The sequence below is a fragment of the Streptosporangium sp. G12 genome, from assembly GCF_052983175.1.
Map to the genome: position 1 here is coordinate 54147 of NZ_JBRIQO010000028.1, position 97568 is coordinate 151714.

Here is a 97568-nt window from a genome sequence, read left to right on the forward strand (position 1 = left end):
CATCTGCGGCGGTTACCAGATGCTCGCCAGGACCATCCGCGACGACGTCGAGTCGGGAGCGGGCCTGGTCGAGGGGCTGGGGCTGCTGCCCGCGTCGGTGGAGTTCGCCGCGGACAAGACGCTGGGCCGTCCGGCCGGCACCGCGTACGGCCACCCGGTCGCCGCGTACGAGATCCACCACGGCGTGGTGACGGCCGACGGCGGCGAGCCCTTCCTGGACGGTTGCCGGGACGGCTCGGTGTGGGGGACCACCTGGCACGGCGCCCTGGAGAACGACGGCTTCCGCCGGGCCTTCCTCGCCGAGGTGGCCGCCGTCTCCGGGCGTGACTTCACCCCGGCACCGGACGTGTCGTTCGCCGCCCTGCGGGAGGAGAGGCTGGACGCGCTCGGTGACCTGATCGAGCGGAACGTCGACACCGGCGCCCTGCTCCGGCTGCTGGAGGGCGGGGCGCCTCGGGGACTGCCGTCGCTGCCACCCGGCGGGGCTTCGCGCGAGGCTCCGGACTTCTCGGCCGGTGTTCCCGCGGCCGGGTGAGCCGGTACTTTCCTCGCCGGTCGAGCCGGTGCCTTCCCCGCCGGTCGAGCCGGTGCTCCCTCCGCAGGCCGGGGGAGTGGTCTCCCGCACTGTTCCCCTGAGGATCGAAGGCGGGCACATCACTTCGGCCGGGGAAAAAGAGAAGGTCCCTCTGCCGGGTAAACTCGAAATTCCCCCGCCAGGTCCGATGGGGGTATGGGAGGCCGACCATGTCCCGCATCCTGATGTTGCTCTTCGTCGTCGCGGTGATCGCGGTGGTGGTTGTCGGTGTGACCATGGCGGTCCGCGCCTCCGCGGCGCGCAGGTCCATCGCCGAAAGTCCCCGGGAGATCCTCAAGCGCCGCTACGCGGCCGGTGAGATCGACGAGGACGAATACCTCCGCCGCATGTCGGGCCTCTCCCAGGACTGGTAGTCCCGCCGGCCGTGGTCAGGCCGCGGGGGCGGGAGCCGGCTGGTTCGCGGTGATCCAGGTGTCGATCTCCTCCCACTGGTCGAAGAGCCAGCGGATCTGGTCCTCACGGTCGCGCGGTACGTCGGCGGCCTGGACCCGCCACCACTTGGCCTTGATCTGGGCGCTGAGCGGGAGGCGGGTCCAGATGTCCCCGAAGGTGACCAGGTCGTCAAGACCGGTGTGCGCGACGAAGACCACGTCCGCCTCGGGGCAGGCCTCGATGGCGGCGATGGCCCCGTTGGGGCGGGGGGGCATCAGGTGCCGCAGCCTGCGGGCCCGCGCGGCCTCCTCCGACAGGCCCTTCTGCTCCAGCCGCAGGATGGCCCGCCAGCGGCGCTTCGGAGTGAAGTTGCCGCCCTCCGGGAAGATCACCAGGGCGTCGTCGGCGTCCATGTCGGAGGACAGGCGGCGGATCTCGCCAATGATGCCGCTCTCGGCGACCTCGCGGTGGACGAAGGCGTTGGGAAGGCGGTTGATCACCACGTCCAGCGAGGGGTCGAACTGCAGGGCCGCCTTCATCACGATCCTCGGGCGCCGGCCGTAGCGGGCGAGAAGGTGGTGGACGAGCAGGAACGAGTCGCCGGGGCCCGCGTGGCGGGACAGGACGATGACGGGGCGGGTGAGGCGGCGGGAGATCTCGTCGGAGGTCGGCGGCGGCTCGTCGACCTCGACGCTCAGGCGGAAGATCCGCACCGCGGCCTCGTAGATCTTGGAAAGGAACCACTGGATCAGCTCGTAGTGCCGCTCCTGGTACTCGTCGCGGTTGAGCCGGCCGCCCAGGCCGTTCGCCACCCACAGCCACAGGCAGGCGCACAGCGCCATCGACTCCAGCGTCAGCCACGCCAGCGCGAACCAGACCAGCCGGGTGCCGCGCCGCTGCGGGGGCGGCAGGCGCAGCGAGGCCGCGGCCACCACCAGCAGCCAGATCGGGAGCGTGAGCACCGCGACGACGGTGAGCACGATGACGAGCGGGGCCAGGACCAGGCGGCGGATGATGCGAGGAGGCAGCACGAGCGGCTCCTGCCTGTGTGGATGTGCGGTCGTGGTGCGCGTGCGGGGCCGGCGTGACTCAGGAGGCGATGATCCGGACGTACCTCCTCATGAGTACCCCCGATGTGGGCCTACCCCGATATGGACATATGACGCGGCTTGGTTTATATCGGTACTGATGCGGACGGTGGCGTGGAGCGGCTCAGGAGGACGCCTGCCGGACCAGGTAGTCGGACGAGGCCCGGTACGCGCGGTCGATGTATTCAGATATATGCGATGAATCCCGGTAACGCAGCTGAGAGAGGTCTATTCCTGGACGGGACTCGCCCCCGGACGGCATGACATGGACCTCGATGTCGTCCGGCAGGGTGGCCATCTCCTCGGTGAAGCGGTGCCGCCGGGCGATCTCGAAGGCGGTCATGCCGACCTCCCACGGGCGCCGGGGCACGACCAGGGGACGCTCGATCCTGCCCACGTGCAGCACGTAGACCCGCCGGGCGCCGAGCGCGACGGCCCGGCCGACCGGGATGCTGTGCACCAGCCCGCCGTCGAGGTAGTGGCCGTCGCCGACGCGGACGGGCGGCAGCAACCCGGGGACGGCGCAGGAGGCGAGGACCGCGTCGACCAGGGGGCCCTCGGTGAACCAGTGCGCGGCGGCGCGCTCGACGGAGGCGGCCACGCACTGGAACGGCACGGACAGATCCTCGATGCGGGAGACCGGCAGCGTCCGGGCCAGCAGGTCGCGCAGCGGCTCGGAGGAGTGCAGGTGGGTGCCGCTCCTGGCGAGGGTGGACAGCCGGGTCACCCAGGACCCCGCGAACGCCGTACGGACGATCTCCGAACCCCACAGCGTGGTCAGGCGCGCGACCGCGTCACCGGGGGCGGCGGCGAGCACGACGCCGTTCAGGGCGCCCACGGACGTGCCGATGATCACGTCGGGCTTGATGCCCGCCTCGTCGAGCGCCCGCAGCATGCCCACCTCGTGGGCGCCGAGGACGCCCCCGCCACCCAGTACGAAGGCAGTGTCCAGGCTCATGGGCTCACCATAGCCCCGCGGCCGAGCGCGGCGCCGCCGGGCGGGTTCCGGATCCGCGCAACGAAGGGGCGGTCAGCTGTCCGGGTCCGGTCATGACCCCGGCGGTGCCGAGCGGGCACGATCTGACGCATGACAGCGGTAGTGGAGACCGAGGGGCTCACCAAGTTCTACGGCGCGCGCCGGGGGCTTGAGGATCTCGACCTGGAGATCCGGCCCGGGGAGGTGTTCGGGTATCTCGGCCCGAACGGCGCGGGAAAGACGACGACGCTCAGGCTGCTCCTGGACGTCATCCGCCCCACCAGGGGCCGGATGACGGTCCTCGGCAGGGATCCCCGCGAGGCGGGCGTGCGGAGCCGGATCGGTTACCTGCCCGGCGAACTGGCCCTGGAGGGCAGAGAAAAGGCGGGGGAGTTCCTGGCCTTCCTCGGCGCGGTGCGCGACGGCGTGCCCAAGGGGCGCATCGAGGAGCTGGCCGAGCGGCTGGAGGCCGACCTGTCGGTGCCCATGGGCAAGCTCTCCAAGGGCAACAGGCAGAAGGTCGGGCTCATCCAGGCCTTCATGCACGAGCCGGAGTTCCTGATCCTCGACGAGCCGACCAGCGGCCTGGACCCGCTGGTGCAGCAGGAGTTCCTGGCGATGATCCGGGAGGTCCGCGCCTCGGGCCGTACCGTGCTGATGTCCTCCCACGTGCTGGCCGAGACCGAGGACGTCTCCGACCGGGTCGGCATCGTGCGCGGCGGCAGGCTCGTCGCGGTGGAGGACGTCTCCGCGCTCAGGGAGAAGGCGGTGCGCCGGGTGGAGTTCCACTTCGACGCCCCGGTGCCCCGCGAGGCGTTCGAGAACCTGCCCGGCGTGCGGGACCTGCGAATGGAGGGGGCCGGGCTGCGCTGCACCATCGACGGCCGCCCGGACGCGCTGATCAAGGCGGCGGCGAGGTTCACCGTGGTGCACATGGTCAGCGCCCAGCCCGACCTGGAGGAGATCTTCCTCACCTACTACAGCCAGAACGAAGAAGAAGGGGAGGCGCGCGATGCCCACGCTGGTGTCGAAGAGCCTGCGTGACTACCGCAGGCCGCTGCTCGGCTGGACCGTCGGGATCAGCGCGTTCTTCGCGATGTACCTGGCCTACTACCCGACCATCCAGAGCAACCCCGACCTCTACGGGAACGTGGCGCTGACCAAGTTCCCCGGGGCCATGCGCGACCTCATGGGCGGTCTGGAGGGCGGCTTCACCAGCGGCTCCGGCTACTTGCAGACGCTGGTCTACCAGCTGTTCGGGCCGCTGCTGTTCATCATGTGCGCGGCGGTGATCGGCAATCGGGCGATCGCCCAGCCCGAGGAGTCGGGCACGCTGGAACTGGTCCTGACCCTTCCCATCGACCGCAGGCGGCTGGTCCTGGAGCGCTTCGCCGCCCTGGCCCTCGCGCTGCTCGGCGTGGCGGCGGTCACCTTCCTCGTGGTGCTGGGCCTGGTGACGGCCGTCGACATGGGCGTCCCCGCCGACAGGGTCCTCGCCGGTCACGCCGGCGTCTTCCTGCTCGCCCTCTTCTTCGGCACGCTCTGCCTGACGGTCGGCGCCGCGACGGGGCGCCGGGGGGTCGCCCTGGCGGTGGTCGGGGTGGTCGCCGTGGCCGGATACGTGGTCGAGACCATGGGCAAGAACGTGGACGGGGTGTCCTGGCTACGCTGGATCTCGCCGTTCCACTACTACCTCGACGGACGGCCGATCCAGCTGGGATTCCCGGCGTGGGACTATCTCGTGCTGGCCGGGGCGACCGTCGCGCTGGTCCTGATCGCGATGCCGGCCTTCGACAGGCGTGACGTGGGAGTCTGATGGACGAGCTGCTCGGCGGCCATCTCCGGATGTTACGGGAGGCGGCCGCCACCGGCAGGCTGCCCGGCCGCGCCGAGCTCGACGACTGCCGCGCAGCCGGTGCGCTGGCCGCCGAGCGGGGCGCGTCCGTGCGGGCCCTGGTCGAGGCCGCGCTGGCCATGGCCGAGTCGGTGAGCCCCACCCCGCTCCCTGCCCTGCGGCGTACGGTCTCCGCCCTGATGGAGGGGTACGAGAACGCCCAGCGGTCGGCGCTGCGCCAGGAGGAGGCGGCGCGCAGGGAGTTCGTCGACGACCTGCTCGAGGGCCGCGCCGACAGGCTCGCCGAGCGGGCCGAGCACTTCGGGCTCCGCCTGGCCGAGACGTACGTGGTCGCCGTCGCGCGTCCCGCCGCCGGAGCCGCCGGAGCCGCCGGAGCCGCCGGAGCCGCCGGAGTCGCGGGAGCCGGAGTCGCCACGGCCGCCCCGGCCGCCGCTCCGGGGGACGGCGGGCTCGCGGGGGAGGCCGAGGGGACGGCCCGGCGGATCGAGGACGCGCTGGTCGCCCGGTTCGGCTCGCACAATGTGCTGGTCGCGGTCCGCGACGGGATGCTCGTGTGCGTCGCGCCGGGCAGCCTCGCCGTCGCGAACGGCGAGTTCACCCACCACGTGCGCCAGGCGTTCGCGCCCGGCTGGCGGGTCGGGCTCGGCCGGGCGCACCGGGGCCCCGGCGGGGTGGTCACCTCCTACCGGGAGGGCGCCAACGCCATCGAGCTCGGTGACCGGCTGGGGCTGCGCGCCCCCGTGCTCAAGGCCGCGGACCTGCTGGTGTTCCCTGTGCTGCTGCGGGACCGCGCGGCCATCGAGGACCTGGTGACGAGCGTGCTCAGCCCGCTGCTGGAGGCGCGGGGCGGTCCCGAGCCGCTGCTCGCCACGCTGGAGGCCGTCTTCGCCTCCCAGGGCAACCAGACCGCCGCCGCGCGCAGGCTCGGCGTCAGCACCCGGGCGGTGACCTACCGGCTGGAGCGGATCCGCCGCCTCACCGGGTTCTCACCGGATGACTCCACCCAGCGTTTCACCCTGGAGACGGCGGTCCTGGGCGCCCGCCTCCTGGACTGGCCCGCCCACCCGCTGCACTGACCTGGCCGGCCCGCCCACCCGCCGCGCCGACCTGGCCGGTCCGCCCGTTCGCCGTGCCCACCGGCCGCGCCCGTTCGCCCTGGCGTTACGGGATCAGAAGCACCTTGCCGGTCGTACGGCGGGCTTCGAGGTCCTCGTGCGCGCGGGCGGCCTCGGCGAGCGGGTAGCGCTCGGAGATGTGCACCCGCAGCTGACCCGCGGCCACCCAGCCGTAGAGGTCGGAGGCGCGCCAGGTGAGCTCGTCCCGGGTGGCGATGTAGGTGCCCAGGGTCGGGCGGGTCAGGAAGAGGGAGCCGTTCCTGGCGAGGAGCTGCGGGTCGAGCGGCGGGACTGGGCCGCTGGCCTGGCCGTACAGCGCCATCATGCCGCGCGGTCGCAGCGAGGCGACGCTCTCGTCGAAGGTGGCCGCGCCCACGCCGTCGTAGACGACGTGCACGCCGGAGCCGGTCAGGTCGCGGACGGCGTCGGCGAAGCCCTTGTAGCGGAACACCTCGTCGGCGCCCGCCTGGCGGGCCAGGATCTCCTTCTCCTCGGTGGAGACCGTGCCGATCACCCGGGCGCCGCGCAGCTTGGCGATCTGGGTGAGCAGCAGGCCCATGCCCCCGGCGGCGGCGTGCACCAGGACGTCGTCCCCCGCCTTCACCTCGTACGTGGAGTGCGTCAGGTAGTGCGCGGTCAGCCCCTGGAGGGTGACGGCCGCCGCGACCTCGGCGGCGACCCCCTCGGGCACGGTGAGCAGCTTGGAGGCGGGCACCGTGGCCCTGGAGGCGTAACTGCCCGGCACGTTGGCCCAGGCCACGGTGTCGCCGACGGCGACGTCACGGACGTCCTCACCGACCGCGGCGACGGTGCCCGCGCCCTCCTCCCCGGGGACGAAGGGCAGTGAGAGCGGGTAGCGGCCGATCCGGTGGTAGACGTCGATGAAGTTCACGCCGGAGGCGGCGACGTCGACCAGGACGTCGCCCGGGTCCAGCCGGGGGTCCGGGTGGTCCTCGGTGTAGGTGAGAACCTCGGGTCCGCCGGTGGCGGAGACGACTATGGCGCGCATCGTGCTGAACTCCTTAGGTCAGTCGAATGTCTCGATCGTCCCCATTGTTGTGCGGATCACTCGTCGTCGCGGTCATCCGGTCAGGGCTGCCGGGTGATGGCCGGACCGTGCAGGGTGAAGTTGTCGAACGCGGTCCGCAGGACGGCGTCGCTGTTCTCGCCCACCCTGGCGATCACGCCGACCAGCCCGTTGGGCAGCGGGTTGGTGTCGAGGAACGACTGGGTCTGCTCGTCGTTGACCCACATGGTGAGCTGCACGCCCCCCTCGACGCCGGTGCACTCGGCCGTGAGCCGGATGGCCTCGCCCTTGGGCAGGTCGACCTTGGCGGGTTTGGTGAGCTCGCCCCCGGCGCTCTTCACGGTCTTGCGGATGCGGGCGTTGCCCGTGGTGTCGAGCAGGAACTCGTACCGTGTCGCCTTGTTGTCGTCCTCGCCCCGGCAGAACAGCCCGTACTCGCCCATCCCGGTGGTGCCGGAGCGGATCGTGATGTCGGAGCCGAGCAGGATCCGGCTCGGTGTGACCGGCGTGGGGCTGGCCGTGGGATCGGGGGTGGCCGGTGGAGCGGACACGAAGGGGATCGGGGCCTGCTCCCGCCTCACGGGGGAGTACCCGCTGACGTCGACGGCGTAGTAGCCCTCGGGGGCGTAGCCGTACGTGCCGGTCATCGGGCTGTAGGTGCCGCCGCTCCAGCCGGTGCCGCTCTGGGTGAAGTCGTCCTGGTAGAGCAGGGCGAGGTTCTCCGGCGGGCCGCCGGGAGCGAGCGCGAGGCGCAGGCCGAGCCCTCCGGCCGCCACCATCAGGGCCGCCACGGCCACCCCGACCACCAGTTTCCGCCGCCCGGCCGTCCCGCCTCGCGAGAGGAAGGACCCGGTGTCGTCCCGCGGCCGCTCGGGGAGGGTGTGGCCGGGACCGTCGTGGAAGGCGCCGGGCGCGACATGGCCGGGCCCCGCCTGCGAGGCGCCGGAGACCGTGTGGCCCCCTCGCGCGGACGGTGCGGTGTGGCTCCAGTCGGGATCGGCCGCGTGACCCGCGTGACCCGCGTGCCCTCGGCCGGGAACGGAGTTCTGCCCCGCGGGTCCGCTGACGGAGCCGGGGGTGGGCGGCCCGGCGGTTCCGGTTCCGGTCCAGGGGGCGCCGCCGGGCGGCCCCTGAGGTTCCTGCCAGGAGGCCTGGATCGAGTGGGCGGCCTGCTCGGGCGCGGCGGAGCGGCCCACCAGGTGGTCGAGGAGCTGCTGTGAGGTGGGCCGGTTCCGCGGGTCCTTGGTCAGCGCGTAGGTGACCAGCTCGCGCAGCGCGGGCTCCATGCCCTCCAGGGACGGCTCGGTGTTGAGCACCTGGTACAGCACCGCGGGCAGCGCCTCGCCGCCGAACGGTGCCCGCCCGCTCGCGGCGAAGGCCATCAGGCAGCCCCACGAGAACACGTCGCAGGCGGCCGAGACCGGCTCGCCGCGCAGCACCTCGGGCGCCATGTAGCGGGGGGTACCGAGGATCTCACCGGTCCCGGTCATCCCGCTGAGGGTGTCCAGCGCGCGGGCGATGCCGAAGTCGATGACGCGGGGGCCGACGGGGGAGAGCAGCACGTTGGACGGCTTGAGGTCGCGGTGCACCACTCCGGCGCCGTGGATGGCGGTCAGCGCGGTCGCCACCCCGACGGCGAGCGCGTCGAGACTGGAGCCGCGGAGCGGGCCGCCGGAGTCGACGGCCTCCTCGAGGTTGGGCCCGGTGACGTACTCGGTGACGACGTAGAGCTGGTCGTCGTCGAGCGCCGCCTCGATGACCGCGGCCGTGCAGAACCTGCGGACCCGCTGCGCCGCGTCGGCCTCCCTGCGAAAGCGCATCCGGAACCGTTCGTGCTGGCTGTACTCCGGATTGATGACCTTGATGGCGACCTGCTGCCCGTCAGGGGACTCGCCAAGATAGACCGTGCCCATCCCGCCCCGGCCCAGCCTGCTGAGCACGCGGTACCGGCCTATCTGCAGGGGTTCGTCGGGACTGAGGTTGTTCACCTTTGTACCTAACCGCATACGCCGTCACATGAGTGGCTCAGCCTATCGATCTCTTGCCGCTCGCCAGCAGTCGCAACAGCGGCAGGTCCACTTTTTCCAGACTGTCCACGCTCAGCACGTCCTCCGCCACCGGATCGCCGGAGACCGACACCACCCGGCACCCGGCCGCGCGGGCCGCCGCGAGCCCGGTGGGACTGTCCTCCACGGCCACGCAGTCGGCGGGGTCGAGGCCCAGCCCGGAGGCCGCCCGCAGGTACGGGTCGGGCAGCGGCTTGCCGCGCGCGGTGTCCTCGGCGGCCACGACCAGGGCGAACCGCTCCGCCCCGACGGTGTGCAGCACCATGTCGACGATGAGTCGCGGCGAGGCGCTGACCAGGGCCGTGGGCACGCCTTCCGACCCCAGGTCGTCCAGCAGCCGGATCGCGCCGGGCAGCGGTGTCACCCCGCCGGAGACCCGCTCGGCGAAGGCCTCGGTGAGCCGCGCCCCGACCCGTTCGACCCTGTCCCGCTCCGCACCGGCCCGTTCGACCCCGGGCCGCTCCGCACCGGGCGGTGCGGGAGCGCGGCGCGCGAGGTAGCCGGCCGCGTCCTCGACCAGGCGGCCGAGGACGTGGCCGGCGTCGGCCTCCGTCAGCTCCAGGTCCAGCTCGGCGGCGACCTCCACGCACGCCTGCCACCACATCCCCTCGGTGTCCACGAGCGTGCCGTCCATGTCGAACAGGACGGCTCCGAGCTCACCCGACACCCGCGACGTCCTCCGACTCGGCCGCCTTCGGGGACTCCGGGGACTCCGGGGACTCCGGGGACTCCGGGGACTCCGGGGACTCCGGGGACTCCGCGGGGTTTCCGGAGGTGAGAACGGGCGCGGGGGTGGTGCGCGCGGCGACGAGCACGGGCCGCTGCACGAGGGCGACGTCCACCCGCGTGCCCGGCGCCAGGCGTACCGCGTCGTGTCCCGGCACGTCGCTGAGGACCTCCAGCTCGCCCACCCGCACCCGCAGCCGCGCGGTGGAGCCGCGGAAGGACGACGCCACGATCGTGGCGTTCCCGTCGGGCGAGGGGGTGACCAGCACCGCCTCGGGGCGTACCAGCACGTCGACGTCGGGCGAGGACGGCAGCGGGCCGTCCACCGGCATGAGCTTGCCCATGACGGTGACCTCCTGGCCGGACAGGCGGCCGGGAACGTGGTTCATCGCGCCGACGAACTCCGCCACGAACGGGGTGGCGGGCCGGTCGTAGACCTCGGCCGGCGGGCCGCACTGCTCCAGCCGCCCGGCGCGCAGCACCGCGACCTTGTCGGCGACCGACAGGGCCTCCTCCTGGTCGTGGGTGACGAAGATGGTGGTGATGCCCAGCTCGAGCTGGAGCCGCCGGATCTCCTCGCGCAGCGAGACACGGACCTTGGCGTCCAGCGCGGACAGCGGCTCGTCGAGCAGCAGCACGCGAGGCTCCAGCGCCAGCGCCCTGGCCAGGGCGACGCGCTGCTGCTGGCCGCCGGACAGCTCGTGCGGGTAGCGCTGGGCGTGCGTCGGCAGGCCGACCAGCTCCAGCAGCTCGTCCGCCCGCGCGTGCCGTTTGGCGGTCGGCACCTTGCGCACCCGCAGCCCGAAGGCCACGTTGTCCCTGGCGTTGAGGTTGGGGAACAGGCTGTAGGACTGGAAGACCATGCCCGCGTCCCGCCGGTTGGCGGGGACCCGGGTGATGTCCTTGCCGTCCACGAGCACCGCTCCGGCGTCGGGGTGCTCGAAACCGGCGACGCAGCGCAGCGCCGTGGTCTTCCCGCAGCCGGAAGGGCCGAGCAGGGCCATCAGCTCGCCCTGTTCGACGGTGAGGTCCAGGCCGTCCAGGGCCACCGTACGGCCGAACGCGCGGCGCAGCCCCCGGAACTCGACGGTCATCGACGTTTCCTTCCCGCACCCGAGAGGGTGAGCAGCAGCAGCCAGATGAGGAGCAGGCTGATGATCGACAGGGCCACGGAGAGCTGCCCGTCGTTCCCGGAGATGGTCACGATCCAGACCGGGAACGTCTCGTAGCCGAGCAGGGCCGCGATGGTGTACTCGCCGAGCACCAGCGCGAGGGTGAGGAACGAGGCGCTGGCGATGGAGGAGCGGATGTTGGGGATGATCACCCGGAACAGCACGTACGGCCACGAGGCGCCCAGGTTGCGGGCCGCCTCCACCAGCGTCCGCACGTCGATCGCGCGCAGCCCGGCGTCCAGCGACCGGTAGGCGAACGGCAGCGTCAGCATCACGTACGCGAGCACGAGGACGAACGGGAACCTCTCGTCCTGGACGGCGATCAGCGTCGCCCAGAACGGTGTGGCGGCCAGCGCGTCGACGCCCTCGCGCAGTGCCGTGCTGATGCCGACCACGTAGGTGATCGGGGGTACGACCAGCGGGAGCGTGGAGATCAGCTCCAGCACCGGCCGCAGCCGGGGCGCGCCGAGCCGCACGGCCAGCATCGCCGGGAGGGTGAGCAGCAGCACCGCGACGATGGTGCAGGCGGCGAGCGCGAGGGAGAGCAGCAGGCTGGGCAGGAAGCCGGGCGCCGACAGGATCCGCCCGTAGGCGGCGAGCGAGAAGCCCTGCCCCTCCGAGTAGACGGTGAACCAGAAGGACACCGCCATCGGCACGACGAAGTAGATCGCCGCGACGACCAGCACGATCCCCCGCCAGGCCCGGCGCTGCCCGGGGCGGGCGGTGGCGGCGGGGCCCGGGGTGACGTCGGGCAGGGTGGCTACCGCAACCATCGGGAGCTCCTCTTCTGCAGCGGCAGGTAGACCGCCATCACCAGCAGCGCGATGACGATCATGTCGAGGCTCAGCGCGAGCGCGACGTTCTCGTACCCGATGAGGACGTCCCCGGTGAGGGCCTCGGCGATCTGCAGGGTGACCAGCGGGACCGTGCTGCCCACCATGGCGTAGGCGGTGGCGTAGGCGGCGAACGCGCCGCCGAACAGCAGGACGACGCCGCCGAGCAGGGCCGGGGTCAGCACCGGGATGCCGACGTAGCGCCAGAACTGCCAGGTGGTGGCGCCGTTGTTCTGCGCCGCCTCCCGCCACTGCGGGCGCAGGCCGTCCAGCGCCGGGGTCACGACGAGCACCATCAGCGGCACCGAGAAGTACATGTAGACCAGGGCCAGGCCCCAGAAGTTGTACAGCACCCCCGGGCCGAGGCCCAGCGCGGTGGTGATCACCCCCGAGTTGCCCAGGGTGGCGATCCAGATGAACGCGAGCGGCACGCCGCCGAAGTTGGACAGCACGCCGGAGAAGGTCAGCACGGCCTCGCGCAGCGCGGTGAACCGGGAGGTCAGCACCGCCTGGGCCAGGAACGTCCCGGCGACCGCGGCGGCGACCGCCACCACGGCCGACAGCTGGACGCTGCTGAGCAGGGCGTTCAGGTAGGGCCCCTGGAGGCTCCTGGACAGGTTGGCGGTGCCGAGGGAGGACACCTTGGTCGCCGGGTCCTTGACGGTGAACGCGCCGACCAGCAGCGTGAGCGCCGGGATCCCGAACGCCACCGCCGTCACGACCAGCAGCGGCAGGGCTCCCAGCCAGTTCTTGGATCGGGGACGGCCGCCGCGCGGGGCGGCGGCCGTGACGGCGGGGACGGTCATCCCGAGACCGCGGCGCCCCAGCCTCCGGCCAGGACCTCCTTGGCCTTGTTGACCTGCTCCTCCGTCGGGAAGGTGGGCTCACCCTCGACCGGCGGGAGGTTCGCCTCGGCGGCGGCGTCGACCGTGCCGTCGGCCTTCATCGCGGGCAGCAGCACCGGGCGGGCGAAACCGCCGAGGTAGAGGTTCTGGCCCTCGGGGCTGTAGAGGAACTCCTGCCACAGGCGCGCGGCGGCCGGGTGCGGGGCGTCCTTGTTGATGGCCTGGGCGTAGAGCTGGAAGTACTTGCCGTCGCTGGGGATGACGGTCTTCCAGTCGAGGCCCTTCTCGGCCATCTTGGGGGCGTAGGCGGCGTTGTTGTAGTCCCAGTCGATGCTGATCTGGGTCTCGCCCTTCTCGATGGTGGCCGGGGTGGTCTCGACGGGGTTGAAGTTACCGGTGTCCTTCAGCTTCTTGAAGAAGTCCAGGCCGGGCTGGATGTCGTCGAAGGAGCCGCCGTTGGCGAGGGCCGCCGCGTACACGCCCGCGAACGCCGAGCCCGACTTGGTGGGGTTGCCGTTCAGGGCGACCTTGCCCTTGTACTCGGGCTTGAGCAGGTCGGCGTAGGTCTCCGGGCACTTGGCGATCTTCTTGGCGTCGCAGCCGATGGAGACGTAACCGCCGTAGTCGTTGAACCAGAGGCCGCTGGGCTCCTTCTGGTTCTCGGGGATCTTGTCCCAGGTCTGGACCTTGTACGGCGCGAACAGGCCCTCGGCGGCGCCGCTGATCGCGAAGGACTGGCCGAGGTCGAGCACGTCGGGGGCGCGGTCCTGGCCCTTGCGGGTCTTCACCGCGTTGATCTCGTCGGCGCTGGCGGCGTCGGGGGTCTCGCTCTCGATCTCGATGCCGTACTTCGCCTTGAAGGTCTCGATGATCTTTCCGTAGTTGGCCCAGTCGGGCGGGAGGGCGATGACGTGGAGCTTGCCCTCCTTCTTGGCGGCCTCGACGAGCTTGTCCAGCCCGCCGAAGTCGGCGGCGGAGGTGGCGGTTCTGGCGTCCACTCCGGCCGCGGAACCTCCGCCGGAGGCGCCCGCGGACGGTGCCGTCGTACCGGGGGCGGCTCCGCACGCGGCGGCGCCGACCAGGAGGAAGGCCGCCAGGCCTGCAAAGCGAACTCGGGATGCGATCACGGTGTCTCCCAAGGGGGTGTCGCGCAATATTTCACGAAAGTAGACGAACTTGTACAAACAAGCTAGACCTCCTCTGTCGTGAATCAGTTGCTGTTTGGTGAACGGGCGAAGTACGGCGGTGAAATGCGTGAACCGGGGCTGTGTGAGCCGTTGACCCTTGTTTAGGGTGGGGCTGAGCCGGCCGCCAGGTGCGCGCAGCGAGGGATCCCGCCGACGCGCGCCGGGCCGGGAGCGGGAGGGCGGCTTGAGAGGCGAGGCGAGATTGCGCGGTCACCGGATGTTCGCGGATGCGTGGAGAGGCGCCCTGGAGCTCGCGGGCGCGCCGGAGCGAGCGTGGGCGCTCGCGGGCCGTCCGGAGAGGGCGCGGGTTCTCACGGGGACGCGGGTGCTCGCGGGCCGTCAGGAAGAGGCGCGGGTGCTCGCGGGTTTCCCGGAGGCGGCGCGGGTGTTCGCGAGGGCGTGGGCGCTCGCGGGCCGTCAGGAAGGGGTGCGGGCATGACGGCCCGATACATGGGCATCGCGGAGGAACTGCGCGACGCGATCATGCGAGGCGAGCACCCCGTGGGCGCCCAGCTGCCCTCCGAGGCCGAACTGGCCACCCGCTTCGCCGCCTCGCGCGGCACGATCCGCCAGGCGGTCGCCGTGCTCGCCACCGAGGGCCTGGTCGGGTCCCGGCAGGGGGCCAGGCGCATCGTGCTCGGCCGCGAGCGCAGCCAGAGCTTCGCCGAGCTGCACAGCTTCGCCCAGTGGGCGCGGGCGATGGGCTACCGGGTCAGCGGGCAGGTGCTGCAGCAGCGTCGCCGGGGCGCGGGTGCCACCGAGGCCGTACGGCTGGCGCTCCAGCCCGGTGATCCGGTGCTCTCCGTGCTGCGGCTGCGCTCCCTGGAGGGCGAGCCGGTGATGCTGGAGCGCACGGTCTACGCCGGGTGGATCGCTCCGGCCGTCGAGCGCATCGAGCCGGGCTGCGAGTCGGTCACCCAGGCGCTGTACGACAGCGTCGGCCTCGTCTTCGCGTACGGCGAGCACCTCATCGACGCGGTGGCCGCGGGTGTCCAGGACGCCAGGCTGCTGGCCGTGCGCAGGGGCAGCCCGCTGCTGCGCCAGCGGCGGGTCACCACCACCCATGAGGGACGGCCCGTCGAGTGGTCCGACGACCGCTACCGCGCGGGCAGCGTGACCTTCAGCATCCGCAACTCGGTGGACGCCAACCCGCTCGTACGGCAGATGGGCGACTTGCGCCCGGCGCCGTGAGAACGTATGTTCGATACGCCAGGCCCGCCTTCCCCCGGGTGCTCGTTCGAAAGCCGCGGGAGAGGCGTCTTGAGCAGACTTTACGGCGACCCCATCGAGGTGTGGATCCGCGACGGGCAGCCCGTCCAGTTCGTCTGGCGCGACCGCCTCTACACCGTCCGCCGGGTCCTCGACCACTGGGTCGTCGCGCGCGAGTGGTGGAAGATCTCCGACAGCGATCCCGGCGAGCGCCGGTTCTGGCGGGCCGAGGCCGTCACGGGTGATCAGGCCGGCACCTACGAGCTCCGGTTCGACACCGCGGGCGAGGGCTGGTTGCTGATCAGGGCATGGGACTGACGCTCCGCCCGGACGCGCCGCTCGCCGGTGAGGACGTGGGACCGGCGCCCCGCCCGGACACGTTTCCGCCGACGGTGACATGCCGATGGAGACATGTGGTCGGCGCCCCGTCCCGCACCGGCCCGCCTTCCGCCGGGTGGACGGCCCTCGTTCACTGCCCGGCGGGGTGGACCTCCTGGGGCCGGTCCTGCTCCGACGTCTCCGGCGAGGAAGCCTCCGGGGCGGCGGGCGCGGGGGGCGGGGAGCTCCTCACGAGCAGGTGCGGGACCGCCTCCGCCGGAGGCGGCGGGAGGTGGTGCTCCGCGTCGGCCTGCCGCCGGTGCCTGGCACCCGCGGCCTGGATCCCGGTGATCTGACGCACGGTCGCCGCGCACAGCAGGGAGGCGACCGCGACGGCGATCAGCTCGGTCGGCCCGAGGCCGGTCAGGTTCGTGCCCCCCTGGGACGCCCCCGGCCACAGCCGGGCCAGCACCAGGGCGAGCGCGAAGAGCCAGCTCAGCCACCAGGCGGTGAGCAGCGCCGTCCAGCGGAGGCGGCGGTCCAGCGGCGGACGGGAGGCCCACCACAGCCGGTCGACCAGCACGGCGGGCGCGACCAGGTTGACCACCGGCACGAACCAGCTCACCAGGACCGGTGCCACCGCGGGCAGGCCGGCGCCCTGCCGGGCGCGGAGCAGCCAGTTCAGGTACGCGGCGACGGCGGCGATCGCGGTCGCGGCGAAGAACATGATCAGGATGGCGAAGACGGTGACCGCGCCGAAGACCGCGTCGGCGCCGGGGGCGTGGGGGTCGCCGCCGAGCTCGGCTATCTCCAGGACGAGGCGCCGGCCACGGGCCTGCTCGAACACCGCCAGGCCGGCGATCGCGATCACCAGTGCGGTGAGAGCGACGTAGACGGCCGAAGCCGACCTTTTCTGTAGAGATGGGATAGAGCGCATGTATATCTCCCCCCGCCATGCGCCGAGGACCTGCCCTCTTTCTATCCCGTCAGCTCTCCCGCTAATCAGCCCAAACGACCCGCTCAGCCGACGATGCCGGACTCCCACGCCCACGCGGCGGTCTCCACCCGGTTCCTGGCACCCAGCTTCGTGTGGATGCTCCCCAGGTGCGTCTTCACGGTCGACAGCGAGACGAACAGCTCGGCGGCCACCTCCTGGTTGGTCCGCCCCCTGGCCACCAGGCGCACGACGTCCAGCTCGCGCTCGGTGAGGGGCTCGCTGGGCGGCCGGGCGGCACCGGTCCGAGGGTGGGACAGGTGTTCGAGCAGGCGTACGGTCACCGACGGCGACACCAGCGCGTCCCCGGCCGCCGCGGCCCGGATCGCCTCGATGAGCAGCGTCGGCCCGCTGTCCTTGAGCAGGAAACCGGTCGCCCCGGCGCGCAGCGCCCCGTAGACGTACTCGTCGAGGTCGAAGGTGGTGACGATGACCACCTTCATCGGGTCCTGCACCCCCGGCCCCGCGAGGATGCGGGTGGCCTCCAGGCCGTCCAGCTTGGGCATCCGGATGTCGAGCAGGCACACGTCCGGCCGCAGCCTCCGCGCCAGCTCGACGGCCTCGGCCCCGTTCGCGGCCGTCGCCAGGACCTCCATGTCCTCCTGGGCGTCCAGAATCATCTGGAACCCGGTCCGTACCAGCTCCTGGTCGTCGGCGATGAGCACCCGAATCGTCACCTCATGGATTGTGCCAGCCCGCGAGCGGGCCCGGATCGGGCATCCGGCCGATGTACCGGTGAACGGCGGCGAATCATCCTTTCGGCCGACTCCGCCGAAACCAAGGCGGGCGATCGGTCGATCCGTCCCGGCTGAGCCGCGCGTACCTGGTGAGGCCGGTCAGGGCACGTGCCCTCGCGCCCTGACCGGCCTCGACCTGATCGGCTGGATCCGGCACGCCGCTCGCCCGCGCCACGGGGGATCCGGCGACCGGGATCAGCCGGTCTGGCTGTTGAGAATCCGCAGGTCGGTGACGGTGTACGACAGTGAGCCGCGGAATCCCGCGCCGGTGCGGAGGGGCTTGAGGTCAGCGAGCTCCTCGCCGGGGGCGGGAAGGAAGGTGAGGTCGCCGTCGCCGACCCAGGTGTTGGCGATCTTGACGTTGTCCAGGACGGACAAGGTCAGTTCGTGGACGGCGGGGTTGTCGTACTGGCCCGCGGTGAGACGGGGGAAATGCCGCAGGTTGACGATGGGACGGCTCAGTGCGGGAAATGTGGGAGAGGTCTTCCCCAGGGTGATCTGCGCCTCGGCCAGCCGGCGCCCGGCGGCCGACATGCTGGCGGCGAACCTGCCGCCGGGACCCACGACCGGCGTGGCACGGCCGTCCACCGCGAAGGCCCTGGTCTGGTGGATCGCGCCCATCTTCTTGGGGAAACCCTGGACCCAGCCCCTGGCCAGCGACGAGTCGTTGTCGACGTAGATGAAGGGGCACCACGCGACGGAGGTGTCCTGCCAGCGGGCGTCGAGGAGCACCAGGAACTCGCTGTACTGGCTGCGCACCGGGTCGAGGTACTCCTGGTTCTCGCCGGAGAACTGCCAGTCGATGAACAGGGCGTACCCATGGCCGGAGGAGGAGGGGTCAGGCTTCAGCCCGGTGGGCAGGGCCGCCTCGGCCGCCTCGGGAGAGGTCCAGAACTCCACTCCGATGGCGTCGCCCGCGTAGTGCCACGGCGGAGCCGACGCGAGGTTGGCCACGCCGCGAGCGCTGAGCGGAAGTGTGTAGCCGCGCAGTCTCTCGGTCACCGTCCGGGCCGCGTCGGTGGCGACACCGGTGACCCTCGGATCCGCGAGGGCGGGGGACGCCGCGGTGGTGGTCGCGATGGCGGCGAGTCCACCGGCGATCAGACTGCGCCGGCCAAGCTCGTTTTCGTGCACGGTATTCCTCACCTGTAATTTTTCTGCACACCCGATTTCCGGACATGTCATGACTGACAGCCGGTTGCTTGGACACTGCCCAGGGCCGTTGATCGAGCGCGGCGGTCGGCCGTGCGAGGACTTCCCGTGATCGGGGCGCCTGGGAGCAAGATCCATTGCAGTGGGTCGTCCGCCGCGTTTCCATGTCCTTTTACCGGTACGGGCCGGTAGGCGGACGGCGTCCTCCGCGATGCCCGCCGCCCGGGCGAGGGCGGAGGTGTGCGGCGGGGGGTTCGCCGGCGACGTCCGTCCCCGCCGGCCCGGCCGGGAGGGGTCAGCCCAGGACCAGGTCCCTGACGGTCTTCAGGGACGCCTCGTCGCGGGGGCCCATGACCAGGAGGGTGCTCACCGGGCTCTCGCGCCACAGCTGCAGGCGTTCGCGGATGCGGCCCACCGGGCCGACCAGGGAGATGCCGTCGGCCAGCTCGTCGGGAATCGCGTTGAACGCCTCGTCCCTGCGTCCGGCCAGGTAGAGGGCCTGGATCTCCTCGGCGGCCTCGGCGTAGCCCATCCTGCCGATGATGTCGGCGTGGAAGTTGCGGCTCTTGGCCCCCATGCCGCCGATGTAGAGGGTCAGCATCATCTTCACCCCGTCCAGCGCCGCCCTGACGTCATCGGTGATCACGGTCATCACCATCGCGGCGATGTCGAAGCCGGGGCCGGCTCCGGCGAGCGAGGGGCCGTACATCCGCTCGATCTTCTCGGGGAACACGAACAGCGGCAGCCAGCCGTCGGCGATCTCGGCGGCGAGCGCGACGTTCTTCGGGCCCTCGGCGCCGAGGTAGAGGGGGATCTCCGCGCGCAGCGGGCGGGTGATCAGTTTCAGCGGCTTGCCGAGGTTCGCGCCTCCCGGGTAGGGGAGGGGGTAGTGCTCGCCGTCGCTCGTCACCGGCTCCTCGCGGCGCCACACCTTGCGCATGATCTCGACGTACTCGCGGGTGCGGGCGAGCGGCTTGGGGAACGGCGTCCCGTACCACCCCTCGACGACCTGGGGCCCCGACGCGCCGATGCCGAGCAGCAGCCGCCCGCCGGTGAGATGATCGAGCGTCATCGCGGTCATCGCGGTCGCCGCCGGGGTTCTCGCGGAGATCTGCACCACGGATGTGCCCAGTTTGATGCGGGACGTCCGCGCGCCGTACCAGGCCAGAGGGGTGAAGGCGTCGCTACCGTAGGCTTCCGCGGTCCAGACGGACTCGTACCCCAGCCGTTCGGCGGTCTGGACGAGTTCGGTGGCGTCGTCGGCGTTCCGTTGCCAGTAGCCGAGGTTCAGGCCGAGCTTCAGGTCGGTGCTCACGGGGGTCTCCTCGCGACGTGACGCCGGACGGGCTCCGCAATTAGAACACGTTCTACATTGGTCGGTCGAGTGTGAGGTGTCGAAATTCGGTCTTCCGGGAAGCGTGCACATGTGCTCAATGCCGCTCGCAAACTCCTCTCCCTGATCTCGCTCCTCGCCCTCGCCGCGATCGGAACGATCCCGGCCGTGGCGCACGCGGCGGGACGGCCCAACGTCGTGCTGATCCTCGTCGACGACCTGGACGCGGGTGATCTGCAGAAATTTCCCAATATCTGGAGCCTGCTCGCCCAGGGCGGCACCAGCTTCGACAGGTTCTTCGTGCCCAACTCCTGGTGCTGCCCCTCTCGTGCGTCGATCATGCGGTGCCAGTACGTGCACAGCCACGGCGTGCTGACCAACACCGCCCCCGAGGGGGGCTTCACCAAGTACTACACGTCAGGCCTGGAACGCTCCAACATCGCGACGTGGATGAAGTCGGCCGGATACCGCACCGGACTGATGGGCAAGTACCTCAACCACTATCCCGGCGGCGCCACCTCCGCCACCCACGTGCCTCCGGGCTGGGACGAGTGGGACGTGCCGGTGCGCAGGCTGTACGAGGAGTACGGCTACACGCTCAACGAGAACGGCATGCTGCGCGACTACGGCTTCGCGCCGCAGGACTACCTGACCGACGTGCTCAGCGCGAAGGCGGGGGCGTTCGTCTCCCAGCCCGGCCAGGATCCGTTCTTCCTCTACCTCGCCCCGGTCGCCCCGCACAACCCGGCCAACTACGCCCCCCGGCACCAGGCCGCCTTCGCCGGGGTGGTGGCCCCGCGCACCCCGTCCTTCAACCAGCCCGACGTCAGCGCCGAGCCGCTCTGGCTCAGGTCGCTCCCGCCGCTCGACGCCTCGAAGATCCGCAGAATCGACCGGCACTACCGGGACCGGCTCCGGGCGATGCTCGGCGTGGACGACATGGTGGGCACCCTCGTCGAGTCTCTCAGGGCCTCCGGCAAGCTGGATGAAACGTATATCTTTTTCGCTTCCGATAACGGGTTCCACCTGGGCCAGCACCGGCTTCCCCATGGCAAGACCACGCCCTTCGACGAGGCGATCAAGGTGCCGCTGCTGGTCAGGGGACCCGGCGTGCAGGCGGGCCGCGTCGTCGGGGACATGGCCGCGAGCATCGACCTGGCCCCGACGTTCGCCCAGCTCGCCGGGGCCACGCTCCCCGACTTCGCCGAGGGCCGCTCCCTGCTGCCGCTGCTGCGGGGCGAGAGGCCCCCCTCGTGGCGCCAGAACGTGCTGCTGGAGTTCTACCGCCCGACCAGCCCGAGCTCGGCCCGCCAGACCCCGGTCCCGGCGTACCAGGGGATGCGGACCGCCCAGCACACCTTCGTCCGCTACTCCACCGGCGAGTACCAGATCTACGACCTCCTCAGGGATCCCTACCAGCTCCGCAACCTCGCCGCCGAGACGCCGCTCCCCGTGATCGCCGAGTTCAACCGGCAGCTCGACGCCCTGGTCTCCTGCTCGGGCGCCACCTGCCGCTCAGCCGACTCGGTCACTCCGCCCCTGCTGCCCTTCAAGCCCCTCGTCGTCCTCAGCCCCTGGGGGACGTGAGATGCCGGGGTAGGCCCGCCGCAGGTGGTCCTCGACGGCGGCCGAGGCCTCCGCCGCGTCCCCGGTGGCGATGGCCCGGTGGATCCGGCGGTGGTCGGCCATGAGCCCGGCCGTGCCGCCGAGGCGCTCGACCGCCTCGACCGCGTAGCGGCGGAGCGAGTCGCGCAGGGAGAGCATCATGGCGGTGGTCAGCCTGTTGCCCGACGCCTCGGCGATGGCCACGTGGAAGGCCGTGTCGTGCTCGACGAACTCCTCGGCCGTCGTCGTGGCGTCCATGCGCTCCAGCGCGGCGGTGAGGGCGGAAAGGTCGGCCCCGTGGGCGGCGGCGTGCGCGGCCGACCACTTCTCGATCATCAGCCGGGCGTCGACGACCTCCTCCAGTGACAGGTTCGACAACCCGAGGTGGAGCCTCAGCAGGTCGCTCAGGGCCTCGGCGGGCCTGGAGATGAGGAAGGCCCCCGCGTCCGGACCCCGTCCGACCTGGGACGACACCACCCCCAGGGTCTCCAGCACCCGCATCGCCTCGCGTACCGACGACCGGCTCACCCGCAGCTGCTCGGCGAGCTGACGCTCGCCGGGCAGGCGGTCCCCGACCCGGAGCCCGTCACCCGCGATGCGCCGCTCGATCTGGGCGATCACGTCCTCGAACGCCCGGGTGCGCCGGACCGGCTGCCAACCGCTCAAGAGGACCTCCTCTTGTGGGGGAATGTGGTCAGACCATACTGTGGTCGGACCATTGAACGGAAGGAGTGCCGTGCGCGTCGCCCTCTTCATCACCTGCGTGAACGACACACTGTTTCCCGGCACCGGGCGGGCGGTCGTCACGCTGCTGCGCCGCCTCGGATGTGATGTCGAGTTCCCGCGCGCGCAGACCTGCTGCGGCCAGATGCACGTCAACACGGGATACCCCGAGGAGGGCAGGCGGCTCGCGCGGCACTTCGTGGACGTCTTCGCCGGGTACGACGCGGTCGTCGCGCCGTCGGGATCGTGCGCCGCGATGGTCCGCGAGCAGTACCCGCGGCTCGCCCGCACTTCCACCACCCCCGCCATGGCCGGGTCCGGGACCCCGGGGGGCCTGATCACCAGGACCACCGGGACCACCGGGACCACTGAGGCCGCCGCGGCCGGAGAGGCGTCGGATTCCTTCGCCGCCGAGGTGGCCGAGATGGCGCCCAAGGTCCATGACCTCTCCGAGTTCCTCGTCGACGTCCTCGGTGTCACCGACGTCGGCGCCTACTTCCCGCACCGGGTGACCTACCACCCGACGTGCCACTCGATGCGCATCCTCCGGGTGGGCGACCGGCCCACCCGGCTGCTGGAGCAGGTCAGGGGGCTGGAGCTGGTCCCGCTCCCCGGAGCCGACGAGTGCTGCGGCTTCGGCGGCACCTTCGCGGTGAAGAACCCGGCGATCTCCGCGGCCATGTGCGCCGACAAGGTGCACAACGTCGCGACCACCGGCGCCGAGGTGCTGTGCGCCGCCGACAACTCCTGCCTGATGCACATCGGCGGCACCCTGAAGCGCCAGCGCACCGGCGTGCGGATCATGCATCTCGCCGAGATCCTCGCCGCCACGGAGGCCACCCGATGAGCGGCACCTTCCTGGGCATGCCCGCCTTCCCGGTGAACGCCGCCGCCGCCGTGCAGGACTCACAGCTCAGATACAACCTCCGCAAGGCCACCCACACGATCCGCGGCAAGCGGGCCTCCGCGGTCGGCGAGCTGCCCGACTGGGCCGAGCTCCGCCGGGCGGGCAAGGAGATCAAGGACCACACCCTGCGCAATCTGGAGCGCTACCTCCTCCGGATGGAGGAGGCCGTCACCGCGGCGGGCGGTCACGTCCACTGGGCGGCCGACGCCGAGGAGGCCAACAGGATCGTCGCCGGCCTGGTCAAGGCCACCGGCGAGACCAGCGTGGTCAAGGTCAAGTCGATGGCCACCCAGGAGATCGGTCTCAACGAGGCTCTCCTGGAGGAGGGCATCACCGCGTACGAGACCGACCTGGCCGAGCTGATCGTCCAGCTCGGGGACGACTGGCCCTCGCACATCCTGGTCCCGGCGATCCACCGCAACCGCTCGGAGATCCGCGAGATCTTCCAGGACAAGATGGCCGACTGGGGCCGCGCGGCGCCCGAGGACCTGACCGACGAGCCCCGCGCCCTCGCCGAGGCCGCCAGGCTCCACCTGCGCGAGCGCTTCCTGTCGACCAGGGTCGCGATCTCCGGCGCCAACTTCATGATCGCCGAGACCGGCACGCTGGTGGTGCTGGAGTCCGAGGGCAACGGGCGGATGTGCCTCACCCTGCCCGAGACGCTGATCAGCGTGGTCGGCATCGAGAAGCTGCTGCCGAGCTGGCGGGACCTGGAGGTCTTCCTCCAGCTGCTGCCCAGGAGCTCCACCGGCGAGCGGATGAACCCCTACACGTCCACCTGGACGGGCGCGGTCGAGGGCCAGGAGTTCCACCTGGTGCTGCTCGACAACGGCCGCACGAACGTGCTGGCCGACGAGGTCGGCCGCCAGGCGCTGCGCTGCATCCGCTGTTCCGCCTGCCTCAACGTCTGCCCGGTCTACGAGCGCGCCGGAGGCCACGCGTACGGCTCGGTCTACCCGGGCCCGATCGGCGCCATCCTCACCCCGCAGCTGCGCGGGACCGCCTCGGAGCTGGACGCGTCGCTGCCGTACGCCTCGACCCTCTGCGGCGCCTGCTTCGACGCCTGCCCGGTCGCGATCGACATCCCCGAGGTCCTGGTCCACCTACGCGGCAAGGTCCGCCACGCGCGTGCCGAGCGCATGGGCATGCGTGCCGCCGGGTGGGTGTTCGACCGTCCCGCGCGGCTGGCGCGCGCCCAGCGGCTCGGCGGCCGCCTGCGCAGGTTCGTTCCCGGGCGCCTGCCGGGACCGCTGTCGGCCTGGACCGATACTCGCGACATTCCCGACATCCCCGCCGAGTCCTTCCGCGACTGGTGGAACCGTACCGACGGAGGTGCCCGATGACCGCCGGAGCGGCCACCCCGGCGCCCGGACCCGGACGCTCGTCCGGTGCGGGTGGCGTCTCCGCCGACACGGGCGGCGTCTCCTCCGGCACGGGCAGCAGGGAGCGGATCCTGTCGAGGATCCGCTCCGCCGTGGCCGGAGCCCCCGACGTCGAGATCACCCGGGCCTACCGCACGTCACCGCCGGCCGATCCGGAGCGCGTGGTGGAGTTGCTCGCCGAGCGCGTGGCCGACTACCGGGCCGTCGTGCACGTGGTCGAGGCGGCCGAGGTGGCCGCGACGATCGCGGCGGCGCTGGCCCGCCGGGGCGCCACCCGGCCGGTCGTCCCGGACGGCCTGCCACCGGAGTGGGTTCCGGACGACCCGGTCACCGACGACCCCCCGCTGAGCGCGGCCGAGCTGGACGGGGTGGACGGGGTCGTCACCGGGTGCGCGGTCGCCATCGCGGAGACCGGCACCATCGTGCTGGACGCCGGGCCCGGGCAGGGCCGGCGGGCGCTGACCCTGGTCCCGGACTACCACCTGTGCGTCGTACGGGCCGGGCAGATCGTGGCCGGTGTCCCGGAGGCCGTCGGCAGGCTCGACCCCTCCAGGCCGCTGACCTGGATCAGCGGCCCCTCCGCGACCAGCGACATCGAGCTGAACCGGGTGGAGGGCGTGCACGGTCCGCGCACGCTGGAGGTCGTCATCGTCCGCTGAGCTCAGGCGTCGCTTGCGCGGGCGGGGCCGCTGGGATGAGGTTGGGGCCACACATCCCCCGGCCCCCGGCAAGGAGGGCGCGTGACCGCCTTCACACCCGATCCGCCGATTCTGACCGGCCGGCTCGTGATCCGGCCCTTCCGGCCCGCCGACGCCGCCCGCGTCCGCTCGGTGATCAAGGCGCGTGCCAGGTTCCTGCCGCCCGGCGCGCCCGGTCATCCGTCGGGTGTCTCTCAGTGGCTCTCCCACGGTGTGCACGAGCTGGGCCGTTCCGGCCAGGGCGTGCACCTGGCCATGGAGGCCGAGGAACTGGTCGTGGGGGCGATCAGCCTTTTCAGGACCCTCTGGGGCGCCGGGACCACCGAGGTCGGATACGGGGTGCACCCACTACACCGGGGCCGGGGCTACGCCACCGAGGCCCTGCTCGGCGTGGCGCGCTGGGTGTTCGAGACGACCGAGATGCGCAGGATCGAGCTTCGCGCCGACCTGGCCAACACGGCCTCCCTCCGGGTCGCGGAGAAGTCCGGTTTCGTCAGGGAGGGCGTGCTGCGCGCCGCCGAGCTGGGGGAGGACGGACCGCGCGACATCGTGGTGTTCGGAATGCTCAGAACGGATCTGTCCTGACACACGCCGGATTTTCGCGTCGCGGGCGGCGCGATGGAAGACCTGCCTGGTCGGGAGAGGTGAACGGGCCGGGCAGGGTGCGCGGGGCGTGAAACAGCGGCGTGGCCGTGCTGGACGTCTCCCGCGAGCCTGGCTACCGTGCCATGGCGTGTGATCCGGATGGCCCGGCCGGTGAGGGAGCATCGCCCGCCGCCATCGGCCCGATCCTCGCGGCCCGTCACACCCGCGCGAGAAAAGACAGAATTTACCGATCCGTTACCTGTCCATGTGGTGCCGTCATCGGATATTGTCGCGAGTCGCCACTGCGTAACCCCAGGTCAAGGTCATTGGAGTCCTGTTTCCATGAAACCGCCGCTGCTGCTCATCGGGCAGGGCTCGCACGACGACAATGGATCTGCTGAATTCGGTAGGTTCATTCATCGACTCCGCTGTCGCCTGGACCAGACGGCCGCGGACGTCTCCGGCGGCTACATCGCCAGGGCCAGGCCGCGCCTCAGCGACTCGGTCGCCTCCCTGGTCGCGCGCGGGCACCACCGGCTGGTGGCCCAGCCGATGAGTCTCACCGGCGACGTGTGGCTCGGCGCGGACATCCCCGCCGCGATGGCTCGCGAGCAGGAGAGGCACCCCATGCTGACCTGCGACTACGGCCGCCCCCTGGGCTCCGACCCCCGCATCCTCGCGCTGCTCGCCGAGCGTCTGGCCGACGCGGCCGCCGAGGTCGCCAGCCTCCGGCTGGTCCCGGCCGCCGCCGGGGCGCTCGACGAGGAGCCCGAGCACATCGAGATCGGCGAGACCGCCGTGGTGCTGGTCGGCGACGGCTCCACCAGTCCCGAGACGAACGCCGACGTGCACCGGGTCTCGCGCCTTTTCTGGGAGACCCACGCCCACGAGTACATGACCGTGGAGACGGCCTTCGTCTCCCTCACCCCGCCCGGCGTCCCCGGCGGCATCGAGCGCTGCCGCCGCCTCGGCGCCAAGCGCGTGATCGTCGTCCCCTACCTGCTGTTCGCCGGTGGCCTGCTCGACCGCGTCTGGGCGCAGGCCATGGCCTACGCCGCCGGCCACTCGAACCTGGACGTCCGCTGCGCCGACGTCATCGGAGACTGCGAGGGCCTGGCCGACGTGGTCATCGAGCGTTACGAGGAGGCGCTCAGCGGTATCGCCTGGTGATCCCCTCCATGGGTCGGGCGGGGCCGATACCGGATGCCCCCGGTGGCCCTGTGCGGTCTTTTCGCGCTTTTTCCGAAAAGTCGCTTCTCAAGGGAGACTGATCACATGACCACCCTTGAGGAGACCATCGCGGCGATCCGCCCCGCGGATCCGGCGGCCGTCGCCGAGGCCCGCGCCCACCAGGACCGCCTGACCAAGCCCCGTGGCGCGCTGGGCGCCCTGGAGGACGTGGCGGTACGGCTGGCCGGAGCCGCGGCGGTCAGCCCGCCCCCGCTCCCGGTTCCCGCGGCTCTGGCGATCTTCGCCGCGGACCACGGAGTCCACGCCAGGGGCGTGACCCCGTGGCCACGGGAGGTCACCCTGCAGATGGTCGGCAACTTCCTCGCGGGCGGTGCCGTGGCCAACGCCTTCGCGGCCCAGGTCGGCGCCTCGGTGACGGTCGTCGACGTGGGCGTGGCCGCCGACCTCGACCCCGCGCCCGGCCTGACGATCAGCAAGGTCGCGTACGGCACGGCCGACCTGTCCAGGGGGCCGGCGATGACCCCGGAGCAGGCGATCGCGGCCCTGGAGGCCGGGATGGCCGTGGCCCGCGACCTTGTCGAGGGGGGTGCCCGCTGCCTGGTCACCGGGGACATGGGCATCGCCAACACCACCGCCTCGGCCGCGCTGATCTGCGCGTTCACCGGTCACGACGCGGCCGTCGTGACCGGCAGGGGCACCGGTGTCGACGACGAGACCCTGGCGCGCAAGGTCGAGGTGGTCCGCGAGGCCCTCCGGGTGAACGGCCTGGAGCCCGAGTGGGACGGCGCCTCCGGGACTCTCACCCCGGTCTCCGGGGTGCCCGCCCTGGAGACGCTGGCCGCGGTCGGCGGCCTGGAGCACGCGGCGATCGCCGGGTTCGTCCTCGCCGGGGCCGCTCTTCGCGTACCGGTCATCCTGGACGGTGTCATCGCGGGGGCGGCGGCGCTGGCGGCGGCGGCGCTGGCCCCCGACGTCGTCGACCACTGCGTGGCGGGACACCGTTCGGCCGAGCCCGGCCACGCGGTCGCCCTGGACCACCTCGGGCTGCGTCCTCTGGTCGAGCTGGAACTCCGGCTCGGCGAGGGCACCGGCGGCCTGCTCGCCCACCCTCTCGTCTGTGCGGCGGTCAGGGTGATGCACGAGGTCGCGACCTTCGATTCAGCCGGTGTGACGGACAAGGAAGCCTGATCTACGGAAGTCTTGAGTCGAGGGGTTGACAGCGGTCAACTCTTTCTTGACAGCTGTTAACACGGGAGCAGCGAAGAGAGCACTGTTAGCCGGTAGGTTTACCTCTTAGCACGCCATGCTTCACAATTCCTCGCGAACGGGAGATCTGTCGCCATGTCGCCCTACCTGCTTGGCCTGCGCCTCTCCGGGCGGCGAGTGCTCGTCGTGGGTGGAGGACGCGTCGCCCAGCGGCGGGTGCCGGCGCTGCTCGACGCGGGCGCCCTGGTCACCATCGTCTCGACGAGCGTCACGCACGCCCTCGACGACCTCATCGCGACAGGCCGGGTGACCTGGGAGACCAGGCGCTACCAGGTCGGCGACGTCGACGGGGCCTGGCTGGTGCAGGCCTGCACGAACGACCGCGCGGTGAACGCCGCGGTGGCCGCGGAGGCCGAGGCCAAGCGGATCTGGTGCGTACGCGCCGACGACAAGGACGCCTCGGCGGCCTGGACCCCGGCCAGCGGCAAGGTGGACGAGATCAGCGTGGCGATCACCGCGGGAGGCGATCCCCGCCGCGCCGCCGGGATCAGGGACGCCGTCGTCGGAGCCCTCAGGGACGGTACGGTCGACGCCAGGCGCAACCGCACCAAGCCGGTGGGTGTCGCCCTGGTCGGCGGCGGGCCCGGCGACCCCGGCCTGATCACGGTCCGCGGGCGGCAACTGCTGGCCCAGGCCGACGTGGTCGTCGCCGACCGCCTCGCCCCGCAGGCCCTGCTCGACGAGCTCTCCCCGGACGTCGAGCTGATCGACGCCGCGAAGATCCCCTATGGCCGCTACATGGCCCAGGAGAGGATCAACGAGCTGCTGGTCGAGCACGCCAGGCAGGGCAAGTTCGTGGTCCGGCTCAAGGGGGGCGACCCGTTCGTCTTCGGCCGCGGCGGCGAGGAGATGCTCGCCTGCGCCCGCGAGGGCATCCCGGTCATCGTGGTTCCCGGCATCACCAGCCCGGTCGCGGTGCCCGCCGCCGTCAACGTGCCCGTGACACATCGCGGGGTGAGCCAGGAATTCCACGTGATCTCCGTACATGTTCCGCCGGGCGACGAGAGATCCACCGTCGACTGGCCCAATTTGGCCAGATCCGGCGGCACGCTGGTGCTTATGATGGCGGTCGAACGGATCGAAGTGATCGCCGAAACGCTGATCCATGACGGACGTTCGCCGGAAACTCCCGTAATGGTGGTACAGGACGGTACTCTTCCGACCCAACGCGCTCTTTACGCCACGCTATCCACCGTGGCGGAGCGCGTGAGCGCGGCCGGGATTCGGCCACCTGCGATCGTGATCGTCGGCGATGTCGTGAAGGTCGGCCAGGAGGTCGAGATGGTTCGAGCGGAGCGAGTACCGTGAAATCGGCGTCCAACAGGCCCCCCCACTCGGGTGGTGGCCGTGACCCTCGCCTTGCCGGCACCCCCCAGGAGCCACCCGACGACACCTCGTCGGATGACAAGGAATCCCCCGGCGAGCAGACGGTGACCTTCGGCGCCATCCGCGCCGACGACGACGCGGCCTCCATCCGCGCGCGCGGACAGTCCCCCGTGCCCCAGCCTGGGACGGCCGCTCCCGCCGCGCCTCGGGGCCGGGCGGCGGGGCCCGCGGTCCCGGGTGGCGTGACCGGTCCCGCCACGCCCGCGGGCAGAACGGCGGGCCCCGCCGGGCCAGGCCGGCCAGGTGGTTCCGCCGGTTCCGCGCCCCAGACCGGGGCGAGCGACCCTGCCTCCCCGCCCGCCCCCGAGGAGGCGATGGAGGCCTTCCGCGCCGCCGCCGCCGCTGCCCAGGCCAAGATCGAAGCCATCACCACCTCCCGTGAAGCGGCTCCCAACCCCACCTCCCCACGCGCCCAGGGCGGTCGTCCGGCGAGCCCCTCACGGGGCGGCCCCGCCGCGGCACCCGGCAGGGGTGCGCCCGCTTCGCGCGGGGGTGTGCCCGCTTCGCCCGGTGCGGCCCCCGGTCAGGGCACTCCCACCTCCCCGGGTGCCCGCGGGGGTGCGCCCGCCTCGCCGAGCGCCTCGCGCGGAGGTGCCCCCGTCCCGCCGGACGTCTCCCGTGGAGATGCGCCCGCCTCGCCCGGTGTCGTCTCCGGCCCCGGCACCTCTCACGGCGCCCCCGCCTCTCACGGTGTCCCGGCCTCGCCGGGTGCTTCTCGAGGAGGCGCCCCCACGGCTCCTCCGGGCGTTTCCCGAGGACAGGGTGCTCCCGCGGGGGATTCTCCGGGCGCCTCACGCGAGGGCACCGCCCCCGGCGCGCTTTTCCGCCCGGGTGCCCCTGTCCCGCCGAGCGTTCCTCGCACCGGTGGCCCCGCCATGCCCTCCTCCGGTGCTCCCGGTGCTCCTGCCTCCCCGGCCACCCCCGGTGCGGCCTTCCGCCCGGGGGCTCCTGCCTCTCCGAACGCTCCCCAAGGTGGTGACACCGCCGGGGCCGCGCCCGGTGCTCTTTTCCGCCCGGGCGCCCCTGTCCCGCCGAGTGCCCCTCGTACCGGTGGCCCCGCCTTCCCCCCGCCCGGCACCGCCGGAAGCGACACCCCGAGCCCCGCTCCTCGGGAGGCCCCGAGTCCCGCCTCCAGAGAAGGCATCGACGCCTCCCGTACGGCCGACGAGGGTCTCTCCCCCCGGTTCGAGAGCGGCGGCCCCGGCGGCGAGGACGAGCGGTCCCAGGCCGAAGGCGCCCCGCCCCTTCGCGCGAGCAGGACCGGGGAGGAGCGGGATGAGATCGTCGTCCTCGGCACGACCCCGCAGGAGCGACGCGACGAGTCCGAGGACGGCGCGGAGAGCGGCGGCAGCACGCCGGGCACCGGCCAGGTCGAGGGCGAGGCCGGGCGGCGGCCCCTGATCGCCGGAGAGGGCGGCAGGACCGGCGACACCTCGCGGGCCGACGACGCTTCCCGGTCCGGTGCCGAGGGCGCCCGAAGCGACAGCGGTGGCTTTCTCGCCTCCCAGGACGAGGACGGGCCCGCTGAGATCGACGACGGCAGGTCCCGCCGCGGCGCCGAGGCCGTTGACGCTGAGACCGGTGACGCGGCCCCGCAGGCCGGTGACAACGCTTCGCGGACCGGCCGGACCGGCGCCGAGGCCGGGCACGACGCCGGCCCCGCCGGTATCGACGACGAGGCCGAGCGCGGCGGTGAGGTCCGCCGCGATGCCGGTACCGACGGCACCGGGGCCATCGGCCGCCAGACCGCGAGTGAGGCCGAGCCCGCCGGCTCCTCCGAGAGCGCCGACGAGGCGCGGGACGAGGACGAGGGCGACGACGCGGCCGGTGACGAGGTCCGGGACGAGACCGGAACCACCGACGGCGGCACGGAGGCCGACAACGAGAGGATCGGTGGCGAGGACGACGAGGCCCCGGACGGGAAGGACGCGGGGTCGCCGGGCGGCCGGACGCGGGAGACCCCCCTTCCCGAGGCCGTCTCCGAGGCGCTGAGCAGCGCGCTCACCGCCGTACGCACCGGTGTCACCGACCTCAGCTTCGGCCTGGACCTCCCCGGCGCGGACGAGGCCAGGCGGGTCCAGAGCGAGATCCTGGCCCAGCTCGACGACTACGTGATCCCTCGCGTCCACACGAGCACCGCGCCCGCCCTCGTCGTGGTCGCGGGCTCCACCGGCGCGGGCAAGTCCACGCTCCTCAACACCCTGGCCAACGCCAAGGTCAGCGCGACCGGCGTGCGCCGCCCGACGACCGGAACGCCCGTTCTGGCCTGCCACCCCGACGACCACGAGTGGTTCGCCGAGGGTGACCTGCTCGGCAGCCTCCGGCGGCTCAGCGAGCCCGACCCCGAGGGCGCCTCCGGAGGCCTCGTGCTCGTCTCCACCGAGCGCCTCCCTCCCGGCGTGGCACTACTCGACACGCCGGACATCGACTCGGTCGTCGAGGAGCACCACGAGATCGCCCACCGCATGCTCGACGCGGCCGATCTGTGGATCTTCGTCACCACCGCCGCCCGGTACGCCGACGCCCCGGCCTGGCGACTGCTCCGCCTGGCCAAGGAGCGCGGAGCCCGCCTGGCCATCGTGCTCTCCCGGGTTCCGCCCAGGTCCCAAGAAGTGATCAGCAAGCACTTCGTCAGGATGCTCACCGAGTACGGTCTCGGCGAGGTCGACCGGTTCGTCATCAACGAGAGCAAGGTCACCGACGGGATGCTTCCCGATCACGAGGTGAGCGAGCTGCGTCTCTGGCTGACCGAGCTGTCGGTCGACGACCGGCGCCGCGCGCAGGCCGTACGGGCGACCCTGGACGGAGTACTGAACAGTTTCCGCACCCGTGTCCCCGCGCTGGCCAAGCAACTGGAGGTCCAGGTCGCCTTCCGCAGGGACCTCCGCGGTGACGTGGACGGCGCCTACGCCCGCGCGCTGGCCGAGATCGACAAGAGCACCGGCGACGGTTCACTGCTCCGGGGCGAGGTGCTCGCCCGCTGGCAGGACTTCGCCGGGTCCGGCGACCTCATGCGTACCCTCCACCTGCGCAGGCCGAGCCGTTTCGGCGGCAAGGCGAGCCAGCAGGCGCCCGAGCGGCTCAGCGCCCTGAAGTCCGCGCTGCGGGCGGGGCTGGAGTCGGTGGTCGTCTCGGCGGCGCACCGGGCCGCGGAGGAGGCCGCCTCGCGCTGGCTGAACCGTCCGGGCGCGCAGGAGGCCCTGGCGTCGGCACCCGGTCTCGGCCGCGCGTCCGACGAGCTCCTGCGCAGGACCGGCCGGACCATCGCGGCCTGGCAGGAGCACATCATCGAGCTGATACGCACCGAGGGGGTGACCAAGCGGTCGGTGGCCAGGGTGATCTCGTTCGACGTCGAGTCCCTGTCGCTGATCCTGACCATCGGGCTGCTCGGTTACGGCTCCTCGGACGCGCAGAACGGCACCGGGGCGCTACCGCAACGGCTGGTGCACGCGCTGCTCGGCGCGGAGTCGCTGCGCAACATCGGCGTGAAGGCCCGGAGCGATCTCCGAGCCCGGATCGGCATGCTCTTCGACGACGAGATGGCGCGTTACACCCAGGCTCTCGACGGTGCGGGTATACCTGACGAATCCGCCGCCACCCGCCTTTACCAGGCAACGTACAACCTTGAGGTCGCCCGATGAGTGTTGGCACCACCCAGTCACGCCAGGGTCTCGGCAGCAGGCTCGCCGCGCTGGCTCGGATCGTGGAGCTGGGGCCGGGCAAGGTCGAGCCCAAGCTCCTCGCCGACTCGGGTCAGCTGCTGCTGCGCGCCGGTGACAGGCTCAAGCTCTCCTCCGACCACACCGTGGTCGCGCTCGCGGGGGGTACGGGCAGCGGCAAGTCGACACTGTTCAACTCGATCTCCGGCCTGGAGCTGTCGCCGACGGGGGTACGCCGCCCGACCACGGCCCGTACGCACGCCTGTGTCTGGGGTCTGGACGGCGCCGGCCCGCTGCTCGACTGGTTGCAGATCCAGTGGCGGCACCGCTTCGCGCGGGCCAGCGCCCTGGACCGGGGCGAGAGCCAGCTCCACGGGCTGATCCTGCTCGACCTGCCCGACCACGACTCCATCCGGGCGCTGACCGACACCGAGGCCGACCGGCTGATCCAGGTCGCCGACCTCGTCGTGTGGGTGCTCGACCCGCAGAAGTACGCCGACGCCTCCACGCACCGGCGCTACGTGACCGATCTGGCCGGGCACGAGGCAGTGACGATCTTCGTGCTCAACCAGGCCGACCGGCTCGACCGGGAGGAGCTGGCCGAGTGCGTCGCGGATCTGGACGGCCTGCTCCGCCGCGAGGGGGTCGAGGACCCCGTGATCGTCACCACCTCGGCGATCACGGGCCGGGGCGTCGACAACCTCAAGGGCGTCCTCGCCGAGACCGTTTCCAGGCGCAGGGCCGCGACCCAGCGGCTGGAGGCCGACCTCGGCCGGCTGACGCTCCGTCTCACGAAGATCATGCCCGTCGACGGCGCGTCCGCTCCACCCTCCTCCATCGACGACGCCCGCAGGATCGGGCTCACCGACGCCCTCTGCGACGCGGTCGGCGTTCCCGCGGTCGGCGAGGCGATGGAGAACGTGTACGCCGCGAGGTCCGGCGAGTGGGTCGGCTGGCCCTACACCCGCTGGGCCGCCAAGCTCCGTCCCGACCCGCTGAACAGCCTGCGTCTGGGCGATCTGCGAGACGAGATCCACGGCCTGACCGGCGGTTCGGTGAGCGCGCAGCCCGCCGAGGTGGAGACCGCAGTCCAGGCGCTCACCGACGGCCTGAGCTCGGGCATGCACGAGGCGTGGCAGAACGGGATCAGGGACGCCGCGCGTTCCCGCTCCTCGCAGCTGCCGGAGGTGCTCTCCGAGGAGCTGTCGGAGGTCGCGCCGCGGCTGGACAGGGTTCCCGGCTGGTGGCGGTTGCTCCTGGCCTGGCAGTACTTCCTGGTCCTGCTCTTCGTCGCGGGCCTGGCCTGGGTCGGTATGGCTCTCACCTACGGCGTGTTCGGCGCAGGGAGCCCGCCGGAGGGGCTGGAGGTGTTCGGCGACGCCGCCTCGCTGCCGTGGGTCGGATTGATGATCTTCTCCGTCCTGGGGCTCGGCCTGCTCACCGCGATGGCCAGCCGCAACTTCGTCGTGCTCGGCGCGGGCAACGAGCGTGACGCGCTGGAGCGCGAGATGCGCCGCAGGGTCGCCGGTGTCGCCGAGAGCATGGTGATCGAGCCGGTGGAGCGGGAGCTGACCCGCTATAACGAGTTCTATTCAGCCATGCGAGGCCTGCGCGGTTGATCCGCCCTTCTTCTCCTCGCACAGGGGTGACGCCCCGTACAGAGGTGAGCTCCGCGCAGGGGTGACGCCCCGTACAGAGGTGAGCTCCGCGCAGGGGTGGGTCTCACTCAGGGGTGGTTGAAGCCGGGTCGTCCACAGTTTTCGCAGGCGTCCCGGGCTTGTCCACAGAGCGCGATTCGGTAATCCGTGCGGGGGGTGGGCCGGGCCATCGTGTCCTCATGCCGCCGGCACTCAGCCGGCTCTCATGGGAGGCACGATGAACGACATCTACGTCACGCTGACCGGTAACGTCGCGGCCCCGCCGCGCCAGCACACCTTCCCCGACGGTTCCCGGGTGACCTCGCTCAAGATCGCCTCAACGAGCCGTTACTTCGATCGTGAGAACCAGCAGTGGCGCAATGGTGAGACGACCTACTTCGGCGTCCGCTGCTTTCGCGGGCTGGCCGACAACGTCGCGCAGTCGGTCCATCTGGGCCAGCCGGTCGTGGTCCAGGGACGCCTGCGGATCCGCGAGTTCGCCCACGAGGGGGAGCGCCGGTTCATGCCCGAGGTGGAGGCCAACTCGCTCGGTCACGACCTGCGCTGGGGGCTCGGGAGTTTCACCAAGCCGCAGCGCGGCGGGCCGGTCGCGGCTCTCGGCAGCGCGGAGCGGATCGAGCTCGACAGGGAGACCTCCGACTGGGCGATGAGCGGTGGCGCCCCTGTCGCGGCCGAGGCCGTCGGTGCCCTGTCCCTGCCGAAGGCCGGCTTCGGCGACCCGAAGACCGGCCTCGACGACGAGACGTCCACGCCGCGCGAGACGGAGATCACGCTGGGCGGCGAGGCGGCCGGAGACGGTGCGATGCCCGGGGACATCACCCATCTCGGGGGCATCACCCATCCCGGAGACGTCGTCGAGCCCCGAGACGCCGTCGACCGCCGGGAAGGTGCCGATCCCGGAGAGGCCGCCGGGGTTCCACCACGCGGGGCGGATCACGAGCCCGCCGGACAGGAGCCGGTGGAGGGAGAGACCGTGGCGAGGCGAGGGAGGGCGGGGAAGAGCACACCGACGAGGCGGCAGGACGCGGGAGGCAGGAGAAGCCCAGGCACGGGGGAGGAGACGGCCGGGGGTGTGCCGGGTGCGATGAGGATCCGCCCGGATGCGAGCGATGAGACGCCCTGGCCGACGCGGGAGAGCGTGGCGGCCTGAGCCACTTTCCACTGGGGGGCCCGGCCGCTTTCCACTGGGAGGCCCGGCCGCCGGCAGGCCCGGGCCGCGGGCCTCCCAGTGGACCGGTGTTCAAGCCCGGAGCACCGGTGTGGGAAGCGTCCGAGGTGAAGCCGAAACGAGCGAGAGGCCGATACCGGCAGGGTCGGGACCAGAGGGTGAGCGCGGGCCCGTACGAAGGGCTGAGCGTCGGCCCGGACAGGGGCGATACCGGTTCGGGTAGGGGTTATGTCGGTTCGAGCGGGGAGCCGAGCGGGGGCGGATGACCACGAACCGGAGGAGGGCGGGAAGGACCGGAAGGAGGCGAGGCGGAGGAGAGGAAGAGACGAAGGTGAGGAGCAGGAGAGGCGGAGGAGAGGAATGGGGAGAGGCGGGAGAACGGGGGTGAGGGTTCTGCCTGGAAAGCGCGTCTGACGGAGCAGAGGCCTCGTGGAGAGGGGGCCTGGTGCGGGCGGAGTGAGGGGGCATCGGCCGGACGCGGTCGGTGTCTCGCCGCGACAGCGCGGCGACGCCGAGATAACCGGCCGATGGTCTTGCCCGTGTCAGATGCCGAGACACCTGTTAGGTCCAGGTCACGCCCCGCAGCATGGCTTGCTCCTTTCCCACACGGCCCGCTCGCGAGCGAGCGGTTTCCAAGTCGTGGGTCAACCGGTGGGCTGACTCACTCTGCCAAAGGTAGCGGTTACCATCGCGCGTCGCACACTCCGCAACTATTGTGTTACACATCGTTAGTCGGAGAGGGGGACGACATGGCGGCTCCCAGCCACACCTCGGTCAAACCGCGCGACGGCATGACACCCTTGGTCGATCGGTGGCCCCTGCTGGGGCAGCGTCGCCCGCTGGTCGGCTACCTCTGCGGGCTGGTGGTGCTGGATCTCGTCGCGATCGTGTTTTTCTCGATATCCGGTGTTTTTCGCTGGTCCGATGTGCTGACCTTCACCGCGCTGATGGTGTGCGGAGCCGTGTGCATCGAGGCGACCCGGAGACTCGGCATGCCTGCGGGCGTCTACCGTGATCTGCTTTCCGCCTGGTGGCTGCCCGCCGCGCTGCTCCTCCCGCCCCTCTACGCGCTCCTGGCGCCCATCCCGCTCCAGTTCCTGCTGCAGAAGCGGGTGCGCGCGACGGTGGTCTACCGGCGGGTCGTCAGCTCCGCGGCGATCGGCCTGGCCGGATGCGCGGCCTCCCTGCTCTTCCACGCCGCGGTCGGCGACCTGAACGCGCTGACCAGGGGTGAGGGAGGACCGATCGTGGTGGCCATCGGCTGCGCGGTCCTGTTCACGGTGATCAACACCGCGCTGATCGCCGTCGCCGCGCACACCGCCGACCCCGACAGTCGCTGGCGAGAGGTCCTGTGGAACCGGGAGAGCCTGCTCCTCGACGTCGTCGAGCTCTGTCTCGGCGTCCTCGTCTCCATCACCTGCGGGCTCAACCTGGCCCTGCTGGTCCTGGCGCTGCCGCCGGTGGTGCTGCTGCAGCGCAGCCTGCTGCACGCCCAGCTCCAGGCGGCGGCCCGCACCGATCTCAAGACAGGTCTGCTGAACGCCGCGGCCTGGCAGCGGGAGGCCGACACCGAGATCGTCAGGGCGCGTCGCACGGGGGAGACGCTCGCGTTGCTGATCGTCGACATCGACCATTTCAAGAGGGTCAACGACACCTACGGCCACCTGATCGGCGATCAGGTGCTCGTCGGGGTGGCCGACACCATCCGCAGCCAGCTGCGCGACTACGACGTGGTGGGCCGGTTCGGCGGCGAGGAGTTCGTCGTCCTGCTGCCCAGGGCCGACGTGACCGAGGCCCGCAGGGTCGCCGAGCGGCTGCGTTCCCGGGTGGGACGGATGGCGGTTCCCGCCGACGAGAACATGATCACCGTGACCATCTCGGTCGGTGTCGCGATCATGAGTGTGCACGGAGACGACCTGATCGAGCTGCTCGCCGCCGCCGACCTCGCTCTTTACCGTGCGAAGGAGCTCGGCCGCGACCAGATCTGCCTGCCCGCCACCGTCGTGCCCCCGGCCCGCCGGCCAGGATCCGACGCCACTCCCGGCTGAACTCCCGGACCCTGTCCGAGGCCGCCCCTAGCTGAACTCCCCAGGCCCTAAACTAAAGGCATGCCGGAGTACATCTACACACTGCAGCGCGTGCGCAAGGCGCACGGCGACAAGGTCGTCCTTGACGACGTGACGCTGTCGTTCCTGCCGGGCGCCAAGATCGGTGTCCTGGGTCCCAACGGCACCGGAAAGTCGACGCTGCTGAAGATGATGGCGGGCCTGGAGCAGCCGTCCAACGGCGACGCCCGGCTCATGCCCGGCTTCACCGTCGGCATGCTTCAGCAGGAGCCCCCCCTCAACGAATCCAAGACCGTCCTCGGCAACGTCGAAGAGGGTGTCGCCGAGACCAAGGCGATGCTCGACCGCTTCAACGAGATCGCCGAGCTGATGGCCACCGACTACAGCGACGAGCTCCTCGACGAGATGGGCAAGCTCCAGGACGCCCTCGACCACCGCAACGGCTGGGATCTCGACAGCCAGCTGGAGCAGGCGATGGACGCCCTCCGCTGTCCCCCGCCGGACGCCGAGGTCACCCAGCTCTCCGGTGGTGAGCGCCGCCGGGTCGCCCTCTGCAAGCTGCTTCTGGAGCAGCCCGATCTGCTGCTGCTCGACGAGCCCACCAACCACCTCGACGCCGAGAGTGTCCAGTGGCTCGAGTCGCACCTGGAGAAATACCCGGGCACCGTCCTGGCCGTCACCCACGACCGCTACTTCCTGGACAACGTGGCCAACTGGATCCTGGAGCTCGACCGGGGCCGCTGCCATCCCTACGAGGGCAACTACTCCACCTACCTGGAGGCCAAGGCGGCGCGGCTCAAGCTTGAGGGCCAAAAAGACGCCAAGCGCAAGAAGCGCCTGGAAGAGGAGCTGGAGTGGGTCCGCTCCAACGCCAGGGCCCGCCAGACCAAGAGCCGGGCGCGCCTCCAGCGCTACGAGGAGATGGCCGCCGAGGCCGACAAGCACCGCAAGCTCGACTTCGAGGAGATCCAGATCCCGCCGGGCCCGCGCCTGGGAACCACGGTCATCCGGTCCGAGAAGCTCACCAAGGGCTTCGAGGAGCGGGTCCTGATGGAGAGCCTCTCCTTCGACCTCCCGCGCAACGGCATCGTCGGCATCATCGGCCCGAACGGCGTCGGAAAGACGACCCTGTTCCGGATGATCACCGGCAGCGAGACGCCCGACAACGGCGAGATCGTCATCGGCGACACCGTCAAGATCTCCTACGCCGACCAGAGCAGGGGCGGGATCGACCCGTCCAAGAACGTCTGGGAGGTCGTCTCCGACGGGCTCGACTACATCAAGGTCGGCCAGGTCGAGATGCCGTCCCGCGCCTACATCGCCGCGTTCGGGTTCAAGGGCCCGGACCAGCAGAAGAAGGCGGGCATCCTGTCCGGCGGAGAGCGCAACCGGCTCAACCTGGCGCTCACCCTCAAGCAGGGCGGCAACGTGCTGCTGCTCGACGAGCCCACCAACGACCTCGACACCGAGACGCTCTCCAGCCTGGAGAACGCGTTGCTGGAGTTCCCCGGCTGCGCGGTCATCACCTCGCACGACCGGTGGTTCCTCGACCGCATCGCCACCCACATCCTCGCCTGGGAAGAGGGCTCGAACTGGTTCTGGTTCGAGGGCAACTACGCCGACTACGAGAAGAACAAGATCGAGCGCCTGGGTGCCGACGCGGCCCGGCCGCACCGCGTCACCTACCGCAAGCTCACCCGCGACTGATCCCGGTCCCGGAGACCGCTCTGGTCTCCGGTCCGGGGCGCCGCACCTGACAGGGGCCCGCCCGCGACGGGTGTGGCCCGGGCCCGGTGTGGTCCGGTCGTGACAGGCCGCGCTTCCGACGAGCCCCCGATGCCCCGCCGTACGGCGGGCACCGGGGGCTCGCTACGGTTTCGGGTGTGTTTGGACAGAGCATCGTGGGCGGCGTCGGCCGTGGCCATCGGCATGTGTTCCCCAGGTCCGTCAGGTTCGCCGACATCGACTCGCTGGGACACGTCAACAACGTGCGGTTTCTCGATTATCTGGAGGACGCGCGGCTTGCGCTGTTCCATGTCGACCCTCACCGCGAGGGCAACGAGCCGTTCAAGGGGCTCGTGATCGCCCGGCACGAGGTCGACTATCTACGTCCCCTCACCTTTCGCCCCGATCCGGTCCGGGTGGAGTCGTGGGTGACGGAGATCCGGCCGGTGCGGTTCACCCTCGCGTACGAGATCCGCGACGATGAGGAGATCTTCGTCAAGGCCCGCTCGGTGCTCGTGGCCTACGACGTGGCGAGCGCCTCCCCCCGGCGGTTGAACCAGGATGAGCTCGCCTATCTGGGCAGGTTCGCCGAAGCCTGAGGTCTGAGGCCTCAGGACGGGGAACAGGGAGCAGGGCGAGGGCCGGAGGTGTGCGCCGCCCGCCCCTGGAGTGCCCGCCGTTCCTCCTCACGGAGCGGCCCGCCACCCCCGCTGCACGTCCGTGGCGTGCTCGTCTGTCCGGTGCGCGGCCGTCGCCCGTCACGGGCGACGGCCGCGCGCCGGGAGCCTCAGGCGTCGGGGGTGTACAGCCAGGCCGCGGTGTCCGGCAGGAGCAGGTGACCGTCCACCGGGGCGCTGCCGATCAGGACGCGGTCGTGCGGCGGCAGTTGCACCGGTTCGGAACCGCAGTTGATGACACAGGTCAGGGGGCCTCGGCTGAAGATGAGGGCGTCCTCGGGGGCGTCCAGCCAGGTGATCTCGTCGGGCAGCGTGCCGCGCAGCTCGCGGCGGGCGCTCAGGGCCTCCTGGTAGAAGCTCAGCGTCGAGCCCGGATCGTTCGCCTGACGCTCGGCGGAGAGCACGACCCACTCGACCGGCTGGGGCAGCCAGGGCCGTGTCCCCTCGGGCGAGAAGCCGTAGGGCTCGGCCACGCCGGACCAGGGGAGGGGGACCCGGCAGCCGTCACGGCCGGGCAGCTCTCCCTTGGAACGGGTGAAGATGGGATCCTGGCGGGCCTCCGGGGGAAGATCCTTCACCTCGGGGAGGCCTAGTTCCTCCCCCTGGTAGAGATATGCCGAGCCAGGTAGGGCGAGCATGGCGAGCAGGGCCGCCCGGGCACGGGAGAGGCCCGTCGTGGAGTTGGTCAGGCCGTTGCCGTACCGGGTCACGTGGCGGACCACGTCGTGGTTGGAGAGCACCCAGGTGGGAGCGGTCACGGCGGCCAGCGTGTCATCGATGACCTTCTTGAACGCGGGCCCCGACCAGGGCGCCTCCAGCCAGGCGAAGTTGAAGCTCTGGTGCAGCTCGTCGGGGCGGACGTACAGTGCGAGATCCTCGGCGGAGTCGGTCCAGACTTCGCCGATCGCCATCCGCTCGCCCTCGTAGGAGTCGAGCACCTTGCGCCAGTCGCGGTAGATCTCGTGCACCTCCGGCTGCCCCCAGATCGGCGACACGGCCTTGAACGCCTGTCCCTCCGGAGGGGTGTCCGGCAGCCCTTCGGACTTGTACAGGCCCATCGCCACGTCGATCCTGAACCCGTCCACTCCCCGGTCGAGCCAGAACCGCAGCACGTCCAGGAACTCGGAGTGCACCTCGGGGTTGCGCCAGTTGAAGTCGGGCTGCTCCGGGGCGAAGAGGTGGAGATACCACTGCCCGTCGGGTGTCTTGCTCCAGGCCGGGCCGCTGAAGGTCGACTGCCAGTTGTTGGGCGGCAGGTCCCCGCCGTCGCGGAAGATGTAGCGGTCGCGTCCCTCGCCCCGCAGCGCGGCCTGGAACCACTCGTGGGCGGAGGAGCTGTGGTTCGGAACGATGTCGACGATCACCCGCAACCCGAGCCGGTGCGCCTCGGAGACGAGCTCGTCGAAGTCGGCGAGCGTGCCGAAGAGCGGGTCGACGTCGCGGTAGTCGGCCACGTCGTAGCCGCCGTCGGCCATGGGGGAGCGGTAGAAGGGGGTCAGCCAGATCGCGTCCACGCCGAGTTCGGCGAGGTACGGCAGGCGCTGCCTGATGCCGGGCAGATCGCCGACGCCGTCTCCGGAGGCGTCGGCGAAGCTGCGAACGTAGATCTCGTAGACGACGGCGTCACGCCACCAGGGGGTTTCCATGTGCATGGATTGCCCCCGCTCCGCGGTGTTTATGCGTCGCGACCCCCGACCATGCGGTGTTCGTGCGCCGGGGGCGTCGACCATGCGGTGGTCCGCGCGTCAGAGGCTCCGACCATGCGGTGGCTCATGCGTCGGGGACCCTGATCATGCGGTGGTCCGCGCCGGGAACCCCGGCCACGCGGTGATTCACGCGTCGGGGGCGTTGACCATGCTGTGCGCCGCGTACACGAGATAGTCCCAGAGACGCTTTTCCAGGTCGTCGGGGAGCTCCAGGGAGACCACCGCGTCGTGCATGCGCCGGAGCCACGCGTCGCGCTCGGCCGAGCGGATGACGAACGGATTGTGCCGCATCCTCAACCGGGGGTGGCCGCGCTGCGTGCTGTAGGTGTTGGGACCGCCCCAGTATTGGATGAGGAACAGGCGGAGCCGTTCCTCGGCGCCTTCGAGGTCGTCCTCGGGGTAGAGCGGCAGAAGGACCGGGTCGGCCGCCACCCCCTGGTAGAAGTGGTGCACCAGACGCCTGAAGGCCTCCTCGCCGCCGACGGCGTCGTAGAAGGACTGGGGTTCCTCGGGGGTAGCGGACACGTCTCCAGCCTAATTGACGTCAGGCGGCGATCGTGATGTCGGCCCGGTCGAGGGCGGACTTGATGCGAAGGCGCAGCTCGCGGGCGACCTCCGCCTGCCGGGAGGGGATGGTCTTGGCGCTGACCCGGAAGATGATGGCGGTGTCGGAGATCTGCTCGATGCCCCAGACCTGCGGCTCCTCGACGATGATCGAGTCGCGGAAGGCGGGCTCGTTCCACATCTCGTCGGCGACCTCCTTGAGCAGGTCGCGGACCACCGGGATCTCGGAGGCGTAGGCCACCGGCACATCGACCGTGGCACGTGACCAGCCCTGCGACTCGTTGCCGACCCGGGTGATCGTGCCGTTGCGGATGTACCAGACCCGGCCGTCGGCGTCGCGCAGGCGGGTGATGCGCAGGGTGACCGCCTCCACGGTGCCGACCGCGGCGCCCGCGTCGATCACGTCACCCACGCCGTACTGGTCCTCCAGGAGCATGAACATGCCGGCGATGAAGTCCTTGACGAGCTCCTGGGCGCCGAAGCCGATCGCCACGCCCAGGATGCCGACGCTGGTCAGCAGGGGGGCGATGGGGACGGAGAGGCGTTCGAGGACGGTCAGCACGGCGGTGCCCAGGATGATGATCGAGGCGATGTGCCTGAGCACCGAGCCGATGGTCTCCGCCCGCTGCCTGCGCCGCTCGGCCACGATCGCGTCGAGGCCCTCGGGGGTGACCGTCTCCCTGCCGCGCAGCCGCCCCGCCAGGGACGCGCGCTCGGTGGACGCCCTGCGCACCACCCGGCCGATCAGCCGGTGCGCCACGTTGCGCAGGATCAGCGCGATGACCACGACCAGCGTGATGGCGATCAGGCCCGCGATCACGGGGGCCACCCAGTCGACGGCCGCGGGCACGAGCATCTTCACGAAGTCGCAGACTACTCCCCCGCCGTCCCCGCATCCCCGTGTTAAGCCCGCGCTCGCGTCGAGAAGGTTCTCGACGACGACTCCCGCATCTGAGGTCGGGGTGGCGCTGGGGGTGGGGGCGGGCGTGGGGGAAAGCAGGAACACGGAGTGGATCCCTCTCGGATCGGATCGACCGGCGGACCGGATGAGTCATGCGACCCACCCATATTGCCGATCGAACCGGCCTCCGTCACATCACGCCGGGGAAGACGGGGACATCCTGGTCTAGGGCCGCGGGGGCGGACCCGGATGCCCCGGTGACGGGCGGCCCGGACGGGACACGCACCCGGAAGCGTGTCCCGTACCGTTCCCGAAAGGGATCCCTCCGGTCACCGCCCGGACGAGATACCGGACGGCAGCCTGTGCTTTACAGCAGTTCGTGGGCTTCGGCTCGCGGGAGCCTCCGCGTTCCGGCCGCGTTTTCGAAGTTTCCGCAGGTGGGAGTTCGCGCGTGTCGGCCGGACGATTCGGAGCCGGCGGGGTGCCCAGCGTCCGAGGACGCTCCGCACCGGTCACCCCGCCGACTCCGTCGAGCCGCGGCAGGCGCGGCACATCGGGCGGGTGAAGGCCCGTTGTGCCGCTCACCTCACTCTCCTACCGCGGCGAGTACGCGTGCGACCTTGGTCGCGGCACCGGCGGGATCTTCCACCGTGTGCATTCGTTCACCCCAGGACCACCAGTAATACCAATCCCGATGGCTGGGGGCGGCCTGTGCCCGGCAGGTGACGTTCTCCGCCAGGCTGGTCGCCTTCGGATTGATCACACGCACGAACGCACGGCCCGAGTGGGTCCGCACCACACGGGCGTGCAGCCCGCGGCAGTCAAGCTCCGTCACCAGCCGCTCAAGGTGCCGGAAATCGTCCTCACCCACCTCGTCCCTCCTCGTGGTCTCGGCTTGCCGGCACCGAATCGTGTTCGTTCGATCACGCTTACGGTGCTGCTCGCCAAAGATGACTCACGGTGGCCCTACGGGTCAATTCGGGGAAAACCCAGTTCAGGGTGGGCGATGTCCCAAGTAGGTTGAAAGAAACAGTCCCTCGGGGGACGATTCTTAGCCAGTAGCTTTATTAGTGTGTTCCGGATGAGTCAAACGTGGTCCATCATTCTCGGTAGGCGCAGTGCGACGGAAAGATCACACTGAGTCAAGGGAGAGAGGACCGGTCGGGACCAGTGTGCCAGCCAGCCCAGCTGGCCACGAGAGAGGGGCCGGTATGTCCGGCAGGCAGCACAGGGAGACAGAGTTAGCGCGGCAGGTCCGGGCCCGTGGCCTGGCCGCCGGGAAGTCCTCGGCGCAGATAGCTGAGGAAATCTACGATAAGTGTAGTTCGCAATTCGGGACCACTCGGATTAAAGGTCACCGCCTCGCGCATGGCGTCGCTCTCGCGGATGTCATCGAACAGATACGGGCGCTGTTCGAACGCGACGGCAAGTCGGCTCCCGGCATCGGTGAGACGCTCCTGTCCGCGTACGAGAGCGGGCTGAAGCGGCCCGGTCCCGAATACCTGCACTACCTGTGCTCCGCCTACCGGGTCGAACCCGCCTCCCTCGGGTACGACGGCCCGTGCATCTGTGGCCACGGCCACAAGATGCCCGGTGTCGTCCGAGGTGATCTCCAGGATGGAAGACCCGACACGTCCCCTGGTCCGCGTGAGCTGCTGATCCAGCCGATCGGCGTCGATCATTCCGCGGACGGGGGTGAGGAGGACGAGAACGTGCTACGCAGGACGCTCTTACAGCTCCTGGCCGGCAGCGGCATCGCGCTGGACGGACAGGTGCTCGGATCGGTGGAGAGCATGCGCAGGAGGATGGACGACACGCTGGTCTCGGCCACCGTCTCGCCCGCGATGCTCGATCAGTGGGAGGAATCCACCATCGGCTTCGGCCGCCAGTACATGAACACCGCCCCGCTCAGGCTGCTGTGCGACGTGATGCTCGAATTCGGCGCGGTGCGCAAGGCCATGGAGCGGCGCCAGCCGGTCGACCTGCAGGAACGGTTGTGCCGCATGGCGGCGCAGCTCGCCGGTCTGAGTGGCATGATCATGGTCAATCTCGGTGACCACCGGCTCGCCCGGTCCTTCTTCAGGACCGGCAGGACCGCGGCGGACGAGACCGGCGACCGGGCGCTGAGGGCGTGGGTCACGGCCAGGGAGGCTCTGGTCCCGCTCTACTACGGCGATCCGCGCGAGGCTCTCAACCTCGCCAAGAAGAGCCGTGACCTGGCCGGGCAGACGCCCTGCGCGGCCCAGGCGATGGCCCCGGTGGTCGAGGCCCGCGCGCTGGCGATGATGTCGGGCTCGGGCAAGAAGGACGTGGTCGACCAGGCGAAGCGGGCACTGTCGAGGGCGAGGGCGGCTTTCTCCCAGATGACCGCCGCGGACCAGGACGACTCGACCTTCGGCTACACCGAGCGTCAGCTCTACTTCCACCAGGGAGACGCGCTGGTCAAGCTCGGGCAGGCGATGGAGGCCGACCTCATCCTGGAACAGGCGCTCACCAAGTACGGCCCGACCGACTGGCTCGATCCGACCTTCATCAAGTTCGACCGGGCCCAGTGCAAGATCCTTGAGGGTGACGTGGACGAGGCGCTGGAGATCGCACAGCGTACGGTCTCGGGTCTCGACGAGGCCTGCCGGCCCGACATCCTCATGCAGCGCGCCCACGAGGTGGGCAAGCAGGTCGAGGTGAAGGCACCCGGCCATCCCAAGCTCAAGACCTACATGGAGTCGCTGCGCAGCCGCGGCGCGTCGACGGATGATCCGGTGGCCGACAGGAGTGGCAGTTGAAGCCAAGGCTTCGGCGTTATCGCTGGTCCGACCTCGAGTCCGTCTGGGCGCTCCACCAGATATGCCTGGCCCAGGTCGGTCTCGCGCCGGGGGACGGCGTCTACTACGAGGACGACTTTCCGAGGATCCACGAGATCTACCTCGCCGACCGGGGTGAGTTCCTGGTGGGGGAGATGCCCGCCGGGCGCGTCGTCACGATGGGCGGTCTCCGCCGCGTCGACGACCAGACCGCCGAGATGTGCCGCATGCGGGTCCACCCGGAGTTCCAACGTCGCGGTTTCGGCGCCCAGATGGTCCTCGCGCTGGAGGCGCGGGCCGTCGAACTCGGCTACGCACGCCTTCGTGGTGACACCACTCTGAATCAGCTCGCGGCGATGGAGCTCTACCGCAAGTTCGGATGGCGCGAGATCCGCCGGGAAGAACGAGGGGGATGTGTGGTGATTTATGGAGAAAAAGACCTAGTAGCCGCTATGTCCTCTTTAACTCAATGATCTGAATTTTAGGTTGTTTTACTGCTAAGTGTTGCCTATTTCGTAGATGCGCGAATAATTGTTTTTCGTACCTACCACTATTCTCTGGTGAGTGCGATGAAAAAGATCATTGTTCACAAAACCGGCGTGTCCAGGCTCGGTGGCGTCGCCAGCGTCATCCACAAGGGATGAGATTCTTCCCGACCGGAAGAATCGGCTCTGACGGTCGCGGCCCTCGATCCGCGAGATCGAGGGCCGCGCGGGTTTCCACCCCTGCCCATTCGGTCCCGGCCGTCTCCGGTGGCTCCGGTTCACCCCAGCCGGATGATCCGGGAGACGACCTCCGGCAGGTCCGGTGGCTCCAGGAAGCCGGGGAGCTCGGCCATCTCCGCCGGTGAGAACCAGCCGGAGCCCAGGTAGGTGATGTTCTCCTCGGCGGTCAACGACCCCGGGCCCACCTCGGGGGTGTCCCCGAACCTGGCCAGATAGAACCGCTCGGTCTTGGCGTAGTGGACGCCGAGCCAGTGGAACTCCCGGCGCACCGGCACCCACCGGTCCAGCACCGCCTCGCCCGGCAGGCCCGTCTCCTCGGCGAGTTCGCGCCGCGCGGCGTCGAGGGGGGTCTCGCCCGGGTCGATCCCGCCACCCGGCGGCTCCCACAGGGTCTGGCCCCCGACGGGGTCGCGCCAGTGCATGAGAAGCACCTGGCCGGACCCGTCCACACAGATCACCCGGGCCGCGGGCCGGTCGTTCGGCTGAGGGTCGTCCATAGGCCAGGGACGCTACCACCGCCGCCACGTCCGCCGGTTTCGCGTTTCCGGTGGTCTCGGCGCCTCCTGCCCGCCACCTACCGGACCGCCGGGTGTGGCGGCGGGATTCGCTGTACTCTGCCGACGTCAGGTGGAAGCATCGTACGATTCGACCTCTCAAGCTCAAGGGTGAAGGCATGACTTCCAGGGCCGAGTTTGTGTTGACGCTGTCCTGTCCGGACCGTCCCGGAGTGGTGGCCGCGGTCTCCGGTCTCCTGGCCGGGCGGGGATGCAACATCATCGAGAGTCAGCAGTTCGGTGACGTCGTGTCCGAGCGGTTCTTCATGCGGGTGCAGTTCGCCTCCTCGCTGCCCGACGAGGAGCTGCGCGAGGCCTTCGCCGCGCTCGCCCCCGAGTTCGGCATGGATTTCAAGCTGCGTGAGGTCTCCATCAAGCCGCGCGTGCTGGTGATGGTCAGCAAGTTCGGCCACTGCCTGAACGATCTGCTCTACCGGATGCGCTCGGGCCTGCTCGACATCGAGATCGTCGCGGTCGTCTCCAACCACCCGGACCTGCGGCCGCTGACCCAGTCGTACGGCATCGACTACCACCACCTGCCGGTCACCGCCGAGACCAAGCCCAGGCAGGAGGCGGAGATCCTGACCCTGGTCGACCACTACCGGGCCGATCTGGTGGTGCTCGCCCGCTACATGCAGGTGCTGTCGGAAGACCTCTGTGTGAAGCTCGCGGGCAACGTGATCAACATTCACCACTCGTTCCTGCCGTCGTTCAAGGGTGCCAAGCCCTATCACCAGGCGCACTCCCGTGGCGTGAAGCTGATCGGCGCGACCGCGCACTACGTGACCGCCGACCTCGACGAGGGCCCGATCATCGAGCAGGAGGTCGCCCGGGTCAACCACACCCACTCCGCGGAGGACCTCGCCGCCATCGGCCGCGACGTCGAGTGCCAGGCCCTGGCGCGCGCCGTCCGCTGGCACACCCAGCAGCGCGTCCTGCTCGACGGCCACAAGACGATCGTCTTTCCCCGCTAGCGCGGTGACCGGGCGGCGTGTCCTGCCCGACGGCGACGAGACGACGGGCTTTCCCGCCGGCGCGGTGACCGATCACCCTGGGCGCCGGCCGGGTTTCCGCGGGCTGACGCCGGTGACGTCCTCGGGGTGGGAGACGCCGTAGGGGCGTCCCCGCTCGTCGGTGCCGACCTTCTCGCGGCCCCGTTCCTTCCTCCGGGAGGCGATCCTCTCGGCGCCGCGGTTCTCGCTGGTGCCGACGCCGAGGGGGGACCGGGCCTGGGTGTCGGTGGAGGGGACGCCCTCGCGCTCCGCGCCGGACACCACGCGGGGCGGTCCCTTGTCGTCCGGAGGGGGCCCGAAGGCCAGGTCGCCCGACCGCACGACCTCCTCGCTCGCGTGGCCCACGTCGCGGGAGTAGCCGTGCTGCGCCTTCTTGCCCTTGTCGTTCCGGCCCTTGTGCTTGGGTTCGCGTTTGTCGTTCATGTCCGGCACCTCTGGATTCGTTCGGTGGTCAGCAGATTCTCGGTAGCGGGTCGCCGACCAGCAGGTCGACGATGCGGGTGCCGCCGAAGGAGGTCCTGAGCAGGACCAGTCCCGGCGGGTCGTCGTTGATCCGCCCGATGATCGCCGCCTCGGAGCCGAGCGGGTGGGAGCGGAGGGCGGCCAGAGCCGCGTCGGCGGAATCCCCGGCGACCACCGCGACCATCCGCCCCTCGCAGGCGACGTAGAGCGGGTCGATCCCCAGCAGCTCGCACGCCCCCCGTACGGCGGGACGGACCGGCACCGCGTCCTCGTCGAGGACGACGGCGACCCGCGAGGCCTCCGCCATCTCGTTGACGATCGTCGCCACCCCGCCCCGGGTCGCGTCGCGCAGGCAGCGCACCGCGCCGTTGCCGTCGCCTGCGTCCGCACCGCCGCCGCAGGCGTCCAGCAGCACGTCGACGAGGGTGTTGAGCGCGGCGGTGTCGGAGCACAGCTCGGCCTCGATGTCGAGTTCCCCGCGGGCGAGCATGATGGTGATCCCGTGCTCACCGATCGGTCCCGACACGATGACCGCGTCTCCCGGCCGTGCGGACGCGGCGCTCAGCCGGACGGGCCGGTCGAGCGTCCCGATGCCGGAGGTGGTGACGTAACAGCCGTCCGCCTTGCCCCGCTCCACGACCTTGGTGTCGCCGGTGACGATCCACACGCCCGCCGCCCGTGCCGCCTCGGCCATCGAGGCGGCGATGCGCCGCAGGTCGGCGACGGGGAAGCCCTCTTCGAGGATGAATCCGGCCGAGAGGTAGCGGGGGCGGGCCCCGCACATGGCCAGGTCGTTGACGGTGCCGTTGACCGCGAGGTCGCCGATGTCGCCGCCCGGGAAGAACAGTGGCGTGACCACGAACGAGTCCGTGGTGAAGGCGAGCCCGTCGGCGACCGCGCCGTCCTCCAGAGGCGCCAGCATCGGGTTGCGGAACGACTCCAGGAACACCGCCTCGATCAGGGTGTGCGTGGCCTTGCCGCCCGCGCCGTGCGCCAGGGTGATGCGGTCCTCCCGCACGCGCGCCCCGCGCCGCCGCACCCGCTCGATCCGGTCCAGCACCTGCCGCTCCCGGTCGCGTGCACTTTCCCTCAGGTCCAGGACCTGGTCATGGTCGTGTGCGTCTTCCCTCAGGCCCGATGCCTGCCGCTCCCCGCCGCGTGGTCCCGGCGGATCCATCTCCCGCACGCCGTGCTCCCCGCCCCGTCCGGTGCCGTCTTCCCCGCCGTTCACCTCCGGGTCGCCTCCTTGACGCGCTCGCGCGAGAACCGGCCGAAGTCGTAGTACGCCGCGCAGGCGCCCTCGGACGACACCATGCACGTGCCGATCGGCGTCTCCGGGGTGCACGCGGTGCCGAACACCTTGCACTCCCAGGGTTTGAGCACTCCCTTGAGCACCTCGCCGCACTGGCACGCCTTCGGGTCGGCCACCCGCCCGCCCGGAATCCGGAAGATCCGTTCGGCGTCGAAGGCGGCGTACCGCTCCGCGATCCTGAGCGCCGACTGCGAGATGAAGCCCAGTCCCCGCCATTCGAAGTACGGCCGTAGCTCCATCACCTGGCCGATGACGCTCAGGGCCTTGGGGTTGCCGTCCCACGGGACCACCCGGGAGTACTGGTTCTCCACCTCGGAACGGCCCTCGGACAGCTGTACGAGGATGCGGTAAACCGTGTGCAGCACGTCCAGCGGCTCGAAACCGGCCACCACCATGGGCTTGCCGTAGCCGCGCGCGACGAACCCGTACGGCCGGCAGCCGATCACGGTGGAGACGTGGCCCGGCCCGATGAACCCGTCCAGGCGCAGGTCGGGAGAGTCCAGGATCGCCTTGATGGCGGGGATGATCGTCACGTGGTTGCAGAAGACCGAGAAGTTCTCGATCCCCTCGGCCTCGGCGCGCAGGACCGTCATCGCCGTCGAGGGCGCGGTGGTCTCGAACCCGATGGCCATGAAGACCACCTGCCTGCCGGGGTTCCTCCTGGCGATCTTCAGGGCGTCCAGCGGGGAGTACACCATCCGGATGTCGGCTCCCCGCGCCTTGGCGTCGAGGAACGAGCCGTTCCCGCCGGGCACCCGCATCATGTCGCCGAACGACGTCATGATCACGTCCGGCTGCTCGGCGATGTGGATGGCGTCGTCCACCCGTCCCATGGGGATGACGCAGACGGGACAGCCGGGACCGTGCACCAGGGTGACGGCCTCGGGCAGGTAGTCCTCCAGGCCGTGCTTGTAGATCGTGTGGGTGTGCCCGCCGCACACCTCCATGAACTTGTAGTCGCGGCCGGGCTCGCACAGCGCGGCGATCCGCGTGGCGAGCATCCGGGCCTTCCCGGCGTCGCGGTACTCGTCGACGAAACGCATCAGCCCTCACCCCTCTTCGATCATGGATTCTCGGAGGGCCGCGATCTCGTCCTCGTACGCCTGGCCGATGCTTTCGAGGAAGTCGAGCGCGGCCCTGGCCTCCCCCTCGTCGATCTTCGACATCGCGAACCCGACGTGGATGAGGATCCAGTCGCCGGGCCCGACGCTCCGGTCCTCGAGCAGGCCGATGTTGATCGCTCGCTTGACGCCGCAGACGTCGACCATGGCCAGGTCAGGACGGTCCGACAGGATTTCCACGATCTCGCCGGGAATTCCCAGGCACATGAGAGGCCTCCGCCATCTGGATGGATTCGAGGACGAGGTCGTCGCCGCCCTCGGTGTGGACATCGGTGTCGCCGCACCCCGCGCAGACGGCGAAGGGTTCGACGGAGGTGGACGTGCTCCCGCAGGAGCGGCAGGTCATCCGCACCGGGACGATGACCAGGTCCACGTGGGCGTCCTCGGCCACGGACCCTTCGGAGATCGAGGAGAACGCCTGGTTGATCCCCGGCTCCGTGACGCGGAGCAGGGCGCCCGCGTGCACTCGCGCCCGTCGTACCCGCCTGCCGTCCGCCCGCTTCTCCACGGCGGTGAGGATCGCCTCGGCGATCCCGAACTCGTGCATGGTCGTTCCCTTTCGTCGCGCTTGGAATTCCTGTCGTTCCGGCGTGTGCGACCGGACGCGATCCGCCCGGCCCCGCTGTCCGGGCGGCCCGAGCGGCCGCAGGGGCGCCGGGTCGTGTTCCACCCCGGCTCGGCTCGTGGTCCGCGTGGTTCGCCGAGCCGCGTATCCCCGGTTCTCCGGTGCGGGCCCGCTACATGTTCCGCATCCTCAGGTAGCGCTTGATGTCGGGGAGCGACTGGTAGACCAGTACGGCGACCCCGGTCAGCACCGCCCCGGCCAGCAGGCGTTTCAGCATGTCCGTTCCTCCTCGTGAACCGCGGCGCCGACGGCCGTCGTGATCTGTTGCCCCGCGAGCTCGGTGACCAGGTCCGCCGCCATGCCGACGGCGCCCGCGACCGGCGGGCTGAGCTCCATGCCCGGTGAGGTGTCGGCGGGCTGGCAGCCGACGAGCAGGACGCGACCGGCCTCGCCGCCGAGCGTGCCCACCAGCGAGAGCACGCTCTCGGGCGTCATCGAGTGCGCGTCGACGAAGGATCCCGGCGCGCCGCCCGCCGACGGTTCGAGGACGTACAGGGTGCCGGGCGGGCCGTCGCGGGAGATCGCGTCGACCAGGATCGTGGTGTCGTACCGTCCGCCGGTCAGCTCGTACGCCAGGTGGATCGCCCGGATGCCGAAGTCCCTGACCTCGACCCCGCCGGGCAGGTCGGCACCGGCCAGGCGCCTGACCACCGCGACCCCGAAGCCGTCGTCGCCGAGGAAGACGTTTCCCACCCCGGCCACCAGGACCCTCACGCGCCCACCTCCCCGTCGGCGGCGGAACCGCCCGCCGGTGAGCCGTCCGTGAGCGGCTCGACCTCGTCGGGGGCGAAGTAGAGGAAGCGGCCGTGCGACCGGCGCAGGTCGGCGCCCGGGTCGTCGTCGAGGGTGACGGCCAGGTGGTGGGCGCCGTCGAGGTCGAGGAGCACCGCCTCGACGTGGGCGGTCCTGCCGGCCAGGAACATGTCGTGGGCGTCGGCGCGCCGCCGGCCGGGCACCAGCCTGACCCTGCTGCCCCTGGAGACGGTCACCCCGGCGACCGTCACGCTGTCGGTCTCCGGGGAGACCGCCGCGTCATCCGCCGGATCCCACCAGGGCACGGGTGCGTCCTGGTGGCTCGGGGAGTTCCCGGTCTCCGGGGGCGCGGGGGATTGCCGGTCGGTGCGGTCGGTGCGGTCAGTGGCCGCCTCCACCGAGCGGATCGCGCCGTGGAGCCGTTCCAGCAGTTCGGGCGGCATGCTGCCGACCATGTCGATGAGCTCGGTCACCCGGGGGTCGGTCTCCCGCGCCTCCAGGGTCTCCTCGTCGGTGAGGGTGAGCGTGCGCAGGTGGAGCATCTCGTCGATCTCCGTGGAGTCGAACAGGGGGCCGGGGCTCTCCGGCGCGATGTCCGGGTGGTCGTAGAGGATGATCGGCGAGGAGAGCACGACGTCCCGGTGGCCTGGCTCGCCCACGAGTACCGGCCAGGTGTGCTCGTTGCGGCAGGTCTCCACGGCGGGCCGCGCCCATTCCGGCGGGTCGAGCAGCGAGACGAAGGCGCCCGCGGTCACCGCGATGAGCAGGTGCGCCGAGACCAGCGAGTGCCGCAGCGCCTGCTCGCGCGGCGCGCCCAGCGGTTGCCAGTCGTCGGTGTTCTCCACCCGGGCGCGCAGCTTGACCAGGTCGTACGGTCCGGGCACCAGCTCGGCGGAGACCCTGAGCGCGGCGCGCAGCGGCAGGTGCTCGGAGACGAGACGCCCTATCACCTCCCCGGACGGCGCCACGATCGGCTCGACCACACGGTCTCCGGGAACGCGTACCTCGATCACCCGCTCGGGGGCGTCGAGCAGGCCGGCGATGGGGAGTGTCACCTCCGCCTCCCGCTCGGTCGCCTCGTCGAAGGTGAGGTAGGTCCGGTGGCCGTTCCGCAGCTGCTGGACCGGCCAGTAGCCGTCGTCCTCGGCGCGCTCGACGCCGCGCGTCCTGACGTGCAGGAAACGCAGGTTCAGGTGCGCCACGGCGTACGCGGCCCCTTCGAGGAGGCATTCGGTCACGCTGGCCGGATGCTCGGCGGTCGCGGTGAACCCCGGCGGGACGAGCACCCCGAACTGCCAGCGCACCTGGTTCTTGGTCGCCGAGGCGCGGTAGGGGTAGAGAAGGTAGCCCTCGTACAGCACCGCGTCCGCCACCCGGCGCGCGATGTCCATCGGAACGCTCATCGCCGCGTCTCCTTGAGCAGTAGTTCCAGGGTCTCGTCCCAGGTCGCCAGGGCGCGCCCGGACTTGAACCTGCTGAGTTCCCGCAGCGTGTCGCGGCGCAGCCGCAGCCACCCCGAGTCCGGGAAGTAGCGGTCCATCAGCTCCCGCCACACCGCCACCGGCAACCGGCAGCGGGCCTCGCGGTGCCACGGCACCTGGCTCACCGAGAAGCCGTCCCGCGCCCTGGCGAACACCGTGCCGCTGAAGAGCATGACCATCGGGATCTCGCCGTCGTCCAGGGCGGCGAAATACCGGCCCGCCGCCACCTCCAGGTCGTAACCGCACGGCACCGGTACGTCGATCTCGGTGCTTCCGGTGAACGCCGGGACCATGACGGAGACATCGGCGAACCGCAGGGGTCTCAGCGTGTCGCCCCATCGGGCCGGGTCCCCGAACAGGTCGCCGAGCAGCTCCGCCTCGGTGTCGCCGTAGCGCCGCAGATGGGGCTCGACCCGGATCTGGCAGCGCAGCGCGATGGTGTGCACCCCGCCGGGGGAGGGGTCGGTGACGCGCAGCCGGAAGACCAGGGTCGGGAAGGCCGCGTACGCCTCCGCACGCACGTCCACGCAGTCGAACGCGAGCTCATCCACCGTCATCACCACCGCCACCACCGGAGGCGGGCGGTACGGTGCGGCTGCGCTCGCGCAGGCCGGCGAAGAAACCCTCGATGGCCTCCCGCGCCTCCTGGCCGCCGCCGAAGCCCTTCCAGCGCGTCCGCACCAGGCCGACCAGCTCGTAGCAGGCGTCGATCGGCACCAGGTGGCAGGCGAAGCCGCCGTCGGGGCGGCGGTCCACCAGGAGCGCCTCCACGTCGGGCCGGACGTCGGCCATCGCCGGGTTGGCCGCCAGGACGCGCTCCCACGTCCCCGGCGGCAGCAGCGACTCGGTGGCCCCGGCCGGGCTCGGGTAGAACGCCACGGTCTGATCCGTCGCGGAGTTGCGGAAGAAGAAGGCCGTGCGGACCGGGATCTGCATCTCGTCCCAGTCGGCCGCGCCCAGCAGGAATCGCGGGGCGTGCAGGTAGCGTCGCGGGACGGCCCGGTAGCGCGCCCGGCCGGTCGTGTCGCGGGTGAACAGCAGGTGGCAGGCCCGGCAGGCGCACAGCAGCCCCCGCTTCTCGACGTTCACGACGTGGCCGTGGTCCTCGCCGGCGGGTGCCGCGCACAGCTCGCAGAGCGTCACCGGCGGCCCGCCGGACCGACCCGTCCGAGGCGGCTCGCGGAACCTGCGCAGCCCGGTGGCCGTCACGGCGCCGGCTCCGACACCGGTACCGACACCGGTACCGGTCCCGGTTCCGGCTCCGGTTCGGAGGTCAGCGCCCGCTCGGGCACCGGGCACGGGCCGGGCGGGCGGCGCTGGATCTGCAGCACTCCCGGCCGATCGCCGCTCACCCCCTCGACCTCCACCCGCGACACCTCGGGCGCCGCCCGGGCGATGGCCCGTTCGATGGCGTCGGTCACGGTGAGCCGCGAGGACGGGCAGCCGTGGCAGGTCCCCTCCAGGCGGAGCCGCACGATCCCGTCCTCGTCCACGCCGAGCAACTCCACGCCGCCCTCGTGCGACCCCAGGTAGGGGCGTACGGTGTCCAGCGCGTCGCGGACGCGTTCGGCCGTGCTCAGCGGGTGCAGGTCGTGCAGGACCAGCAGCCCGGCCACGAGCGGGTCGCCGACCATGCGGCCCAGCACCTCGGCGGCCCCGGCCTCGGTGACGATCTCGACGACGCGTTCCAGGCCGGCGCCGTACAGCTCGACGAGGGCCCGTACGAGATCCTCGGCCTTGGCGCGCGTCACGGCGTCGCTCAGCGCGCCGAGGTCGGCGATCAGCGCCTCGACGCGATCGCCCGTCGCCCGGACGTCATGGGCTTGCGGCATCTGCCCGGGCCCCCCTTCCGGTGCCGGGAAACGGTCGGCTCACGTGGCGTCGAAGGCGTGGGGGGTGTGCACCCGGCGAAGTTCTTCGCCGCCGCCGAGGTACATGTGCACCCCGCACGGCAGGCACGGGTCGAAGCTCCGCACGGTGCGCATGATGTCGATGCCCTTGAAGTCCGCGGGCGGGTTCTCCTCGAAGATCGGCGTGTTCTGCACCGCGTCCTCGTACGGTCCCGGCGTGCCGTGCACGTCGCGGACGCTGGCGTTCCAGGGCGTCGGCGGGTACGGGTGGTAGTTGGCGATCTTCCCGTTCCTGATCACCATGTGGTGGGAGAGCACGCCCCGCACGGCCTCGGTGAAGCCGCAGCTGATCGCCTCGTCGGGAACCGTGAACGGCTCCCAGGTCCGGGTGCGGCCCGCCCGCACCTCGGCCAGGCCCTGCTCGACGAAGTAGAGCGCGCACGCCGCCGCGTAGGCCTGGAAGTAGGTGCGGGCCCGGTTGCGCTCCAGGGCGTTGGACAGCGGCTGCCCCCTGAACTCGGGGATCTTCCACTCGAACGTCTTCTCCGGCCTCAGCGCCGTCTTCGGCAGGTTGATCTGCACGCTGTGGCCGGTCGATCTGACGTAGCCGATGTCGACCTTGCCGGACAGCGCCGTCGACCAGAGCCTGGCGATGGGCCCGCCGCCGGTGTCGAGCGCGAGCGCGTCCTCCCCGTCGAACCAGCGGGGCGACATGACCCAGCTGTACTTGTCGCTGAAGTCACGTTTCTGCGGATGCGGGATGGTGTGCTGGTTCCACGGATGCCGGATGTCGACCGGGTTGCCCAGCGGGTCGTGGGTGACGAACGGCTCCTGGTCCTTCCAGTCGTCGTAGTAGGAGCTGCCCAGCAGGATCCGGATGCCGAGGTTGATGTCGACCAGGTCGTTGGTGATCAACCTGCCGTCGACGATCACCCCCGGCGTGACGTACATCTCGCGACCCCAGTGGCTCATGTTCCGGTAGGTGAAGTCGCAGTGCTCGGGGTTCTGGAAGCTGCCCCAGCAGCCGAGGAGCACCCGCCTGCGGCCGACCTCCTCGTAGCCGGGCAGCGCCTGGTAGAAGAAGTCGAACAGGTCGTCGTGCATGGGCACGACCCGCTTCATGAACTCCACGTAGCGCATCAGCCGGGTCAGGTAGTCGGTGAACAGCTGTACCGTCGCGACCGTGCCCACCCCGCCCGGGTAGAGCGTCGAGGGGTGGACGTGCCTGCCCTCCATGAGGCAGAACATCTCGCGGGTGAGACGGCTCACCGCCAGCGCCTCGCGGTAGAACTCGCCCTCCAGCGGGTTCAGCGAGCGCATGATGTCGGCGATGGTCCGGTAACCGTGGTCGCCCGCGTGCGGCGCCTCGGTGCGCTCGGCCATCGCCAGCACCCCGGGATTGGTCTCGCGGACCATCTTCTCGCAGTAGTCGACCCCCACCAGGTTCTCCTGGTAGAGGTTGTGGTCGAACATGTACTCGGCGGCCTCGCCGAGGTTGAGGATCCACTCGCCCAGGGCCGGGGGCCGCACCCCGTACGCCATGTTCTGCGCGTAGACCGAGCAGGTCGCGTGGTTGTCGCCGCAGATCCCGCAGATGCGGCTGGTGATGAAGTGGGCGTCGCGCGGGTCCTTGCCCTTCATGAAGATGCTGTAGCCGCGGAAGATCGACGAGGTGCTGTGACACTCGGCGACCCGCCGGTTCTTGAAATCGATCTTGCAGTAGATGCCGAGACTCCCGACGATCCTGGTGATGGGGTCCCAGGCCATCTCCACGAGGTCGGGGTTCTGCTCCGATGTCGTCATGTCAGCTCCAGGGCGCCTTGTAGCCGGTCAGCAGCTCGCGCCCCTTGTGGCGCCACTTCGGTTCCTTGTCGACGGTCCGTAGGGTGATGCCGCGCAGCGCGCGGACGACGGTCCCGTACGCGCCGCTCACCGCCGAGGAGACGTGGGCGCCGGGTGGCTCGTCCATGAACGGCATGAACTTGTCGGGGAAGCCCGGCATCGTGCAGGCGATGCAGATGCCCCCGACGTTCGGGCAGCCGCCGATCCCGTTCATCCAGCCGCGCTTGGGGACGTTGCACCGGACGACCGGCCCCCAGCAACCGATCTTGACCAGGCACTTCGGCGAGCCGTACTCGGTGGCGAACTGGCCCTGCTCGTAGTAGCCCGCCCGGTCGCATCCCTCGTGCACGGTCTGGGTGAACAGCCACGTCGGGCGCAGCTCCTCGTCCAGCGGGATCATCGGTGCCTGCCCGGCGACCTGGTAGAGCAGGTAGAGGAGCGTCTCGGAGAGGTTGTCCGGCTGCACCGGGCAGCCCGGCACGTTGACGATCGGCAGCCCCGCCTTGGACTTCCAGTCCCAGCCCAGATAGTCGGCCACGCCCATGGCCCCGGTCGGGTTCCCCGCCATGGCGTGGATGCCGCCGTACGCCGAGCAGGTGCCCGCGCACACGATCGCGGTCGCCTTGGGCGCGAGCAGGTCCAGCCACTCGCTGGTCGTCATGGGCTGGCCGGTCTCGGGGTTGTTGCCGAACCCGGACCAGTAGCCCTCCTGCTTGAGTGCCTCGTTCGGGATCGAGCCCTCGACGACCAGCACGAACGGGTCCAGCTCGCCACGCTTGGCCTTGAAGAACCACTCGATGAAGACGTCCGCGCCCTGCATCGGCCCGGACTCGAAGTCGATCAGCGGCCAGTGCACGGCCACCTTGGGAAGCCCGGGAAGCGCTCCGAGCGCGATGTCCTCGATGCTCGGCTGGGTCGCCGCGGTGAGCGCGACGGAGTCGCCGTCGCAGCTCAGTCCGGCGTTGATCCACAGTATGTGGACGACGGGTTCCTCCCGCTCCTGAGGTCTGCTGCTCGCTGCGTCCGTCGGCGCTGTCATGAGGCCTCCCACTCCTGGTGGATGTCTGCGGAACGTGAAGGGGGAGGACCTGCGCGGGTGGGCGGGCTCTCCCTCACCCGGGGCTGTGCGCCCGCGGTGTCGGCGCCGGTCCGAGCGCGTGCCAGGTGAGTTCCCGAAGGACGTGGTAGAGGGTGGTCTGCGCCTCCTGGATCCGGTGCACCGAGGAGGAGGGGACGACGAACAGGTAGTGCAGGACGCCCCGCTCGGCCAGCTCGGCCAGCCTGCCGCCCCCGCCCCCGGCCAGCCCGACGGTGAGCATGCCCCGGCCGGCCGCCTCCTCGAACGCCCGGACGACGTTGGCCGACCCGCCGCTCGTGGACAGGCCGACGGCGATGTCCCCCGGACGGCCCAGCGCCGCGAGTTGCCTGGCGAAGACCACCTCGAAGCCGACGTCGTTGGAGAGCGCGGTGACCACGGCGACGTCGCCGGTCAGGCAGAGGGCGGGCAGGGCCGGGCCGTCGCAGGGCTGCAGGAAGGCGGTGGCGACCTCCTGGGCGTCGGTGCTGCTCCCGCCGTTGCCGAAGCTGAACAGCCGCCCGCCCGCGGCGAACCGCGCGGCCATCTCCTCGGCGCACGCCGCCAGTTCCGCCGCCGACTCGGCACCCATCCGCTCGCGCAGCCGTACGATCTCGCCGGTCTTCTCCGCGGCCGATCGCACGGCCTCCGCTTCCATCTCCGCTGTCCCGAGGCCGGTCCTGCCGGTGGTCCGGCCAGTGGTCTGGTCGGTGCGCCCGTCGTGGTCGTGGTCGTGGTCGTACAGGAAGGGGTAGAGGCCGCGCATGACCTCCGCGGGTGTTCCGTCAGGCCTGCTCATCGTCGTCCTTCCCGCTGTCGCCGTCGCCTTCGCCGGTGCTCCCGCGCGCGATCACGGCGATCGCCTCCCCGGCGTGGACGAGGACGGTGTCGCCCACCACCGGGTCGACCAGCGCCACGCTCACCTCTTCGAGGACCCCGCCCGCGTCGACGATCGCCAGCTCTCCCTCCAGCAGCCTGACCACGCTCATCGGCAGCGCCTGGTCGGAGCAGGTGACGCAGACACCGGCGGTGCAGTCCTCGGGCCCGTTCACCGGTCCGCCCCTCGCGCGGGCGGGCCGAGCCGGTCGAGGAAGACGTGGACCAGCTCCCACAGCAGGTGGTAGGCGGTGACGTGAACCTCCTTGACCACGGCGGGGTCGTCGGACGCGGCGACCAGGACGTGGTCGGCCGGGAGGCGGCCGGTCAAGGTACGGCCGGTCATGGTGCGGTCGGCCGGGAGGCCGCCGCTCGCCGTACCATTCGCGATGCCGTCCCCGTCCCCGCATCCTTCGCCGCCGGTCAGGGCGATGGTCAGCAGGCCCAGTTCCCCGGCGGTCTCCAGCCCTCGCAGGACGCTCGGGCACCGGCCGTCACGGGAGATCCCCAGGGCCGTGTCGGCGGCGTCCGCCCAGTGGCGCACCTGGTGGGCGAAGACCTCGGCGCCACCCCCGCCGTTCCGGAAGTCCCCGCCTTTTTGGAAGTCCCCGCCTTTTTGGAGGCCCTCATCGCTCCCGGCGCCGTCCCCGTTCCTTCTGCCCACCCGGTCGTCCACCCGGCCGGCCCCCGGGGCGCCGTTGCTCAGCGCCACCGCCGGGAGCGCCCTCTTGCCCACGACGACCGGGTGCATGAACTCGACCGCGATGTGCGCGGCGTCCGTGCCCGTGCCGCCGAACACGATCAGCTTGCCGCCGAGGCGGAATCCGGCGGCCATGGCCCGGGCGGCACACGCGATGCGTTCCACGTCACCCGCCAGGGCGTGCCCGGCGTGGTCCCGCCGTGCGAAGGCCGCGATGACGGCCGCCTCCGTGACCGGTATGACGGCCGATGGCGAAAGAGATGGTGTTTGCTTACTCGGTGTGCCAGGCATGTCGACGCTCCGTATTTTTCACGGTAGTCGCCACATTACGATTGGCCCTTTCAGGCCCGACACCCTCGACTCGACAACCAACGGCAAAGCTCTGATCATTGACGTAACCTTCCCGTCCAGATCATGCGAGCCCCCGAGGTGTTCCCGCCTGTCGCGGGAAGGATGGCGGGATGGGCACGGGACGCGCACGGGCACGGATCCGGGTCAGGATCCGGGTCGAGGGAATCGTGCAGGGGGTGGGATTCCGCCCCCACGTCCACTTTTTGGCGCGGCGCCTGGGGCTGTCCGGGTGGGTGGGCAACGACGACCGGGGCGTGTTCATCGAGGCCGAGGGGAAGCCCGGCGACGTCGCGCGCTTCCGGGAGGACCTGCGGGACCAGGCCCCGCCGCTGGCGGCGATCCACCGCGTGACGGCCACCGCGATACCGGCGTGCGGGGACCGGGGGTTCCGTATCGTGGCCAGCCGAGGGGGGACCCGGCGCTTCACCCTTGTCTCACCCGATGTCGCGACGTGTGACGACTGCCTGGCCGAACTGTTCGACCCCGCCGACCGGCGTCACCGCCACCCCTTCGTCAACTGCACCAACTGCGGGCCGAGGTTCACCATCATCCGGGACGTCCCCTACGACCGGCCCGCCACCACGATGGCCGGGTTCGCCATGTGCGGGGAGTGCGAGAGGGAGTACCTCGACCCGTCGGACCGCAGGTTCCACGCCCAGCCGATCTGCTGCCCGGCCTGCGGCCCGGTCCTTCGCCTTCTCGACGGCGGCCTTCGCGGCGAGGGTTCGCCTGCTCACGGTCCGGACGCCGGTCGTCCCGGTGCCGGCCCGGGCGGCGGTGCCGATCCGATCGCGGCCGCGGTGGAGGTGCTGCGAGCGGGCGGCGTGCTGGCCGTCAAGGGGCTCGGCGGGTATCACCTGGCGGTCGACGCCACCGACGAGGAGGCCACCCGGGCCCTCCGCTCCCGTAAGCACCGCGAGGACAGGCCGTTCGCGGTCATGGTCCCCGACCTGCGTGCCGCGCGGGCGCTGTGCGAGCTGGACGCCGAGGGGGAGCGGCTGCTCACCGGCTCCCGGCGCCCGATCGTGCTACTGCCCCGCCGTCCCGGAGCCGCGGTGGCCGGAGCCGTCGCGCCGGGCGACCGCCGCCTCGGCCTCATGCTGCCGTACACGCCGGTCCACCACCTGCTAGCCGCCGAACTCGCCCGTCCGTACGTGCTCACCAGCGGGAACCTCTCCGACGAGCCCATCGCCTACCGCGACGGCGACGCGCTCTCCCGGCTCGCCGGGGTCGCGGACGCCTTCCTGACCCACGACCGGCCGATCCACGTCCGCGCCGACGACTCCGTGCTCCTCGTCACGCGGGGGAGGACGGTGCCGCTGCGCAGATCCCGGGGGTACGCCCCGGAGCCCCTGCGGCTCTCACCGCCCGCCCGGCGGGCCGTGCTCGCCTGCGGCGCCGAGCTGAAGAGCACGTTCTGCCTCGCGAGACAGGGGCACGCCTTCCTCTCCCACCACATCGGCGACCTGGAGAACTACGAGACGCTGCGCTCCTTCACCGAGGGGATCGAGCACCTCCGGCGCCTGCTCGGCATCACCCCGGGGCTGGTCGCCCACGACCTCCACCCCGAATACCTGTCCACCAAGTACGCCCTCGACCTGGAGGTGCCGGGATCGGTGGACCTGACCGGGGTCCAGCACCACCACGCGCACATCGCCTCCTGCCTGGCCGACAACCGGGAGACCGGCCCGGTCATCGGGGTGGTCTTCGACGGCCTCGGCTACGGCACCGACGCCACCATCTGGGGCGGTGAGTTCCTGGTGGCGGACCTGGCGGGCTTCACCCGCGCAGGGTGCCTGGCCCGGGTGCCGATGCCCGGCGGCACCGCGGCGATCAGGCAGCCCTGGCGGATGGCGGCCGCGCACCTGTACGCGGCGTACGGTGACACGCTTCCCGGGAACCTGCCGGTCAGGGCCCGTCACGGCTCGCGCTGGGACGAGGTGGTCGCGGTGGCCAGGGCCGGGACGAACTCCCCCCTCACCTCCAGCGCCGGGCGCCTGTTCGACGCGGTGGCGGCGATCCTCGGACTCCGCGACACCGCCACATACGAGGGACAGGCCGCGATCGCCCTGGAACAGTGCGCCGACCCCGCGGAGAAGGGCGCCTATCCTGCCAGGGCCGTCGACGAGGGGACACTCGTGACGATCCAGGCCGCGGACCTCGTGCGGGCGGTCGTCGAGGACACGCGCGCCGGGGCGGTTCCGGCGCTCGTCTCGGCCCGCTTCCACAACGGGCTCGCCGCCGCCACCGCCCGGGTGTGCGCACGGCTCCGCGACGACACCGGCCTCGGCACGGTCGCCCTGTCGGGCGGGGTCTTCCAGAACCGGTTGCTGCTGGAGGGCCTCGTCGCGGCCCTCGGGCTCCGCGGCTTCCGGGTCCTGACCCACCGCGCCGTCCCCCCGAACGACGGCGGCGTCAGCTTCGGCCAGGCCGCCGTGGCCGCGGCCCGCGACACCCTCGGCCTCGTCTAGGGAAGTGTCGTCACGGCGGGGGCGCGGTGGCCGGGGGATGCGAATCGCGTGGGTCGTGGCCGGCCGTCACGATCTGCCCGATACCGGTCAGATCCAGCCCTCCTCCCAGGCGCGGTGCGCGGCGGCGTGGCGGGAGCCGGCGCCGAGCTTGGCCATGGCCGCGGAAAGGTAGTTCCGCACCGTGCCGGGGGCGAGGTGGACCTGCGCCGCGATCTCGTTGATCGAGGCGCCCGTCCGCGAGGCCCGCAGCACCTCCAGCTCCCGTTCGGACAGCGGGCAGTCGTCCTCCGACAGGGCGGAGGCGGCGATGTCCGGGTCCACGTAGCGCCGCCCCGCGGCGACGTCGCGGATGATCGCTGCCAGCCGGGTGGCGGGCGTGGTCTTGGGCACGAACCCGCTCACCCCCGCGGCCAGGGCGCGGCGCAGCACGCCGGGCCGGGCGTGCCGGGTGACGAGGACGATCCGGGTGGGCAGCTCGGCGCGGATCGCCTGCGCGGCGCGCAGCCCGTCGGCCGGCGGCATCTCCAGGTCGAGTACGGCGATGTCCGGCCGCCGCTCGCGCGTCAGGCGCACCGCGTCCGTGGTGGTGGCCGCCTCGGCGACGACGTCCAGGTCATCCTCCAGCGCGAGCAGTGCCGCCAGGGCTCCCCTGATGAGGTCCTCGTCGTCGGCGATCAGCAGCCGGATCACCGCGCGCCCGCCTCGGCCGGGTACGCGCGCGCGTCGGCGGGCAGCGAGGCCACCACCTCGAACCGGTCACCGTCACATCGCCAGCCCAGCGTGCCGCCGACCCGCTCCAGCCGCTCGGCCAGGGAGCGCAGACCGGTGCCGACGCCCGTCCCCGCCCCGGGTCGCTCGGCGTCGCCACCGGTCCTCTGCCGGGCGCCGCCACCCGTCACGCCCTCGCCATCGGCCCCCTGCCGGGCACCGTCACCCGTCACGCCCTCGTCGTCGCCCTCCGGCCGGGCGCCTTCACCCGCCGGGCACTCGCCCTCCAGCCGGGCATGACCGTCCTCGACGCCGTCGTTGCCGACCCGGAGCCGGGCACGACCGTCCTCGACGTCGTAGGCGATGTGCGCCCGGCGGGCCCGGCTGTGGCGCAGCACGTTGGTGGTGGCCTCGCGCATCACCAGGCCGAGGACGTGGCGGGCGGGCTCCGGCAGCGTGTCCGCCCCGGTGGCCCGGCCGTGGTCCACGCCCGTGTCGATGCCGGCGGCGGCCAGCACCTTCGCGGCGTTGGCGATCTCGTCCTCCAAAGTCGTGCGCCGGTATCCCTGCACCACGGCACGCGTGTCGCGGAGCGCGTCGGCCGCCAGCCGCCGCACCTCCCGCATCTCCGCGGCGGCCCGGACGGGGGCGGCCTCGGCGAGCCTCTCGGCCAGCTCGCTCTTCAGCGCGATCACCTGCAGGTGGTGCCCCTGGATGTCGTGCAGGTCCGCGGCGAACCGCAGCCGCTCGTCCTTGACCGCCACCTCGGCGGCCAGGAGCCGTGCCCGGTCCAGCCGGTCGGCGACGTCCCAGGCCCACAGCGTGCCCAGCGCCATCCAGGCGACGGAGGCGACCATGCCGGCCGGGAAGGCCCCCGCGAGGAGCCACTCGCCGTTCCCCGAGGCGAGGGCCACGGACCCGCCGAGCGCCGCCGCGACGACCACCGCGCCGGCGATGAGGGTACGCCGGTGCGCCGGCCGCAGGAACATCGCGGTGATCGACACCATCACCGCCGGGGCCACCGCCCACAGCCCGTCGTCGCGCAGGGCGAGCGGGACCGCGCCCAGCACGGCCGCCGCCAGGCCCCCCGCCACCAACCAGCCTGCCAACGGCCCGCCGGCCCCCTCGTGCGCACCCGAGGCGCCGGCCCGGTCCCGCGCCTCGCCGGGTAAGCGCGGCAGCCGGCGGCCGAACAACACGACGACGGTCACGACCAGCACGGTCAGGGCCAGGCCGGTGACGCCCCTGACCCAGGGGGCCACGCCCTCGTCCATGGCCCAGGTCCTGACGAAGAGCACCAGGGAGACCGTGATGCTCCCGGTGAGGCTCCACCACGTGTAGCGGCGGAAACCGCTCAGTCCCGTCCCGCGCTCGCTCGGCCTGTCACGCACGCGGTCATTGTCCCCCGCGCCATCGGGGGTATGGAGCACCCCAATGACAAATGTCACGAGATTTCGTGACATGGCCACGCGGGGACCTGCCATTTCGGCACTACTGGCGGCTCCTGCCCTCCCGCAGTCTGGTGTCGCATACCCCAACCCCGTACCCCGGAGGAGCGACATGACAGCGAGAGCCGCCCTTACCCACGGCTGGTGGCCCTTTTTCCGCCACTATCTGGAGATGCTCGCGGCGATGGTCGCCGGCATGGCGGTGTTCGGCGCCGCCGTGCGCGCCGGCCTGGCGCTCGCGGGCCTGGAGTTCCCGGCGCGACCGGAGGTGGTCGCCCTGGAGATGGCCGTCGACATGTCCGCCGGGATGATCGTCTGGATGCGCTACCGGGGCCACGGCTGGGCCGCGACGCTGGAGATGGCCGGATCCATGATCGTCCCCGCCCTCGCGCTGCTCCCGCTGCTGTGGACGGGCGTGATCTCGGGCGACGCGCTTCTTCTGCTGGAGCACGTCGTGATGCTCCCGCTCATGCTCCTGGTGATGCTCCGCCGCCGCGACGAGTACGGAGGTCCCTCCCGTGTCTGACGTCACGACGAGGCCTGGCGTCACGACGAGCCGTTCCCGCTGGAAGGCCGTGCTGCGGCACTGGCCGATCGCCCTCGCCGTCGGGCTGTCGGCGGCGAGGCTGGCCACGGGCTCCTCGGCGGGGGAGGTCACCTCGCTCGCCGAGATCCTCCCGCTGCTGGCCCTGCTCTATCTCCTGGTGGCCAAGATCCGGCGGCCGGAGGCGTCGTGGCCGCTGCTCCTCGCCCTCGTCGTCCTCTACATGGTCCTGCGGGCACTGGACGTGGTCGCCGTACCGGTCGTGTTCGCCGCCCTGGCGCTGGCCGTCATGGTGTGGGGCGGCGTCGCCGGTGACCTGCGCCGCTCGGGCGCTTTCCGGGCGCAGGCCCTGGGGATGATCGGGTTCGGGGCGCTGGCGCTGGCCGCGCTGGTGACGGAGCCCGACCTGGGCCGCTATCTGGTGGCGGCCGGCTGGTTCCTGCACGGCCTCTGGGACTTCGTCCATCTCAGGAGGAAGGCGGTCGTGTCACGCTCGTACGCGGAGTGGTGCGGCGTCTTCGACATCCTCCTCGCCGCGCAGCTCGTGTTCCTCGCATGAGCGGCGTGCGCGGGTCCGGACCCGCGCACGCCGCTCGAAACCGTCAGGGCCGGTACGTTCCGAAGTACCAGTCGTTGCCCTCCGGATCCCTGCAGGCGTAATCGCGCGAGCCGTAGTCCTGGTCGGCCGGCTCCCTGGTGATCTCCGCCCCGGCCGCGACGGCCCTGGCGTGGTGGGCATCGGGGTCGTCCACGACGACGTAGATCCCGGGCCCGCCCGGCTCGCCCGTACCGGTCATGATCATTCCAGTGCCGACGATCAGCTCGCCGTGGCCGACGCCCCCGTCGGCGGTCGTGACGAGCTCGTGGACCTCGAACCCGAACGCCTGGACCAGCCAGCCGACGGCCTTGCCCGGGTCGCGGTAACGGACCAGCGGATACACCGTTCGCATGCTCTCTCCTCCCCTGCGGTGATCACCACGATGTCACCGGCGGGAGCGGCGAGGCTTGGAAAAATCTGACCTTATCACCCGATGGCGCGCGGGGACGGCACCAGCTCGCGGGGAGTGGCGCCCGCCATGATCCTGAAATCGCGGTTCATGTGGGCCTGGTCGTAGTAGCCGCAGACGGCGGCGGTGTCGGCCAGGGACATGCCGGACCTCAGGCGGCCGGTGGCGTGCTCGAAGCGCAGCACCCTGGCCGCGGCCTTCGGCGCCAGCCCGATCTGGTCGTGGAAGCGGGAGACCAGGTGCCGGCTGCTCCACCCCAGCTCGGCGGCTACCGAGGCCACGGACACCGTGCCGCGGGTGGCGACCAGGCGCTGCCACGCCCAGCCGACGCGGGGGTCGGGCGGCGGCGCCTCGCCGATGCGCCCGCTGAGCGCCCCGTCCAGCAGGGCGATCCTGGCGGCCCTGCCGGGGGCCTCCGCCAGCCGCTCGAGCGTGGCCGTGGCCCAGCCGCCGAGCACCTCCTCCAGGGAGACCACCCGGTTGGCCAGCTCCCGCAGCGGCACCCCGAGCAGCCGCCTGGCCCCGAGCGGTGTGAGGTTGACCTGCACCCCCTCGGCGATCCCGGCCGTGGTGGTGTCGACATAGGTGTCGTGCAGGCCGCCGGCGAAGGAGGCCAGCAGCCGCGACCCCTCCGGGCCGCTCAGCGCGAGCGGCGTACCGAACCCGAAGATCATGACGACCCCGGCGAACGGCGGCCGCCGCTGGACCGTGGGATCGGCGTGACGCTCGGTGTAGGCCGACAGGTGCGTGACGTAGGGCCGCAAAAAGGCCCCGGGGTCACTCTCCGTGAAGGTCAGGCCCTCGGCCACCGCCGCGTCGTTCACGCCCCGACCATAGCCGCCGCCCCCGACAATCCGGCCGCTGCGGCCCCCGGCGGTCGCGGCCGCCGGGGGCGCGCGCGGAGTCCCGGATGCGCCCGTGCCTCCGTGACCCGCGCCCTTCGACCCGTGCCCTGCCGCGCCTTCAGGAGGTCAGCCCGGTGTGGTAGGCGAGGAAGGTGAGCTGGTCGGCGGCGAGCTCGACGGTCTTGCTCACCGCGCGGGCCCCGTGACCGGCCTCCGCCTCGTTGCGGAGCAGGATCGGCCGATCCGAGGCCTGGGCGTGCTGCAGGGCGGCGCACATCTTCCAGGCGTGCAGCGGGTGGACCCGGGTGTCGGACTGGAAGACGGTGAACAGCGTCGCCGGATAGGACACGCCCTCCCGCACGTGGTGGTAGGGAGAGTAGGAGTGCAGCCAGGCGAACTCGTCGGGCTTCTCGGCGGAGCCGTACTCGACGTTCCACGTCGCGCCCAGGCCGAACAGCTCGTAGCGGATCATGTCGAGCAGCGGCGCCGAGCAGACCACCGCGGCGTACAGTTCGGGGCGCTGGGTCAGGGCCGCGCCGACCAGCAGGCCGCCGTTGGAGCCGCCCGAGATGGCCAGCTGCGAGGACGTGGTCACGCCGGTGGCGATGAGGTGCTCGGCCGCCGCGTGCAGGTCGTCGAAGACGTTCTGCTTGTGGGAGAGCATCCCTGCCCGGTGCCACTCCTCGCCCTGCTCGCCGCCGCCGCGCAGCTGGGCGATGGCGTACGTGCCGCCCGCCTCGACCCAGCTCAGGATGGACGCGGAGTAACCGGGGGTCATCGAGATGCCGAAGCCGCCGTAGCCGTACAGGACGGTGGGGCGCGGGCCCTCGGCGCCGGGAAGGGAGATCACCAGCATGTGGACCTCGCTGCCGTCGACCGAGCGGTAGGTCACCTGCTCGGTGTCGACGGCGGGCACCTCGACGGCGCCGGGGGAGGCGGCCCAGAGCGTCGTCTCGCCGGTGCGGGCGTCGTAGCGCTGGATGCTCGGCGGCGTGGTGTTGTCGGTGTAGCCGAACCAGGCCTCGTGGCCGCCCTCGGGACGCTCGCTGATGCCGCCGATGGTGCCCAGCCCCGGGGTCGGCACCTCGCCGACGCGCTCGCCGGTGACCAGGTCGTGCACCGAGATCTCGCTGATCGCGTGGCGGGTCCAGCCGACGAGCATGACCGGCCGGTCGAGGCCGTCGAGGATCGCGAAGTCCGTCAGCACGGCCTCGTGGTCCTGCGGGATCAGGTCGCGCCAGTTCTCGAACCGCGGGTCGGACGGGTCGGTCACGCAGACGCGGGCACGCGGGGCCTCCCGGTCGGTGAAGACGTACAGGCGGCCGTCACGGCCGAAGTGCAGGGCGCTCTGGGCGTCGACGCCCTCCTGGACGACGACCAGTTCGGGCGAGGAGTGGGAGGACGCCTGGAGGTCCGCCACCCACAGGTCGTTGCGCGGCGCCGTACCCCTGGAGGCGGAGATCTGCAGCCAGCGGCCGTCGAGGGAGACCGCCACACCGTAGTAGTTGGTCTTCTCCAGGCCCTCGCCGAAGATCAGGACGTCCTCCTCGGTGGAGGTGCCGACCCTGTGCAGGTAGACCCGGCGGTGGTACTGCTCCTCACCCTCGGGCACCTCGGTGGCGGGCAGCCTGCGCACGTAGTAAAAAGCCTCGCCGCCGGGCAGCCACGCCACGGGGGAGTAGCGGCAGCGGTCGATCGGCCCCTCGATCCGGTCGCCGTACGCGACGTCCATCAGGTAGAGGCTCGACTCCTCGTCACCGCCCACCGAGACCTGGTAGGCGAGCAGGCGGCCCTCCTTGTCGGGCTGCCAGGAGTCGAGGGTGGTCAACCCGGTCGGGTCCAGCGCCATCGGGTCGAGCAGCGCCCGCTCGGCGCCGCCGGGGTCCACGGTGTAGAGCACGGCGTGCTCCTGCCCGGGGGTGCGCCGCATGAAGAACCGCCGCTCCCCACGCCACGTCGGCGCGCCGATCGACCCCGAGCCGAGCAGCTCCGCGATCCGGGCCTTGAAGCCCTCACGTCCGGGAAGGGCGTCCAGCCCGGTCTCCAGCAGTCTCTCCTGCCCCACCAGCCAGTCCTTCGTCGCCGGGTCGTCCGGGTCCTCAAGCCATCGGTAGGGGTCGGGAACAGGCACACCGTGGAGCTCCTCGACGAGCTCGAGACGGCTGGCTGGAGGGTATGGCTGTCGCGTCATGGCTGGAACCCTACGACGTCAGGACCACGGGACGGGCTCATTGCGCGGGGGGCGTATCTGATCTGCGGCGGGAGGAGTTAAGAACTGGTAATGCGGGCATAAAACGTATCAGGTGTCTCTCCAGTCATTTATGGGTGGCGAGAACTACGTTGCAGCAGCCAAACTTGGTGAAGGACGGTGCCGTGGTGAGCATCCGCTGGGCCGTCCGGCGGAGGTCCTCGTGACGGAAGCGCCCGGGCCCCAGGAGGGGCCGCCAGCCGGGGCACGCATCGGCGTGCCCCCCCGATTGACGTGTCGTGCGGCGGGAGAGGCTCGCTGATGCGCCAGGTCCTGCTCTTGAACGCCACCTACGAACCCCTGACCACGCTCTCCCTGCACCGGGCCGTCGTGCTCGTGCTCAGGGAGAAGGCGGACGTCGTGCACCGTGACGGGCGGGGCGCCGTGTTCCGCTCGGCGAGCCGCACGCTCGACGTCCCCTCGGTGATCAGGCTTCGGAGATATGTCCGGATCCCCTACCGGTCGCGGATCCCGCTGACCCGAACCGCGCTGATGCGCCGGGACGACTACCGGTGCGCCTACTGCGGCCAGCGGGCCGAGACCATCGACCATGTCATCCCGCGCTCGCGAGGCGGCCCCCACACGTGGGAGAACTGCGTCGCGTCGTGCACGACGTGCAACCACCGCAAGGCCGACCGCATGCTGGAGGAACTGGGGTGGACGCTCAACGTCGCCCCGGTGGTGCCACGCGGCGTCCACTGGCGGTTGATCGGCGCGCACATCGTCGGCGACCCCCAGTGGGCGCCCTACCTCGCGGAGAGCGCGGCCTGAGGGCCGGGATCCGATGACGGGGCCCGCCGTGGCCGCCTTCCCGAAGGCGGCCGCGGCGGCCGCGGACGCCTGCCATGCCCGCGCGCCAGGCCGTATCCGCTGGCGCGGAAGATCCACGATCGGCACAATCACCTCATGACATGGATCTTCACCTCCGATGTCGAGGCGTACACGGGCGTGGCGGAGCCGTGGCTGCTGCGGGACCCGGTTCGCAACACCGTCCCCCTCACGGTCCTGCGTGCCGTACGCAACGGCCTGTGGGGCGACGACCCGCTGCTGGGGCGGCTGGAGCGCGACGGCGAGGTCGTGGCGACGGCGATCCAGACGCCCCCCCACTTCCTCCTGCTCCCGGAGATCCCCGCGGACGTCGTGCCCGAGCTGGCCACCCACCTGATCGAGGCGGAGAGGGCGATCTCCGGTGTGAGCGGGCCGCTCCCGCTGGCCGAGGCGTTCGCCGCCTCCTGGTGGCGGCCCGAGGCGGGGCGCCGCGCCGAACGCCTCTACCGGCTCGACGCGCTCGTCTCCCCGGAACCCCTCCCGGACGGGGCCTCCCGCGTCGCCGGCCCCGCCGATCTCGATCTCCTGGTCCGGTGGGGCGAGGAGTTTCAGGCCGAGGCGGAAGGCATCGCCTACCTCGACCTGACCGCGCTGGTGGCCAGCCGGATCGCCAGGCGGGAGCTCATCGTGTGGGAGGCGGGCGGGCGACCCGTCGCGTTCGCCGGGGCCTCCGTGCCCCTCGGCGGGATGTCCCGGGTCGGCCCGGTCTACACGCCCCCGGAGTTTCGCGGGAAGGGCTACGGCACCGCGATCTCGCACGCGGTGAGCGCCAAGGTGAGTGCCGAGGGCGCCACCGAGGTGCTGCTCTTCACCGACCTGTCCAATCCCACGTCCAACTCGATCTACCAGGCGATCGGCTACCGGCCGGTCAGCGACTACGCCTCCATCACCTTCGCGTGAGCGATCCGGGCAACCTGGGTAACCTTGGGGTCATGCCCCGATACGACTTCCGCTGCCGCGCCTGCGGGTCCACCTTCGAGATCTCCCGCCCGATGGCCCGCTCCGGTGAGCCCGCGCTCTGCCCCGACGGCCACGACGACACCGTCAAACTGCTCTCCACGGTCGCCGTGACCGGCGGCTCCGCGGGCTCCGCCGCCGCGCCCCGGCCCTCCGGCGGTGGCGGCGGGTGTTGCGGGGGCGGCTGCTGCGGCTAGGCACCGCCGTCGGCGGAGCCCCGGCCCGGAACCGTCGCGGCAGGGGCTCCCCGCCGGGATCCGCCACCCGGGTCGGCTCGCACCGCCGGGTGACAGATCGGATGAACACGGCCGCTCCGGGCCTGCTCCGTGACCGGCCTCGTGCGACCGGTCAGGCGGCGCGCTTGCCCTGGAAGGGCAGGAACGCCTCGGCCCGGTGCGGGCGGGCCGGCATGAAGGTGGGCTCGGTGGCGATGATCCGGTCGAACCTGAACGCCCGGATCGCGCCGCGCAGGCGGCACATCCCGACGAGATACCAGTATTCGCGGTGGACCATGCAGGTCACCGGGTCGACGTCGCGGACGGTGACCCGCCCGGAGACGTCCTGGTAGTGGAGGCGGATGACGAGGCCTGAGGTGATGGCGGTGGCGATCGTGCGGGCTCGGTCGGCGGTCGGGGCGGACATCGGCTCGGTGAGGGTCGCCAGGGTGGTGGCGACGATGTCGTCGTCGAGCTCCATCTGCTCGAAGGCGTGGCGCAGGCCGCTGCGGGCGGCGTTGGCCTGCGGACCCGACCCCAGATGCGCCATCGACAGGGCGAGGGCGGCGATCTCGGCGGTCGTCAGCGGGGCGGTGAGCTTCATGACATCAGCCATACCCTGATAATACGTCCGAGCACCGACATTTTTTCGAACTTCCTGTCGGGTAAGGCATCTCTACCCGACAGGAAGCCCAGGTCAGCGGGACAGCTGTGACAGGTCGCGCGAGGCGCCGGTCGAGGCGGAGGTGGTGAGCGCGGCGTACGCCTGGAGCGCGGCGCTCACCTGGCGCTGGCGGTCGCGCGGCCGGTAGCCGCCCAGGTCGGCCAGCAGCCTCTCGCGGCGGGCGGCCAGCTCCTCCTCGGCGACCTTCAGCTCGATCGAACGGCCGGGGATGTCGATCGCGACGAGGTCGCCGTCCTCGACGAGGGCGATGATGCCGCCCTCGGCCGCCTCGGGGGAGGCGTGGCCGATGGACAGCCCGCTCGTGCCGCCGGAGAAGCGGCCGTCGGTGACCAGCGCGCAGTCCTTGCCCAGCCCCTTGCCCTTGAGGAACGAGGTGGGGTAGAGCATCTCCTGCATGCCGGGCCCGCCCTTCGGCCCCTCGTAGCGGATCACCACGACGTCGCCGGCCTTGACCCTGTTGTTCAGGATGCCCTCGACCGCGTCGTCCTGCGACTCGAAGACCACGGCCGGGCCCTCGAACCTCCAGATCGACTCGTCGACCCCGGCGGTCTTGACGATGCAGCCCTCGGTGGCGATGTTGCCGTACAGGACGGCCAGGCCGCCGTCGCGGGTGTAGGCGTGCTCGGAGTCGCGGACGCAGCCCTCGGCGCGGTCGAGGTCCAGCTCCTCCCACCGGGCGCCCTGGGAGAAGGGCTTGACGGTGCGGACGTTGCCGGGGGCCGCGTGCCACAGCTCCAGCGCCTCGGGCAGCACCTGCGGCGACCGGGGGTCCCAGCCGTCGAGGTAGTCGCCCAGGGTGCCGCCGTTGACGGTGTACGCGTCGCGGTGGAGCAGGCCCGCCCGGTCGAGCTCGCCGAGGATCGCCGGGATGCCGCCCGCGCGGTGCACGTCCTCGACGTGGTACTTCGCCGTGGCGGGGGCGACCTTGCACAGGCAGGGCACCCGCAGCGAGATCTCGTTGATCTCCTTCAGCCCGAAGTCGACCCGGGCCTCGCGGGCCGCGGCCAGGATGTGCAGGATCGTGTTGGTCGAGCCGCCCATCGCCACGTCCAGCGCCATGGCGTTCTCGAACGCGTCCTTGGTCGCGATGGCGCGCGGCAGGACCGTCTCGTCGTCCTGCTCGTAGTGGCGGCGGGTGATCTCCACCAGCTGGCGGCCGGCGTCCTCGAACAGCTTCCTGCGCGCCTTGTGGGTGGCCAGGATCGTGCCGTTGCCCGGCAGTGCGAGGCCGATGGCCTCGGCGAGGCAGTTCATCGAGTTGGCGGTGAACATCCCGCTGCACGAACCGCAGGTCGGGCAGGCGTTCTCCTCCATCTCCAGCAGTTCGGCGTCGGAGACGGCGTCGTTGGCGGCGGCGATCATCGGGTCGATCAGGTCGAGCTTGCCGTTGGGGGTCTTGCCCGCCTCCATCGGCCCGCCGGAGACGAAGACCGTGGGGATGTTGAGCCTGAAGGCGGCGAGCAGCATGCCCGGGGTGATCTTGTCGCAGTTGGAGATGCAGATCAGGGCGTCGGCGCAGTGCGCGTTGACCATGTACTCGACCGCGTCCGCGATCAGCTCCCGGCTGGGCAGCGAGTAGAGCATGCCGCCGTGGCCCATCGCGATGCCGTCGTCGACCGCGATCGTGTTGAACTCGCGCGGGATCGCGCCCGCCTCGCGGATCGCGCCCGCGACGACGTCGCCGACCTCGCGGAGGTGGACGTGCCCGGGGACGAACTGGGTGAAGCTGTTGGCCACGGCGATGATCGGTTTCCCGAAGTCCTCGCCTGCTACGCCCGTCGCCCGGAGCAGGGCCCGGGCCCCGGCCATGTTCCTGCCGTGAGTGACCGTACGAGACCTGAGGGCGGGCATGAGGCTTCTCCCATCATCGAAACCGTGTCTACAAATGGTACGGCTATCGCCCGGTGCATGAGACGCCTGTCCACGCCGCGAGACGTCCGGCCGGTGACCACGGGTTCCGCCGACACCGCACGAGCATGATCGACGTACGAGACGGGGCGGGCGGGGCCGGGGGCGGCGAGGCGCCGCGCTGGTGTCCGGGACGGTTCCGGAACGCCGACGGGGTGCGGGGTGGGCATCGGGGCGGCGGCCGGTGGGCCCGACAGGCCCAGGGTGTTCCCCGACACTACCGAAGGTCTCCGCGCCCGGCGAACCCGGGACGAGCGACGCCCGCGCCGAAGGGGCCCCGGTCACCCGCCGCACACCGCGACGCCCACGCGGGAGGGGACGGGCTCCGGCGTGCCCGCGGGCACGGGAAGCCCGCGGGGGCGGCGGAGGGAGGGGAGACGGGAGTCGCCTGGCCGGGGCGCCGTGGCGGGGCGGACTCCCGTCGGTCCCGACGGGGGAGGCGCGGTCGATGGTCGAGAACGGGCTCGCGGGACGGCCTGGATCAGTTCTCCGGATAGCGCGCGGGCAGAACCTGCTTGGCGGCCTCGAAGATCCTGTCGATCTCGGCGTCGGTGAGTGAGCGTTCCCGCTTGGTGATCCATTTACGGACACGACTGCCGTCGAACACGTCGACCTCGCGGACGTTGAGGACCTTCCAGGGGATGGCCGGGCCGTAGATCGCCAGGGACGGCACGATCGTGACCTCGCGGCCCAGCTCGGCGCCGATCAGCTCTCCGGCCTGGGAGGCCTCCCAGCGGGCCTCGTCGAGGCGGGGCTTCTGGCTGAACGGGCCGTGGAACAGCTTGCGGTGCGACTGGACGCGGACCGGCAGGCGCTTGTCCCACTTCTCGGAGTCGACCGCGTAGACGCCGGTGGGGCCCACGACCAGATGGTCGATCTGGGCCTCGCTGCCGGGGATCGCGCGGGCGTGCAGGGTGCGGTAGCCCCCGCGCTCCAGCCGTTTCAGCTGCATCTCCGTGCGCCGCTCCGCGACCGAGGCGCGCCGCCAGGCGGGCACCGACGAGTTGGAGCGGGCGCGAAGCACCGTGTCGACGATCGCGGCCACCACGGCGGCGCTGAGGCCCAGCGGCCAGCTGGCCAGCAGGACGCCCGCGAGCACGCCCACGCCGATCGAGATGATCACACGTCGGCGCAGGTGGCGGTACTTCGGGTGGTCGAGCAGGCTGCGCAGCGAGGCGCGCTCGACAGGTGCGTACGTAGACGCTGGCGCGGCGGGTCGAGACGTCGGCCGGTCCTCGGCCTGTCGGTCGCTGACCCAAATCGGTGACGTAGTGTTACCGTCTTCTGGTACCTGACCGGAATCCACGTAACTCACGGTAGCTGACGTCCTCGGGGGTGCCTAGTATTGCGTATCTCATACTTTTGTGACCGCCGTCATCCGCTTGGCACTGCTATGAACCGGGTACCTTAGGAACTTTTCGCTCCGGATGACCGCCTGCCGCGTGGGGCGTGACCCACGTTCATGATCTTAACCCTCCCGAGCGGGCGGCGGCGGCCGCGCGGCGCGGGGAGACCTCACCCGACGGCACGCCGATCTCCGTGTCGTCGCAGATCGAGGCCGCCCGCGGGGGTTCGCGGGGCGAGCGCGGACCCGCCGTCCGGCGGCCCTCGACGGGGGGGTCGGCGCCGGGTTACTTTTGAGGTGTGGACAGCGCGATCGAGGTCTTCGGCTTTCTCGTCGGAGTCTCCGGCGGCCTGTTCCTGCTCATCGCCCTGCTCGTGACGATGCCCGGCAGGCTGCGTGACAAGGCCGCGAGGAGCACCTCGGCGGGTGCGGTCTGGCTGGGTGGTCCGCTCGGCAGCGAGCGGGGGATCGCCGGCTCCGTCCTCGTGCTGACCGGGCGGCGACCCGCCGGGTCCCCGGAGCCGGAGGCCGACTGGGTCGCGCTCGCGGAGACCTCCGAGCCCGGACGGCACACCGGCGGGGCGTCGGCGACCTGGTGAACCGGCCGATCGGTGAATCACCGGACTGGCGAAGGCGAGGTGACGGAGATGCTCACCCTGACCCCGACACAGGGGGACGACGTCCGCGGGGCCCTGCGCACCGCGGAGCGGAGTACCGGGCTGCGTTTCGCCGCCTACCTCGGGCCGGCGATCGGGCCGCGCCGCCACTTCTCCGAACGGCTGCACGCCGCGCTGGGCGCAGACGCGGACCGAGCCGTGCTCGTCTTCGTGGACCAGCGGGGGAGGGCACTGGAGATCGTCACGGGTTCGCTGGCCAGGGAGTGGCTGCCCGACGCCGAGTGCCGGGTGGCCGCGACGTCGATGGCCGCGGTGCTCGGCCTGGGCGATCTGGTGGGCGGGCTGGTCACCGGGGTCCTGCTGCTCGCGGACCAGGCGTCGCGGCGCAGGTGACCCCGCGGCCCCGCCAAGTAGATGATCTTTAGGGCGGTCCGTTCGGGCGGAGCAAGGATGATTTTCCCGGATAATCGGCTCGTGCTGAGGATCATGTGGGACGCGCTGCCGGGTCGCTCTCGCAGGAGGTCCGCGGCGGAACGGGAACCGGACAGGATCCTCGACTACGTCCAGGCGACCCTCGCGGACGCCCGCAGGAAGGTCCGCAGGGAGGACGAGACGGCGGCCATCCTGCTGTTCACGACGGGGGCCGCCGCCGGTGCCGTCGCCGTCGGGCTGCTGAACGGCCACTGGAGGCCCGGCGAACTGTCCAGCAGGATCGAGTGGCTCTGGTGGACGAGCATGTTCTTCTGGCTGATGGGAATGCTCGTGCTCGCCGGAGCCCTCTACCGCCGTACCGCCGGGCTCGCGGGCAGGGCCCTGGAGCGGCGCCGCTTCTACCCCGGGGGATTCGCCGACGACCCGCCGCCGGCACCGGACCCCCGCCTGGGGTACCGGGTGGGACCGCCTCCGGGCGGCCGCGACGGCGAGGCCAGGGTCGACCTCGCCGTCCTGGAGATCAGGAGGCTCAACGCCGTCGGGGACGCCAAACAGCGTTACATCCGCCGGAGCGTCCTGCTCATGACGTTCTCCGTCACCTGCTGCGCGCTGTCGCTGCTCATCGACAGCTCGCTCTGAGCCTCTGAGCCTCGGGGCCGGGTCCGGCCGATCAGGACTGGAGGAGCTTCACCAGGTACGTGCTGATGTCCGTCAGCAGCGTCGAGGGTGCCACCGGGACGCCCGCCACGGCGGAGAACAGGGCGGGCAACCCCGGCAGCGGGAAGCCGTCGTCCTCGGACGCCTCGCCGCCCACGCCGTTCTTGGCCAGCGCGGTCCGGCTGCGCTCCCACGCCTCGGTGACCTCCTCGGGGGAGGGCACGCCGAACCCGTGGCCCACCGGGGCCGCGTGGCGCAATCGCACCAGCGGGGTGTCGGCGAAGGCCAGGGCCACCCGGGAACGCAGCATGAGGTCGTCGCGGTGCTCCGGGTCCACCCAGTCCATCGCGGTGCAGGGGTTGCGGCAGTCGGCGACGCAGGTGGCCAGCGCCCCGGCCACCTGGCTGTGCTGGCGGTCGAAGTAGGCGCGCCACCCCTCGGCCGGCTCCCCGGCCACCCGCAGGGTCCGGTTCACGGCCGACTGCTCGGCCCTCGTGTGGTCGCAGTCGCGGTCGCCGATCACCCCGAACCTGCTGCCCGGCGCGGTGAGGCCCTCCGGCCAGCGCGCCGGGTCTCCGGCGCTGCCGAGCACCGGCTCGAAGGCGAGCAGCGGGAGGTACTCGCTGGCGATGTGCAGGGCGGCGACCATGGGACTCAGTTCGCGGCGGTGCCACCTGACCGCGATGACCTCCAGCAGCAGCCCGTACGCGGGCCGCAGCGACTCCAGCGCGCCTCGCGGCTGCTCGCGGGGCGTCTGCGGCATCGTGCAGGCCCGCGCCCGCCGCCGTAGATCGCTCGGCACGGCCCGCGCCTCGGCGGCGAAGTCCTCCGCGTCGAGCGAGAGCAGCCGCTGGCCGAACTCGCACGCCGCCTCGATGTTGCCGGCGTCCTTCACGACGCCCGAGGCGAGGGCCCCGACGTCACCGAAGGCGTATCTGCGGGCCAGGGAGACGAGCAGGTCACGCGCCGATTCCACGTGATTACCCTCTCACGACCCACGAACGACAGAAATGTTGCCCAGGCAAAATGACACGCGGGGCGCCTCCCCGCTTGGTGACTATTTCTACCAGTATTTTCCGGGAATCGGCCAAGGCTTCGCCCCGGGCCCCCGCAAGGCCGGTCCGGCTTCTTCGCGACCGGGACCGGCCTCGCGGGGGTGCGCAGGCCTCAGGCCGCCGAGGCGTCCTTGGCCTGGGCGCGCAGGGCACGGCCGATGCTGTCGGCACCTTCGAGCAGCAGGCGCTTGAGGGCGTGCGGCGGCTGGGTGGACGAGATGAGGTCCTGGGTCCTGGCGACCGTCTCGGAGGAGATGTTCAGCGCCGGGTAGCAGCCGTTCGCGAAGTTCTGGGCACTGTCGGAGCTCCAGGACGACCAGATCCTGCCGATCTCCTCGAAGTACTTCGCCCCGTACGGCTCCAGCAGGTCCGGGTGGCGCGGGTCCATGAAACCGGCGATCGTCGAGCGGAGCAGCGCGCCGCTCAGCCTGCCCTCGGTGATCGCGGCCCAGGCGTTCGCCTTGCCCTGGGCCGTGGGGATCCCGGCGCGGCAGAGCGCGGCGGAGCGCTCGCCGGTCGCGGTGGCGTCGCGCAGCAGCTCCTGGGCGATGTCCTCCTCGCCGAGCAGGCCGCCGGAGACCAGGGCGCCGGTCAGCGTCCAGCGCAGGTCGGTGTCGACGGTGAGGCCTTCGAGCACCGTCTCGCCGTCCAGCAGCCCCTTCAGGAACGCCAGGTCCTCGGTGGAGGCGGCCACGGCCGCCAGCGCGTTCAGGTAGGCCAGCTGGTGGTCGGAGCCGGGCGCGGCCGCGGTGACCAGGCCGCGCAGCGCGGAGGCCAGCCGGGCCAGGCCCTGGGCGCGCCAGGCGGGGTCGGCGTACTGCTGGACGGCCAGCCGGGCCTGGCGGAGCACGGTCTGGGCGACCGTGATGTCGGTGACCGACTCGATGTTGGAGACGACCAGGGTGAGGTAGTCGCGGGTGGACATCTCGGCGTCGCGGGTCATGTCCCAGGCGGCCGACCAGCACAGCGCGCGGGGCAGGGACTCGGTGAACCTGCCGATGCCGCCCTCCGTCACGGTCCGCAACGACCGCTCGTCGAGCCTGACCTTGGCGTACGTCAGGTCGTCGTCGTTGATCAGGACCAGGTCCGGCTGGACCTCGCCGACGAGCTCGGAAACCGCGGTGCGCGCGCCGACGACGTCCAGCTCGACCCGCTTGACGCGGACCAGCTCGCCGTCCCGCAGGGAGTACAGGCCGATGGCGACGCGGTGCGAGCGCAGCGTCGGGTAGTCGGCCGGGGCCTCCTGGAGCACGTCGAACTCCAGGAAACGGCCCTCGGAGTCGACGGTGAACGACGGGCGCAGCGTGTTGACCCAGGAGGTCTCCAGCCACTCCTTCGACCAGGACGACAGGTCGCGTCCCGAGGTGCGCTCCAGCGCGCCGAGCAGGTCCGCGAGCGTGGTGTTGCCCCAGGCGTGCTCGTTGAAGTAGTCGCGGACCCCGGCCAGGAAGTTGTCCAGCCCCACGTAGGCGACGAGCTGCTTGAGGACCGAGGCGCCCTTGGCGTACGTGATCCCGTCGAAGTTGACCTCGACCGCGTGCATGTCGACGATGTCGGCGGCGATCGGGTGGGTCGAGGGCAGCTGGTCCTGGCGGTAGGCCCAGGCCTTCTCGACGTTGGCGAAGGTCGTCCACGCGCCCTGGCCCCAGCGGGTGGCCTCGGCCTGGCAGAGCACCGAGGCGTAGGTGGCGAACGACTCGTTCAGCCACAGGTCGTCCCACCAGCGCATGGTGACCAGGTCGCCGAACCACATGTGCGCCATCTCGTGCAGGATCGTCTCGGCGCGGCGCTCGATCACCGCGTCCGTGACGCGCGAGCGGAAGACGTAGTCCTCCAGGAAGGTCACGCAGCCCGCGTTCTCCATCGCCCCGGCGTTGAACTCGGGCACGAAGAGCTGGTCGTACTTCCCGAACGGGTAGCGGACGCCGAAGACCTTGTGGAAGAAGTCGAAGCCCTGCCTGGTCACCTCGAAGAGGTTGTCCGCGTCGAGGTGCTCGGCGAGCGAGGCCCGGCAGTACAGGCCCAGCGGGATGCCGTCGTGCTCGGAGGTCACCTTGTGGTACGGCCCGGCGCACAGCGCGGTGATGTAGGTCGACATCACCGGGGAGGGCGGGAAGTGCCAGCGCTTGGCCGCCTGGAGCGCGCCGTGCTTGCCGCGGTGCTCCGGCAGCTCCTCGGCCGCGTCGGGCGCCGCGTTGGAGATGACCTCCCAGTGGGACGGCGCGAGCACCGTCAGCTCGAAGGAGGCCTTGAGGTCGGGCTGGTCGAAACACGCGTACATCCGGTGCGCGTCGGCCGTCTCGAACTGGCTGTGCAGGTAGACGCTCTTGTCGACCGGATCGACGAAGCGGTGCAGGCCCTCGCCGGTTCGGCTGTAGGAGCAGTCGGCGTCCACCTGCAGCTCGTTGGTCTCGGCCAGGCCCGGCAGCGGCAGCCGCCCGGCCTCCGGGTCGTAGCCGCTCACGTCCAGCTCGACGCCGTTGAGGACGGCCTTGCGCACCTTGGCGCCGGCCAGATCGACGAACGTCTCCGCACCCGGCCGGGTGCTGGTGAAGCGAACCGTGGTGACGCTCTCGAAGCGCTCCTCACCCTCGGTCAGGTCGAGCTCCACCGCATAGGACTGCACGCTGAGCAGCCGTGCGCGCTCGCGCGCCTCGTCACGGGTCAGATTGCCTGCCACTACCGCTCCCTCTTCACAACTTCCCCCGCTCCATTGCTAAGGGGTGACTGAATCCTGCCACGTAAGGGCGCGGACCGTCGCTTCGCATCAGCCTGCGGACTGATACCCGGATTCGAGAATAAAGAGGCATGTCAAGGTATTAATAAGCCTGCGGAATAGGGGACTCCACCGTCCGGGTTGTCGCTACCGAAGCACCCTCACGAGCAGGAAGCCGAAGAAAATGACTGAGCGCACTCCCGTGGATCTCTGGTTCGACCCCTTCTGTCCGTTCGCCTGGATGACCTCCCGCTGGTTGCTGGAGGTGGAGAAGGTGCGCTCGATCGAGCCGCGCTGGCACATCATGAGCCTCAACGTGCTGAACGAGGACAAGGAGGTCCCCGACAGCTACCGCGAGATGATCGCCAGGGCCATCGGGCCGGTCCGGGTGGTCGCCGCCGTGCAGGAGAAGTACGACTCCGAGACGGTCGGCCGCCTTTACACCGAGCTCGGCACCCGTTTCCACAACCAGGGCAGGCTCCAGGAGCTCGACACGCTCCGCGAGACCGTCGAGGAGGCCCTGGAGGCCGCGGAGCTGGACCGCGCGTTCGCCGACGCGATGGACTCCACGGAGTTCGACGAGGTGGTGCGCGCCTCGCACAACGACGGCATCGACCGGGTCGGCCAGGAGGTCGGCACCCCCGTGATCTCCGTCGACGGTGTCGCCTTCTTCGGCCCGGTCATCTCACCGGCCCCCAAGGGCGAGGAGGCGGGCAAACTCTGGGACGGCGTGCGCCTGGTGGCGGGCACCGACGGTTTCTTCGAGCTCAAGCGCTCCAGGACCCGGCAGCCGATCTTCGACTGATCCGCTCCTCCCGCCGCCCGCGCGCCCGCGGCCGGCGGCCCGGCCGGTCGCCGAGCCCCGTACGACCCCGCTGTGCTCCCGTACAACGATGATCGTTGTACGGGAGCCGCGCCCGGTTCGCCCTCGCATAACAACGGCACGCACGCCAGGATGAGGGACATGCGTCACCTTTATCTGAACGGAGCCTGGCAGTCGTCCGCGTCGGCCGAGAGCATCGACGTGATCAATCCCGCGACCGAGGAGCTGATCGACAGGGTTCCCGCGGGGGCGCCCGCCGACGTCGAGGCCGCCGTGGCCGCCGCACGCGGGGCCTTCCCCTCCTGGTCGGCGACGGCCCCCGCCGAGCGAGGCGCGATCCTCGCCGCGGCCGCGGACCTGATACGAGAGCGCTCCGACCAGATAGCCAGGATCATCGCCACGGACATGGGCGCCCCGTACGGCCTGGCGATGAGGGTGCAGACGCTGATGCCGGCCGGGGTGCTGGCCTTGTACGCCCAGCTGGCCGGGACCTACGACTTCGAGGGCGGGCAGGTCGGCAACTCCCGCGTCTTCAGGGAGCCGGTCGGGGTGGTCGCCGCCATCACCCCCTGGAACTACCCGCTCCACCAGGTCGTCTGCAAGGTGGGCGCCGCGCTCGCCGCGGGCTGCACGGTCGTGCTGAAGCCCAGCGAGGTGGCGCCGCTGGCGGCCTTCGCGCTCGCCGGGATCTTCGACGAGGTCGGGCTGCCCGCCGGGGTCTTCAACATGGTCAGCGGCTACGGCCCGGTGGTGGGCGAGGCCCTGGCCACCCATCCCGAGGTGGACATGGTGTCGTTCACCGGCTCCACCCGGGCCGGGCGCCGGGTGGCCGCGCTCGCGGCCGAGACGATCAAGCGGGTGGCCCTGGAACTCGGCGGCAAGTCCGCCAGCCTGGTCCTGCCGGACGCCGACCTGGAGACGGCCGTCAAGGCGACGGTGGCCAACGCCTTCATCAACTCCGGCCAGACCTGTTCGGCATGGACCCGCATGATCGTCCATCGCGACCGGTACGACGAGGCCGTCCGCCTCGCCGTCGAGGCCACGGGGAGATACACCGTCGGCGACCCCTTCGACGAGGGGACCAGGCTCGGCCCCCTCGTGTCCGCGGCCCAGCGCGACCGGGTCGTCCGCTACATCAACCGGGGTCAGGAGGAAGGCGCCCGGCTGGTCGCCGGAGGCACCGACCGGCCCCTGTCGCGCGGCTTCTACGTCGAGCCCACGGTGTTCGCCGGGGTGGAACCGGGGATGGTGATCGAGCAGGAGGAGATCTTCGGCCCGGTCCTCACGATCATCCCCTACCTCCGGGGTGAGGACGAGGCGGTCGCCATCGCCAACGGCACGCCGTACGGCCTGGCGGGCGCGGTGTGGGCGGGCAGCGAGCAGCGCGCGGTCGCGGTCGCCCGGCGGCTGCGCACCGGCCAGGTGGCGGTCAACGGCGGCCAGTTCAACCCGCGGGCGCCCTTCGGCGGCTACAAGCAGTCGGGCCTCGGCCGCGAGCTGGGCGAGTTCGGGCTCGAGGAGTATCTGGAGATCAAAGCCGTCCAGCTCTGACGACCACCGCGGGGGCCGCTTCGGCGGTCACCGGGATCAGGGGGCCTGGAGCAGGACCTTCCTGGCGGCGTCCCTGGCCAGCCTGTCCACGTAGAGCCTGCCGTCGAGGTGGTCGGTCTCGTGCTGGAAGCAGCGCGCCAGCATGCCGCGGGCCCTGATCCGGATCGGCCGTCCCAGCCGGTCCAGGCCGCTCACGGTGACCCCCGCGGCCCGGGGCGTCCTGGCGTAGATCGGGGTGCCGGTCCCGCGGTCGGGGACGGACAGGCAGCCCTCCTCGTCGTGGACCTCGGTGTCGTCGTCCACGGTCAGCTCCGGGTTGATCACGTGGCCCTTGCGGTTGCTGCAGTCGTAGACGAAGATCCGCTTCGACACGCCGATCTGCGGACCGGCCAGGCCGACGCCCTGCGCGGCGTACATCACGGCGAACATCTCGTCGATCATGCGCCGCAGGTCGCGGTCGAAGTCGATGATCGGCTCGGCGGGCGTGCGCAGGACAGGGTCACCGACCACTCGGATGTCACGCATGCGGGGGCTCTCTCTGTAAGGGTTCCATAAGCGTTATGGCTATTACTCTATCCGGGGGCCGGGTGGAGCCGCCCGCGTACACCTGCGAAACTGTGCGGGTGCGCGTCTACATCGGTGCCGACCATGCCGGCTATGAGCTCAAGAACCACGTCGTCTCCTGGCTGAAGGAGCACGGCCACGAGGTCGAGGACTGCGGTCCCTTCGTCTACGACGCGGAGGACGACTACCCGCCGTTCGTGCTGCGCGCGGCCGAGGGCGTCGTGAAGGACCCGGGCAGCCTGGGCGTCGTCATCGGCGGCTCGGGCAACGGCGAGCAGATCGCGGCCAACAAGGTGCGCGGCGTCCGCGCCGCCCTGGCCTGGAGCGAGGAGACCGCCAGGCTCGCCCGCGAGCACAACAACGCCAACGTCGTCAGCGTCGGCTCGCGGATGCACGAGCCGGAGGAGGCGATCCGGTTCGTCGAGATCTTCCTCGGCACCTCCTACTCCGGGGCCGAGCGGCACAACCGCAGGATCGCGCAGCTCACCTCGTACGAGACCATCGGCCAGCTCCCGCCGCTGCCGTAGCCCTCAGGGGCCCTCGGCGACCCTCGGGGGCCCTCAGCCGTAAACCTTCCTCAGCGGTGGCGCTCGCGGGGCGGAACCTCCCCGCGCGGCGGCTCCCTGCGTGCCCCGTGGCGCGCCGGCTCCTTGCGGGGCGTCTCGTCGCGCAGGGGGCGGCGGTCCGCGGCCTCCTGCTGCTCCCGTGACGGGCGTGAGACGTCTCGCGCCCGCATCGCGGTGATCGCGTTGATCTGCAAGCTCTGCAGTGCCATGCCGGCCACCATAACCCGCTCCGGCCCGCCCCGGCCCGAACGGCTCCGGACCGGCTCCGGCCTGAACGGTCCCGGCCTGAACGGCTCCGGCCGCCCGGAGTGGCCGTGGCGACCGTCGCCGTCGCCGTCGCCGGAAGAGGCGTCAGAACGTCCGAGGGCCGGAAGAGTCGTCAGAAGACCAGCCCGCCCCAGGGGGCGGGACCCCACGACATGGCGGTGGACAGCTCCCGCAGGGCCCCCGCGCGCGACTCGCGTACCACCCCCGCCGCCAGCAGCGCCGCCAGCGGTCGCCCTCCCAGGTAGGCGGCGCCCAGCACGGAGACGGGCAGGGTCAGGTCGGCGGGGTCGTCGGAGGGCGCGCAGCGGGCGCCGGAGGTGTCGGCCGTCAGCCGCCAGCGGCGCGCGTTCCACGGGCACACGGTGTCCTCGACCTCCATCACCACGTCCACCGGCGCGCTGTAGCGGCGGGCGGGAAGGGCCCGCTCGACGTCCACCACGCGGACCCACAGGTCGTCCAGCCAGAGCGCGTGGAGCTGGCGCGGCTCGGCGAGCAGATGGATCAGCGGGTCGTCCGAGGGCCTGCTCTGGGCGAGGACGTGCGAGACCAGGTCGCGGTCCAGGACGTGCCGCCAGAGCAGCGCGTAGGCGGCGGGGTCGAGACCGAACAGCTCCTTGAGCCGCAGCTCGCCGGCGGGAAGGTCGTGGTCGTCGAAGGAGCCCTTGATCCGGAAGAGCGCGTAACCGCGCGGGCCGCCGTCGTCCTCGGCGACCACGGCGCGCAGCGGACCGGCGCCGCCCTGGTCGGACTCCTGGTCGGTCAGCACCGTGTCCCAGCGGGCGGGCGTGCGGGCGTACAGTCCCGGACGCTGCTCGAACGCCGACTCGTAGATCTTCTCGAACGTGGACCTGGCCTCCGCGGGCCTGACGACGCGCAGCCGCAGGGCGGGATCGGCCGGGGCCTGCCGGGTGAAGGCCGCGTTCGCCGTGGGGATCCGGAAGACCACGCAGTCCGAGGCCCTGCCGTAGCCGTAGCGACCGTAGATCGCGGCCTCGGCCGCGTAGAGCGCGGCGACGGCCTCGCCCCGCTCGTGGAGGTCGGACAGCTGGCGGGTCATCAGCGAGGAGAGGATGCCCCGGCGGCGGTGCGAGGGCAGCACGCCGACCGCGGTGACGCCGCCGACCGGGATCGGCCCGCCGGGCACGGTCATGCTGAAGCTGTACACCGCGGTGGTGCCCACGAGCAGGTCGCCGTCGAACACGCCGAGCGAGCGGTCGAACTCGATGTTGCGCTTGAAGATCTCCTGCCGGTGCTCCGGGGTGGCGGCGCCGAACGCCTCCTCGTCCACGGTGTTCCAAGCGGACCATTCGGCTTCGCTGATCGGACGTAGGCTGAGAGTCATCTTCCGAACGGTAGTAGGGGACAAACGGTTCCGGCCATCTAATATCCCTGCTTAATGATCAAGGCGTTGGTCAAGTGGGCTGCCCAAAGGGAGGGCGGCCAGATACAGTCGAGCGCATCATGAGTTCCCGTCCGGTGCCGCTGCTCCCTCCGGCGCTCCGCGCGTTCCTGGTCCGCGTCCCTCTTCTCGTTCCCGTCGTGCGCTTCCTGCGGCGCGGCCCCCTGGCGCGCGACCGGAACCTGCTCATCACCCTGACCCTGTTGACCCTGCTGATCGGCGGGCTGGCCGCCAGGGTGTCCATGGAGTGGTTCTCCCCGGCGCTCATGATCCCGGTCACCCTCGTGGCGGGGCTCCAGCTGAGGCTGAACAGTCTCGTCAAGCTGCTGTTCGCGGTCGCGGTCTCCCTGGTCTACGTGGCCGTGGTGCGCGGGGTGGGACACATCGGTCCCGGCCTGCTGGTCACCTTCGGCTTCACCGCGGTGCTGGCCGCGCTGATGGCCCGCACCCGGGGCAAGCTCGGTGTGCAGGGTCTGCGTGGCGACGTGATGTTGCTGGAGTTGCGCGACCGTCTCAAGAGCCAGAGCGACCTGCCCCCGCTGCCCAAGGGGTGGGGCTCCAAGGTGGTTCTCAAGCAGGCAGGAGGCTCCTCCTTCGGCGGCGACTTCCTGGTCTCCATGCGCGAGGACGACACGCTGGAGCTCGCCCTGGTCGACGTGTCGGGCAAGGGCGTCGACGCGGGCACCCGGGCGCTGCTGCTGTCGGGCACCTTCGGCGGGCTGCTCGGCTCGGTCACCGACTTCCTGCCCGCCTGCAACACCTACCTGCACCGCCAGCGCGAGGCCGAGGGCTTCGTCACGGCGGTCCATCTCCGGCTCGACCTCGTGACGGGCGAGTACGTCATCACCTCGGCCGGTCACCCCCCGGTGGTCAAGTTCGAGTCGGGCACCGGGACGTGGCGGGTCTCCGCGGCCAAGGGGGTCGTCCTCGGTGTCGTGCCCGACCTGCACTGCGAGGCCGACCGGGGGATGCTGCGCAAGGGCGACGCCCTCATGCTCTACACCGACGGCCTGATCGAGCAGCCGGGGCGCGACATCGACGCCGGTCTCGACCGCCTGCTGGGAGAGGCCGAGCGCCTGGTGCCCTCGGGGTTCCGTGACGGTGCCCGCAACCTGGTGGCCTCCATGTCGTCGGGCCACAACGACGACTGCGCCCTCATCCTCATCTGGCGCCCCTGAACGGCTTCCGAGAACGGCTCCGGGATGCGGCTTCCGGGGATTCGGGAGGAGGGCTCAGAGCCACCCGGAGTCGCCGGCGATGCGTACGGCGTCGAGACGGTTGCGTGCCTGGGTCTTGCACATGATCCGCGACAGGTGGTTGCGGACCGTTCCCACGGAGAGGAACAGCTGGTCGGCGATCTCGCCGGACCTGGCCCCCTGCGCGACCAGCCGGAGCACGTCGAGCTCCCTGCGGGTCAGAGGGTTCTCCGCCGACCTCAGGGCCGCCACCGCGAGCTCGGAGTCGACCGCCCGCCGGCCGGCCGCCACCTGGCGGACGCCGTGGGCCAGCTGCTCGGGGCCGACCTCCAGGCTCATGAACCCGAGCGCGTGGGCGGCGAAGGCCCGGCGGACCTGGCCGGGGCTGGGGTCGCGCGACAGCAGGAGGACCCGGCAGCCGGGAGCCTCCTCGTGCAGCCGGAGCGCGGTGGTGAGACCGTCGACGTCCGGCAGGTCGAGATCGATGACCGCCGTCTCCGGCGCGTGCCGCAGCACGGCGGGAAGCACGTCCTCCCCGGCGGCCACGTCGGCCACCACCTTCATGTCGTTCTCATTCTGCAGCGTCGCCACCAGCCCGCGCCGGACCAGGGGAAGATGTTCGGCAACCAGGATCCCGATCAAAACGCTCCTCTCTCCCGCCTCACCTTCATCAAAGAGTGTTCGTGTGATCGCTGAATGTCAACGGAGTGTGTCCAATCGGCAAAGAGTCCCGAAAGACCCGGCCGGGAGAGCGGCCGGGAACGCCGCTTTTCGCGGCGGCGTGGGGGCCGGATACTTGGGCTAACCTCTTATGGGGCATTGTCGGTGAAACCGCGATGGGGGTATGAACCTGTGAGCTGGCTCTCCGTGGTCGGGGTCATCGTCTTTCTCGTGGGACTGATGGTGTCGATCGGGCTGCACGAGATCGGCCACCTGGTGCCGGCCAAGCTGTTCGGTGTCAAGGTCACCCAGTACATGGTCGGGTTCGGCCCGACGATGTGGTCGCGCCGCAAGGGCGACACCGAGTACGGCATCAAGTGGCTTCCGCTCGGCGGCTACATCCGCATGATCGGCATGCTGCCGCCCCGGCCCACCGACGCCCCCGGCAAGGTGCGCTCGGTCTCCACCGGCCCCTGGCAGGGCCTGATCGAGAACGCCCGCGACGTCGCCCTGGAGGAGGTACGGCCGGGCGACGAGAACCGGGTGTTCTACCGCAAGCCCTGGTGGCAGAAGGTCATCATCATGTCCGGCGGTCCGGCGATGAACTTCGTGCTGGCGTTCGTCCTGTTCGGCGTCGTGCTCATGGGCTTCGGCATCCCCACGCAGAAGACCGAGATCGCCTCGATCCCGCAGTGCGTGAAGACCGCCGCCGAGTACGAGAAGAACCCCGAGTGCACCGCGGCCGACAAGCCCAGCCCGGCCAGCGCGGCGGGGCTGAGGCCGGGAGACGTCATCGTGTCCGTGGCGGGCAAACCCGCCACGAGCTGGGACGCCGCGACGCGGGCCATCCGCGACCACGGCGCGGGCCCGATCGCGATCGGCGTCAGGCGGGCCGGTCAGGATCTGACCGTCAACGCCAGCCTCATCGCCCAGGACCGCGAGTCGCTGGACGAGCCCGGCAAGATCGAGAAGGGTGTCGGATACCTCGGGGTGAGCCCGAAGATCGTCATCGAGCAGCAGAGCTTCGGCGCCGTGGCCGCGCACATGGGGGACCTCACCTCGGCCACCGCCGCCTCGCTGCTCAGGTTCCCCGAGAAGATGGTGGGCGTCTGGCACGCCGCCTTCTCCGGGGACGAGCGCGACAGGAACGGCCCGATCGGTGTCATCGGCGTCAGCCGCATCGGCGGTGAGATCGCCGCCGCCGCGATCCCGCTGGAAAACAAGATCGTCGTTTTCATCAACCTGCTGGCGGGCTTCAACCTGGCGATCGGCCTGTTCAACCTGATCCCGCTGCTTCCCCTGGACGGCGGCCACATCGCGGGAGGTCTGTGGGAGGGGCTCAAGCGCGGTTTCGCCCGCGTCGCCCGCCGCCCCACGCCCGGCCACGTCGACATCGCCAAGGCGCTTCCGCTCACCTACGCGATCGCCTTCCTGATGATCATCATGGCGGGCCTGCTGATGTACGCCGACCTGGTCAACCCGGTCCGCCTGTCCGGCTGACCGTTCCCCGCCCCGATGTCCCGTACGGACCGTCGTGCCGTACGCGCCGATCTGCCCGCCACGGGGTCCACGGGTGGCGACCTCCGACGTGGCACGGCCCGCGTGGCGTGCCGGGGGTCGGAGGTGGGGAGACACGGCACATCCGCCCGCAGGGGTTAGGGTGACGCCGTGAACGAGGGAACGCCTGGAGCGGTGATCGACGTGGCCCTGTTCCGGTTGCGCCGGATCTGGTCGCGGCCACTGCGAGCGCGCAAGGCCGGGGAGCCGCAGCGAGCGGTGCACATGTCGAACGTGATGGTCGTGCACGCCGTGCACAAGCTGAGCCTGGACGTGCCTGAGGTGACCGTGGGCGCCGTCGCCGAGCAACTGGGTGTCGATCCCTCCACGGCCAGCAGGCTGGTCAACGACGCGGTCGGCGCGGGGTTCGTGGAGCGCGAGGAGTCGGCCGTGGACGCCAGGCGGGCCCGGCTCGTACTGAGCGAGCGGGGCCGTCGCGTGCTGGAGGTGGTGATCCGCCACCGGCGTACCTACCTTGACGGCCTGATGGCCGACTGGGACGAGCCGGACCGCGAGGTCTTCGCCCGGCTTCTCGACCGTTTCGCCGAGGCCGCCGTCGCCCGCCCGGCGAACCTGGCCGACCTCGACCGGATGATCGCCGAGACGCTCGTGGAGACCTCCGCCCCGGGCTGATCCGGCCGTTGCCGCGATCGGCCCGTCCTGCACGGGATTCGCCTGCTCTTCGTGCCTGTTCACGCGGGTGGGGGCGTGCGTCCCGCAGGTCGGCGCTACTCCCCGGTGACCCCGTCGATCCGCTGGCGGATGATGTCGGCGTGGCCGTTGTGCCGGGCGTACTCCTCGATCATGTGGACGAGGATCCAGCGCAGTGAGACGTCATGGTCGCGGCGTCGCGTCTTTCCCACGGTGTCCATGGGAAGCCCGGCGGACAGTTCGCGCGCGTGCGCGATCTCGCCCCGCCAGCGGGCGAACGCCTGCTCCGCCGTGCTCGTCTCCAGGGTGTCGAAGTCGCCGTCGGGATCGTCGTCGGAATAGTAGAACGGGGCGGCGCCCTCGCCGTTGAGGATGTTGCGGAACCAGTTGCGCTCCACCTCGGCCATGTGGCGGACCAGACCCAGCAGGGAGAGCGTGGACGGCTCGGCGGAACGCAGGCGAAGCTGCTCGTCCGAGAGCCCGGCGCATTTCACGGCCAGGGTCTCCCGGTGCCAGTCCAGCCAGGAGTGCAGCATGGTGCTCTCGTCGGCGATGAAGGCGGGGTCAACGCGTGTGTCGGTCATGGCGTCCCATCCTGTCGGCACGCGGGCCCGCTGTCATACCTTTTTCCTCCCGGCCGATCGCGAGGCGTCCGCGCGTCGCCGCGTACCGGAGGACACCTGCGCATCGGTATGTGCCGGCACCATCCGGCGTTCAGTCACCACGTTCTACAACAAGTGAGACTCGGACGTCCACCTGCCCTCAACAATCCCACCGAGGGCATATAGGCGAGTCCGCAGAGCAAAGTAGGCAATTCAGCCCGCCATGACCCCGGCCGGCCCGCCCTGGCGACCCGGGCTCGACTAAGGAGGTGTCAATATTCGCCCGGGTCGATCGGTGGATCGGTGATGAAAATCTGGCACGTGGCCAAAGGTTTGTCATCGGAGGATTCAGGTAGAGTGCGGCTTTTCCCCGTTCAATCCAGATTGTTTCCCCGGTCGGTAATGGTTTCCCATCGGCCCGCGGCCGGTCCTCTCCCGTTTCGTGTTCGCCGCCATTCCGGGATTCACCGGCGTCCCCATTTACTGTGGAGGGGTTTCGGTGTTCGTCGTGACGGCCTCCCGCGGTCGGTCGCGCCGGAAAGTGATCGAGCTGGATGGATCCGGAAAGAAGGCGTTCCCAGGTGCGCGCGAATTCAGAGAAGATACTTGTCATCGGGGCCGGGGTAAGCGGGTTGACCACTGCGCTGTGCCTGGCCAGGGAAGGGTTTCGCGTCACCGTCGTCGCGGAGAGATTCGCGCCCGACATCGTCTCGGTCGTCGCGGGCGCGCTGTGGGAGTGGCCACCGGCGGTGTGCGGTTACCACCACGACCAGATCTCCCTCGCTCGCTCCAAGAACTGGTGCGTCACCTCGTACGAGATGTTCGAGAAGCTGGCCCGGGCCAAGGTTCCCGGGGTGGCCATGCGAAGGTCCAACTTCTATTTCAAACACCCCGTCGAGGAGAGTCCGCACGATCTCCACAAGATGCAGGAACTCGCGGGGAAGGTGCGAGGCTTCGTCCGCGACCGGTCGCTCGCCGAACGCAACGGCGTCAGTCCCGACTACGGCGTGGTCGACGCGTACTCGCACATGGCGCCCATGATCGACACCGATCAGTACATGGCGTGGCTGATGCGGCAGGTCAAGATCCACGGTGTGCGGGTCGAGCGGTACCGGGTCGAGGGGCTGCTGGCCGAGCGCAGGGCCGAGCTCCTCGACCGCTTCGGCGCCGAGGTGATCGTCTGCTGCGCCGGCCTCGGCACCGCCGGGCTCCGCGGCATCGGCATGTATCCGCTGCGCGGCGCGCTGGTGCGGGTCCGCAACGACGGGCTTCGCGGGCGCCGGATCCGCGAGGCCCACTGCGTCTCCCACGACGAGGAGAACAAGGACGAGCAGGACATCGTCTTCATCGTGCCGCGCAATCCGAGACTCCTCGTCCTCGGGGGACTGGCGGAAAAGGACGAGTGGGACACCGGGATCAATCTGGAGAACCACGGGCCCGTACGGGAGATGTACGAGCGGTGCCTGGCCTTCATGCCCGCGCTGCGACACGCCAGGCTGGACCCCGACGAGCCGGTACGGGCGGGGCTGCGGCCGTTCCGGAACGAGAACGTCTGTCTTGAGTGGGACGACGAAGAACAGGTCGTCTACAACTTCGCGCACGGCGGAGCCGGATTCAGCTTCTCCTGGGGATGCGCCCAGGAGGCCGTCGGTCTGGTGCGTGCGGCGATAGAGGATCGCACGTACTCGTATTCCTTCTAACGGATCTCGCCCGAGAGTGGATAGGCGTTTAAAAAATGCGGAGAACCATCACGTGCCTCCTGATCGCGAACTCGACCCTCGTTCTCACCGCGTGCCTGCCATTCGGTGTCGCGAACACCGGTGTCATGTCGTCACGGCATTCCGGCGCGCCCATTCCCCATGAGCGCCCTCCCGTGCCTCGTGCCGAGCACACCCCGCTGTCACGGTTTCCCCTCCTTCGCCCCGGCGACAGGGGGACCCAGGTCCAGCAGGTCCACCGGCGCCTCGACCGGCTGGGATTCGGGCCGGGAGAGGCCGGCGACGAGTACCGTCCCGCGCTGCGCGCGGCCGTGTGGGCCTTCCAGAAGGCGAACGGGCTGCCTCCCACCGACGAGATCGACCCGCGGACCTGGCGGGCGCTCTCCCGCCCGGCGCGCCTCAAACCGCTGGTGTCGTACGGGGAGCCCACGAGGGTGGAGATCGACCTGCGCCGCCAGCTGCTCACCGCGTGGCAGGGCGGCAAGCCCGCGCTGGTCTCCCACATCTCGACCGGTAACGGCGAGCACTACTGCAAGAAGGGCCACTGCGGGGTCGCCGTCACGCCCACCGGGGACTTCCGCGCCTGGTTCCGGACGCCCGGATGGACCAGCGGGCCGCTGGGCGACCAGTTCTACACCATCTATTTCAACGAGGGAATCGGCTTCCACGGCTCGGAGCGGGTCCCGCGGCATCCCGCGTCCCACGGCTGCATCCGGGTGCCGCTCCACAACGCCAAGGCGCTCTACGACATGACCCCGACGGGAACCCCGGTCTACGTCCGCCGTCCCGCGGCTCCCGAGCCTCGGGACCGGGCCACGTCTCCAGACCGGGCCACGTCTCCCGAGCGCCCGAAGTCCTCCGGGCGGCCCGCGTCCCCCGCGTCCCCCGAGTCCCCCGGACTCTCCGGACAGGACGCGGACCGGCCGAAGGAGCTCTGAGGCCGGCCCGGTGCATCGGCATGGCCACCGCACCGGGTCCTGCCGCGACGTCACGGTTCGGAGACCTTCGAGCCTTCGGCGATGAGATACCCACCTTCGCGATAGTTGCGCGTCGTCCTTCGCCCCGTATCGTCCCGACCAGTGATCCCGGTTGCGCGGGGAAGGATCGGCATGAACGACGACGTGGTGCGACGCGTTTTCCAGGTGGTCGACTCGTTCGACCCCGACGAGTTCGTGCGGTTGCTGGCCGAGGACGCCACACTGGTGTTCGGCAACGCCGAGCCGATGGCGGGACGTGAGGCCATCGCCGCCGGGTTGCGGGCGTTCTTCTCCACCATCGGCGGCCTGCAGCACCGGATCGTCAGGAACTGGCAGGTGGACGCCGACATCATCGCCGAGACCGAGGTGACCTACCGGCGGCTCGACGGCAAGGACGCCGGCGTCGTGGCCGTGTCGATCTGGCGCACCCGCGACGACGGTCTGATCTCGGACTACCGCATATTCGTCGACCTCGCACCCGTCTACGCGGTCTGAGGCTCCGGCGAGACCGTAGCCGCGGGCGCGGCGCCTGTCTTCTCCCGCGGGAGACACCCGGAGTGAGCCGTCCCCGTCAGGGGCTGCCTCCGCCACCCCGGGGACCGGACGCGCGACTGGCGCCCCATGGCCGTCTCGAGCAGCCACGTCAGGGTGAAAACGGTTCAGAGGTGATCGTCCCGGGCCCCGGCGCGGAACGGCTCACCCGTGGGTCTCACGCTCGCCGCCTGGCCCGATAGGCGCTGGCCTTGGCGCGGTTCTGGCATGACAGATCGCAGAAGCGGCGCGAGGCATTACGTGTGGTGTCGAAGAAGACCAGACGGCATCCGCCGGCCTGGCAGGCGCCGAGCCGGGCCGCCTGGCCGACACCGATGACCATGGCCAGCGCGGTTCCCGTGTCCGCGGCCCACGCGTCCACGAGGCTCGCATCGGCCCGGTGGAAGGCGAGAACGAGGGGCCGGTCCGAGTCGCCGTGCAGGTTCGGCACGGCGCCGTGCCGTACCAGCAGGTTGTTGAGCCGCGCGGCGGCCTCGAGGACGCGCTCACCGGCACCGAAAGCCGGGCGCAGGTCGGCGGCGATCCCGGCCAGCCGGTCGGCGTCCGCGGCGGTGAGCATGGAGGGCGGGCGACCGGCGGCGACCAGCCGGGTGGTGATCGCGGCGAGCCGTTCGTCACCGGATCGCGGCGGCGTGACGTCACGGCCATGCGCCGATGTGGCGGTGAGGCAGTTCACCAGCAGGACCGCCAGCTCGACCCTGCTTCCAACATAACTGTCTATTTCGGATTGACCAGTGATGCGCCATGAATCTATCGTCACTGTCATACCTTATGTAGACAGTGAGGGTTTGGCCATGTTCGAACGACTCGCACGGCAGATGTGGCACCAGATCGAGCCGGTGCACGCGACGCTCTATTTCAGCCCCGAGGCTCTCGAAGAGGCGGCGAGGCTCGGCCATGACATCGGATCGCGCTGGCCGAGCTACTTCGCCTGGCGCATGGCGCCGCTCGGCGCCGCGGGACCGAGGGTGGTCGCCGCCGCCTGCTACAGCTTCAGCCCCATGATGATCGCCGAGTATGTGCCGGCGATCTGGGTCGTGGCGATCCCCGGGCAGGTGCTCGAAGCGCGGTCGCGAGCGATGGACCGGACACTTCGCGCCCTCCTCGGCGACCACGTCGACGTGACGGAGGCGGCGGAGCTCGCGGTCAGGGCAGCGGAGAGCATCCAGGTCGCCCACCGGCCGCTGGCCGCGGCCAATCTCGAACTGCCCTGGCCGCGAGAGCCGCATTTGGCCCTCTGGCAGGCGTACACGGTCCTGCGCGAACACCGCGGTGACGGACATCTGACGGCATTGCAGGCCGCCGGGCTGGACGCGTGCGAGGCGCTGGTCTCCTTCGCCTCCGTGGGAGCCGCGCCGGTCGACCACTTCGCGGGACGCGGGTGGAGTTCCGAGGAGTGGGCCGCCGCGCGTGAACGACTGGCCGGCCGGGGCCTCGTCGACGCCGACGGCCTGGCGACCCCGGCGGGGCGAGCGCTGCGCCACCAGGTCGAGCGCCTCACGGACGAACTGGCGGCGGGGCCGTGGCGGGCACTCGGCGAGGCGGGGGCCGAGCGGCTGGCCGACCTGAACCGGCCTCTGCTGGGGGCGGTGTTCGAGTCGGGGATGCTGCCGGGCACGACCACGTTGGGCATCGGCAAAGTGCAGGTGACCGCGTGAGGCTGGAGCGGCTCACCGGCGAAGAGACGCTCGTCCGCGCCGCCGAACTGATCGAGATCTACCGCGTCTCGTTCAACGGCCCACCCTGGTATGAGGACGGACACGGCACGGCCGACTTCGCCAGGCGCCTGGCCACGGACGCACGCCGCCCGGGCTTCGCGGCGGTGCTCGCCGGCCGGGACGGCGAACCCGCGGGATTCGGTACGGCATGGCCGACGCAAAGCCCCTTTCCCGCGGGCCGCGCCTACGACCGGGTGCGCGTCCAGCTCGGCGACCAGGTGGAAACGCGTCTGGTCGGGGCGCTGGAGGTCGATGAGCTCGCGGTGAGCCCCCACGCCCGTGGACAACGCCTGGCGGCCCGCATCCTCGACCTGCTCTGCGAGGGCGCGACCGGCTGCTGGCTGCTGACGGCGCCGAAGGCGCATGACGCGATCAGGCTCTACGAACGCCTTGGCTGGCGGCGTCTGACCGGCCCCGGGGCGAACGTGGTGGTGTTCACTCGCTCACACCGGACGCCGGCTGTCACGGCCACGCCGGACGGCCATCGAAACGGTCGGTGACGTCGTGAGCATGGGCGACGTCCACCTGCCGGCCGGTTGCCGGCGGTTCTCGCGTTCGACCGGCGCCAGGAGGCCGAACAGGCAGGCCGGCACCCGTCGCCGCGGCCCGACCCGCCCCGAGCGGCCCGCCACCCGCGCGAACCTCTCGCCCGGGCCCGCCGTCCACGCCTGAAGGTCCTGAGCGGTCACCGCACTCGACATGCAGCCAGGCTGGCCAATGCGTGCTTTCGCCCTGGCGATTCTCATGCTGTCGGGTGCGACTCTCCTTCCGCCGCAGGGCATGGCCAGGTGGACTACCGCGGTCGCCGGCGCGTCTGCTCCCGTGAAACCGGGTCCTGCTTCGGAGTTTCCGGACGTTCGGTACGGGTGGGGTCGCCGCGAACGAGCTCGTCGTGGATGCGCCGGCGGGCGCTGGTCGCGGCGCGCCCCGTCGTCTCGTCGCCGTGCTCGATGCGCTGTCGCAACAGCCGCATGGCGATGCGGCGGTTGAGGCTCGACTGCCGCTCGGTGTCGACCACGACGACGATCCCCGAGGGCCGGTGGGTCGCCCGTACCGCCGTGCTCGCCTTGTTG

The 97568-nt window shown here is 71.1% G+C and carries 98 protein-coding genes (1 of these 98 only partly in view); 45 read left to right on the forward strand and 53 right to left on the reverse strand.

Annotation, left to right across the window (positions count from 1 at the left end; all coding sequences use genetic code 11):
- Together ACVCAG_RS35580 and ACVCAG_RS35585 are read left to right on the forward strand one after the other, a co-directional pair.
- Positions 1–535, forward strand: the final stretch of a protein-coding gene (locus tag ACVCAG_RS35580) for a cobyric acid synthase (RefSeq protein ID WP_440081331.1). 1007 nt of this gene lie to the left of the window's left edge; only the last 535 of its 1542 coding nucleotides appear in the window; its start codon lies beyond the left edge, outside the window; the stop codon is at positions 533–535.
- A gap of 209 nt (positions 536–744) precedes the next feature.
- A complete protein-coding gene (locus ACVCAG_RS35585) occupies positions 745–948 on the forward strand; it encodes an SHOCT domain-containing protein (RefSeq protein ID WP_440081330.1) in 204 nt (67 codons plus the stop codon).
- 15 nt (positions 949–963) lie between these two features.
- Here ACVCAG_RS35585 and ACVCAG_RS35590 read toward each other — a convergent pair whose 3' ends face one another.
- Both ACVCAG_RS35590 and ACVCAG_RS35595 read right to left on the reverse strand, forming a co-directional pair.
- Complete coding sequence (locus ACVCAG_RS35590; RefSeq protein ID WP_440081329.1) at positions 964–1998, reverse strand: 1-acyl-sn-glycerol-3-phosphate acyltransferase; 1035 nt, start codon at positions 1996–1998, stop codon at positions 964–966.
- A 181-nt stretch (positions 1999–2179) separates the two neighbouring features.
- On the reverse strand, positions 2180–3013 hold the full coding sequence (locus ACVCAG_RS35595) for a patatin-like phospholipase family protein (RefSeq protein ID WP_440081328.1): 834 nt from the start codon (positions 3011–3013) through the stop codon (positions 2180–2182).
- A gap of 129 nt (positions 3014–3142) precedes the next feature.
- Between ACVCAG_RS35595 and ACVCAG_RS35600 the strand changes: the two genes are divergently transcribed.
- The 3 genes from ACVCAG_RS35600 to ACVCAG_RS35610 are packed head-to-tail and all read left to right on the forward strand — an operon-like array spanning position 3143 to position 5962.
- Positions 3143–4075, forward strand: coding sequence for an ATP-binding cassette domain-containing protein (locus ACVCAG_RS35600; RefSeq protein ID WP_440081327.1), 933 nt, complete (start codon positions 3143–3145; stop codon positions 4073–4075).
- Complete coding sequence (locus ACVCAG_RS35605; RefSeq protein ID WP_440081326.1) at positions 4044–4847, forward strand: ABC transporter permease subunit; 804 nt, start codon at positions 4044–4046, stop codon at positions 4845–4847. Before ACVCAG_RS35600 ends, ACVCAG_RS35605 begins: the two co-directional genes overlap by 32 nt.
- On the forward strand, positions 4847–5962 hold the full coding sequence (locus ACVCAG_RS35610) for a PucR family transcriptional regulator (protein ID WP_447191188.1): 1116 nt from the start codon (positions 4847–4849) through the stop codon (positions 5960–5962). Before ACVCAG_RS35605 ends, ACVCAG_RS35610 begins: the two co-directional genes overlap by 1 nt.
- 85 nt (positions 5963–6047) lie before the next feature.
- Here the strand turns inward: ACVCAG_RS35610 and ACVCAG_RS35615 are convergent, their stop codons facing one another.
- The 7 genes from ACVCAG_RS35615 to ACVCAG_RS35645 form a co-directional block, all read right to left on the reverse strand.
- A complete protein-coding gene (locus ACVCAG_RS35615; protein ID WP_440081324.1) occupies positions 6048–7010 on the reverse strand; it encodes a zinc-binding dehydrogenase in 963 nt (320 codons plus the stop codon).
- Positions 7011–7090: 80 nt separating this feature from the next.
- Entirely contained in the window at positions 7091–9016 is a 1926-nt protein-coding gene (locus tag ACVCAG_RS35620) for a protein kinase domain-containing protein (protein WP_440081323.1), read from the reverse strand.
- Positions 9017–9053: 37 nt separating this feature from the next.
- Entirely contained in the window at positions 9054–9761 is a 708-nt protein-coding gene (locus ACVCAG_RS35625; protein ID WP_440081322.1) for an HAD-IA family hydrolase, read from the reverse strand.
- Positions 9751–10914: an ATP-binding cassette domain-containing protein gene (locus ACVCAG_RS35630; protein ID WP_440081321.1), complete on the reverse strand. Its 1164-nt coding sequence runs from the start codon at positions 10912–10914 to the stop codon at positions 9751–9753. Before ACVCAG_RS35630 ends, ACVCAG_RS35625 begins: the two co-directional genes overlap by 11 nt.
- Positions 10911–11765, reverse strand: coding sequence for an ABC transporter permease (locus ACVCAG_RS35635; RefSeq protein WP_447191189.1), 855 nt, complete (start codon positions 11763–11765; stop codon positions 10911–10913). Before ACVCAG_RS35635 ends, ACVCAG_RS35630 begins: the two co-directional genes overlap by 4 nt.
- On the reverse strand, positions 11753–12631 hold the full coding sequence (locus ACVCAG_RS35640; RefSeq protein WP_440081319.1) for an ABC transporter permease subunit: 879 nt from the start codon (positions 12629–12631) through the stop codon (positions 11753–11755). The genes ACVCAG_RS35635 and ACVCAG_RS35640 overlap by 13 nt, the downstream gene beginning before the upstream one ends.
- Entirely contained in the window at positions 12628–13797 is a 1170-nt protein-coding gene (locus tag ACVCAG_RS35645) for an ABC transporter substrate-binding protein (protein ID WP_440081318.1), read from the reverse strand. The genes ACVCAG_RS35640 and ACVCAG_RS35645 overlap by 4 nt, the downstream gene beginning before the upstream one ends.
- A gap of 277 nt (positions 13798–14074) precedes the next feature.
- Here ACVCAG_RS35645 and ACVCAG_RS35650 point away from each other — a divergent pair, with 277 nt between their 5' ends.
- The 3 genes from ACVCAG_RS35650 to ACVCAG_RS35660 all read left to right on the forward strand — a co-directional run bounded on the left by ACVCAG_RS35650 (position 14075) and on the right by ACVCAG_RS35660 (position 15384).
- On the forward strand, positions 14075–14296 hold the full coding sequence (locus ACVCAG_RS35650) for a hypothetical protein (protein WP_447191190.1): 222 nt from the start codon (positions 14075–14077) through the stop codon (positions 14294–14296).
- Entirely contained in the window at positions 14293–15048 is a 756-nt protein-coding gene (locus ACVCAG_RS35655) for a UTRA domain-containing protein (RefSeq protein WP_440065877.1), read from the forward strand. Before ACVCAG_RS35650 ends, ACVCAG_RS35655 begins: the two co-directional genes overlap by 4 nt.
- Before the next feature lie 69 nt (positions 15049–15117).
- Positions 15118–15384 carry a DUF6504 family protein gene (locus tag ACVCAG_RS35660; RefSeq protein ID WP_440081316.1) on the forward strand — a complete coding sequence of 89 codons (267 nt, stop codon included), beginning with the start codon at positions 15118–15120 and terminating at the stop codon, positions 15382–15384.
- A gap of 151 nt (positions 15385–15535) precedes the next feature.
- On the opposite strand, the gene ACVCAG_RS35665 is transcribed toward ACVCAG_RS35660, so the two are convergent.
- From ACVCAG_RS35665 to ACVCAG_RS35680, 4 genes are all read right to left on the reverse strand, one after another.
- Positions 15536–16321: a DUF4328 domain-containing protein gene (locus ACVCAG_RS35665; protein ID WP_440081315.1), complete on the reverse strand. Its 786-nt coding sequence runs from the start codon at positions 16319–16321 to the stop codon at positions 15536–15538.
- Positions 16322–16404: 83 nt separating this feature from the next.
- Entirely contained in the window at positions 16405–17055 is a 651-nt protein-coding gene (locus ACVCAG_RS35670; RefSeq protein WP_362837154.1) for a response regulator transcription factor, read from the reverse strand.
- A gap of 255 nt (positions 17056–17310) precedes the next feature.
- Positions 17311–18249 carry an acetoacetate decarboxylase family protein gene (locus ACVCAG_RS35675; protein WP_440081314.1) on the reverse strand — a complete coding sequence of 313 codons (939 nt, stop codon included), beginning with the start codon at positions 18247–18249 and terminating at the stop codon, positions 17311–17313.
- A 313-nt stretch (positions 18250–18562) separates the two neighbouring features.
- Positions 18563–19582 (reverse strand): LLM class F420-dependent oxidoreductase, encoded by a 1020-nt coding sequence (locus ACVCAG_RS35680; RefSeq protein WP_440081313.1) that lies wholly within the window; start codon positions 19580–19582, stop codon positions 18563–18565.
- 111 nt (positions 19583–19693) lie between these two features.
- Between ACVCAG_RS35680 and ACVCAG_RS35685 the strand changes: the two genes are divergently transcribed.
- On the forward strand, positions 19694–21187 hold the full coding sequence (locus ACVCAG_RS35685) for a sulfatase-like hydrolase/transferase (protein ID WP_440081312.1): 1494 nt from the start codon (positions 19694–19696) through the stop codon (positions 21185–21187).
- Here the strand turns inward: ACVCAG_RS35685 and ACVCAG_RS35690 are convergent.
- Entirely contained in the window at positions 21116–21871 is a 756-nt protein-coding gene (locus ACVCAG_RS35690; protein WP_440081311.1) for an FCD domain-containing protein, read from the reverse strand. The genes ACVCAG_RS35685 and ACVCAG_RS35690 overlap by 72 nt on opposite strands.
- A gap of 70 nt (positions 21872–21941) precedes the next feature.
- On the opposite strand from ACVCAG_RS35690, the gene ACVCAG_RS35695 reads away from it, so the two are divergent.
- From ACVCAG_RS35695 to ACVCAG_RS35755, 13 genes are all read left to right on the forward strand, one after another.
- The gene (locus ACVCAG_RS35695) at positions 21942–22775 is read left to right on the forward strand and encodes a heterodisulfide reductase-related iron-sulfur binding cluster (RefSeq protein WP_440081310.1); all 834 of its coding nucleotides are present in this window, start codon (positions 21942–21944) and stop codon (positions 22773–22775) included.
- On the forward strand, positions 22772–24178 hold the full coding sequence (locus tag ACVCAG_RS35700; protein WP_440081309.1) for an LUD domain-containing protein: 1407 nt from the start codon (positions 22772–22774) through the stop codon (positions 24176–24178). The genes ACVCAG_RS35695 and ACVCAG_RS35700 overlap by 4 nt, the downstream gene beginning before the upstream one ends.
- Positions 24175–24876: an LUD domain-containing protein gene (locus tag ACVCAG_RS35705; protein WP_440081308.1), complete on the forward strand. Its 702-nt coding sequence runs from the start codon at positions 24175–24177 to the stop codon at positions 24874–24876. The genes ACVCAG_RS35700 and ACVCAG_RS35705 overlap by 4 nt, the downstream gene beginning before the upstream one ends.
- 81 nt (positions 24877–24957) lie before the next feature.
- On the forward strand, positions 24958–25500 hold the full coding sequence (locus ACVCAG_RS35710) for a GNAT family N-acetyltransferase (RefSeq protein WP_440081307.1): 543 nt from the start codon (positions 24958–24960) through the stop codon (positions 25498–25500).
- A gap of 342 nt (positions 25501–25842) precedes the next feature.
- On the forward strand, positions 25843–26670 hold the full coding sequence (locus tag ACVCAG_RS35715; protein ID WP_440065891.1) for a CbiX/SirB N-terminal domain-containing protein: 828 nt from the start codon (positions 25843–25845) through the stop codon (positions 26668–26670).
- 105 nt (positions 26671–26775) lie between these two features.
- Entirely contained in the window at positions 26776–27879 is a 1104-nt protein-coding gene (gene cobT, locus ACVCAG_RS35720) for a nicotinate-nucleotide--dimethylbenzimidazole phosphoribosyltransferase (protein WP_440081306.1), read from the forward strand.
- 153 nt (positions 27880–28032) lie between these two features.
- A complete protein-coding gene (gene cobA, locus ACVCAG_RS35725; RefSeq protein WP_440081305.1) occupies positions 28033–29265 on the forward strand; it encodes a uroporphyrinogen-III C-methyltransferase in 1233 nt (410 codons plus the stop codon).
- Positions 29266–30218: 953 nt separating this feature from the next.
- Complete coding sequence (locus ACVCAG_RS35730; RefSeq protein ID WP_447191191.1) at positions 30219–32984, forward strand: GTPase; 2766 nt, start codon at positions 30219–30221, stop codon at positions 32982–32984.
- Entirely contained in the window at positions 32981–34621 is a 1641-nt protein-coding gene (locus ACVCAG_RS35735) for a GTP-binding protein (RefSeq protein WP_447191192.1), read from the forward strand. Before ACVCAG_RS35730 ends, ACVCAG_RS35735 begins: the two co-directional genes overlap by 4 nt.
- Before the next feature lie 256 nt (positions 34622–34877).
- The gene (locus ACVCAG_RS35740) at positions 34878–35810 is read left to right on the forward strand and encodes a single-stranded DNA-binding protein (RefSeq protein WP_447191193.1); all 933 of its coding nucleotides are present in this window, start codon (positions 34878–34880) and stop codon (positions 35808–35810) included.
- Between the two features lie 767 nt (positions 35811–36577).
- On the forward strand, positions 36578–37876 hold the full coding sequence (locus ACVCAG_RS35745) for a diguanylate cyclase (RefSeq protein ID WP_440081301.1): 1299 nt from the start codon (positions 36578–36580) through the stop codon (positions 37874–37876).
- 60 nt (positions 37877–37936) lie between these two features.
- Entirely contained in the window at positions 37937–39601 is a 1665-nt protein-coding gene (gene ettA, locus ACVCAG_RS35750) for an energy-dependent translational throttle protein EttA (protein WP_447191194.1), read from the forward strand.
- A gap of 176 nt (positions 39602–39777) precedes the next feature.
- A complete protein-coding gene (locus ACVCAG_RS35755; protein ID WP_440081299.1) occupies positions 39778–40218 on the forward strand; it encodes a thioesterase family protein in 441 nt (146 codons plus the stop codon).
- A 188-nt stretch (positions 40219–40406) separates the two neighbouring features.
- Here ACVCAG_RS35755 and ACVCAG_RS35760 read toward each other — a convergent pair whose 3' ends face one another.
- The 5 genes from ACVCAG_RS35760 to ACVCAG_RS35780 form a co-directional block, all read right to left on the reverse strand.
- The gene (locus ACVCAG_RS35760) at positions 40407–41948 is read right to left on the reverse strand and encodes a glycoside hydrolase family 13 protein (protein ID WP_440081298.1); all 1542 of its coding nucleotides are present in this window, start codon (positions 41946–41948) and stop codon (positions 40407–40409) included.
- Between the two features lie 180 nt (positions 41949–42128).
- On the reverse strand, positions 42129–42527 hold the full coding sequence (locus tag ACVCAG_RS35765; RefSeq protein WP_440081297.1) for a globin: 399 nt from the start codon (positions 42525–42527) through the stop codon (positions 42129–42131).
- A gap of 19 nt (positions 42528–42546) precedes the next feature.
- The gene (locus tag ACVCAG_RS35770) at positions 42547–43572 is read right to left on the reverse strand and encodes a mechanosensitive ion channel domain-containing protein (RefSeq protein ID WP_440081296.1); all 1026 of its coding nucleotides are present in this window, start codon (positions 43570–43572) and stop codon (positions 42547–42549) included.
- Positions 43573–44053: 481 nt separating this feature from the next.
- Positions 44054–44338, reverse strand: a complete 285-nt coding sequence (locus tag ACVCAG_RS35775; RefSeq protein WP_326643182.1) for a hypothetical protein — start codon at positions 44336–44338, stop codon at positions 44054–44056.
- Between the two features lie 370 nt (positions 44339–44708).
- A complete protein-coding gene (locus tag ACVCAG_RS35780; protein WP_440081295.1) occupies positions 44709–45149 on the reverse strand; it encodes a hypothetical protein in 441 nt (146 codons plus the stop codon).
- 30 nt (positions 45150–45179) lie between these two features.
- Between ACVCAG_RS35780 and ACVCAG_RS35785 the strand changes: the two genes are divergently transcribed.
- The gene (locus ACVCAG_RS35785; RefSeq protein WP_440081294.1) at positions 45180–46250 is read left to right on the forward strand and encodes an XRE family transcriptional regulator; all 1071 of its coding nucleotides are present in this window, start codon (positions 45180–45182) and stop codon (positions 46248–46250) included.
- The gene (locus tag ACVCAG_RS35790; protein ID WP_440081293.1) at positions 46247–46741 is read left to right on the forward strand and encodes a GNAT family N-acetyltransferase; all 495 of its coding nucleotides are present in this window, start codon (positions 46247–46249) and stop codon (positions 46739–46741) included. Before ACVCAG_RS35785 ends, ACVCAG_RS35790 begins: the two co-directional genes overlap by 4 nt.
- Before the next feature lie 290 nt (positions 46742–47031).
- Here ACVCAG_RS35790 and ACVCAG_RS35795 read toward each other — a convergent pair whose 3' ends face one another.
- On the reverse strand, positions 47032–47490 hold the full coding sequence (locus ACVCAG_RS35795; protein ID WP_440081292.1) for an NUDIX domain-containing protein: 459 nt from the start codon (positions 47488–47490) through the stop codon (positions 47032–47034).
- Between the two features lie 176 nt (positions 47491–47666).
- On the opposite strand from ACVCAG_RS35795, the gene purU reads away from it, so the two are divergent.
- A complete protein-coding gene (gene purU / locus ACVCAG_RS35800) occupies positions 47667–48521 on the forward strand; it encodes a formyltetrahydrofolate deformylase (RefSeq protein WP_440081291.1) in 855 nt (284 codons plus the stop codon).
- A gap of 72 nt (positions 48522–48593) precedes the next feature.
- Here the strand turns inward: purU and ACVCAG_RS35805 are convergent, their stop codons facing one another.
- The 16 genes from ACVCAG_RS35805 to ACVCAG_RS35880 form a co-directional block, all read right to left on the reverse strand.
- The gene (locus ACVCAG_RS35805; protein WP_440081290.1) at positions 48594–48983 is read right to left on the reverse strand and encodes a hypothetical protein; all 390 of its coding nucleotides are present in this window, start codon (positions 48981–48983) and stop codon (positions 48594–48596) included.
- A gap of 28 nt (positions 48984–49011) precedes the next feature.
- Entirely contained in the window at positions 49012–50253 is a 1242-nt protein-coding gene (hypE, locus tag ACVCAG_RS35810) for a hydrogenase expression/formation protein HypE (RefSeq protein WP_447191195.1), read from the reverse strand.
- On the reverse strand, positions 50250–51377 hold the full coding sequence (hypD, locus tag ACVCAG_RS35815) for a hydrogenase formation protein HypD (protein ID WP_440081288.1): 1128 nt from the start codon (positions 51375–51377) through the stop codon (positions 50250–50252). Before hypD ends, hypE begins: the two co-directional genes overlap by 4 nt.
- 6 nt (positions 51378–51383) lie before the next feature.
- Positions 51384–51635 carry a HypC/HybG/HupF family hydrogenase formation chaperone gene (locus ACVCAG_RS35820; protein WP_440081287.1) on the reverse strand — a complete coding sequence of 84 codons (252 nt, stop codon included), beginning with the start codon at positions 51633–51635 and terminating at the stop codon, positions 51384–51386.
- Complete coding sequence (locus ACVCAG_RS35825; protein WP_440081286.1) at positions 51610–52002, reverse strand: hydrogenase/urease maturation nickel metallochaperone HypA; 393 nt, start codon at positions 52000–52002, stop codon at positions 51610–51612. The genes ACVCAG_RS35820 and ACVCAG_RS35825 overlap by 26 nt, the downstream gene beginning before the upstream one ends.
- Positions 52003–52192: 190 nt before the next feature.
- Positions 52193–52297, reverse strand: a complete 105-nt coding sequence (locus ACVCAG_RS35830) for a DUF6893 family small protein (RefSeq protein WP_440081285.1) — start codon at positions 52295–52297, stop codon at positions 52193–52195.
- On the reverse strand, positions 52291–52794 hold the full coding sequence (locus ACVCAG_RS35835) for a hydrogenase maturation protease (protein ID WP_447191196.1): 504 nt from the start codon (positions 52792–52794) through the stop codon (positions 52291–52293). The genes ACVCAG_RS35830 and ACVCAG_RS35835 overlap by 7 nt, the downstream gene beginning before the upstream one ends.
- Positions 52791–54236, reverse strand: coding sequence for a hypothetical protein (locus ACVCAG_RS35840; protein ID WP_440081283.1), 1446 nt, complete (start codon positions 54234–54236; stop codon positions 52791–52793). Before ACVCAG_RS35840 ends, ACVCAG_RS35835 begins: the two co-directional genes overlap by 4 nt.
- Positions 54233–54865: a DUF6084 family protein gene (locus tag ACVCAG_RS35845; RefSeq protein ID WP_440081282.1), complete on the reverse strand. Its 633-nt coding sequence runs from the start codon at positions 54863–54865 to the stop codon at positions 54233–54235. The genes ACVCAG_RS35840 and ACVCAG_RS35845 overlap by 4 nt, the downstream gene beginning before the upstream one ends.
- A complete protein-coding gene (locus tag ACVCAG_RS35850) occupies positions 54858–55523 on the reverse strand; it encodes a DUF5947 family protein (RefSeq protein WP_440081281.1) in 666 nt (221 codons plus the stop codon). The genes ACVCAG_RS35845 and ACVCAG_RS35850 overlap by 8 nt, the downstream gene beginning before the upstream one ends.
- The gene (locus tag ACVCAG_RS35855; protein WP_447191197.1) at positions 55520–56146 is read right to left on the reverse strand and encodes a NifU family protein; all 627 of its coding nucleotides are present in this window, start codon (positions 56144–56146) and stop codon (positions 55520–55522) included. Before ACVCAG_RS35855 ends, ACVCAG_RS35850 begins: the two co-directional genes overlap by 4 nt.
- 39 nt (positions 56147–56185) lie before the next feature.
- Complete coding sequence (locus tag ACVCAG_RS35860) at positions 56186–57967, reverse strand: nickel-dependent hydrogenase large subunit (RefSeq protein WP_440081279.1); 1782 nt, start codon at positions 57965–57967, stop codon at positions 56186–56188.
- Position 57968: 1 nt separating this feature from the next.
- Positions 57969–59045, reverse strand: coding sequence for an NADH-quinone oxidoreductase subunit B family protein (locus ACVCAG_RS35865; RefSeq protein WP_440081278.1), 1077 nt, complete (start codon positions 59043–59045; stop codon positions 57969–57971).
- A 73-nt stretch (positions 59046–59118) separates the two neighbouring features.
- Positions 59119–59880: a D-sedoheptulose-7-phosphate isomerase gene (locus ACVCAG_RS35870; protein WP_447191198.1), complete on the reverse strand. Its 762-nt coding sequence runs from the start codon at positions 59878–59880 to the stop codon at positions 59119–59121.
- Positions 59867–60133: a HypC/HybG/HupF family hydrogenase formation chaperone gene (locus ACVCAG_RS35875; RefSeq protein ID WP_440081276.1), complete on the reverse strand. Its 267-nt coding sequence runs from the start codon at positions 60131–60133 to the stop codon at positions 59867–59869. Before ACVCAG_RS35875 ends, ACVCAG_RS35870 begins: the two co-directional genes overlap by 14 nt.
- Positions 60130–60948 (reverse strand): phosphoheptose isomerase, encoded by an 819-nt coding sequence (locus tag ACVCAG_RS35880; RefSeq protein ID WP_447191199.1) that lies wholly within the window; start codon positions 60946–60948, stop codon positions 60130–60132. The genes ACVCAG_RS35875 and ACVCAG_RS35880 overlap by 4 nt, the downstream gene beginning before the upstream one ends.
- Positions 60949–61118: 170 nt before the next feature.
- Here ACVCAG_RS35880 and hypF point away from each other — a divergent pair, with 170 nt between their 5' ends.
- Complete coding sequence (gene hypF, locus ACVCAG_RS35885; RefSeq protein ID WP_447191200.1) at positions 61119–63479, forward strand: carbamoyltransferase HypF; 2361 nt, start codon at positions 61119–61121, stop codon at positions 63477–63479.
- An 87-nt stretch (positions 63480–63566) separates the two neighbouring features.
- Here the strand turns inward: hypF and ACVCAG_RS35890 are convergent, their stop codons facing one another.
- Together ACVCAG_RS35890 and ACVCAG_RS35895 are read right to left on the reverse strand one after the other, a co-directional pair.
- Positions 63567–64169, reverse strand: a complete 603-nt coding sequence (locus ACVCAG_RS35890; RefSeq protein ID WP_440081273.1) for a response regulator — start codon at positions 64167–64169, stop codon at positions 63567–63569.
- Complete coding sequence (locus ACVCAG_RS35895) at positions 64166–65578, reverse strand: sensor histidine kinase (RefSeq protein ID WP_447191201.1); 1413 nt, start codon at positions 65576–65578, stop codon at positions 64166–64168. The genes ACVCAG_RS35890 and ACVCAG_RS35895 overlap by 4 nt, the downstream gene beginning before the upstream one ends.
- A gap of 169 nt (positions 65579–65747) precedes the next feature.
- On the opposite strand from ACVCAG_RS35895, the gene ACVCAG_RS35900 reads away from it, so the two are divergent.
- Positions 65748–66161, forward strand: coding sequence for a hypothetical protein (locus ACVCAG_RS35900; RefSeq protein ID WP_440081271.1), 414 nt, complete (start codon positions 65748–65750; stop codon positions 66159–66161).
- Positions 66154–66738: a hypothetical protein gene (locus ACVCAG_RS35905; RefSeq protein WP_440081270.1), complete on the forward strand. Its 585-nt coding sequence runs from the start codon at positions 66154–66156 to the stop codon at positions 66736–66738. The genes ACVCAG_RS35900 and ACVCAG_RS35905 overlap by 8 nt, the downstream gene beginning before the upstream one ends.
- Before the next feature lie 43 nt (positions 66739–66781).
- On the opposite strand, the gene ACVCAG_RS35910 is transcribed toward ACVCAG_RS35905, so the two are convergent.
- From ACVCAG_RS35910 to ACVCAG_RS35920, 3 genes are all read right to left on the reverse strand, one after another.
- Positions 66782–67129: a VOC family protein gene (locus tag ACVCAG_RS35910; RefSeq protein WP_447191202.1), complete on the reverse strand. Its 348-nt coding sequence runs from the start codon at positions 67127–67129 to the stop codon at positions 66782–66784.
- Between the two features lie 74 nt (positions 67130–67203).
- Entirely contained in the window at positions 67204–68010 is an 807-nt protein-coding gene (locus tag ACVCAG_RS35915) for a helix-turn-helix domain-containing protein (RefSeq protein WP_447191203.1), read from the reverse strand.
- 139 nt (positions 68011–68149) lie between these two features.
- Entirely contained in the window at positions 68150–70222 is a 2073-nt protein-coding gene (locus ACVCAG_RS35920; protein WP_447191204.1) for a prolyl oligopeptidase family serine peptidase, read from the reverse strand.
- A 318-nt stretch (positions 70223–70540) separates the two neighbouring features.
- Between ACVCAG_RS35920 and ACVCAG_RS35925 the strand changes: the two genes are divergently transcribed.
- The 3 genes from ACVCAG_RS35925 to ACVCAG_RS35935 all read left to right on the forward strand — a co-directional run bounded on the left by ACVCAG_RS35925 (position 70541) and on the right by ACVCAG_RS35935 (position 72261).
- A complete protein-coding gene (locus tag ACVCAG_RS35925; protein WP_329084484.1) occupies positions 70541–71050 on the forward strand; it encodes an HNH endonuclease in 510 nt (169 codons plus the stop codon).
- Positions 71051–71185: 135 nt separating this feature from the next.
- A complete protein-coding gene (locus tag ACVCAG_RS35930) occupies positions 71186–72007 on the forward strand; it encodes a GNAT family N-acetyltransferase (RefSeq protein ID WP_440081266.1) in 822 nt (273 codons plus the stop codon).
- A 32-nt stretch (positions 72008–72039) separates the two neighbouring features.
- Entirely contained in the window at positions 72040–72261 is a 222-nt protein-coding gene (locus tag ACVCAG_RS35935) for an FmdB family zinc ribbon protein (protein ID WP_440081265.1), read from the forward strand.
- Positions 72262–72412: 151 nt separating this feature from the next.
- Here the strand turns inward: ACVCAG_RS35935 and ACVCAG_RS35940 are convergent, their stop codons facing one another.
- From ACVCAG_RS35940 to ACVCAG_RS35950, 3 genes are all read right to left on the reverse strand, one after another.
- Positions 72413–72895: a helix-turn-helix transcriptional regulator gene (locus ACVCAG_RS35940; RefSeq protein ID WP_386161303.1), complete on the reverse strand. Its 483-nt coding sequence runs from the start codon at positions 72893–72895 to the stop codon at positions 72413–72415.
- Positions 72896–72976: 81 nt separating this feature from the next.
- The gene (ilvD, locus tag ACVCAG_RS35945; RefSeq protein ID WP_440081264.1) at positions 72977–74815 is read right to left on the reverse strand and encodes a dihydroxy-acid dehydratase; all 1839 of its coding nucleotides are present in this window, start codon (positions 74813–74815) and stop codon (positions 72977–72979) included.
- Positions 74816–75353: 538 nt separating this feature from the next.
- Positions 75354–75995: an NERD domain-containing protein gene (locus ACVCAG_RS35950; protein WP_440081263.1), complete on the reverse strand. Its 642-nt coding sequence runs from the start codon at positions 75993–75995 to the stop codon at positions 75354–75356.
- 521 nt (positions 75996–76516) lie between these two features.
- On the opposite strand from ACVCAG_RS35950, the gene ACVCAG_RS35955 reads away from it, so the two are divergent.
- The 3 genes from ACVCAG_RS35955 (at position 76517) to ACVCAG_RS35965 (ending at position 77905) form a co-directional block, all read left to right on the forward strand.
- Positions 76517–76816 carry a hypothetical protein gene (locus ACVCAG_RS35955; protein WP_440081262.1) on the forward strand — a complete coding sequence of 100 codons (300 nt, stop codon included), beginning with the start codon at positions 76517–76519 and terminating at the stop codon, positions 76814–76816.
- A 48-nt stretch (positions 76817–76864) separates the two neighbouring features.
- Positions 76865–77227, forward strand: a complete 363-nt coding sequence (locus ACVCAG_RS35960; protein WP_440081261.1) for a DUF5130 family protein — start codon at positions 76865–76867, stop codon at positions 77225–77227.
- 81 nt (positions 77228–77308) lie between these two features.
- Entirely contained in the window at positions 77309–77905 is a 597-nt protein-coding gene (locus ACVCAG_RS35965; RefSeq protein WP_440081260.1) for a hypothetical protein, read from the forward strand.
- A 31-nt stretch (positions 77906–77936) separates the two neighbouring features.
- Here ACVCAG_RS35965 and ACVCAG_RS35970 read toward each other — a convergent pair whose 3' ends face one another.
- Both ACVCAG_RS35970 and pepN read right to left on the reverse strand, forming a co-directional pair.
- Positions 77937–78899 carry a hypothetical protein gene (locus ACVCAG_RS35970; RefSeq protein ID WP_440081259.1) on the reverse strand — a complete coding sequence of 321 codons (963 nt, stop codon included), beginning with the start codon at positions 78897–78899 and terminating at the stop codon, positions 77937–77939.
- Positions 78900–79090: 191 nt separating this feature from the next.
- The gene (gene pepN, locus ACVCAG_RS35975) at positions 79091–81658 is read right to left on the reverse strand and encodes an aminopeptidase N (RefSeq protein WP_440081258.1); all 2568 of its coding nucleotides are present in this window, start codon (positions 81656–81658) and stop codon (positions 79091–79093) included.
- Positions 81659–81878: 220 nt separating this feature from the next.
- Between pepN and ACVCAG_RS35980 the strand changes: the two genes are divergently transcribed.
- Both ACVCAG_RS35980 and ACVCAG_RS35985 read left to right on the forward strand, forming a co-directional pair.
- Positions 81879–82499 (forward strand): mycothiol-dependent nitroreductase Rv2466c family protein, encoded by a 621-nt coding sequence (locus tag ACVCAG_RS35980; RefSeq protein WP_440081257.1) that lies wholly within the window; start codon positions 81879–81881, stop codon positions 82497–82499.
- Positions 82500–82658: 159 nt separating this feature from the next.
- A complete protein-coding gene (locus tag ACVCAG_RS35985) occupies positions 82659–84068 on the forward strand; it encodes an aldehyde dehydrogenase family protein (RefSeq protein WP_440081256.1) in 1410 nt (469 codons plus the stop codon).
- Between the two features lie 36 nt (positions 84069–84104).
- Here the strand turns inward: ACVCAG_RS35985 and def are convergent, their stop codons facing one another.
- The gene (gene def / locus ACVCAG_RS35990; RefSeq protein ID WP_440081255.1) at positions 84105–84593 is read right to left on the reverse strand and encodes a peptide deformylase; all 489 of its coding nucleotides are present in this window, start codon (positions 84591–84593) and stop codon (positions 84105–84107) included.
- 98 nt (positions 84594–84691) lie between these two features.
- Between def and ACVCAG_RS35995 the strand changes: the two genes are divergently transcribed.
- Positions 84692–85159: a ribose-5-phosphate isomerase gene (locus ACVCAG_RS35995; protein ID WP_440081254.1), complete on the forward strand. Its 468-nt coding sequence runs from the start codon at positions 84692–84694 to the stop codon at positions 85157–85159.
- A 50-nt stretch (positions 85160–85209) separates the two neighbouring features.
- Here the strand turns inward: ACVCAG_RS35995 and ACVCAG_RS36000 are convergent, their stop codons facing one another.
- Together ACVCAG_RS36000 and ACVCAG_RS36005 are read right to left on the reverse strand one after the other, a co-directional pair.
- The gene (locus ACVCAG_RS36000; RefSeq protein WP_440081253.1) at positions 85210–85407 is read right to left on the reverse strand and encodes a hypothetical protein; all 198 of its coding nucleotides are present in this window, start codon (positions 85405–85407) and stop codon (positions 85210–85212) included.
- Between the two features lie 170 nt (positions 85408–85577).
- Positions 85578–86807 (reverse strand): GNAT family N-acetyltransferase, encoded by a 1230-nt coding sequence (locus ACVCAG_RS36005; RefSeq protein WP_440081252.1) that lies wholly within the window; start codon positions 86805–86807, stop codon positions 85578–85580.
- Between the two features lie 119 nt (positions 86808–86926).
- Between ACVCAG_RS36005 and ACVCAG_RS36010 the strand changes: the two genes are divergently transcribed.
- Entirely contained in the window at positions 86927–88042 is a 1116-nt protein-coding gene (locus ACVCAG_RS36010; protein ID WP_440081251.1) for a SpoIIE family protein phosphatase, read from the forward strand.
- A 54-nt stretch (positions 88043–88096) separates the two neighbouring features.
- Here ACVCAG_RS36010 and ACVCAG_RS36015 read toward each other — a convergent pair whose 3' ends face one another.
- On the reverse strand, positions 88097–88702 hold the full coding sequence (locus ACVCAG_RS36015; protein WP_440081250.1) for a response regulator transcription factor: 606 nt from the start codon (positions 88700–88702) through the stop codon (positions 88097–88099).
- A 210-nt stretch (positions 88703–88912) separates the two neighbouring features.
- Between ACVCAG_RS36015 and ACVCAG_RS36020 the strand changes: the two genes are divergently transcribed.
- A complete protein-coding gene (locus ACVCAG_RS36020; RefSeq protein WP_440081249.1) occupies positions 88913–90220 on the forward strand; it encodes a site-2 protease family protein in 1308 nt (435 codons plus the stop codon).
- A gap of 168 nt (positions 90221–90388) precedes the next feature.
- A complete protein-coding gene (locus ACVCAG_RS36025) occupies positions 90389–90910 on the forward strand; it encodes a MarR family transcriptional regulator (RefSeq protein ID WP_440081248.1) in 522 nt (173 codons plus the stop codon).
- 95 nt (positions 90911–91005) lie between these two features.
- Here the strand turns inward: ACVCAG_RS36025 and ACVCAG_RS36030 are convergent, their stop codons facing one another.
- Positions 91006–91512: a DinB family protein gene (locus ACVCAG_RS36030; protein WP_440081247.1), complete on the reverse strand. Its 507-nt coding sequence runs from the start codon at positions 91510–91512 to the stop codon at positions 91006–91008.
- 572 nt (positions 91513–92084) lie between these two features.
- Here ACVCAG_RS36030 and ACVCAG_RS36035 point away from each other — a divergent pair.
- From ACVCAG_RS36035 to ACVCAG_RS36045, 3 genes are all read left to right on the forward strand, one after another.
- Positions 92085–93230, forward strand: coding sequence for an FAD-dependent oxidoreductase (locus ACVCAG_RS36035; RefSeq protein ID WP_440081246.1), 1146 nt, complete (start codon positions 92085–92087; stop codon positions 93228–93230).
- 173 nt (positions 93231–93403) lie between these two features.
- On the forward strand, positions 93404–94186 hold the full coding sequence (locus ACVCAG_RS36040) for a L,D-transpeptidase family protein (protein WP_440081245.1): 783 nt from the start codon (positions 93404–93406) through the stop codon (positions 94184–94186).
- 171 nt (positions 94187–94357) lie between these two features.
- Complete coding sequence (locus ACVCAG_RS36045) at positions 94358–94720, forward strand: nuclear transport factor 2 family protein (RefSeq protein WP_440081244.1); 363 nt, start codon at positions 94358–94360, stop codon at positions 94718–94720.
- A 214-nt stretch (positions 94721–94934) separates the two neighbouring features.
- On the opposite strand, the gene ACVCAG_RS36050 is transcribed toward ACVCAG_RS36045, so the two are convergent.
- Positions 94935–95537, reverse strand: coding sequence for a CGNR zinc finger domain-containing protein (locus tag ACVCAG_RS36050; protein WP_440081243.1), 603 nt, complete (start codon positions 95535–95537; stop codon positions 94935–94937).
- A 34-nt stretch (positions 95538–95571) separates the two neighbouring features.
- Between ACVCAG_RS36050 and ACVCAG_RS36055 the strand changes: the two genes are divergently transcribed.
- Together ACVCAG_RS36055 and ACVCAG_RS36060 are read left to right on the forward strand one after the other, a co-directional pair.
- Entirely contained in the window at positions 95572–96435 is an 864-nt protein-coding gene (locus tag ACVCAG_RS36055; RefSeq protein WP_440081242.1) for an SCO6745 family protein, read from the forward strand.
- On the forward strand, positions 96432–96995 hold the full coding sequence (locus tag ACVCAG_RS36060; protein WP_440081241.1) for a GNAT family N-acetyltransferase: 564 nt from the start codon (positions 96432–96434) through the stop codon (positions 96993–96995). The genes ACVCAG_RS36055 and ACVCAG_RS36060 overlap by 4 nt, the downstream gene beginning before the upstream one ends.
- Positions 96996–97288: 293 nt before the next feature.
- Here the strand turns inward: ACVCAG_RS36060 and ACVCAG_RS36065 are convergent.
- A partial coding sequence (locus tag ACVCAG_RS36065; protein ID WP_440081240.1) for a peptide chain release factor-like protein occupies positions 97289–97568 on the reverse strand: 280 nt, incomplete at its 5' end.

Bases quoted from the DNA above. Each gene is read 5' to 3' on its own strand.
- ACVCAG_RS35585 (WP_440081330.1), top strand. From the start codon at position 745: ATGTCCCGCATCCTGATGTTGCTCTTCGTCGTCGCGGTGATCGCGGTG.
- ACVCAG_RS35595 (WP_440081328.1), bottom strand. From the start codon at position 3,013: ATGAGCCTGGACACTGCCTTCGTACTGGGTGGCGGGGGCGTCCTCGGC.
- ACVCAG_RS35600 (WP_440081327.1), top strand. From the start codon at position 3,143: ATGACAGCGGTAGTGGAGACCGAGGGGCTCACCAAGTTCTACGGCGCG.
- ACVCAG_RS35605 (WP_440081326.1), top strand. From the start codon at position 4,044: ATGCCCACGCTGGTGTCGAAGAGCCTGCGTGACTACCGCAGGCCGCTG.
- ACVCAG_RS35610 (WP_447191188.1), top strand. From the start codon at position 4,847: ATGGACGAGCTGCTCGGCGGCCATCTCCGGATGTTACGGGAGGCGGCC.
- ACVCAG_RS35615 (WP_440081324.1), bottom strand. From the start codon at position 7,010: ATGCGCGCCATAGTCGTCTCCGCCACCGGCGGACCCGAGGTTCTCACC.
- ACVCAG_RS35630 (WP_440081321.1), bottom strand. From the start codon at position 10,914: ATGACCGTCGAGTTCCGGGGGCTGCGCCGCGCGTTCGGCCGTACGGTG.
- ACVCAG_RS35635 (WP_447191189.1), bottom strand. From the start codon at position 11,765: ATGGTTGCGGTAGCCACCCTGCCCGACGTCACCCCGGGCCCCGCCGCC.
- ACVCAG_RS35640 (WP_440081319.1), bottom strand. From the start codon at position 12,631: ATGACCGTCCCCGCCGTCACGGCCGCCGCCCCGCGCGGCGGCCGTCCC.
- ACVCAG_RS35650 (WP_447191190.1), top strand. From the start codon at position 14,075: ATGTTCGCGGATGCGTGGAGAGGCGCCCTGGAGCTCGCGGGCGCGCCG.
- ACVCAG_RS35655 (WP_440065877.1), top strand. From the start codon at position 14,293: ATGACGGCCCGATACATGGGCATCGCGGAGGAACTGCGCGACGCGATC.
- ACVCAG_RS35665 (WP_440081315.1), bottom strand. From the start codon at position 16,321: ATGCGCTCTATCCCATCTCTACAGAAAAGGTCGGCTTCGGCCGTCTAC.
- ACVCAG_RS35700 (WP_440081309.1), top strand. From the start codon at position 22,772: ATGAGCGGCACCTTCCTGGGCATGCCCGCCTTCCCGGTGAACGCCGCC.
- ACVCAG_RS35705 (WP_440081308.1), top strand. From the start codon at position 24,175: ATGACCGCCGGAGCGGCCACCCCGGCGCCCGGACCCGGACGCTCGTCC.
- ACVCAG_RS35715 (WP_440065891.1), top strand. From the start codon at position 25,843: ATGAAACCGCCGCTGCTGCTCATCGGGCAGGGCTCGCACGACGACAAT.
- cobT (WP_440081306.1), top strand. From the start codon at position 26,776: ATGACCACCCTTGAGGAGACCATCGCGGCGATCCGCCCCGCGGATCCG.
- cobA (WP_440081305.1), top strand. From the start codon at position 28,033: ATGTCGCCCTACCTGCTTGGCCTGCGCCTCTCCGGGCGGCGAGTGCTC.
- ACVCAG_RS35730 (WP_447191191.1), top strand. From the start codon at position 30,219: ATGCCCTCCTCCGGTGCTCCCGGTGCTCCTGCCTCCCCGGCCACCCCC.
- ACVCAG_RS35735 (WP_447191192.1), top strand. From the start codon at position 32,981: ATGAGTGTTGGCACCACCCAGTCACGCCAGGGTCTCGGCAGCAGGCTC.
- ACVCAG_RS35740 (WP_447191193.1), top strand. From the start codon at position 34,878: ATGAACGACATCTACGTCACGCTGACCGGTAACGTCGCGGCCCCGCCG.
- ACVCAG_RS35745 (WP_440081301.1), top strand. From the start codon at position 36,578: ATGGCGGCTCCCAGCCACACCTCGGTCAAACCGCGCGACGGCATGACA.
- ettA (WP_447191194.1), top strand. From the start codon at position 37,937: ATGCCGGAGTACATCTACACACTGCAGCGCGTGCGCAAGGCGCACGGC.
- ACVCAG_RS35760 (WP_440081298.1), bottom strand. From the start codon at position 41,948: ATGCACATGGAAACCCCCTGGTGGCGTGACGCCGTCGTCTACGAGATC.
- ACVCAG_RS35780 (WP_440081295.1), bottom strand. From the start codon at position 45,149: ATGATCGACGCCGATCGGCTGGATCAGCAGCTCACGCGGACCAGGGGA.
- ACVCAG_RS35795 (WP_440081292.1), bottom strand. From the start codon at position 47,490: ATGGACGACCCTCAGCCGAACGACCGGCCCGCGGCCCGGGTGATCTGT.
- purU (WP_440081291.1), top strand. From the start codon at position 47,667: ATGACTTCCAGGGCCGAGTTTGTGTTGACGCTGTCCTGTCCGGACCGT.
- ACVCAG_RS35805 (WP_440081290.1), bottom strand. From the start codon at position 48,983: ATGAACGACAAACGCGAACCCAAGCACAAGGGCCGGAACGACAAGGGC.
- hypD (WP_440081288.1), bottom strand. From the start codon at position 51,377: ATGCGTTTCGTCGACGAGTACCGCGACGCCGGGAAGGCCCGGATGCTC.
- ACVCAG_RS35825 (WP_440081286.1), bottom strand. From the start codon at position 52,002: ATGCACGAGTTCGGGATCGCCGAGGCGATCCTCACCGCCGTGGAGAAG.
- ACVCAG_RS35830 (WP_440081285.1), bottom strand. From the start codon at position 52,297: ATGCTGAAACGCCTGCTGGCCGGGGCGGTGCTGACCGGGGTCGCCGTA.
- ACVCAG_RS35840 (WP_440081283.1), bottom strand. From the start codon at position 54,236: ATGAGCGTTCCGATGGACATCGCGCGCCGGGTGGCGGACGCGGTGCTG.
- ACVCAG_RS35855 (WP_447191197.1), bottom strand. From the start codon at position 56,146: ATGCCGCAAGCCCATGACGTCCGGGCGACGGGCGATCGCGTCGAGGCG.
- ACVCAG_RS35860 (WP_440081279.1), bottom strand. From the start codon at position 57,967: ATGACGACATCGGAGCAGAACCCCGACCTCGTGGAGATGGCCTGGGAC.
- ACVCAG_RS35865 (WP_440081278.1), bottom strand. From the start codon at position 59,045: ATGACAGCGCCGACGGACGCAGCGAGCAGCAGACCTCAGGAGCGGGAG.
- ACVCAG_RS35870 (WP_447191198.1), bottom strand. From the start codon at position 59,880: ATGAGCAGGCCTGACGGAACACCCGCGGAGGTCATGCGCGGCCTCTAC.
- ACVCAG_RS35880 (WP_447191199.1), bottom strand. From the start codon at position 60,948: ATGCCTGGCACACCGAGTAAGCAAACACCATCTCTTTCGCCATCGGCC.
- hypF (WP_447191200.1), top strand. From the start codon at position 61,119: ATGGGCACGGGACGCGCACGGGCACGGATCCGGGTCAGGATCCGGGTC.
- ACVCAG_RS35900 (WP_440081271.1), top strand. From the start codon at position 65,748: ATGACAGCGAGAGCCGCCCTTACCCACGGCTGGTGGCCCTTTTTCCGC.
- ACVCAG_RS35910 (WP_447191202.1), bottom strand. From the start codon at position 67,129: ATGCGAACGGTGTATCCGCTGGTCCGTTACCGCGACCCGGGCAAGGCC.
- ACVCAG_RS35920 (WP_447191204.1), bottom strand. From the start codon at position 70,222: ATGACGCGACAGCCATACCCTCCAGCCAGCCGTCTCGAGCTCGTCGAG.
- ACVCAG_RS35925 (WP_329084484.1), top strand. From the start codon at position 70,541: ATGCGCCAGGTCCTGCTCTTGAACGCCACCTACGAACCCCTGACCACG.
- ACVCAG_RS35930 (WP_440081266.1), top strand. From the start codon at position 71,186: ATGACATGGATCTTCACCTCCGATGTCGAGGCGTACACGGGCGTGGCG.
- ACVCAG_RS35935 (WP_440081265.1), top strand. From the start codon at position 72,040: ATGCCCCGATACGACTTCCGCTGCCGCGCCTGCGGGTCCACCTTCGAG.
- ACVCAG_RS35940 (WP_386161303.1), bottom strand. From the start codon at position 72,895: ATGGCTGATGTCATGAAGCTCACCGCCCCGCTGACGACCGCCGAGATC.
- ilvD (WP_440081264.1), bottom strand. From the start codon at position 74,815: ATGCCCGCCCTCAGGTCTCGTACGGTCACTCACGGCAGGAACATGGCC.
- ACVCAG_RS35960 (WP_440081261.1), top strand. From the start codon at position 76,865: ATGCTCACCCTGACCCCGACACAGGGGGACGACGTCCGCGGGGCCCTG.
- ACVCAG_RS35980 (WP_440081257.1), top strand. From the start codon at position 81,879: ATGACTGAGCGCACTCCCGTGGATCTCTGGTTCGACCCCTTCTGTCCG.
- ACVCAG_RS35985 (WP_440081256.1), top strand. From the start codon at position 82,659: ATGCGTCACCTTTATCTGAACGGAGCCTGGCAGTCGTCCGCGTCGGCC.
- def (WP_440081255.1), bottom strand. From the start codon at position 84,593: ATGCGTGACATCCGAGTGGTCGGTGACCCTGTCCTGCGCACGCCCGCC.
- ACVCAG_RS36000 (WP_440081253.1), bottom strand. From the start codon at position 85,407: ATGGCACTGCAGAGCTTGCAGATCAACGCGATCACCGCGATGCGGGCG.
- ACVCAG_RS36005 (WP_440081252.1), bottom strand. From the start codon at position 86,807: ATGACTCTCAGCCTACGTCCGATCAGCGAAGCCGAATGGTCCGCTTGG.
- ACVCAG_RS36010 (WP_440081251.1), top strand. From the start codon at position 86,927: ATGAGTTCCCGTCCGGTGCCGCTGCTCCCTCCGGCGCTCCGCGCGTTC.
- ACVCAG_RS36030 (WP_440081247.1), bottom strand. From the start codon at position 91,512: ATGACCGACACACGCGTTGACCCCGCCTTCATCGCCGACGAGAGCACC.
- ACVCAG_RS36035 (WP_440081246.1), top strand. From the start codon at position 92,085: ATGGATCCGGAAAGAAGGCGTTCCCAGGTGCGCGCGAATTCAGAGAAG.
- ACVCAG_RS36045 (WP_440081244.1), top strand. From the start codon at position 94,358: ATGAACGACGACGTGGTGCGACGCGTTTTCCAGGTGGTCGACTCGTTC.
- ACVCAG_RS36055 (WP_440081242.1), top strand. From the start codon at position 95,572: ATGTTCGAACGACTCGCACGGCAGATGTGGCACCAGATCGAGCCGGTG.